This window comes from Arthrobacter sp. UYCu723, from assembly GCF_054059215.1.
Map to the genome: position 1 here is coordinate 1 of NZ_JBSSBW010000003.1, position 115,343 is coordinate 115,343.

General features: G+C 63.4%; 102 protein-coding genes and 5 pseudogenes (1 of these 107 running past the window's edge). 44 read left to right on the forward strand and 63 right to left on the reverse strand.

What is annotated here, in order from left to right; all coding sequences use genetic code 11:
- The 5 genes from ACVWZ8_RS23175 to ACVWZ8_RS23195 all read right to left on the reverse strand — a co-directional run.
- Nucleotides 1-623 (reverse strand): hypothetical protein (locus ACVWZ8_RS23175; protein ID WP_456506161.1); only part of this gene is annotated, 623 nt, incomplete at its 3' end.
- A 438-nt stretch (nt 624-1,061) separates the two neighbouring features.
- Nucleotides 1,062-2,102 carry an Eco57I restriction-modification methylase domain-containing protein gene (locus ACVWZ8_RS23180; protein ID WP_456506162.1) on the reverse strand — a complete coding sequence of 347 codons (1,041 nt, stop codon included), beginning with the start codon at nt 2,100-2,102 and terminating at the stop codon, nt 1,062-1,064.
- 2 nt (nt 2,103-2,104) lie between these two features.
- Nucleotides 2,105-5,392, reverse strand: coding sequence for a DEAD/DEAH box helicase (locus tag ACVWZ8_RS23185; protein WP_456506163.1), 3,288 nt, complete (start codon nt 5,390-5,392; stop codon nt 2,105-2,107).
- A complete protein-coding gene (locus ACVWZ8_RS23190; protein WP_456506164.1) occupies nt 5,385-6,044 on the reverse strand; it encodes a hypothetical protein in 660 nt (219 codons plus the stop codon). Before ACVWZ8_RS23190 ends, ACVWZ8_RS23185 begins: the two co-directional genes overlap by 8 nt.
- 141 nt (nt 6,045-6,185) lie before the next feature.
- Nucleotides 6,186-6,356 (reverse strand): hypothetical protein, encoded by a 171-nt coding sequence (locus ACVWZ8_RS23195; protein ID WP_456506165.1) that lies wholly within the window; start codon nt 6,354-6,356, stop codon nt 6,186-6,188.
- Nucleotides 6,357-6,963: 607 nt separating this feature from the next.
- Here ACVWZ8_RS23195 and ACVWZ8_RS23200 point away from each other — a divergent pair.
- The 6 genes from ACVWZ8_RS23200 to ACVWZ8_RS23225 all read left to right on the forward strand — a co-directional run bounded on the left by ACVWZ8_RS23200 (nt 6,964) and on the right by ACVWZ8_RS23225 (nt 13,573).
- On the forward strand, nt 6,964-7,731 hold the full coding sequence (locus ACVWZ8_RS23200; RefSeq protein WP_456506166.1) for a hypothetical protein: 768 nt from the start codon (nt 6,964-6,966) through the stop codon (nt 7,729-7,731).
- Nucleotides 7,732-7,953: 222 nt separating this feature from the next.
- A complete protein-coding gene (locus ACVWZ8_RS23205; protein ID WP_456506167.1) occupies nt 7,954-8,952 on the forward strand; it encodes a DUF5677 domain-containing protein in 999 nt (332 codons plus the stop codon).
- Between the two features lie 612 nt (nt 8,953-9,564).
- On the forward strand, nt 9,565-10,755 hold the full coding sequence (locus ACVWZ8_RS23210; protein ID WP_456506168.1) for a GIY-YIG nuclease family protein: 1,191 nt from the start codon (nt 9,565-9,567) through the stop codon (nt 10,753-10,755).
- A gap of 783 nt (nt 10,756-11,538) precedes the next feature.
- Nucleotides 11,539-12,138 carry a recombinase family protein gene (locus ACVWZ8_RS23215; RefSeq protein WP_456506169.1) on the forward strand — a complete coding sequence of 200 codons (600 nt, stop codon included), beginning with the start codon at nt 11,539-11,541 and terminating at the stop codon, nt 12,136-12,138.
- Nucleotides 12,139-12,461: 323 nt separating this feature from the next.
- Nucleotides 12,462-12,761 carry a DUF4193 domain-containing protein gene (locus tag ACVWZ8_RS23220; RefSeq protein ID WP_456506170.1) on the forward strand — a complete coding sequence of 100 codons (300 nt, stop codon included), beginning with the start codon at nt 12,462-12,464 and terminating at the stop codon, nt 12,759-12,761.
- Nucleotides 12,762-13,141: 380 nt separating this feature from the next.
- The gene (locus ACVWZ8_RS23225) at nt 13,142-13,573 is read left to right on the forward strand and encodes a hypothetical protein (RefSeq protein WP_456506171.1); all 432 of its coding nucleotides are present in this window, start codon (nt 13,142-13,144) and stop codon (nt 13,571-13,573) included.
- 95 nt (nt 13,574-13,668) lie between these two features.
- On the opposite strand, the pseudogene ACVWZ8_RS23230 reads toward ACVWZ8_RS23225, so the two are convergent.
- A pseudogene (locus ACVWZ8_RS23230) lies at nt 13,669-13,782 on the reverse strand (type I methionyl aminopeptidase); the annotation flags it as partial.
- A gap of 382 nt (nt 13,783-14,164) precedes the next feature.
- On the opposite strand from ACVWZ8_RS23230, the pseudogene ACVWZ8_RS23235 reads away from it, so the two are divergent.
- From ACVWZ8_RS23235 to ACVWZ8_RS23245, 3 genes and pseudogenes are all read left to right on the forward strand, one after another.
- A pseudogene (locus ACVWZ8_RS23235) lies at nt 14,165-14,464 on the forward strand (nucleoside deaminase); the annotation flags it as partial.
- Nucleotides 14,465-14,925: 461 nt separating this feature from the next.
- A pseudogene (locus tag ACVWZ8_RS23240) lies at nt 14,926-15,111 on the forward strand (nucleoside deaminase); the annotation flags it as partial.
- Between the two features lie 405 nt (nt 15,112-15,516).
- Entirely contained in the window at nt 15,517-16,866 is a 1,350-nt protein-coding gene (locus tag ACVWZ8_RS23245; protein WP_456506271.1) for an IS1182 family transposase, read from the forward strand.
- A 426-nt stretch (nt 16,867-17,292) separates the two neighbouring features.
- On the opposite strand, the gene ACVWZ8_RS23250 is transcribed toward ACVWZ8_RS23245, so the two are convergent.
- Nucleotides 17,293-18,189 (reverse strand): LysR family transcriptional regulator, encoded by an 897-nt coding sequence (locus ACVWZ8_RS23250; RefSeq protein ID WP_456506172.1) that lies wholly within the window; start codon nt 18,187-18,189, stop codon nt 17,293-17,295.
- A 113-nt stretch (nt 18,190-18,302) separates the two neighbouring features.
- On the opposite strand from ACVWZ8_RS23250, the gene ACVWZ8_RS23255 reads away from it, so the two are divergent.
- Nucleotides 18,303-19,103 carry an alpha/beta fold hydrolase gene (locus ACVWZ8_RS23255; RefSeq protein ID WP_456506173.1) on the forward strand — a complete coding sequence of 267 codons (801 nt, stop codon included), beginning with the start codon at nt 18,303-18,305 and terminating at the stop codon, nt 19,101-19,103.
- Between the two features lie 291 nt (nt 19,104-19,394).
- Nucleotides 19,395-20,189, forward strand: a complete 795-nt coding sequence (locus ACVWZ8_RS23260) for an alpha/beta fold hydrolase (RefSeq protein ID WP_456506174.1) — start codon at nt 19,395-19,397, stop codon at nt 20,187-20,189.
- A gap of 339 nt (nt 20,190-20,528) precedes the next feature.
- Here the strand turns inward: ACVWZ8_RS23260 and ACVWZ8_RS23265 are convergent, their stop codons facing one another.
- A complete protein-coding gene (locus ACVWZ8_RS23265) occupies nt 20,529-21,101 on the reverse strand; it encodes a recombinase family protein (protein ID WP_456506175.1) in 573 nt (190 codons plus the stop codon).
- A 364-nt stretch (nt 21,102-21,465) separates the two neighbouring features.
- Between ACVWZ8_RS23265 and ACVWZ8_RS23270 the strand changes: the two genes are divergently transcribed.
- Nucleotides 21,466-22,251 carry an oxygenase MpaB family protein gene (locus ACVWZ8_RS23270; RefSeq protein ID WP_456506176.1) on the forward strand — a complete coding sequence of 262 codons (786 nt, stop codon included), beginning with the start codon at nt 21,466-21,468 and terminating at the stop codon, nt 22,249-22,251.
- An 89-nt stretch (nt 22,252-22,340) separates the two neighbouring features.
- Here the strand turns inward: ACVWZ8_RS23270 and ACVWZ8_RS23275 are convergent, their stop codons facing one another.
- The 4 genes from ACVWZ8_RS23275 to ACVWZ8_RS23290 form a co-directional block, all read right to left on the reverse strand.
- Nucleotides 22,341-23,105 (reverse strand): hypothetical protein, encoded by a 765-nt coding sequence (locus ACVWZ8_RS23275; protein WP_456506177.1) that lies wholly within the window; start codon nt 23,103-23,105, stop codon nt 22,341-22,343.
- A complete protein-coding gene (locus tag ACVWZ8_RS23280) occupies nt 23,102-23,485 on the reverse strand; it encodes a hypothetical protein (protein WP_354248567.1) in 384 nt (127 codons plus the stop codon). The genes ACVWZ8_RS23275 and ACVWZ8_RS23280 overlap by 4 nt, the downstream gene beginning before the upstream one ends.
- Before the next feature lie 397 nt (nt 23,486-23,882).
- Nucleotides 23,883-25,172, reverse strand: coding sequence for an ISL3 family transposase (locus ACVWZ8_RS23285; protein ID WP_456505277.1), 1,290 nt, complete (start codon nt 25,170-25,172; stop codon nt 23,883-23,885).
- A gap of 71 nt (nt 25,173-25,243) precedes the next feature.
- Nucleotides 25,244-25,552, reverse strand: a complete 309-nt coding sequence (locus ACVWZ8_RS23290; protein WP_456506178.1) for a histone-like nucleoid-structuring protein Lsr2 — start codon at nt 25,550-25,552, stop codon at nt 25,244-25,246.
- A 1,737-nt stretch (nt 25,553-27,289) separates the two neighbouring features.
- Between ACVWZ8_RS23290 and ACVWZ8_RS23295 the strand changes: the two genes are divergently transcribed.
- Nucleotides 27,290-27,949: a ParA family protein gene (locus tag ACVWZ8_RS23295; RefSeq protein WP_456506179.1), complete on the forward strand. Its 660-nt coding sequence runs from the start codon at nt 27,290-27,292 to the stop codon at nt 27,947-27,949.
- A gap of 5 nt (nt 27,950-27,954) precedes the next feature.
- On the forward strand, nt 27,955-28,497 hold the full coding sequence (locus ACVWZ8_RS23300) for a hypothetical protein (RefSeq protein ID WP_456506180.1): 543 nt from the start codon (nt 27,955-27,957) through the stop codon (nt 28,495-28,497).
- A gap of 129 nt (nt 28,498-28,626) precedes the next feature.
- Here the strand turns inward: ACVWZ8_RS23300 and ACVWZ8_RS23305 are convergent, their stop codons facing one another.
- The 5 genes from ACVWZ8_RS23305 to ACVWZ8_RS23325 form a co-directional block, all read right to left on the reverse strand.
- On the reverse strand, nt 28,627-30,477 hold the full coding sequence (locus ACVWZ8_RS23305; RefSeq protein WP_456506181.1) for a MarR family transcriptional regulator: 1,851 nt from the start codon (nt 30,475-30,477) through the stop codon (nt 28,627-28,629).
- A gap of 161 nt (nt 30,478-30,638) precedes the next feature.
- Entirely contained in the window at nt 30,639-30,875 is a 237-nt protein-coding gene (locus ACVWZ8_RS23310; RefSeq protein ID WP_456506182.1) for a hypothetical protein, read from the reverse strand.
- Between the two features lie 310 nt (nt 30,876-31,185).
- On the reverse strand, nt 31,186-31,953 hold the full coding sequence (gene fabI / locus ACVWZ8_RS23315) for an enoyl-ACP reductase FabI (protein ID WP_456506183.1): 768 nt from the start codon (nt 31,951-31,953) through the stop codon (nt 31,186-31,188).
- Nucleotides 31,953-33,047 (reverse strand): hypothetical protein, encoded by a 1,095-nt coding sequence (locus ACVWZ8_RS23320; RefSeq protein WP_456506184.1) that lies wholly within the window; start codon nt 33,045-33,047, stop codon nt 31,953-31,955. Before ACVWZ8_RS23320 ends, fabI begins: the two co-directional genes overlap by 1 nt.
- Nucleotides 33,040-33,339, reverse strand: coding sequence for an ArsR family transcriptional regulator (locus tag ACVWZ8_RS23325; protein ID WP_456506185.1), 300 nt, complete (start codon nt 33,337-33,339; stop codon nt 33,040-33,042). Before ACVWZ8_RS23325 ends, ACVWZ8_RS23320 begins: the two co-directional genes overlap by 8 nt.
- A gap of 129 nt (nt 33,340-33,468) precedes the next feature.
- Between ACVWZ8_RS23325 and ACVWZ8_RS23330 the strand changes: the two genes are divergently transcribed.
- Nucleotides 33,469-34,185, forward strand: a complete 717-nt coding sequence (locus tag ACVWZ8_RS23330; RefSeq protein ID WP_456506186.1) for an SDR family NAD(P)-dependent oxidoreductase — start codon at nt 33,469-33,471, stop codon at nt 34,183-34,185.
- On the opposite strand, the gene ACVWZ8_RS23335 is transcribed toward ACVWZ8_RS23330, so the two are convergent.
- On the reverse strand, nt 34,182-34,577 hold the full coding sequence (locus tag ACVWZ8_RS23335) for a winged helix-turn-helix domain-containing protein (protein ID WP_456506187.1): 396 nt from the start codon (nt 34,575-34,577) through the stop codon (nt 34,182-34,184). The genes ACVWZ8_RS23330 and ACVWZ8_RS23335 overlap by 4 nt on opposite strands.
- A gap of 349 nt (nt 34,578-34,926) precedes the next feature.
- Between ACVWZ8_RS23335 and ACVWZ8_RS23340 the strand changes: the two genes are divergently transcribed.
- The 9 genes from ACVWZ8_RS23340 to ACVWZ8_RS23380 are packed head-to-tail and all read left to right on the forward strand — an operon-like array spanning nt 34,927 to nt 44,050.
- Nucleotides 34,927-35,991, forward strand: coding sequence for a CHAP domain-containing protein (locus ACVWZ8_RS23340; protein WP_456506272.1), 1,065 nt, complete (start codon nt 34,927-34,929; stop codon nt 35,989-35,991).
- On the forward strand, nt 35,988-36,503 hold the full coding sequence (locus tag ACVWZ8_RS23345) for a hypothetical protein (RefSeq protein ID WP_456506188.1): 516 nt from the start codon (nt 35,988-35,990) through the stop codon (nt 36,501-36,503). Before ACVWZ8_RS23340 ends, ACVWZ8_RS23345 begins: the two co-directional genes overlap by 4 nt.
- Before the next feature lie 43 nt (nt 36,504-36,546).
- Nucleotides 36,547-38,004: a chromosome partitioning protein ParA gene (locus tag ACVWZ8_RS23350; protein ID WP_456506189.1), complete on the forward strand. Its 1,458-nt coding sequence runs from the start codon at nt 36,547-36,549 to the stop codon at nt 38,002-38,004.
- Nucleotides 38,005-38,038: 34 nt separating this feature from the next.
- The gene (locus ACVWZ8_RS23355) at nt 38,039-38,650 is read left to right on the forward strand and encodes a DUF6668 family protein (RefSeq protein WP_456506190.1); all 612 of its coding nucleotides are present in this window, start codon (nt 38,039-38,041) and stop codon (nt 38,648-38,650) included.
- A gap of 11 nt (nt 38,651-38,661) precedes the next feature.
- The gene (locus ACVWZ8_RS23360; RefSeq protein WP_011689813.1) at nt 38,662-38,931 is read left to right on the forward strand and encodes a hypothetical protein; all 270 of its coding nucleotides are present in this window, start codon (nt 38,662-38,664) and stop codon (nt 38,929-38,931) included.
- Nucleotides 38,932-38,958: 27 nt separating this feature from the next.
- Entirely contained in the window at nt 38,959-39,708 is a 750-nt protein-coding gene (locus ACVWZ8_RS23365; protein WP_456506191.1) for a hypothetical protein, read from the forward strand.
- Between the two features lies 1 nt (nt 39,709).
- Nucleotides 39,710-40,999, forward strand: coding sequence for a hypothetical protein (locus tag ACVWZ8_RS23370; protein WP_456506192.1), 1,290 nt, complete (start codon nt 39,710-39,712; stop codon nt 40,997-40,999).
- A complete protein-coding gene (locus ACVWZ8_RS23375) occupies nt 40,986-42,494 on the forward strand; it encodes an SCO6880 family protein (RefSeq protein ID WP_456506193.1) in 1,509 nt (502 codons plus the stop codon). The genes ACVWZ8_RS23370 and ACVWZ8_RS23375 overlap by 14 nt, the downstream gene beginning before the upstream one ends.
- A complete protein-coding gene (locus ACVWZ8_RS23380) occupies nt 42,494-44,050 on the forward strand; it encodes an ATP/GTP-binding protein (protein ID WP_456506194.1) in 1,557 nt (518 codons plus the stop codon). The genes ACVWZ8_RS23375 and ACVWZ8_RS23380 overlap by 1 nt, the downstream gene beginning before the upstream one ends.
- A gap of 59 nt (nt 44,051-44,109) precedes the next feature.
- Here ACVWZ8_RS23380 and ACVWZ8_RS23385 read toward each other — a convergent pair whose 3' ends face one another.
- The 3 genes from ACVWZ8_RS23385 to ACVWZ8_RS23395 form a co-directional block, all read right to left on the reverse strand.
- Nucleotides 44,110-45,480 (reverse strand): hypothetical protein, encoded by a 1,371-nt coding sequence (locus ACVWZ8_RS23385; protein WP_456506195.1) that lies wholly within the window; start codon nt 45,478-45,480, stop codon nt 44,110-44,112.
- Nucleotides 45,481-45,887: 407 nt separating this feature from the next.
- Nucleotides 45,888-46,238 carry a helix-turn-helix domain-containing protein gene (locus tag ACVWZ8_RS23390; RefSeq protein WP_354157234.1) on the reverse strand — a complete coding sequence of 117 codons (351 nt, stop codon included), beginning with the start codon at nt 46,236-46,238 and terminating at the stop codon, nt 45,888-45,890.
- A gap of 4 nt (nt 46,239-46,242) precedes the next feature.
- On the reverse strand, nt 46,243-47,334 hold the full coding sequence (locus ACVWZ8_RS23395; RefSeq protein ID WP_456506196.1) for a tyrosine-type recombinase/integrase: 1,092 nt from the start codon (nt 47,332-47,334) through the stop codon (nt 46,243-46,245).
- 227 nt (nt 47,335-47,561) lie between these two features.
- Between ACVWZ8_RS23395 and ACVWZ8_RS23400 the strand changes: the two genes are divergently transcribed.
- Together ACVWZ8_RS23400 and ACVWZ8_RS23405 are read left to right on the forward strand one after the other, a co-directional pair.
- Nucleotides 47,562-49,331, forward strand: coding sequence for a type IV secretory system conjugative DNA transfer family protein (locus ACVWZ8_RS23400; RefSeq protein ID WP_456506197.1), 1,770 nt, complete (start codon nt 47,562-47,564; stop codon nt 49,329-49,331).
- Between the two features lie 11 nt (nt 49,332-49,342).
- Entirely contained in the window at nt 49,343-49,795 is a 453-nt protein-coding gene (locus ACVWZ8_RS23405; protein ID WP_456506198.1) for a DUF4913 domain-containing protein, read from the forward strand.
- Nucleotides 49,796-49,818: 23 nt separating this feature from the next.
- Here the strand turns inward: ACVWZ8_RS23405 and ACVWZ8_RS23410 are convergent.
- The 14 genes and pseudogenes from ACVWZ8_RS23410 to ACVWZ8_RS23475 form a co-directional block, all read right to left on the reverse strand.
- Nucleotides 49,819-49,917: pseudogene (locus tag ACVWZ8_RS23410) on the reverse strand (hypothetical protein); the annotation flags it as partial.
- A 5-nt stretch (nt 49,918-49,922) separates the two neighbouring features.
- Nucleotides 49,923-50,195: a DUF3024 domain-containing protein gene (locus ACVWZ8_RS23415; protein ID WP_456506199.1), complete on the reverse strand. Its 273-nt coding sequence runs from the start codon at nt 50,193-50,195 to the stop codon at nt 49,923-49,925.
- Nucleotides 50,196-50,263: 68 nt separating this feature from the next.
- Nucleotides 50,264-50,746 carry a RidA family protein gene (locus ACVWZ8_RS23420; RefSeq protein ID WP_456506200.1) on the reverse strand — a complete coding sequence of 161 codons (483 nt, stop codon included), beginning with the start codon at nt 50,744-50,746 and terminating at the stop codon, nt 50,264-50,266.
- Nucleotides 50,747-51,043: 297 nt separating this feature from the next.
- Nucleotides 51,044-51,970 carry a pyridoxal 5'-phosphate synthase lyase subunit PdxS gene (gene pdxS, locus ACVWZ8_RS23425; protein WP_456506201.1) on the reverse strand — a complete coding sequence of 309 codons (927 nt, stop codon included), beginning with the start codon at nt 51,968-51,970 and terminating at the stop codon, nt 51,044-51,046.
- A 113-nt stretch (nt 51,971-52,083) separates the two neighbouring features.
- On the reverse strand, nt 52,084-52,338 hold the full coding sequence (locus ACVWZ8_RS23430; RefSeq protein WP_456506202.1) for a hypothetical protein: 255 nt from the start codon (nt 52,336-52,338) through the stop codon (nt 52,084-52,086).
- Between the two features lie 127 nt (nt 52,339-52,465).
- Nucleotides 52,466-53,530, reverse strand: a complete 1,065-nt coding sequence (locus ACVWZ8_RS23435) for a YeiH family protein (RefSeq protein ID WP_456506203.1) — start codon at nt 53,528-53,530, stop codon at nt 52,466-52,468.
- 204 nt (nt 53,531-53,734) lie between these two features.
- Nucleotides 53,735-54,454 (reverse strand): cysteate racemase, encoded by a 720-nt coding sequence (gene cuyB, locus ACVWZ8_RS23440; RefSeq protein ID WP_456506204.1) that lies wholly within the window; start codon nt 54,452-54,454, stop codon nt 53,735-53,737.
- Between the two features lie 3 nt (nt 54,455-54,457).
- Nucleotides 54,458-55,456, reverse strand: a complete 999-nt coding sequence (gene cuyA / locus ACVWZ8_RS23445) for a D-cysteate sulfo-lyase (RefSeq protein WP_456506205.1) — start codon at nt 55,454-55,456, stop codon at nt 54,458-54,460.
- Between the two features lie 74 nt (nt 55,457-55,530).
- A complete protein-coding gene (gene hisD / locus ACVWZ8_RS23450; RefSeq protein ID WP_456506206.1) occupies nt 55,531-56,832 on the reverse strand; it encodes a histidinol dehydrogenase in 1,302 nt (433 codons plus the stop codon).
- 27 nt (nt 56,833-56,859) lie between these two features.
- Complete coding sequence (locus ACVWZ8_RS23455) at nt 56,860-58,137, reverse strand: DegT/DnrJ/EryC1/StrS family aminotransferase (RefSeq protein ID WP_456506207.1); 1,278 nt, start codon at nt 58,135-58,137, stop codon at nt 56,860-56,862.
- Between the two features lie 36 nt (nt 58,138-58,173).
- Complete coding sequence (locus ACVWZ8_RS23460; protein WP_456506208.1) at nt 58,174-59,649, reverse strand: Na+/H+ antiporter NhaC family protein; 1,476 nt, start codon at nt 59,647-59,649, stop codon at nt 58,174-58,176.
- Between the two features lie 969 nt (nt 59,650-60,618).
- The gene (locus ACVWZ8_RS23465) at nt 60,619-61,386 is read right to left on the reverse strand and encodes an ABC transporter ATP-binding protein (RefSeq protein ID WP_427008533.1); all 768 of its coding nucleotides are present in this window, start codon (nt 61,384-61,386) and stop codon (nt 60,619-60,621) included.
- On the reverse strand, nt 61,383-62,441 hold the full coding sequence (locus ACVWZ8_RS23470) for a taurine ABC transporter substrate-binding protein (protein ID WP_456506209.1): 1,059 nt from the start codon (nt 62,439-62,441) through the stop codon (nt 61,383-61,385). The genes ACVWZ8_RS23465 and ACVWZ8_RS23470 overlap by 4 nt, the downstream gene beginning before the upstream one ends.
- Nucleotides 62,442-62,484: 43 nt before the next feature.
- Nucleotides 62,485-63,429, reverse strand: coding sequence for an ABC transporter permease (locus ACVWZ8_RS23475; protein WP_456506210.1), 945 nt, complete (start codon nt 63,427-63,429; stop codon nt 62,485-62,487).
- A 101-nt stretch (nt 63,430-63,530) separates the two neighbouring features.
- Here ACVWZ8_RS23475 and ACVWZ8_RS23480 point away from each other — a divergent pair, with 101 nt between their 5' ends.
- The 3 genes from ACVWZ8_RS23480 to ACVWZ8_RS23490 all read left to right on the forward strand — a co-directional run bounded on the left by ACVWZ8_RS23480 (nt 63,531) and on the right by ACVWZ8_RS23490 (nt 66,837).
- Complete coding sequence (locus tag ACVWZ8_RS23480; RefSeq protein ID WP_456506211.1) at nt 63,531-64,229, forward strand: GntR family transcriptional regulator; 699 nt, start codon at nt 63,531-63,533, stop codon at nt 64,227-64,229.
- An 80-nt stretch (nt 64,230-64,309) separates the two neighbouring features.
- A complete protein-coding gene (locus tag ACVWZ8_RS23485) occupies nt 64,310-65,881 on the forward strand; it encodes an amidase (RefSeq protein WP_456506212.1) in 1,572 nt (523 codons plus the stop codon).
- 473 nt (nt 65,882-66,354) lie between these two features.
- Nucleotides 66,355-66,837 carry an MFS transporter gene (locus ACVWZ8_RS23490; RefSeq protein ID WP_456506213.1) on the forward strand — a complete coding sequence of 161 codons (483 nt, stop codon included), beginning with the start codon at nt 66,355-66,357 and terminating at the stop codon, nt 66,835-66,837.
- Between the two features lie 62 nt (nt 66,838-66,899).
- On the opposite strand, the gene ACVWZ8_RS23495 is transcribed toward ACVWZ8_RS23490, so the two are convergent.
- The 10 genes from ACVWZ8_RS23495 to ACVWZ8_RS23540 all read right to left on the reverse strand — a co-directional run bounded on the left by ACVWZ8_RS23495 (nt 66,900) and on the right by ACVWZ8_RS23540 (nt 79,134).
- On the reverse strand, nt 66,900-69,866 hold the full coding sequence (locus tag ACVWZ8_RS23495; RefSeq protein WP_456506214.1) for a Tn3 family transposase: 2,967 nt from the start codon (nt 69,864-69,866) through the stop codon (nt 66,900-66,902).
- A 75-nt stretch (nt 69,867-69,941) separates the two neighbouring features.
- Nucleotides 69,942-70,514, reverse strand: a complete 573-nt coding sequence (locus ACVWZ8_RS23500) for a recombinase family protein (protein ID WP_456506215.1) — start codon at nt 70,512-70,514, stop codon at nt 69,942-69,944.
- 188 nt (nt 70,515-70,702) lie between these two features.
- Complete coding sequence (locus ACVWZ8_RS23505; protein ID WP_456506216.1) at nt 70,703-70,843, reverse strand: hypothetical protein; 141 nt, start codon at nt 70,841-70,843, stop codon at nt 70,703-70,705.
- A gap of 419 nt (nt 70,844-71,262) precedes the next feature.
- The gene (gene iolD / locus ACVWZ8_RS23510) at nt 71,263-73,113 is read right to left on the reverse strand and encodes a 3D-(3,5/4)-trihydroxycyclohexane-1,2-dione acylhydrolase (decyclizing) (RefSeq protein WP_456506217.1); all 1,851 of its coding nucleotides are present in this window, start codon (nt 73,111-73,113) and stop codon (nt 71,263-71,265) included.
- Nucleotides 73,113-74,303 carry a Gfo/Idh/MocA family protein gene (locus ACVWZ8_RS23515; RefSeq protein ID WP_456506218.1) on the reverse strand — a complete coding sequence of 397 codons (1,191 nt, stop codon included), beginning with the start codon at nt 74,301-74,303 and terminating at the stop codon, nt 73,113-73,115. The genes iolD and ACVWZ8_RS23515 overlap by 1 nt, the downstream gene beginning before the upstream one ends.
- Nucleotides 74,300-75,181 carry a 5-deoxy-glucuronate isomerase gene (gene iolB, locus ACVWZ8_RS23520; protein ID WP_456506219.1) on the reverse strand — a complete coding sequence of 294 codons (882 nt, stop codon included), beginning with the start codon at nt 75,179-75,181 and terminating at the stop codon, nt 74,300-74,302. The genes ACVWZ8_RS23515 and iolB overlap by 4 nt, the downstream gene beginning before the upstream one ends.
- Nucleotides 75,178-76,080, reverse strand: a complete 903-nt coding sequence (locus tag ACVWZ8_RS23525) for a Cgl0159 family (beta/alpha)8-fold protein (protein ID WP_456506220.1) — start codon at nt 76,078-76,080, stop codon at nt 75,178-75,180. Before ACVWZ8_RS23525 ends, iolB begins: the two co-directional genes overlap by 4 nt.
- A gap of 2 nt (nt 76,081-76,082) precedes the next feature.
- Entirely contained in the window at nt 76,083-77,030 is a 948-nt protein-coding gene (gene iolC / locus ACVWZ8_RS23530) for a 5-dehydro-2-deoxygluconokinase (protein WP_456506221.1), read from the reverse strand.
- On the reverse strand, nt 77,027-77,938 hold the full coding sequence (locus ACVWZ8_RS23535) for a TIM barrel protein (RefSeq protein WP_456506222.1): 912 nt from the start codon (nt 77,936-77,938) through the stop codon (nt 77,027-77,029). The genes iolC and ACVWZ8_RS23535 overlap by 4 nt, the downstream gene beginning before the upstream one ends.
- 155 nt (nt 77,939-78,093) lie before the next feature.
- Nucleotides 78,094-79,134, reverse strand: coding sequence for a LacI family DNA-binding transcriptional regulator (locus ACVWZ8_RS23540; RefSeq protein WP_456506223.1), 1,041 nt, complete (start codon nt 79,132-79,134; stop codon nt 78,094-78,096).
- A gap of 263 nt (nt 79,135-79,397) precedes the next feature.
- Here ACVWZ8_RS23540 and ACVWZ8_RS23545 point away from each other — a divergent pair, with 263 nt between their 5' ends.
- The 6 genes and pseudogenes from ACVWZ8_RS23545 to ACVWZ8_RS23570 all read left to right on the forward strand — a co-directional run bounded on the left by ACVWZ8_RS23545 (nt 79,398) and on the right by ACVWZ8_RS23570 (nt 85,253).
- Nucleotides 79,398-80,399, forward strand: a complete 1,002-nt coding sequence (locus ACVWZ8_RS23545; RefSeq protein ID WP_456506224.1) for a substrate-binding domain-containing protein — start codon at nt 79,398-79,400, stop codon at nt 80,397-80,399.
- A gap of 65 nt (nt 80,400-80,464) precedes the next feature.
- The gene (locus ACVWZ8_RS23550) at nt 80,465-81,514 is read left to right on the forward strand and encodes an ABC transporter permease (protein WP_456506225.1); all 1,050 of its coding nucleotides are present in this window, start codon (nt 80,465-80,467) and stop codon (nt 81,512-81,514) included.
- Between the two features lie 13 nt (nt 81,515-81,527).
- Nucleotides 81,528-82,437 (forward strand): annotated as a pseudogene (locus ACVWZ8_RS23555) (ATP-binding cassette domain-containing protein).
- A 94-nt stretch (nt 82,438-82,531) separates the two neighbouring features.
- Nucleotides 82,532-83,536 carry a Gfo/Idh/MocA family oxidoreductase gene (locus ACVWZ8_RS23560; protein WP_456506226.1) on the forward strand — a complete coding sequence of 335 codons (1,005 nt, stop codon included), beginning with the start codon at nt 82,532-82,534 and terminating at the stop codon, nt 83,534-83,536.
- Complete coding sequence (locus ACVWZ8_RS23565; RefSeq protein WP_456506227.1) at nt 83,533-84,609, forward strand: Gfo/Idh/MocA family protein; 1,077 nt, start codon at nt 83,533-83,535, stop codon at nt 84,607-84,609. The genes ACVWZ8_RS23560 and ACVWZ8_RS23565 overlap by 4 nt, the downstream gene beginning before the upstream one ends.
- A gap of 161 nt (nt 84,610-84,770) precedes the next feature.
- Entirely contained in the window at nt 84,771-85,253 is a 483-nt protein-coding gene (locus ACVWZ8_RS23570) for a heme-degrading domain-containing protein (RefSeq protein ID WP_456506228.1), read from the forward strand.
- Nucleotides 85,254-85,357: 104 nt separating this feature from the next.
- Here the strand turns inward: ACVWZ8_RS23570 and ACVWZ8_RS23575 are convergent, their stop codons facing one another.
- Both ACVWZ8_RS23575 and ACVWZ8_RS23580 read right to left on the reverse strand, forming a co-directional pair.
- A complete protein-coding gene (locus ACVWZ8_RS23575; RefSeq protein ID WP_456506229.1) occupies nt 85,358-85,825 on the reverse strand; it encodes a GNAT family N-acetyltransferase in 468 nt (155 codons plus the stop codon).
- Nucleotides 85,826-85,911: 86 nt separating this feature from the next.
- Nucleotides 85,912-86,931, reverse strand: a complete 1,020-nt coding sequence (locus tag ACVWZ8_RS23580) for a LacI family DNA-binding transcriptional regulator (RefSeq protein ID WP_456506230.1) — start codon at nt 86,929-86,931, stop codon at nt 85,912-85,914.
- A gap of 359 nt (nt 86,932-87,290) precedes the next feature.
- Here ACVWZ8_RS23580 and ACVWZ8_RS23585 point away from each other — a divergent pair, with 359 nt between their 5' ends.
- Nucleotides 87,291-88,490, forward strand: a complete 1,200-nt coding sequence (locus ACVWZ8_RS23585; protein ID WP_456506231.1) for a phytanoyl-CoA dioxygenase family protein — start codon at nt 87,291-87,293, stop codon at nt 88,488-88,490.
- Here the strand turns inward: ACVWZ8_RS23585 and ACVWZ8_RS23590 are convergent.
- The gene (locus tag ACVWZ8_RS23590) at nt 88,484-88,945 is read right to left on the reverse strand and encodes a hypothetical protein (RefSeq protein WP_456506274.1); all 462 of its coding nucleotides are present in this window, start codon (nt 88,943-88,945) and stop codon (nt 88,484-88,486) included. The genes ACVWZ8_RS23585 and ACVWZ8_RS23590 overlap by 7 nt on opposite strands.
- Here ACVWZ8_RS23590 and ACVWZ8_RS23595 point away from each other — a divergent pair.
- The gene (locus tag ACVWZ8_RS23595; protein WP_456506232.1) at nt 88,913-89,596 is read left to right on the forward strand and encodes a Gfo/Idh/MocA family protein; all 684 of its coding nucleotides are present in this window, start codon (nt 88,913-88,915) and stop codon (nt 89,594-89,596) included. The genes ACVWZ8_RS23590 and ACVWZ8_RS23595 overlap by 33 nt on opposite strands.
- On the opposite strand, the gene ACVWZ8_RS23600 is transcribed toward ACVWZ8_RS23595, so the two are convergent.
- The 10 genes from ACVWZ8_RS23600 to ACVWZ8_RS23645 all read right to left on the reverse strand — a co-directional run bounded on the left by ACVWZ8_RS23600 (nt 89,593) and on the right by ACVWZ8_RS23645 (nt 102,947).
- Nucleotides 89,593-91,902: an FdhF/YdeP family oxidoreductase gene (locus tag ACVWZ8_RS23600; RefSeq protein ID WP_456506233.1), complete on the reverse strand. Its 2,310-nt coding sequence runs from the start codon at nt 91,900-91,902 to the stop codon at nt 89,593-89,595. The genes ACVWZ8_RS23595 and ACVWZ8_RS23600 overlap by 4 nt on opposite strands.
- A gap of 251 nt (nt 91,903-92,153) precedes the next feature.
- The gene (locus ACVWZ8_RS23605; protein ID WP_456506234.1) at nt 92,154-93,638 is read right to left on the reverse strand and encodes an NAD-dependent succinate-semialdehyde dehydrogenase; all 1,485 of its coding nucleotides are present in this window, start codon (nt 93,636-93,638) and stop codon (nt 92,154-92,156) included.
- Between the two features lie 207 nt (nt 93,639-93,845).
- Nucleotides 93,846-95,531, reverse strand: coding sequence for a thiamine pyrophosphate-dependent enzyme (locus tag ACVWZ8_RS23610; RefSeq protein ID WP_456506235.1), 1,686 nt, complete (start codon nt 95,529-95,531; stop codon nt 93,846-93,848).
- A gap of 356 nt (nt 95,532-95,887) precedes the next feature.
- Complete coding sequence (locus ACVWZ8_RS23615) at nt 95,888-96,118, reverse strand: hypothetical protein (protein WP_456506236.1); 231 nt, start codon at nt 96,116-96,118, stop codon at nt 95,888-95,890.
- 128 nt (nt 96,119-96,246) lie between these two features.
- Entirely contained in the window at nt 96,247-97,575 is a 1,329-nt protein-coding gene (locus tag ACVWZ8_RS23620) for an MFS transporter (protein WP_456506237.1), read from the reverse strand.
- Nucleotides 97,576-97,675: 100 nt separating this feature from the next.
- The gene (locus ACVWZ8_RS23625; protein ID WP_456506238.1) at nt 97,676-98,056 is read right to left on the reverse strand and encodes a RidA family protein; all 381 of its coding nucleotides are present in this window, start codon (nt 98,054-98,056) and stop codon (nt 97,676-97,678) included.
- Complete coding sequence (locus ACVWZ8_RS23630) at nt 98,053-98,793, reverse strand: hypothetical protein (protein ID WP_456506239.1); 741 nt, start codon at nt 98,791-98,793, stop codon at nt 98,053-98,055. The genes ACVWZ8_RS23625 and ACVWZ8_RS23630 overlap by 4 nt, the downstream gene beginning before the upstream one ends.
- Complete coding sequence (locus ACVWZ8_RS23635; protein ID WP_456506240.1) at nt 98,786-99,778, reverse strand: membrane dipeptidase; 993 nt, start codon at nt 99,776-99,778, stop codon at nt 98,786-98,788. The genes ACVWZ8_RS23630 and ACVWZ8_RS23635 overlap by 8 nt, the downstream gene beginning before the upstream one ends.
- Complete coding sequence (locus ACVWZ8_RS23640; RefSeq protein WP_456506241.1) at nt 99,775-101,493, reverse strand: hypothetical protein; 1,719 nt, start codon at nt 101,491-101,493, stop codon at nt 99,775-99,777. Before ACVWZ8_RS23640 ends, ACVWZ8_RS23635 begins: the two co-directional genes overlap by 4 nt.
- Nucleotides 101,494-101,495: 2 nt before the next feature.
- Complete coding sequence (locus tag ACVWZ8_RS23645) at nt 101,496-102,947, reverse strand: aldehyde dehydrogenase family protein (RefSeq protein ID WP_456506242.1); 1,452 nt, start codon at nt 102,945-102,947, stop codon at nt 101,496-101,498.
- 129 nt (nt 102,948-103,076) lie between these two features.
- On the opposite strand from ACVWZ8_RS23645, the gene ACVWZ8_RS23650 reads away from it, so the two are divergent.
- A complete protein-coding gene (locus tag ACVWZ8_RS23650) occupies nt 103,077-103,976 on the forward strand; it encodes a LysR family transcriptional regulator (RefSeq protein ID WP_456506243.1) in 900 nt (299 codons plus the stop codon).
- 454 nt (nt 103,977-104,430) lie between these two features.
- On the opposite strand, the gene ACVWZ8_RS23655 is transcribed toward ACVWZ8_RS23650, so the two are convergent.
- The 4 genes from ACVWZ8_RS23655 to ACVWZ8_RS23670 are packed head-to-tail and all read right to left on the reverse strand — an operon-like array spanning nt 104,431 to nt 109,474.
- Nucleotides 104,431-105,897 carry an alanine/glycine:cation symporter family protein gene (locus tag ACVWZ8_RS23655; RefSeq protein ID WP_456506244.1) on the reverse strand — a complete coding sequence of 489 codons (1,467 nt, stop codon included), beginning with the start codon at nt 105,895-105,897 and terminating at the stop codon, nt 104,431-104,433.
- A gap of 3 nt (nt 105,898-105,900) precedes the next feature.
- Complete coding sequence (locus ACVWZ8_RS23660) at nt 105,901-106,728, reverse strand: maleate cis-trans isomerase family protein (RefSeq protein WP_456506245.1); 828 nt, start codon at nt 106,726-106,728, stop codon at nt 105,901-105,903.
- Between the two features lies 1 nt (nt 106,729).
- Entirely contained in the window at nt 106,730-107,968 is a 1,239-nt protein-coding gene (locus tag ACVWZ8_RS23665) for a M24 family metallopeptidase (RefSeq protein ID WP_456506246.1), read from the reverse strand.
- 57 nt (nt 107,969-108,025) lie between these two features.
- On the reverse strand, nt 108,026-109,474 hold the full coding sequence (locus ACVWZ8_RS23670) for an MFS transporter (RefSeq protein ID WP_456506273.1): 1,449 nt from the start codon (nt 109,472-109,474) through the stop codon (nt 108,026-108,028).
- A gap of 343 nt (nt 109,475-109,817) precedes the next feature.
- Between ACVWZ8_RS23670 and ACVWZ8_RS23675 the strand changes: the two genes are divergently transcribed.
- The 6 genes from ACVWZ8_RS23675 to ACVWZ8_RS23700 all read left to right on the forward strand — a co-directional run bounded on the left by ACVWZ8_RS23675 (nt 109,818) and on the right by ACVWZ8_RS23700 (nt 115,088).
- Nucleotides 109,818-110,954, forward strand: coding sequence for a diaminopropionate ammonia-lyase (locus ACVWZ8_RS23675; protein ID WP_456506247.1), 1,137 nt, complete (start codon nt 109,818-109,820; stop codon nt 110,952-110,954).
- A gap of 14 nt (nt 110,955-110,968) precedes the next feature.
- Nucleotides 110,969-112,150: an ArgE/DapE family deacylase gene (locus ACVWZ8_RS23680; protein ID WP_456506248.1), complete on the forward strand. Its 1,182-nt coding sequence runs from the start codon at nt 110,969-110,971 to the stop codon at nt 112,148-112,150.
- A gap of 21 nt (nt 112,151-112,171) precedes the next feature.
- A complete protein-coding gene (locus ACVWZ8_RS23685) occupies nt 112,172-112,654 on the forward strand; it encodes a RidA family protein (protein WP_456506249.1) in 483 nt (160 codons plus the stop codon).
- Between the two features lie 43 nt (nt 112,655-112,697).
- Complete coding sequence (locus ACVWZ8_RS23690) at nt 112,698-113,627, forward strand: LysR substrate-binding domain-containing protein (RefSeq protein ID WP_456506250.1); 930 nt, start codon at nt 112,698-112,700, stop codon at nt 113,625-113,627.
- A gap of 357 nt (nt 113,628-113,984) precedes the next feature.
- A complete protein-coding gene (locus tag ACVWZ8_RS23695; RefSeq protein ID WP_456506251.1) occupies nt 113,985-114,377 on the forward strand; it encodes a hypothetical protein in 393 nt (130 codons plus the stop codon).
- A gap of 3 nt (nt 114,378-114,380) precedes the next feature.
- The gene (locus tag ACVWZ8_RS23700) at nt 114,381-115,088 is read left to right on the forward strand and encodes an RES domain-containing protein (RefSeq protein ID WP_456506252.1); all 708 of its coding nucleotides are present in this window, start codon (nt 114,381-114,383) and stop codon (nt 115,086-115,088) included.
- A gap of 178 nt (nt 115,089-115,266) precedes the next feature.
- On the opposite strand, the gene ACVWZ8_RS23705 is transcribed toward ACVWZ8_RS23700, so the two are convergent.
- On the reverse strand, nt 115,267-115,343 hold the end of the coding sequence (locus tag ACVWZ8_RS23705; protein ID WP_456506253.1) for a hypothetical protein. Its footprint extends 1,060 nt past the window's final position; only the last 77 of its 1,137 coding nucleotides appear in the window; its start codon lies off the right edge, out of view — the gene reads right to left on this strand; it ends in the stop codon at nt 115,267-115,269.

Genomic DNA, 115,343 nt, shown 5'->3' on the forward strand with positions numbered 1-115,343 from the left:
AGCACAAATTTCGGATCAGCCGCGTTGATTTCATCCTGAGTGATACCAGGGTTCTTTATCTGTATTACTTCCGAGACTGTCTTCAGAATATGGTCCATTGGCGCACCAACTCCCATGCCCCTGAGATCTGCGGGGGTGATACCAAACTTCTTCTGTAAATCGTTCGGCGACGGGTACCCCTCAGGGTCGTACAGTTGGGTGTCGTCGTGCCAAGTATTCGCTTGCAGGCCCTCAACACTTAGCGCTTCATCGCCGTTGACCTTATCGCCCTCAATACCTAGGACCACTGCGGTCCGACAGCGAAAGCTCACCCCAACCGGATAATCAACATCATGCAAAGGCTTTCCTGATGGGGCAACCTTGTATACCGCGGCAGGCCTCCCCGTGATTTGTGCATGTCGTAGAGCGTAGTTAAAGGCCAGACCCAAATTTGTGGTGATGTAGGCGAAATCGGGGTCATGAGTGCCAAGAATCTCTTTAGGGGTTCGCGAATAGAGCAACTTCATGGCTGGAATTTGGTTGCTTGGCAGAAGACTGTCACCCACTGTCAGCCCCCCATCCCCTCCATGCCAGTAAACTGGCTTCACTTTCGCAGCATTGGGTGCATTTTTGGTCTTTGACATCGTTCTCCTAGCTTCTCAGTAGCAAATCATCGGAAAGTTAGCCAGATAAAGGCTGCTACTGAGATTCTTCCCTATTTCTTCTTCCTGGACGGAATACCCCTTCGGCGCTACGCACCTGACACCTCTTCACCAGCTGTGCACGTCCGGCGTTTGAGAGCACTTTCGCGTCCTTGGCGGAAAGCGAAGCGCGCCGTCTCGGTCACGCTTTCACCGGTTCGCAGAAACTCGTTGTGGAACCTGGCGGTAACGATGCCATCGTCAGGCTCCGACACCTCTGCCCACTCAACGAGCGGCCCATGTGGGTTGTCGCGGCGAGAGCGCTCCTGCGAGCCCCAGCTTTCCCGCTCACGGGCTCCGGTGTTCCTGCTGTCGAAGACCAGCACTCCACCTACTCGCAGATGAGCGCGGAGATCCACCTCTGGCACGCATCTCCAGCGGTCATTCCATTGGCTTGATCTGGGCCTCTATAAAGGCGATCACGTCGGCGTCGAGCCCGTACTTGGAGTACAGCTGCTGGTCGATTTGCGGGATCGACTTCGACCAGTCGATGTCCGACCCCGGCGTGAAGTCCTGCAGCGGGACGTACTTCCACTTGATTGCTGAGTTGTGCTGCGTCGTCTTAAGAACCCCGAGCATCGAGCGGGCGAACTTGGTCTTCACGTATTTCGCGCACGCCTCGGCCTCTGCTTCCGTATCGAACCGCCCGATAGACATGAACGTCTGGGTGAACCCAGTGCCCGGCGCGGCGACCGACGGCACGCCAACGACCCTCCCGGACTTAACAGCAGCTCCATCGGCGCTGGCGATGATCACCTTGTACTTGTCCACAACTTCCGGAGTTACGAGGTAGTCGAGGCGAACCCACCGCACTTCCCTCTTCCGATTCGAGAGTCCGAGGATCTCGACGTACGAACTACCGTCGTTCGGGTCGGTCTTCAGGCAGACCTCGCCCATTCGTTCGAATGTGTTCGTCTTCAAGCGGAGGCCACTCGAGGCAGGGATGCGCTCACGCAGTTCAGGGTGCTCCGAGAAGACCCGAGGGTTCCACGTGCACGGGTGCTCGGTGATAGTCACCGCAAGAGATGTCGTCAATCGCGCCGTGACAGCGTCGACCAGCGACTTCACCGTATCCGGGACATGTGAATGGTTTCCGATGGGGCCGATGACACGCGTGGCATCGCGATACGTGACGACGATCCCGCCGTCGATATCGGTCCCAGGGAAGATCGCCGACGAAGAGGACTCAAACAGCGCCACGCTGAGGTGCTCGTCGGACAGAACCTTCTGGTTCCAGGACTTCGGGGTCTGGCCCGCGTTCGAAAGGAATCGCGCAGGGGTCACCAAGACCGTCCGCTCAGAGATCTCGAAAGCCGCATCCATGAACAGGTGGTAGATCGGCGGAGACTTCGTTCCGTTATCGCCAATCAGGTCATCCTGGTACGGCGGGTTGCCGATGACGACGTCGAACTTCTTGCTCATGGTCAGTGCCCTTCCGTCAGCATGTTGTCGACCATTTTCTGCCGCTCCTCCGGGGTCATCTTGGCGAGGTTGCCAACCTTGAAGTGGCCGGAGTCCTTGATCCAGGCCTTGCGTTCCGGGACGCCGCCAGAGACGGCCTCGACGGTGATCCCGTGGAGAATCCTGTCGTGGCTCATCTCGAAGACCTGCGAGTTCAGGATGTGTTTGAGCCTGTCGTCCTGGTCAGGGATCACGGCGGCAAGGCCGGTGTCAAGGCGGCGCACGATCTCCATCAGGAACAGGCCTGCGGTCGAGAACAGATCCGCGAACGTCCTGTCCGGGTCGGTGAAGATTCCCGGGTTCTCGGCCTCGAGGGCGTCGACCATCGTCTTGACCACGGACTGGGGGGTGAACACCAGGGACGTCTTCTGCTGCGGGATGTAGGCGAAGATGTTCTCGGTCTGTGAGTCGTCGAAGTAATCGGCGAGTGCCTCTTTCTTGTCCAGGAACTCCTGGACGGCCTGGTCGAAGACCGTCTCGTCGAAAAGGCCCGGGATCCTCGTGACGGTGCCGTTCTCCTCGGTGACCTCCTGACCGTCGCGAAGCAGACGGAACTCGGCCTCGCTGATGCCCGTGATCTCCTCGAACACGTCGTCGGGCGTGTAGTCGTCGAAGTTCGACAGCCGGATGCCGCGGTCCCCGTACGCCATGAGGAACATGGGGATCGTGCGGGCGAAGCCCCGCAGGTGGGAGCGGGCGTCGTCCATCGTCTGGTCTGCGCGCTTCTGCTCCTTCTTGGTCTCTTCGCGAGTCACCACCTCGGGTACGACCTCCTCCATCGTCTTGTCGACGATCGCCATGACGTTCGCCTTGAACGCCTCGTCCTGCTCGGCCTTCTTGGCCTCGACAGCCTGGGCCTCGGTCTCTGTGGCTGCGTTCTTCAGTGCGTCCTCGAGGTGCTTGCTTGCGATGTTGTGCTCGGTGTATGTGCGCTCGACCTGGTCCTTCACGGCCTGCTCGGTGCGCTTGATGTCGCGCTGGACCTGCGTGGCGGTGAGCCCGTAGGCCTTCGTCAACTCTTCGCGCTTGGAGCGGGTTTGCTCGGTCACCGCCTTGGCGATGGCTGTCGCCGCCGTGGACGCCGGGGCGTCGGGCTCGGGGGTAGGGATTTCCTCGATGCTGTAGACGGGTTTGCCGAGCTCGGAGACCTTGGGGTTGATAACGGTCTCCACGTCGACCTGGACGTTGCCGCCGGGGTCTGTGATGGGCGGCGGCTGCGGGATCTCGATGGGCTCCCCTGTCTTGACCTTGCCCTGCCTCGCGGTGGGCAGTTTGTCCAGGATCTCCTTGACGTGCTCGGAGTACCGGAAGATGCCGGCGACGTTCGCAAACAGCAGGTTCGACAGGAAGCCGCGGCGCACGACCTCGCGGGCCTTGAATACCTGCGGGAACGTCAGGACCTGGGAGGCGTCAAGCTCGATCATCCGACCCTCAGCGTCTTCACCCAGCACCGGGAAGAAGTTCAGCAGCCGGCGGATGTTGTCCTGCCGAACGCGCTGGTCGCCCGAGGGGTTCGGGTGCAGGTTGTTGGCGAAGGCGTCGAAGATCGTCAGCGTGCGTTCGGGCGCGAAATCGAAGATGTATGCGTTCTGCTTCTGGAAGACGTGCCCGCCGCGCTCGAACGTGCAGGGGTTCTGTGCCCGGAACGCCGCCTGCATGTACTGGGCCGGGGAGGACAGGTTCGACAGCATGATGACCGCGGTCCACTCCGGCACTGTGACGCCTGTGGTTAGCTGCCCCACAGACAGCGTGATGGTCTTGCCGTCCGACTTCTCCGCCTCGGTGATGGCCGTGCGCACCTTGTCGAGGGACTTGCCTGCTGCGACCGGGTCGGACTCGTCCGAGCGTCCGTCGCCGGCTGCCAGGATGATGGTGTAGTCCTTGAAGACGTCGTGCTTCTTGAGGAGCTTCTCTAGTGCCTTGGCCGAGGCGACGCGGTTGAGCAGCCAGAAGGAGTGGCGGATCTCATCGCGCAGCTCGGGCGTGGAGAACGGGTACTTCTCGTTGGCCGCGAGGCAGTCGAGGAACTTGCGAACCTCAGGCTCGTGCTCGAAGAACCCGTTGTCTTTCGTCGCGAAGAACTCGTTGAGGTCGAACGTGTAGTCGATGTTCGCCGCGTCCTCGTCGATGGCGACGCCCTCGGCCAGACGGTCCGTGATCATCCGCGAGATCTGGTAGGTCAGCAGGTTGAGCGTCGGCAGCGCCGCGTACGGGTTCTCCTGGCCGTTGTCCTCCCATCGCTGGCGGGCGGTCTGCTCGTCCTCGTAGGTCCAGTTGAAAATTTGGTCCTGGTCGAACTTGCCGACGGCCAGTGCCTTGAACGGCGTGCCCGACAGGTGCAGCGTCCACCGGCGCTTGATCTGGTCGAAGGCGACGTCGGTCTTGGTGGTGTCGATGCCCTCGTGGGCCTCGTCGATCACCAGGAGATCCCAGTCGAAATGTGTAATGTGCCTGAGCTTGTCGTACGAGCCGCCGAAGTACTGCGACCCCTTGAGGTCCTGCAGCGACAGGAACTCCACGATGCGCGGGTCCTCATCCTGATGGTTGAGCGAGAAGGCGCGCCACTGCTCGCGAGTCATGGGCGTGCGGCCGGCCAGGGACGGCGACTCCGAAACGAACTTGAACGTCGTCCGGTGACCGATGAAGCGGGCGAAGTCGTCGAACCAGGAATTCGCGATCGCGGGGCGGTTGGTGACAACGAGGACCCGCCGGACGTCCAGGGTCGACATCAGGTCGTACGTCGTCAGCGTCTTGCCGAACCGCGGCTTGGCGTTCCAGAGCACCTCGCTCTGCCCCGACTGGAAAGCAGCCACTGCCTGGTCGACGGCCGCCTGCTGCTCGGGACGCAGGACGTAGTCGACCTCCACGCCGGTGCTCGGTACGTTGGGGAAGTCCTGGCCGGCGAAGTCGTTGAAGTACTCTAGTGACCCCTTCGGCGCGATCTTAATGTGATGCCACTCCGTGCGCTTGGGCTGGGTCTCGCGCTCGACGCCCTGCTGGTGGAGGTAGGCATGGAAAGCCCTGTCCGTGAAGCGTCCACCGGCTTCAGACGTGAACAGGGCTCGGCGCGACCACAGCTTCTTCTTCTCGACGGACAGCTGGGATGCCTGTTGTGCAATACGGGCGTCGGCGCTCTCCTGCTCCGTGTACCCGATCTTCTCCCAGCCGACGTACTTGGGAATGTCCGGCGTCGTCCACGAATAGATCAACGGAGTGATCTCGCGGAACGTGCTGATCTTCGGATTAGGCACCGGCCCTCACTTCCTCGTGGACCTTGTCGATCCGGCACACCTGATAGCTGTCATAGATGGTGAAGTCGAAGCCGCCGTCGTCGCGCAACGAGGCGAGCGTGAACGGCTCACGCTGCACCATGCGGGGGGCTCCCTCAATCCGATTCCACCAAGAGAACTGGATATCCTGCCCCTTCGGGGTCTGGCCGGTCAGGGTGTTGCCGCGGACGATGTTCATGTCGATGAGAAACACCGCCGCCCGGTGCAGGTAGGTGTCAGGGCCGCAAGGAGTGCCGTGGGCCTGGTGGAAGCCCAGGAACTCGGCGATCATGATCGCCTTTGCGTCCTGGTGGTTGTCTTCCAGTAACTCGATGCCGTAGATCGAGGCCAGAGCGAACAGCGACTCATCCGGCCACTCCTCGACCGGGTACCGCTTCTCGATCGCGTGGAGCTTGCGACGCAGGATCGCGACCAGGAAGTTGCCGTCGCCCGCTGCAGGCTCAAGGAAGGTCTTGTCGACGAAGTCGCGGCCGGTTTCCAACTCCTCGCGGACCAAGTCGAGCATCCGGTTTACCATGTGACGCGGAGTGAAGACCTCACCGTAGGTCTTGACACGATGGCGCGACTTCACGACCTGCTCCTCGACATTCGTCTCTGTCACCGTCACTGTCACTGGTGCCATACTCCTTGGATCTTAGCCTTGATCCACCGATCGGCAGCCGGTCCCGGGCGTAATTCCGGGCTGGCTGCGGTGAGGTGTTTGGGCATGGTGGATCACACTGGTGGTCTGGTTGCGCCTGGCTGGTTGGTGTGTTCAGGCCGGTTGTGGCGGCGGGTAGAGGTGCTCGAAGAGGCCCTGCCTGCTGTTTGCCAGGGCCAGGCTTCGGGGAGATGAAGCCATTTTCCGGGCGCTGGTGGCGATGCGGGCCGGGACGTGGATGAGTTTGCGGCGGACGACCTGCTCCTCGACATTCGTCTCTGTCACCGTCACTCTGTGCCACTCCGTACGACCTGCTCCTCGACATTCGTCTCTGTCACCGTCACTGTCACTGGTGCCATACTCCTTGGATCTTAGGCCGCGCTGATCTGTTAGGCCCGCGCGGGCCTAACAGACTTTACCCGCAGCTCGTTGCTGATCTGGCCGCGCCTCTCCCGGACAGGCCAACGAATAGCAACGTCTCGATTCCTTGCAACTGGGATGCCCGCCGCACCGCGACTGTGGGAAGCGGCCACCTGGTCAGCATCGAATACTGGCAAGTTCAGGTCCGTCCCGGCACCCACTCGGCCATCCGGACAGCCACCCTCCGGCGAAACCCGCTCGCGACACCGTGGCTCATGGAGAGGATCAGCGACGCCGACGAAACAACCGAAGTAGATTGAACGACCAACCCATCAACGATCAATGCCGGTCATGGGTCCGGTCGGAACTTAGGCGATATTCCATCACTATCTGCACCGGCGGCGCCTCCCTCGGCCAAATCAATGAGCCACCAATACGGCGGGCAGTCCCCGATCTTGTCTCCGTAGGCCAGGATTTCCATGGCGGCCGCAGCTCCATCGTCTGGGACTATTGCATGGTGACTTCGAACTTCTTGAGCGAGACCAACGAGCAAGCACTGCGTTTCGTCATTGCCGTCGAGTCTGCGTCGCGGACTCAGATAATGATGGCAGCGGTCGCAGCCACTCGCTCGAACACGCTAGGCGGCTTACCGCTTTCAGGAATGATGGGCAGCAACTTCGCAGCCGAAGATTTGGAGACTCTGGGCCTGATTCAACGCGCGGGGAGTGCGTACTCCGCCTCCGAGCAGGGGCGCAAGATGATCGGCTACCTCGATTCGCGGAATATCGAACCTGACACACCTCCCCAAACCGAAGAGTTGCTTCACCTCGTCGGCAAACCCAGCGATCCGCACTTCTACGCTCAAGTTCTAAGTACATTGAACAACATGGACAGCGTGCTGCTCGTGGACCCGTATCTCGCGGTAGCCGACCTCAACGTGATTACGCGGGTAGGAAAGGTTAGTCGGGTGCTCACCGGGCCCCGACCTGTAATCGATAGAGGAGAGTCTCGCAACGACCCGGGTGCACGGCACGTTGCTCTTCGAATTAGTGCAGGGACCAACCCCCGGATGGACGTCCGAATATCGACCGCCATTCACGACCGTTACGCCCTGCCTGCTTCAGGAACGGGATACATGATGGGCGCTTCTATGGGGTCAAGAAAAGTGACCGCCCTGGTGGAACTGAGCCAATCTGCAACTAAGAAGCTTCTGGAGGAACACTCAGAGATCTGGTCGGCCGCCGAGAAGATCGATCCAATCGTTGCTCCTGCACCCGGCCGGCCAGCGTCGCGAACCTAAAGATGTTTGGCAAGTGTCGCGGAAAGGCCCGCAAGCTCCGCAGTTGCCCGCAACGACCCTTCTGTACGTAGCTTCTTCGTGGTCGGAACGCCCGAGGCCGGCGAACCTCTTCCCAAAGCTGGGCACCGGGGGAACCAGCGCGACTGCCGTGCCTTCCGTGTCTACGTACAGTTGCTAAGCACCTGCATTAACATGCCACGAGGAAATGACGGGACTTTAATAATGGAGCCAACGCCCCCGGATTGGCCACCGGACCTTGCGAACTACTGGCGGACTCTGGAGTCCGGGATTGACGGAACAGCTGAGCATATTTTAGAACTCGCGGCTAACGGCAGCCCTCGGAGGAAGGAGCTGATTGCCCTTCAGCAACAGCCCATCCTTCAACAATGGGAGCAAGGATGGACCTACTTCGACGCGGTTATCTTTGCTATGGAACAAAACGGGCTTCAAATGCTTGAGCGCTCAGGCTTGGTTCACGATCATTTTTCATCTACAAGGGATGCACTATCCCTTCTTCACGCATCGGCCACCATGGTGCTGCATGAGATACAAACCTTACTCAAAGGCGGGCTATGGGTAGGCGGAGCGGCACGCTGGCGAACACTGCACGAACTGTCCGTGACTGCGATACTTATAGCAAAGGACAGCACAGGAATCGCCCAACGTTACCTCGACCATGGATTTGTCGTGCAGACCAAACGACTTGCGGACTTCTACTTTAAGCACGGCAGAGCAGTTGTGGCCGAAGATGAGCTGCGAAAGAGGTGGGAAGCGGCCGAACGCCTGATTGAAACACACAGCCTTCCTGATCAGTCGAGTTCATTTGCAAGCCAGTACGGCTGGGCGATACCGCTCATGGGGCGAAGAAAAGACGGAAAGTATCTGCGACCCACATTCGATTCCCTGGAGAAGATTGCCGGACTCGAGAACCAGCGTCTGCTAGTCGACTCGTCGAACGGTCATGTACATAACGATGCGTCAGGAATCCGGAGTGCCGTGCTGATGGAAGATGGGTACTGGTCCCTTGGCCCCATCCCCCGATTTACGGAGACCGTCGCACGTCCAACGTTCCTATCGGTAATCCATATGGTGTCAGCTACACACCTGGGATTCGAGCCAGAGCTCAATGAATTTTCCAGACTTCTCGGGTTGCTAGCTGGCGGACTATGCCGTGTGGCCAGCCTCGGTATGGAGGCTTTCGAGACAGCATCAAGCCAATAGTTGTTTCTCGCTTAGCGACGCATCCTTTTCGAAGTGGAGCAACCATAGGCATGCGGCCCACGGGGCGGCCTCATCGTGGCATTGCTCCGGGGCCATGGAAGTCGGCCAGCGCTGACAACCCACTGTCAGAAGAGCCCCTTGGGTGGGTTCTGACTAGGAAGTGGGCCCAGCCTCGCTGGGCGGGATCCTTGGACACCACGACCGCGCACCGAACCGCCGCACTACGCATGCTTTTCCTGTGGCAAACAGTAATAGTGCGCCTCCCAGCGATGGGGCCAAACCTCTCCAGTAGTGATTGCGGTGCACTCCGGTCACTCGACGGCGTCCGTTTCCTATGACGGGGATACTCGCGCCGGCGTCGATCTGGGCCGGAACTGCGGCCAGTGAAGCCTGCCGGTGCTGCCGCCAAACCCTCTTCTAGCGAGAGGGGAATGATCTAGGACAAAAGCCACCCTCGTCGGGCGTTGAATAGATTGCTTGCGCTTGCACGAATGTTCGTTGGTACTGTCATCAAGCGCGCATTCAGGCGCCGCTTGGAGGGAGTACATCTTGACCACGTCTCAACCGCCTGGCTGGTACCCGGCCCCAGGGTATGAGTACCTTACTACTCTCGTGCAGTGGTGGGACGGGTCGCGATGGGAGCAGCTCGGGCACGTCATTGACGGCACGGAGCATGAAACCCGCCAGGCCGAACTCGTCAGGCTGCAGGCCGAGATAGACGCCGCCAATGAGGAACTTAGCATCGTTCGGGAAGCAGCAGAGTCAGCACCAACCGACAACCTTCCGTCCTTCCTCGGGCTGAACGAGTATCGGACCATCGCGGATAACTCCGAATCGGTCATGGTCGAAATTGAATCCGTTCGGACTCAAGCGAAGGAAGTTCTGAGAGGCAGGTCGGCCGTGTCGGCAAGGGAACTTCGGATGACGGCCAAGGACGGTTCGATCGTCGAGATGCCGAAGAAGTCTGCCGTCAGCATCGGAGCAGTCATGCTGCAGATTCTAAATCTGCATGTAGAAATTGAAGCGACCCGGAAGACGGGCAGTTTCCGCGACGGTATCTCGCGACTCGTCAGGACATGGAACAAACTCAACGACGCTGGGGGCAAGCTGGGAGCTCATCTTGAGTACCGATACCTGGAATTGCGCGAACGGGAGCTAGAGCTCCTAGAGGTCCACCGAAATAGCGTTCTGCGGCAGAAGGAAGAGGAGCGTGAGCGCCGCGCCGAACTTCGAGAAGAAGCTCAGGCTCAGGCAGAACTCCAGGCAGAGCGGGCCGAACTCCAGAAGGAACTGGATCACTACTACAACGTAATGGTTGCCCTAGAAGCAAAAGGCGACAAGGCCGGAATCGCCAGAGTCGAAGAGCAAATCCTCAGCCTCGAAGCCGAGTTAAAGGAGATCGACTTCCGGGCTGCCAACATCCGGGCAGGCTACGTCTATGTGATCTCGAACATCGGAGCCTTCGGGCCCGATGTGGTCAAGATTGGCCTAACCCGCCGCCTAGATCCGCTTGACCGCATACGGGAACTGAGCAGCGCGGCAGTTCCCTACAGATACGACGTGCACGCACTCTTCTTTTCCACTGACGCAGTCAGCATCGAGGGGATGCTGCACAATCACTTCAACGGCTTTCGAGTGAACCGGGTCAACCGCCGAAAAGAGTTCTTCCGAGTAAGTCCGGAGGATGTACTCCGCGTGCTGCGAAAACACGACGTCGAACTTATCGACTGGGTGAACGAGCCAACTGCGGAGGAGTACAAGCTGGGCCTCACCCTTGAGGCGGAAGAGGCACCCAATCGATAGCACCCTCGGATGTCAAAAAACAGTGCCCACCGTGTTGCACCAATGGCAGCAATCGAAGTCGAGTTCTGACCGCGTAAACGAGCCACTTTCGACGGATGAGAGTGTCATTTTTCGACGACATTATCTGCTCCCTTAACGTCGGCAGACAGTGTCCCGCTTCCTTGAACTGGGACACACCCCGTGTGTCGTTTTCAGAAGTCGTTTGCACAGGCACCCGCGGAATTCCGGGGTAGTGCAGACGAGTATGGACATTGAAATGTCAGGAGTGCCCTGCACGGAAATGCATGCTGCTCAAGAGTCCTCTGCACCAACGATCATTTTTCAGAAGTCGCCTGCACCAACCAGCAGGAACTACTTCCAGAGATCAGCTCGCATCGCCAGAAGAACCGTATCCATGGTTCATGTGGACTACATCGATAAAGGAAGTCGTTGAACAGGATGACCGCATCAGTATCACCCTGAATGAGACGCTTACGGGACGGTTCGGAGACGGTGTCTCCCTTGAAGAGGCGCAGTTCAGAACCCAATGGAGGCCAACCTCTCAAGAACTATCGGCGGCCGTTGAACCGCATTCCGCCTCAGAGTCACCGCCGGCGGAGTCGTAGTCAAAGCAAAGCGACACTGGGACTATCCCAGTTCCTTGGAACCGGGACACCCTCGGTGGGACACTCGCCGACGGATCTGGATCGTCGGAGTGCCGCGTAATCCGCGTGTCCCGTATGTTGTTCCAAAACACGCGCCGCAATCACCTGTCACAGGGATAACTTTCGGTACGGTTTAGGCATGGAAATCGGTTACGCGCGTGTATCAACGGTTAAGCAGGACCTCGCCAGGCAGTTGGATGCCTTGGCGGTCGCCGGCATCGAGACCGTCTTCTCGGATAAGAAGTCCGGCGCCACCACGGATCGCGCGGGGCTTCAGGACGCATTGCGCCACGCCAGGGCCGGTGACGTGCTCGTCGTCCATACGCTGGACCGGCTGGGCCGGACAGTGCGGGACACCCTGAACCTGGTCCACGAACTGAAAGAGCGCGGCGTAGGTGTTCGGACGCTGGCTGATCCCCTGCCGATCGACACGTCCAACCCGGACAGTCCCATGGCACAGCTGGCGGTTGTCCTGCTGGCACTCTTTGCGGAGATGGAACGGACCTACGCGGCCGAACGCGCCTCCCACGCCCGGGCGGTGGCGTCCGCCAACGGGCGGCGCACGGGACGGCCTTCCGTGGTCGATCCCGACAAACTCGAACACGCCGCCCTCCTGCGGGACAAAGGCTTCTCCATGAAAGAGATCACCGCCAAGACCGGACTGAAACGCACCACCCTGTACCGGCACCTGCCGCCCCGCTCCCCCGCAGCTGACCCGGTAACCCCTAATGCCGTTTAGCCCTGACACGCTGAGTTATGCCCTGACCTATGGCGGAACGCTTGTCCTGGCACTGCTGATGTTCATCCTGCAGTTGGCCGCGGTAGGGATCCTATCGGTTCTTGCCGGTATTACCTGGCTGACGGCGTACCCGATCCAGGCAATCGCGCGATCGTTCAGCCGACCTGATCGGCCATAGACCGGCTCACCGGCTTCACCGACAGTTCCAGGATGCTGATCGGCCCGCCGCGCATTGGCACACCTTTCCGTGCCCAGGGAATACAGAGTCGATGCTGTATATTGCTATCGCGACAAGCTCAAACAAGAGAAATGAGGATGCCCCAGTGGCAACCGATTACGACGAAGTCCGCTCTGACGTCAAGGAAGTCCAGGAAAGGTCCCTGGAGGCCCTGCGGACCGCGAATACCCCTGACGCCCGCAGTGTGGTTTTAGAGCTCGATGAGGCAGACACAGTTGATGGCGTCAATCTCCCCGGCGACTTCATCGCCGAGGAACTCATCGTTGAAGTCATCCCCCAGAAGGAGGACGAGTTCATCTGCTACTCCTGCTTCCTGGTCCGTCACCGCTCCCAGATGGTCAAGGAGAAGGACGGCCACCCCTACTGCATCGAATGTGACGACTGAGCCCATACCTCACCGCTGACCCCACCGTCTGGACCGCTGGATTCGGGACACATCGGTGGGGAGACACCAAGTCGCATCAGGACAAGGAGCCGGCCGCACAAGCGGATTCTCCTCCTGTTGGGAAGACTTCCAGATGCCAGCCTGCGGAGCCCGGCCCAGAAAGCGCGCAGCTCGCCCGCTTTCAGCACCGTTTGCTCGTTGTGCTGATCAAGGCTGAATCTCATCGCCCGGTCTTACACACGGGAGTAGACTCACAAGTGCTGGGATACCTGAATGGTGTTTTCTTTCGAGGACGCATCACAAAGTTTTGAAAGGACCCAGCCATGACACGATTCAGAATTTCGCAGGCCAAGTTTTGGGGTGTCGTACTGGCCGTAGCAGTGATCAGTTTCCTCTTGTTCAAGCCGTTGTTCCTGGACAACGCACCGACCGGCGGGCCCGAACCCGGAGGCATAGAAGCCGGCCTTCTCATGTTTGAATCCGCTCTTAGTGCACTTGCCATGGGCGTTGGTATCGCCATCCTGATATTCGGCGGTAAAGTCGTGCGCACGCTGCCCGCGGATCTGCAAACCAAAGGCCGGATCCTCCAGATCGCGCTGTTCTGGATTGTGGCGCCGTGGCTTGTGCACACGGGGCTGCACATGACGAACGCCGAGGGCGACTTCGGCCGGCTGGCTGCCATCGAATACGGATTTCACGTCACGACGTACGCTGCCGGAATCGTCGCAGCGGTCGTGATCGCACGGATTCTGCATGAGCTTGTAGCCGCCAAGCTCACCGCCGGTCCCGACCTGACGGTAATGCCGACCTGACACTCAGCGCCCGCCAAGGGAGCAGAAGGGGACGGACCATGGGGTGGTCCGTGCCCTTCTTCGCGAAAAACAGCGACTTCAGGCTGGTTCCGATTTCACGGGTGCGCCTGCGTCGGCCAGGTGAGGATTTCGGCTCCGTCGTTGGTGATAGCGATCGTATGCTTACTGTGTGCTGTCCTGCAGCCTGTCCCACTTCGGAGCGTCGACCCACAGCAGCTCTAACCTCCCAACAAACTCCGGCCTGCTGACAGAGGCCCCGGCCGCCCGTATACCGGGCCCCCGGCCCAATTTGTTGAGCGGAGAAGGTCCCTCAACGGCAGCACTACAGGCCGTCTCGTAACCTCAGGGATACGAGACGTCTCACCGACGCAACGACGGCAATAAGGGTGGCACCTGGTGTGACTGTTCGTTCAGAATGGCGGTTAAATCGCAGCTCAAAATGGCGGTTCTGCGGCACCGGTCGTCTTGCATGACATGGGAAAAGAGACGCCTCACCCACCGAGCGACCGCTGAGGGCCATATTGGTCGAATGTTCGCGTGGGTGACTGCGAGGCTACAAGGGACGGCTTACTCGCATGCCAAAATGACCGCATGACCCACGACCAGCGCGAAACTGCCTCCCGGGAACCCCAAGCGGGCCTCGACCCCGCCTTCGAAGCAGCCTACGAAGCTGCGCAAAAGAGTCTTAGCGAAGGTGGTATTCCCATCGGAGCAGCCCTTGCCCGTGAGGGCGTGGTCATCGCGAGTGGACACAACGAACGCGTCCAACACGGCGACCCGATCGCGCATGGCGAAATGTCCGCACTTCGCGCAGCCGGTCGACAGAAGAGCTACCGAGACACCACGCTGTATACCACTCTCGCTCCGTGTGCCATGTGCACCGGGACCATCTGTTACCGCGCACGTTATTTGACGACGGGTCGGTCACGTTGTCTAACGATGGAGCCCTCTTCTTCGGTCCTTCGCGTTACACGGTTTGACGATCGAGGCGTGAGCAATGACCGCGTCAGCATGACGATGAGCTACCCGCCGTCGTTCAGCGCGTCGAGCCGTGTGCTCGTGGGCCGCCGGAGGGTCTTCCAGCCCGTGGTGCGCCCCGACGCGCCACGCCCCCGTGTGGTCAGCGCTGTGAACGCGCGGCCAGGGGCTCCTGGCTGGCCCAGGCCATGCGCGGTGCACAGTCGGCGCCGTCGGAACTCTGCCGTCGCGCATCCGAGCGATTCACACGGGATTTGAGCGCGTCAACGTGCCGACGGAGCCGCCCGACGTGGGCTGGACAGCACACGTCACCTTGACGATGCGCGTCGGCACCGACGATGACGCCTACATCGTCAAATAACGTGCGCGGTAACACCATCATCCAGTTCAAGATCCCCCGGGTAGTGGTGGGTGAAGCCCGGACGTTTGCTGGCGAGTTCGAGCTCCTGCGGTCACGAGGTGTTGAGGTGGTGGTCCTGGACGATCAGCGCTGTGTAGACATGATGAGCAGGTTCCAGAATGAAAACCCGGGCCTGTGGGCGGAGGACATCGCCGAGTAGGGATTTGGGGCGGTGCCTTGTCTCGCAACCGCTTTGTGTTGAAACCCTAGGGTTGCGAGACGCGAACTACGGGATCGATGACCCCGGTTCGGCGTAGATGGTGTTGCTCGTCAATACGAAGACCACGGTGACGGCGACCGCGCTATGTGGCAAGAGATGTCCTAAAGCACATCGCCTTATGAGGACTAGGAGCGTGGGTCAGTAGTCGTCCGGATTTTTAAAACGCCGGGCGAAGTGCCGGGCTGTACCGGGTGCGGCTGGGAGAATCGGGGTATGGATTCCGGTGCCCAGGACGGGTTGTTTGATGAAGGACTCGTGGAGCGGGTCGAGCCTGCTGGCGAGGACGTGGTGGAGACCGGCGCCGGTGCGAACAAACGGTTCAAGGCCTTTGAGCCGGACGCGGTGATGCTGGTTCCGCCGTCGCTGGATGAGTGGCTGCCTGCCAACCACCTGGCCCGGTTCATCGCCGATCTCGTGGACGAGGAGCTGGACCTGACCCGGTTCTACGACTCGTACGCGAAAACGAAGGGCCAGCCACCCTATGAGCCGCGGCTGATGGTGAGGATCCTTCTCTATGGCTACTGCACCGGCGTCCGTTCCTCACGGGAGCTGGAACGTGCGTGCACGGATGTGGTCGCGTTCCGGTGGCTCGCTGCCCAGCAGTTCCCGGACTTCAGGTCCATCGGACGCTTCCGCAAACGCCACCTCTCGGCGCTGGGGAACGTGTTCCTGCAGGCCCTGGAACTGTGCCGGGCCGCCGGCATGGTCTCCTTGGGCAGGGTCGCCCTGGACGGAACGAAAGTGCGGGCCAACGCCTCCCGGCGCAAGTCCATGAGCTACGCGCGGCTGACCGAAAAGCAGAAGGTCCTCGGCGACGAGGTCTCCGAGCTGCTCGCCGCAGCGGAGGCCACCGACGCGGCCGAGGACGCCCGGTACGGCAAGGACAAGCGCGGCGACGAACTCCCGGCGGAGCTGGCCGGAAAGAAGTCGAGGCTGGCGAAGCTGGCCGCGGCCCGCAAACAGCTCGAAGAAGAAGCCGCGGACAAGGCCCGCAGGGAAGCCGAACGCAAGGCGAAGGACCGCGGCGAGGACGAGGACACAGTGGCCGTCAAAGGCGAAGAAGCCGCGACCGGGGCGCAGGTCAAGCCGACGGCGCAGCGCAACTTCACCGACCCGGACTCCCGGATCATGAAGACCGCCGACGGGTCCTACCACTACAGTTACACCGGCCAGGCCGTGGTCGACGAGGACCACCAGGTTATCGTGGCAACCGATCTGAACAACACCGCGGTCGACGTGCAGCAACTGGGACCGATGATCGAAAAAACCACCGAAACGTTCGGCCGGATGCCCGCCCAGTGGACCATCGATGCCGGCTACTGCTCCGCCGGGAACCTCGAACACGTCAGGGAAATCGAGACCGACAGTGAGGGCGGAACCGAGTTCTTTATCGCGACCGGCCGGCTCAAGCACGGCGAAAAGGTCCCGGACGCGCCCCGCGGACGGATTCCCAAGAACGCCACGGCCAAAGAGCGCATGGCCCGGAAACTCAAGACGAAGAGGGGCCAGGCCGTCTACGCCCGGCGCAAGGCGATCGTGGAACCGGTCTTCGGCCAGATCCAGACCCGGCAGGGCAAACACGTGCTGCTGCGCGGGCTGGAGCAGGCGCGGCAGGAATGGAACCTGATCGCCGGCTGCCACAACCTGCTCAAACTCTTCACCGTCCGCACCGCCGCGGCAACCGCCGGCACCTGAGAGACAGGAACCGGGATACCCGCGCCTACCGCCCCGCCAACCTCCGGCGGCCCATAACGACTCGGCCATCCGGCGGTCTCAGCCCGAATTCCGGACCGCAGCGGCAACCGTCCGAGGGCCACAAGCCGGCCGGCAACCACATCTGACCCACGCTCCTAGCCCAGCGCCCAAACACCTCGCGCAATTGCTACGTGCCCGACCGCGTATCGGCAGTCATGGCTTGCAGGGCCCCGCACAACTACTTGGGCGCATGGATGGTCACACCGTCCGGCTCCCCGGCAGACTCGCGGCCGGTAGACATGCTCAACCGAGGCACCGGCCGCTTATTCGCGCCTTGGAGGAATGTGGCCCTGACTAGCCAGAAGTAATTCGAAGGTCAGTTTACGTCTGGCTGCTGGCGGCAACCAGCGATCCAACACCGATGCCTTAAGAGTTTTTCGCGACGTACCGCCGGGCGTGAACGATCAGCTGGGTAGTCAATGGCGAGGCGCCGTTCCGGAGCCAGACCAGTACCGTCGGCATAGGAAGGGACACCCCGGCAAACGGGCGCCACACGACTCCGGGCGGATCACCTGGTACCACCTGATGCGGCGTTTTGAATGACACGCCAAGGCCGGCAGCCACCAAGCTCATGGTCGTGGCAATGCTCGGCGACCAGCGGTGGGGGCCAGTCATCATCCCTCCGTCCACCAGCAGACCCAGTACCCGCTCGCGAACGTCCGGGTCGCCGTCGCGCTGTAACCAGATCAAAGCTTGGCCATTCAGATCCGAGGGGCTGATGGCTGCCAGTTTTGCCAGTCGGCTACCGGACGGAAGAGCAACCCCCATCGGCTCGGTGTCCAGGGTCAGCACACCGAGCCGTTCGTCGGAGGGTGGCACGGCGTGAATGAAAACAGCGTCAAACTCGCCCCCAAGAAGCTTCTGGACCCCTTCCCTTGCTGCCGCAGGTTTGACGTCTACCTCCGGTGCAGTCTCGCCTGGACTCAGACCGCTGATCAGTTCCGCCAGCAGCGGATACGCCACCCCAACAGCCACACCCAGTTTGAGCGTGCCGCTCGGAGGACTGCGTAATTCTTCCATGGCTGCCACTGCGGCATCGTGAGCCTGAATGATGTGCACAGCTTCCTCCCGGAGACGCCGACCTGCGTCCGTGAGTGCAACGTGATTGTGGGTCCGGTCCAAGAGCCGGAGCCCCAGGGCTCTTTCCAAGGCTTTGAGCTCCTGGCTCAGTGCAGGCTGGGCGATGTGGAGCCGGGCAGCGGCTTTGCCAAAGTGCAGTTCCTCAGCCAGTACAAGGAATCGCCGGAGTTGGCGGATCTCCATGGCCCATCATAAGAATTTGTGATCGTCCGAGTCCATAGCGGTCTTGGACGGCAGGTCCCGTCCGGGCGTCCAATGAAAGGGAAAGGTAAACCGCTCTCGGAAAGGTGAAGGCAATGAGCATAATTGGCGGGGCTGCCCTGGTAGAGGCCAACGGCACCACGTTTCACGTTGAAGTGACAGGTCATGGGACGCCGCTGCTTCTAGTCCCCGGCGCTGGAGGCGACGCCCGGCAATACGCCGAACTGGCCCAAGTATTGGCCCAAAACCACGCAGTCATCGCCTATGACCGCAGGAACAACGGACGCAGTTCACAGCAACCGGACTGGGCGGAAACGTCAGTGGACCAGCACGCCGGCGACGTTGTTGCCTTGTTGGAAACGCTCGGGATCGTGCCATGCGTCGTATTCGGCAACAGCACCGGGGCGTTGATAGCGCTGGCCGCTGCCCTGAAAGCCCCCGGGCGTTTTACGGGCGCCGTGCTGCACGAGCCGGCGCTGCTGGGCGTTCTGGCCAATCCCGACGACGCCATGGCCACCGTGCAGCCGGTGATTGCGGCAGGCGTGGAGGCCGATGGACTTGCCGGCGGCGCCGAGGCCTTCATCCAGTTCGCGGCAGGCGATGCCGCTGCGCTGCTGCCGCGGGACTTTCTCGACGGACTCCGGACAAACGCCAGGGTCCTGCTGGAAGCGGAGTTTGGAGCATTTGCGTCCTGGCGGCCCGAGCCGGTGGCATTGTCAGGAATGAGCGTGCCGCTGGCCATACTCAGTGCCGAGCAGACAGCGCCATTCTTCGTAGAGGCCGCCGAGTGGGTAGCCTCCCATGCCGGAGTCAGCCGCCGGACGGTACCCGGCGGACACATGGGCTTCCTTAACCACCCGAGGGAACTCGCTGAGGAAATCGACGCTATGTTTTAGTCGGTCCGTACAGGCGGTCGGTCAAAGGGGCAGTCCCGGCACATGCGCGGCGGAAGACTTCATGCGCGATTCCGAGCAATTCGCAGCTACTACTACAGTCGCGTTTAAATTGGGCTGTTTTATTTTATCGGCGTCTTAACCGGACTTTCCACTCGTGGCCTGTTACTAAAGCGACCCAGCCGAGAATATCTCGCAACCGATCTGCCTCGTAACCCATGGGTTATGAGACATTTCGGCCGATCCTCTCGCTGGGCTTTGCCCAGGGTCCACTTGCGCGGCTACCCTGAGGCTATGGAATCCGAGGTCCGGGGTCTTAGGCTCCGGACAGGCATCAGGGTGCCGTGTCTCGTCCAGGGCGACGCCGACGCGCGGCCAGTGCTGCTGCTGCATCCATGGGGCGAATCCCGCGGCTGCTTCGACCGCCTGGTACCGCTGCTAACTGGCTTCAGGGTCTACGCCCCCGACCTCCGCGGGCAGGGCGATGCGGACAAACCGGAGTCGGGCTACTCCCTTGCGGAACAGGCCGAGGACGCCGCCGCGATTCTGGACGCCCTCAACGTTCCGAAGGCCTTCGTCCTCGGCTCCTCCAGCGGCGGCTACGTCGCCCAGCAGTTGACCGTCGCTTACCCCGAGCGGGTCGCGGCACTCGTGCTGGTGGGCTCTCCCCTGAGCCTCCACGGACGCGCCCCGTTCGCCGATGAAGTGGACCGCCTGACGGACCCCATCGACGAGGACTGGGTCCGGGATTCGTTGTCCTGGTATCCACTGCTGCATGCGGTTCCGGCCTGGTTTATCGAGGACCGGATACGTGACGGCGTTAGAATGCCCGCCCACGCCTGGAAGGGCATCCTGCATGGCCTAGGCACCGCCACGCCGCCAACTGAGTCGGGAACCATCCACGCACCCACACTGATCTTGTGGGGCGACCATGACAGCTTGTTGCCACGGAGCGACCAGGAAACCCTGGCAGCCCGGATAACCGGCACGGTACTGAAGGTTTACCCCGATGCGGCGCATCTGGTGTTGTGGGAATGCCCGGATCGGGTCGCGTCCGATGTGACGGCGTTCTTTGATTCCCTCGAGTGATCTATTAGATGCGCGGCGCGGACTCGGAGCCTTCGACGCCTCGTGAAAGCCTCGAGCAGAAGGACCATGTGGATGTGTTCCTACTTGCGCTGAGTGCGCCCACGACGCCTCACATATCCGTAGGGACATGAGGCGTCGTCGACGGTCGCCGGGCAATGTTCATTTTGCGAAACGGTTGGGTTCGTCCGTCGCTGGCGATTCCCGTAACTATGTCTCGAAACCTTCAGGCTGAACCGGTGTATTCACCGTTAGTTACGAGACACATCGACGTGGCAGCAGTCCCCCCGGCGCCCCGGTCAATCGCCCGTCCGGCCGTCTATGGCATCGCCTCGGCCCTCGTCAAGGCAGCTCGTTGCTTTCCATCCTCAGATACCGGTACACGGTGGCGCGGCTGGCCCCAATGATCTTCCCGATGTCGGCCGGCGTGAGCCCCTGCGCCTTCAGATCACGGGCTCGCTTGACCTTTGCATGAGCGGCGGTGACTTCCCGCCGGCCGGCCTTGCGTCCGTGTTCGGCGGCTGCGGTCATGCCGGCCTTGGTCCGCTCGGCCAGCTGGTCGCGCTCGAGCTGGGCGAACGCGGACATGACGGTGAGCATGGCCCTGCCCATCGGTCCAGTTGTGCTGATGCCCTCCGTGACGCTGCGGAAGTGCACGCCCCGGTGTTCCAGGTCGTCGATGAGGGCCAGCAGGTTGCGGGTGTTGCGTCCCAACCGGTCCAGCTTCCAGACCACTACCTCGTCGCCGTCCCGCAGGTGATCAAGCATCTTCTCCAGTTCGGGCCGGTTGGCTCTCGTTCCGCTCACGCCGTGGTCGGTGAAGATCCGGTGGCAGCCCGCCGCAGTCAATGCCGCACGCTGCAGATCGGCGTTCTGGTCCACGGTGCTGACCCTGGCATATCCGATACTCCCCACGCCGACTCCTCAAATGCTCATCAAAGGCCAATTTACCTTTTGTTGAGAATAGTCCATGTGAGACACATTGTTGAGACGACGCACCGTCCAGGTAGACACCGGCATTGCTGGGATCCTGCAACCGACCGGCCGGCCGGCCGCCCCGTCGTGAGAAAGGATCCTTTACTGAGACAGGGCCGACAGTCCCTACAAAAGGTGTCCACACACTGCATCGACGCACCTGATCCCAGCAGCCGGGGCCGTGCCAGCGGCGCCCATCCGAGTACGAGCCTTGCAGTGAACCGGGGGCTAGGAATGAGAACGTCCTGCCGGGGCCATCCGGACCTGCCACAGCCCCAGAAAACCGCTCGGGTACAGTGTTTGAATGGTTCGTGGACTTGCCGACATCGGGGCGGAGGGTGTTTTGCTTGCCGGCGCGGGGCGCGCCGTGTTGCTGCAGATCGCCCATCCTGCCATCGGTCATGCCATCGCTGAGCACAGCAACTTCTCCGAGCGCCCGTTGGACAGGCTCCGCAGCACGATGAGCTATGTCTACGCCGTGGTCTACGGCACCTCGGGCCAGGTGGCCGCCGTCAGGCGTGTCGTGAACCGGGCCCATGCCCGTGTCCTCCGCCAGCCGGACGCCACCTCGAGGGGGTACAACGCCTTCGACGCCGAAACCCAGCTCTGGGTAGTTGCAACCCTGTACGACACAATGGTCACGGTCCACGAGAAAATCCATGGTCCGCTCGACGACGCCTCGGCCGATGTTGTCTACCGCGAGTACGCCAAGATCGGCACTGCCCTGCAGTTGCCGGAGAAGATGTGGCCGGCTGACAGGGCGGCCTTCCGCGAATACTGGAACCGCACCCTGGCCGGACTGGAAGCCGACGAGGTCGCGGTGCGCGTCGCACGTGACCTGCTTTATCCGTCAGCCGGACCGGCCGTAATGCGCCTGGTCATGCCCCTGGTGCGCCTGATCACGGCAGGGCTCCTGCCGCGCCAGCTTCGGAAGGACTTCCGGCTGCCGTGGAACCGGCGGCACCGTCTGTGTTTCGAACGCACGATAAATCTTTTGGCCAGGATTTATCCGCTGCTTCCGCAACGGCTCAGGCACTGGCCGAAGAACTATTACCTTGGCCAGCTCGCTCCAGCGTTGGGGCACACATAGCAAGGCCGGCGCCTTGCGGCTGCCCCGGAGGTAAGGGGCCGGCAGTCCAACGCCGATAACAGCGCATACGTCCGCGGCATGGATCGGACCTACCAGGTGCGGATTTCCCACGCTTCCGTGACGGCGGCCATCGCAGGTTCCTTGGATGAGATTTCCACCCCGGCGGTGGCCGTGGCGACCTCCGCCAACCCTAGATCCGTCCGGCGCATCCAGTAAGCCCAGCAGGTACCGTTGCCGACCCTGGATTTGAATTTGACGCCGGCCAGCTCGCTGCCGTCATCGAGAGTCACGCCACGGAGCCATTCTGCAATGCGCGTGGTGACATTCCGATCGTTCGAGAATGCGGCTGCCCGGTCGATTTCCTCGTGGCCGGTGAAGGGCATGATGTCGGCCGCAGGACCCAACGACAACACATCCAAGGTGGCCTGCTCTTCCATGTCCACCCACACACCCGCACTCTCCGGGACGTCGATGACGTGTTTCAGGCGCGAGTCCCGCCAGGAGAACGGGAGGTGGCCAGGCTGCATGTGACCGAGCCGGGCAAAGTCATCCTGGATTTCCTTCATTACTTCCTCCGGTGTGATGCCCCAGAGCGCGGCCAGCTTTCCCAGCTTCTTCTTGTGGCTGGGCTTCATCCGTGCCCAGGCCAGGCACTCGCGAAACGCCGTTTCAAGCGTATCCGCGATGTAAAGGGTGCGCCCGGGGGTGTCCCAGCGGCTCCAATCGTCACGAGGCTCCCCGTCGTGGCGCTTCTCGGGATTCAGCGCGCCGTAGGTGGCGGTGGCAATCCGGAACCCGGAAACCGGCCCGGGGACCAAGGCCAGGCCGGTCGTCCTGCAGATGCGTGGGCTCAACCGGAAAAACCCCCGGTGAGCATGGCATTCGCTGCTACGCGAACGTCCTTGAAGCGGTCTTCCATAATCGCCTCAACGGGTGAGTCCTCGTCCAGCCAAGGGTTCGAGCCGATGAACCACAGCCGGGCCACATGCTCGCCGTGCGCATCAGAAAGCTCCGTCCACAGCCGGATTGCTGACATGAGCCGGCGAACGGCGGCCGCGTTCGGTTCGGGTCCGTCTTCCTTCGCCCACTTGTGGGAGATGCGACGGTCCTTGCTGCCGGTCAGCCCCGCGACCAGCGTCGGTCCGAGACCGGCGTTGAGCCGGCGAACGATCTCCCGGATACCCAGTTCGTTAGTGCGGACAGCCGCCGTTCCCACAGTTGCGTCGATAGACATGTTCGACTCCTCGCTTGGTTCAGTACAACCAGACTACTTGCAAGCAACCTTCGATGCCACACAAAAGCTACATCTAGATAACATCACCTGGCGTAAGAAACGGGGCCACGCCGGATTCGAAGGAGTCGACTGCATACGCCATTTACCGGCTGTGGCGGTTCGTCTGATCTGGGTGCCCACAGACGCCTGTTTCCCTGCCGCACCTTCTCCGTTGCGCCGACAACAGCGCAAATGTGGGTCAACCTCCATGGTCCAGCCCGGCTGTCTGCCCCTGCCGGCGTCGTCTCGTTATGCCCGGGAGCGGTAGGCCCGTTTGATGTCCTGGCTGATTTGTCCCCTGGCACTGGGGTTGTAGGCTCTTCAAGGTTCCCGGGGAATGTTCTGCTGAGATGATTGCTCATGCTGCCATCCGGGCTGCACTTCTCAAGAGGATACGCGATTTGTAGTTGTCCGGGTTCCGGTATCCGCGGCCGGTCCGTTTGATGTGTTTTATTGCGGTGTTGTTGGCCTCCACCTTGGCCGTGGTTGCCCCGGTGACGATGAGGACTTCGATCTCGGCCCACCAGCGGCACACGGTCCGGTAGAGCCTGTTTGCTTCGGGCAGCGCTGCCTGCGCCACGAGGTCGGCCAGGGTGGTTTTCGCGGCTGCGGCGTCCTCGAGGGAGCCGGTACGCAGCAGGGTCCGGAGCTGTTCCTTGACCTGCCACGCGGCCTTGAGCTTGCCGGTCGGGTCGTCGGTGTCGAAGACACCGGCCAGGCGGTGCTGTCCGCGTTCGGAGAGGTTTTCATCGGCTTTCAGCAGTAGCATGCGGTTCGCCCAGGCCGGGTCGGTGGCCCTGCCCCGCCGTCCCCGGACCTGCTGGGACAGGCCCTGCCGGACCGAGGTGAGCATGTCGTTGGCCAGCATGGTCATATGGAAAAGATCCACCGACACGGCGCTGCGCGGCAGCCACATCCGCAGCGCCTTCCTGAACGCCGCGGAGGGATCGATCGCGACGACCTGCACGCCGAGCCGCCATTCCAGCGGGCGGGCGAAGAGCCAGTCCCCGACGCCCTTGTGGTCCCGTCCGTCCACGATGCCCAGGACCTGGCCGGTTTCCAGGTCCACGATCGTGGTCATCCAGGGCTCGTACCGGGTCCAGGCCTTCGTGCCGGGGTCCTGGAAGAACCGCACGGACCGGTAGCGGTGCTCGTCGATGCCCAGCATCCTGGGTGCGAGGAGGTCCACGTCCGGCAGGCGGAGGGCGGCGTCGCCGATGGCCTGCTGGACCAGCCACCACGAGATCCCGAACGCCATGGCGGTCTCGGACACGGCCCGGCCGGAGGTGATGACCGCGTCCAGCACCGTCTTCCGCAGCCGCCGTGTGGACCGGGCCCGCCGCGGCACCTGCGGCGTCGCCTCGCAGAACGATTTCCGCCCGCACAGGTACTCGTCACAGAACCAGCGCCGTTTGTCCCAGAGGAGCACCACCGCGCCGGCGACCGGAATATCCCGCAGGCGCTGGCATCGGCGTTCCTTCACGCGGGAGGCGATGACCCCGCAGCTCGGGCACCCGGGCGGGAACGTGGATTCGACCGTGACATGGCGCACCCCGCCGGGGAGCAGCACGGTGCCGGTGACACGGTAATCGGGCAGGTTGAAGATCATGCTGGCAGCATCATGGCCAGCCACAGTAGGCTCTAACAAGGCTCGTGGTTCCTGTTCAGGTTGAATGCGTAGTAACACTCATCCCAGCAGAACCACGAGTCCTCTGCTATCTACAACACGAACCTATTTCCCCGGGAACCTTGAAGAGCCGGGTTGTACCCATTGGCGTGGGCCCATTCCCTGATCTTCTGGGTCTCTTCCCGGCCGATCGTTGCGGTCTTTGCGCCCGGGGTGCCTGATGTGCCGCGGAGACGCCGGCCATGAGCGACATACTGTTCGAACAAACCGCGAAGTTCGGTGGCATGACCGGCCGACAGGTCGATTTCATATTCGGCACCATCCACGCCAAATCGGACGGTTTCCTGGGCTTCCTCACCCGAAAGGTCATCAATCAGCTGAACTTGTACTTTGCGGGCCATTGGATCCTCTTCGTGGTTGAGGCACGGTGTCGTCCCCAGCCGACTCAAGCCATTGCCGTCAATCCTATTCGAATCCCGGCTCCACTCTTATTGATCCCGCTCGCCCGCCCGCGACGTGTTGTGGTCCAGGCTGCTGACCCTGATGTATCCGATGCGCTACCCGGCCACATTGCATTCCTAACGAAAAGGGTCAGGTTGAATCCTGAGATCCCCGGCAACAAGTGTCAATTAATAGCGCCCTAGGCCCCAGCCTGACATGACTGCCCGTCGCTGGTCCTGACGCTTGGTTGGGGTATGCCCTAACCCGACGGTGTGGGGAATCGGCCCTCGAGCATCCCGCGCGATTCAGAGACGCTGGAAGGAAACTGCGGGCCCGCCCCTTGGACCTGCCGCTTCGGAACCACCGACATCACAGACGCAGTAAGTCGGTGAATATGTAACTCAGTGACTCCGGGAGTCTGTATGTATGTGAGTCACTGACTCCGGCATTACTCCAGCCGGCAACGAGCATGCCGCCCAGGGCGACACTTCCAAACTGCGTAAGTCTGTCACTCTGTACTCCGGAACTGCCAGACTACGCACAACAGCACCGGCCGCCCTCAAGGGCCGAAGCCTCTGTAACTCCATAAGTCGGTAAGTCCGTAAGTCCGTAAGTCCGTAAGTCCGTGAGCAGAGACGCTATAAGGAAACTGGGGCCCGCCCCTTAAATCAGCCGCATCGGAACCACCCACATCACAGACCCTGCAAGTCCGTAAGTCGGTGAGTATGTAACTCAGTGACTTAGTGAGTCTGTATGTATGTGAGTCACTGACTCCGGCATTACTCCAGCCGGCAACGAGCATGCCGCCCAGGGCGACACTTCCAAACTGCGTAAGTCTGTCACTCTGTACTCCGGAACTGCCAGACTACGCACAACAGCACCGGCCGCCCTCAAGGGCCGAAGCCTCTGTAACTCCATAAGTCGGTAAGTCCGTAAGTCCGTAAGTCCGTGAGCAGAGACGCTATAAGGAAACTGGGGCCCGCCCCTTAAATCAGCCGCATCGGAACCACCCACATCACAGACCCTGCAAGTCCGTAAGTCGGTGAGTATGTAACTCAGTGACTTATTGAGTCTGTATGTATGTGAGTCACTGACTCCGGCATTACTCCAGCCGGCAACGAGCATGCCGCCCAGGGCGACACTTCCAAACTGCGTAAGTCTGTCACTCTGTACTCCGGAACTGCCAGACTACGCACAACAGCACCGGCCGCCCTCAAGGGCCGAAGCCTCTGTAACTCCATAAGTCGGTAAGTCCGTAAGTCTGCCATTCCGAACCACCGAAACCAGCGAATCTGGACTTCAGGACATCTGGATCCGCCGCGCTGCCCCGTTCCCCTGAATCCACCCGACTCCATGAGTGCGTGGCTGAGCGAGTTCTGGGTCTGCTATGGAGGGGATTGCCAGGTAGGACCCGTCGGGGGAGTGGTACGAACCCAGTGCAAGCCAACAGAGTTACAGAGTTACAGAGTTCCGGAACTACAGAGCAACAAAGTCACTGACTCTGTGCCTCTACGGCGATTCTTCCGTCTATAGGTACGAAGCACTGGTAATTTTGGCGTAGCGCTTGCCGGCGACTGGATACTGATGTTCTCTACCTTTGATCTAGCTAGCCCGATTTTCTCGGGTCATGCAGCTTTGGTGGGTCCTAATCCGCAGTCGGTCCGAGTGCCCTGGAAACCAAAATTAAGGAAGCACTCATGAGGGTCGTAGCTGTCGTCAACCAAAAAGGCGGCGCAGGGAAAACCACCACGGTGATGAATCTTGCCGCCGTTGCCGCACAAAGTTCGAAAGTGCTTGTCGTCGACGCCGACCCGCAAGGATCAGTAACGATGTGGGCAACCAACGCAGAGGACCTCCCTGAAAAGGAGCAGCTGCAGTTCGACGTAGCGACTGAGACGGATCCGGAAGCGCTCACACAAATGCGCAGTCTCGATTACGACACTGTCTTCGTCGATACGCCAGGAAACTTGGAAAACATCCAAGTGCTGAAAGCCATCGTTGGCCAGTCGGACTTTATTGTCATGCCTACAGAAGCAACTCCTTTAGCCCTACTGCCTCTGGTCTACACATTCGAGAAGATAGTTCAGCCCTCCGGTCGGGACTACAGGGTCGTGATCACAAAGGCCGATTCGCGCTCACCGCAAGATGCACTGGACGCACAGGAAATGCTGCGAGAGCAGGGGATCCTCGTATGCAACTCATTTGTTCGTGCCTACAAGGCGCACGAGCGGGCACCGATGTACGGAACGGTGGTTACTTCCTACGAGAAGACCCGCAACTCCGAGAAGGCAACTATGGATTACAAAGACGTCGCCCTGGAACTGTTTAGTCTCTGGGCCAAGACCAGGAAGGGCTGACCTCGATGGCGCTCAAAGGTGGATTCAAGAACTTTGCCAACCAGACCCGGGAGATCAAGGAAACCCCTCCGATTAACTTAGGTGCAGAGGGACCCGTCCTGCACATTGTCCATGAGGCCGCTGCTCTGCATGATGGCTCAAAATCACACTCGGCAACGCAAGTTGCCACGACTGCACCAGCTGCTGACCCTTCACCAATCGAGGCAAATGGGGGAGTGGAGCCCGCAGCCGCACCCGAGCTCGAGAATGCCCTCATGAATCCCCCTTCGGCCCAAGCCGTACAAGAGGCCAAGGAGCCCGTTGTTTCGAGCCACACCCATTACACGGACTTGGTTCGCAAGGAATTGCGACTGCACGCAGACCAGGCCGACGAACTGACCAGGCTCGCATCTAAGGTTCAGCGCGCCCGCAAGGAAAAGGGGGAGCGAATCACTGATAACACTCTGATCCGTGTTGCCGTGGATCTGCTTCTGGAGCGCCAAAAGGAGCTGGTAGGTTCCACAGAGGATGAGCTTCGCCTTTCCTTGGGCCTGACGCCACGCATCTGAACGTATCCAGTCACCGGGTAGGTGGGTCTTCGGCGAAGCCAAACTCTAGTACTCTGTAAGTCCGTTATTGACAGACTTACAGACTGCGTCCATACGGAACTACCGGGCTTACTGTCTCGATTAGATCACTCATCCCACCCTCATGAACGCAATGTCCGCCAGGCCCCAGTCATCCGGCGGCCCCTCGAACGCCTCCCATGGGTAGTCTTCACCGGGGGAGAGCAGCTCGGCGACCGTGCTGACGTTCTTAGACAGCCATTCCTTCCAGAGGATCCGTTCGATCCGGTAGCGGTGCAGCTGCGCGGCGACAGCCTCCAGGACACCGAAGTGCTCGGCGAGATCCTTCAGTGACGTCGATGTCACTACTGACCAACCTCGCTCCTTGCCCCGTGACACCATGTTCCATGCCGCCATGACCTCGAGGACTTCACCCACGGCCGTTCTGGACAGCCTCGTCAGCCGAACAATCTCGGCCGTCGACAGGCCGGGGGAGTGCTCCAGCGCTTCATATACGAATGCGGCCGGCAGCCCAAGTTCCCTGAATACCGGACGCAGCGCATGGACTTTCCCCTTACGCCAGCTCAGGTCTTCCGCCGCCGGTTTCACATCTTCAGGGATCGTCAGCATATAAAGGTCGCCCTTCGTGCCGCGGCCCTTCTCGACCAGTGTCACCAAGGGGTCATTCTCGCTCCGGAGGGCACGGAGGTGTGATCCGACGGTGGTGTGGTCCAGCCCGGTGGCCACGGCGATGGACCGGTCGCCGAATTCAATGAAACGGGATCCGGTCATGTGTGCTGCCTCTCCCAGTGCCCTGAGCACCATTCTCCTAGCCAGACCCGTCCTTGAATCTGTGTATTCGTGCTCTTTCAGACGGAGCGCATTTCGCCATGTCCTGATGTACCGGTGTTCAGCGTCGGGATTCGATGAGAGCAGATTCCCTTGTAGTAGCGGGGGCTGTGTATTTGGCTGGCTTGTGGGGGATATACGGGCATTGTTCTTCCCTTCCCTGGATCCGGTGTTTTTGCTCAGGTAGGTGACCGCTTTCAGCCAGTCCCGTCGCAGTGCCGGGACTCGGTGGCGGGTGGCGTAGCGGGCATAGAAGGAGGCAAGGCCCGGCCAGGTCCCCTGCATCATCCGGCGTTCGACATCGATGAGTTCCATACCAGCGGCCGCGGCGCCGGTGACGATGGCCTGGCGTGCTTCCGAGTCGGAGGCGTACAGGTTCGTGTCGTACAGCCCCGTCTGGGCCATGAGCTGCATCTTTCGGGACATCCGCCCAGCCGGATGCTGGAGAGTCGGGGCATCTGCGGCCGCGGGCGTGAAGGTGCCCTCGAGACGGAGTGCCTTGACCGCGGCGATCTCCCCTGCAAGGTCTGCGTTCATGGTCGCCCAGACCCTTGCCGGGTTGGGCCGGCGGGCTACGTCGTAGGCCATCGAGAGCGACATCGCGAGTTCCTGGTAGCCGCCGCGCTTGTGCGGGGATCCGGGTGTGCGCATGCATCCATGCAGAAGGTTCTGGTGCGGGGTCTTGTCCAGGCTCCGGTACCGGGTGCCCAGAGCCTCGACAAGATCACGCGCTTCAGAAAAAGTGACCCGCTTCTCAAGCGGGATGTAGACGTGCCGGCCACCATTGGGGGAGTAGTCCTCAATCCAGCGTGCACCGCAGGAATGTAGCCAGGCCTGGACGGCCCTGACGTCGGCCTCGACCCAATCCACACCGGCAACCGAGGAGTCAAAGTCAAGGAAAATCGATGCGCACGTGCCGTCCTTGCCAAAGATCCGCACGGCCGCGGGGAAGGACGGAAGCGCTCCCGTAAGGGTTTGCTCATGTTTTTGCGGGTAGGACTTTCCTCCGTCCCGGGAAAGTCGCACGCGGGGCTGCCCGGCAAGCAGGCGAGCTAGTGCGGTCCACGCGTCGGCTGGACGGCACGATGATGCAAGCGGCGCGCCCGAACTCTGTGAGTCTGTGCATGCGCGCATCTCGTGGGGTACGATGATGCTATTCCTCTCAAGGGGATAGGAAGATGCCCGGACCGCAAAGCCCGAGTTGATTCTCAAGGACTCTCTACCTCGTCGCCGGCAAGCAAAAAAGGTAGTGAGTCAAATGCTTAGAAGGCCCGCCTCGTGCGGGCCTTCATCATTTAAGAGGCGATGCGGCCAATGGGCAGCTCCTCCTGATACTTGTGATGGTCGTGACGCTCCAAATCGACCTCAAGCTGCTTTGCTACAACCGAAGCCACGTAGTCCGTGATCGTGACGCCCTCCGCTTCGGCCACCTGCGCAACCTGGTCGGCCATCTCGGCAGGCACACGAAAGCCAATGTACTTGCGCAGGCCCTTGCTTGGGCGCCCGCCTCCCCGATGTGCAACAGCAGTCATGTGTCATGTCCTTTGAATCTCGTACAGACTGTCTTCACCTGTACTGGCTTCAGTGCTGTAAATCGTTTCGTAGCCCTCAACAGGTTTTGGTTACTGTTTTAGGTTCCTCCGAACCTAGCATTCAAGTGACTGCGTGAAGTGGATTTGGTTACTGTAACTGCGCGGCGTGTCGCCTTCGTTACATGGACATTCTCTTTGCAGTAAGCGATGCGTGAAGAGTCGCTCACATGGTCGTGCGGTTGACCCTCATAAACTGCGGATGTCCGCGGTGAGTCCAGCTGACTTTTTCCGTCCGCGCCGGAATTGGCGTCTACATTCCCATGACGTGGTAGCCGCCATCGACGTGAATGATCTCGCCGGTGGTAGCCGGGAACCAGTCGGAGAGCAATGCGACAACGGCTTTGGCTACGGGTCCCAAGTCGGTCCTGTCCCAGCCCAAGGGAGCACGGTTTTCCCATACTCCGTCTGTACTTTCGATGTCGTTGATGGCTGCGACCGTGAAGTTGTCCAGGGGCCCGCACGCGACAAGGTTGGTGCGGATCTTCCGCGCGCCGAGGTGGTAAGCGAGGTACCTGTTGGTGGACTCATAGGTGGCCTTAGCGACGCCGGCCCACCCATAGATAGGCCAAACAGGTGTTCCGTCGAGGGTGACGCCAACGATGCTGGCCCCGTCCTTGAGTATGGGGAGACAGGCTTTGGTGACTGCTTGGAGTGATGCGCCGGAGACTTGAAGGCTCGTGGAAAGGTCGTCCCAGTCCGCCGTCATAAAGCCGGCGCCTACCGCTTCTGGCTTGCTGGCCGAGATGCAGTGGATGATGCCATCCAGACTGTCCGTATGGTCCAGGAGCCTGCCGTGCAGTGAGTCAAGATCCTCCTGGCTGGCGGCGTCCAGCTCCAGCACGGGTCCCGGGGAAGGAAGTCGCTGAACGATTTTTTGAGTGATCTTGGAACGGCGGCCGAAGCCTGTGAAGATCAGGGTTGCACCCTCTCGTTGGGCAAGTTCGGCCGCGGCATAGGCGATGCTGCGCTCGGTGAAAATACCCGTGACGAGGATCGTCCTTCCATCCAGGATTCCCATCATGCTCCCTGGCCGACGGGCGCGAGGCTCATCATGAGGTAGCGGCTCCGTTCGTCGGCGAAGCCAATCGGGGCCACGGCGACGGCGAATTCCTGCCATGTTTCGGCGGTGGTCCTGAGCCGCACACGGGCAGATGATTCAGGTCCGATGCGTCCGGCAGCTGCCTCTGCGAGGTGATGCTCGAAGCTGAACTTGTCGTCAGGGTGGGCCAGTGCTGCGAGGTTTCCTTCAAAGTCGGGGAGGAGTCCAAAGTCTGCCCATCGGGTGGAGGTCCGGAATGTCACTTCCTGTTGCATGTCGATGGCGGCGAAGGCGCGATCGGCTGCCAAGGCGAAGAGCGCCTCAGTAACCAGGCCGGCTAAGACGGGAGAAAGGCCCGGTGTGACAAGTTTCGTAGGGGAGTCCACTTCCCGGCTGAATCCGCGCAGCATGATCGCATCGGGATAGTCGGGGTCGTCGTATGCCCTGGCGGACATGGCGATCTGCTTCTTACCCGGGTTGGCGCTTCCATAGCCGTAGATGCCCTCGTAGGACAGCAGGTGCCGGCTGCGGTTGTTGACGGAGATGCCGCTGTCTATCATCAGCTTGATCATGTCTCTGTCCTTGGTGGAGATGAGCTTGGCCAGCCACTCGCCGGCAGGCCCACGCTGACTCTCTACGGTTGCTGGCTCGATCCCGTAGATCCTAAAGAGATTGGTGTCCCACCGTGACGAGTCATCGCCCTCGTTTTTCCCGGTTCGCTTGTTGACCCGCCATTGCCACGCGCCCAGAAGCGGCGCGCCGGGGACGGCGTGTCCGGGATGTTCGAATATTCCGTATGCACCGACTATCTGCTGGCCGTCCGGGGACACGATGGGCCTGGCGACAACGGCGAACTCGACTGCCCCGTACCGGACCGTTTCTTCGAAGACTTCCCCGGACGTGAGCGCCGTCCGGAGCTTGTCGAGCAATACGGTCCTGGTTCGTTCGTCCAACCAGTTCCTGGGGCTGATGCCGGGATGGTTTTCGGTGCCGACAGCCAGCAGGGACACTCCGTCCTGCGTTGAATCCAGGACGACCCAGCGCCCCCTTGCATCAATCTCTTGCTTAGACACGGATGGCCCTTCGTTCTCGCTGGCATGTGGATTCTGGAATCGAAGGCGTCAACGGCTCGCCAAAGAAGGAACTCAGATGAACACCTAGATGAACTAGCCCGTCCATTGTTCTCACAATTCCAGCCGATTCCAGCTTGGACAGTTCATGAGTGACGACGGAGGGACACAGCTCAAGCCCTTCGGCGATCTCCTCGGGCCGCTGCGGAACCTGAAGAAGGTTCAACGCGCGGAGAATCCGGAGGGACGGTGTTGAAGCTGCGGCGCATACGGCATTGAGTGCATCGGGGTGCATGACTTTAAGCCCTAACAAATCGAGGGTTGGAAGCCAGCACACCACTGTCCAGCAGCACACTTGAGGTATGGGAGATATCGGCCCAAGAGCTCTCCGGGCCACTTTGGACCCTACCTGTAGAGTGCAAACGTGGGCAAGTTTAGGGTTGAGTCGCCAGTCGCATTCGTCATTGGAGCATCTCGGGGGATTGGCAAAGCAACTGCCAAGCGTTTCCTGGATGAAGGCTATGTTGTAGCCGGCACCCACCGCGGAAGCGGCGTCGGAGACGGTGTCCACGGGATCGAATGCGACGTGACCGATGCGCCTGCGTTGAAGGCGGCTTTTAAAGAAATAGCGGCCACCTTCGGACGCCTCGACACAGTGGTCTACAACGCCGGAGTAGCTCGTCAAGATCTTCTCATTCGGATGCGTGACGAAGACTTGCGGTCAGTCATGGAAACGAACCTTTTCGGCGCTTTTGCCAGCGTCCAGGAATCCTTGAAATACATGGGCCGGGCTCGTTCCGGATCCATTGTGCTCATCTCCTCTGAATCATCCCGGACAGGAATCCCCGGCTCCGCCCACTACACGTCATCGAAGGCTGCACTTGATGGCCTGGTGCGCTCTGCAATGTGGGAAGCGGGACCTCGTGGGATCCGAATCAATGTAGTCGCCCCCGGCCCCACCAAGACCGACATGTTGGCAAAGGTAGAAGAGGCTGACATGCAACGACTTATTGAAAGTTCGCCCTTGAGGCGAATAGCTGAGCCAGATGAAATCGCAGACGCCATTTACAAGGTCAGCACGCTGACGTACCTGACCGGCGCTCTGATTCCCGTCACGGGCGGCGAAGGCCTGGGCTATTAGCCTTCCTGAGGGTCCTGCCCAGGAAGAGGCTTCAAAAGGTCAATACCAAGGAAGTCGTAAAGCGCCTTGGCCATCCGGTTGTACTTGTCCTTGTTGACTTCCCACCTTGTAGACCGGCCGACGCGCTCACCGCGCGGAGGGTCTCCGAGCAGGATTCCAAGATCTTCAAGCTGATCGAGATTTCTGCCCACCAAACTGCTGTCCAGAGACAGCTGCTTGATCAGTGTCGCCCGCAGTGTCGGCCCCTGCGTGTAGAGATATCCAACGATGGCCAGGCGGGCCGGCGTGCTAATAACCCTCTGGGCCAGGAGGAGATCCTCTGACCAGTTCTCCTCGGGAAGGGCGTATTTAGGCACGCCTCCCATTTTGCCCCTAAACAGCGCCGTTTTCATATTTGCTTCGCCTCCATCAGTTCTCACAATCCTCCCATGAGAGCTTTTAACGCTCTCTTGAGTTCGTTTAATGCCTTCATTATGCTACATTCGCAGCATGATGAGGGCATTAAGCGAGTTCCTAACCCCGCATGGGGCTTCCCCGTCTCCTGTGTACCGAAAAGGAGAGAGGCTGGTTCACCCTGATTCATCGACCCACGCGGGGGTTCAAACGTTGTCAGGGGGATACGAGCGATGACTAGGCGAGTTCGCTGGTCGGAATTTCCCAAGTGACGGCGTCAACGGGCTCCGTAACCCCGGACGGTGCTGCTCGCACGGAGTCGAGGGAAGCGGTTTGAAGTCGAAGGGAATGTTGCTGGGCGCAGCATGGGCAGTGCCTTCTCTATTCTTTGGACTCCTCCTTTCGATTGTCCTCTTGTTCCAGCCCACCCCAGCAGCCGCCAACTGTGAATCTGGTGAGAGCACCGTTGTCGCCTCGGACCTCCCCAAGGTTTCGGGCTATTCCACGGAACAGGTGGTCAACGCCGCGGCCGTCATCAACGCGGGGAAGAGCCTGAATCTGCCGTTGAAGGGGCAGAGGATCAGTGTGATGGTGGGACTGGGGGAGTCGGGGTTGCGGGTGTTGTACAGCGGCGACGGTGCCGGTCCGGATTCGCGGGGGCTGTTCCAGCAGCGTGACAACGGCGCCTGGGGCTCCTACGCAGACCGCATGAACCCCACCACCAGCGCAACGAACTTCATCAAGGCCCTGCAGGGTATCGCCGGCTGGGAGCTGCTGGAACCCACACTCGCTGCCAGCAAAGTTCAGCGCAGCGCCGACCCGTACCACTACCAGAAGTACTGGCCCGAGGCCGTCAAAATCGTTCAGGCACTTTCGAACTCTAAGTTCTCCCTGGAAGGCAGCGGCTGCGCCATCCCGGGACAGTCCGGCGCCGGTGATGACTACCCGTGGAAGAACTCTCCGACCTGGTTGCAGGTCGGCGCGAGCGGTGCCAGCACTTCACCGCTCGGCACGTACTACCGCGAGTGCGTGGACTTCGCATTGTGGCGGGTGAACCAGCAGATGGGTTCCACCAGCGCACCGTTCAAATTCCTCAACAGCACATTCCGCCCGGATGGACAGCGGCTGGGTTCTGCGGTGACGTGGAAGGCCGGCTGGGACGCCAAGGGCTGGCCTACCGGCAGCACACCCAGGGTTGGAGCGGTTGTCTGGTACGCGCCGGGCGCCGGGGGAGCGGACCCGAACTTCGGCCACGTCGCCGTGGTCAAGGACGTCAAAGACAACGGGACCTACATCGAAGAGGGCTACAACGGCAACCCTGCCCCGGCGGACCACAGCTACTACACCCGGAAAGTGGCCAACACTGTCCCCTCAGCCTTCCTGTACCTGCCCACTCAAGAGGAGAAGAAGTGAAAAAGCCCTTGACCCTGCTCGCCGTGGCGCTGCTCTGCGTTTCCTGCGCACCGGCGGCGAACACGGCCCCGGCCCCGGCGGCATCAACCAGCCAGCCCACAGCGTCCGCGCCGGTCTCACTGAGCGCCAACAGCGGACCGCAGGCGCCCGGGGGAACGGTCCCGGCCGCGATCGGCATCACCTGGGATCAGGCCAGCAAGGACAAAGCGGTGGAAGTCGCCGGGAAGGCGATGGCGGACTTTGCCCGCCCCACGGTGGAGGAAAAGCAGTGGGCCAATGACCTGGCCCGCTGGCTGACACCACAGGCCACCGCCGATTACTCGGCGGTGGCCCCGGCCAACATCCCGGTCAGCCGCGTCACCGGCCCCGCCACCCTGAGCGTCGATGAAGCCAACGGTTACGGCGTGATGGCAGCGGTCCCCACCAACGCCGGGACCTACACGGTGCAGCTGCTCCGCACCGGCAGGGACGCCCCGTGGAAGGTCAAGCGGCTCACCCCGCCCTCGTCCTAAGCGCCACACCTCTGCATCCCACATACACGTAAGGAAGAAGCTCATGGGTACTACACCAACCGAAGTCATGGCCTTTCCCAACATCCGGGCCATCGTCCGCGACAACGGCACCGCCGAGGTCATCGTCGCGGGCAACTCCCGCGTCGTCCCTGCCGGAGACTCCGTGCAGGAACTGCGCAACAACGCTCTGGCCCTCATCGTGAGCGAGGCACAGACCCTCCAGCGCCCCGTCAGGGTCCGGATCGAGGACCCCGAAGGACACGGTGAACTCATCGTGCACCCGGACAAGAAGATCGAATCCGTCTCCTACGAGCCCAGGCAGACCCGCCGCCGGGCAGAAGCCCCCGAAACCACCCCCAGGACCGTCGCCCCGGCGATCTTCGACACCGTCCCCGCGCCCGCACCGGAGCCCATGGCGGCTCCTGCCCCTGCAGCGCCGGTGGACGCCCAGCCGTGGCCACCCGCCCCCGTCGCCGCTGATACCGTTCCGGTGCCGGCCACCCCGGAACCGCAGGCAGCTGCCGTTGTTGAGGAAGCGGCGCCGACGCGGCGCAGCTTGAAGGAAACCTCGTTTCTGGTCAGCGCCCCGGTGCTGGAACCTGCCACCCAGGGCTGGCGGGGAACGCTCACGCGCCTGGGACTGCGGATGGATCCCTCGGAGGAAGAACTCTCCGAGCGGGAGGACGTCCGCACGGTCAGCCAGCACTGGCCCGGCCCCCGGACGATTGCGGTGGTGAACCGCAAGGGCGGGGCGAATAAGACCCCCACCGTGGTGATGCTCTCGGCCATCCTCGCCCGCTACAGCGGCGCGGCCACGGTTGCGTGGGACAACAATGAATCCCAGGGCACCCTCGGGTGGCGGACGGAAAAGGGTTCCCACGACCGGAGCGTCCTGGACCTGATCGATGCCTCCACCGAGCTGCTGTCCCCGTCAACGAACGCGGCAGAAATCGCGAAGTTCGTTCACCACCAGACCGCGGACAAGTTCGACGTGCTGCGCTCGGATGAAAACGAGGAAGGCGACCACGAAGTCACGGCCGAGGAAGTCGATATCGCCCACCAGGTGCTCACCCGCTATTACCGGCTCGTGGTCATGGATTCGGGCAACACGGCCCGGGCCGCGAATTGGCGGCGGATGATCGATCACACCAACCAGCTCGTGGTCCCGGTGACAGCCATTGAGGACCGTGCCGAAGCCGCACGTCTGACGCTGCAGACCCTGGAATCCCGTGGCGGGCACGACGCGGAGCTGGCCCGCAACGCCGTTGTCATCGTCTCGGAGTCCACCGACGCCAAGCGCAGCATGAGCGGCGAGGCCCTGAAGCGGGCCAAGGCCGAGGCCCAGCGGATCGCTGACGGCTTCGCACCGTTCGTCCGGGCCGTCGTGCGGATTCCTTACGATCCGGCCCTGGTCAACGGACCCATCCGTTACGAAGCCCTCCAGCCTGCCACTCAGCGGGCATGGCTGGCGGCCGCGGCCGCCGTCGCCGCCGGCTTCTAAACCACCCACCCTCGGATTCTGAAAGGAGGAAATCGTGCAACAGTCCCTGAACCCCTGGATCACCCGCCCGGCTCCAGCCGACGGCGCGGACACCGCAGCGCCGGAAGCGCACGTGCCGCCGGTGGCCGTGATCAGTGCGCCACTGAGGGGAATGGTTGAACCGGACGCAGCAGACCGTCTGGCCCGCCGCTCCGTCGCAGGCTCTGCAGCTGTGTGGGTCACCGGCGCCCATGGAGGATCCGGTGAAAGCAGAATCGCTGACCTGATCGGCGGGGCACGGGTCACCGGTCACTGCTGGCCCGTTCTCCAGGACCGCAGCAAGCCCCGGGTGCTGCTGGTCTGCCGCGCAGACATGCGCGGGCTGACAGCCGCCCGGAGCGCTCTCACCCAGTGGGCATCGGGCGCGGCGCCGGAGCTTGATCTGTTCGGTCTCGCCGTCCTGGCGGACGCACCGGGGAAGACTCCCAAGGCACTTCGTGACTTCGCCGCCATCGTCGGCGGGGGAGCCCCCCGATCCTGGACCCTGCCCTGGGTAGAGGCCTGGCGGCACGGGGACTCCACCCCGCCGCCGGCCCGCGAGTACCAACGCTTCATCACTGACTTGGCCGCCCTGGCTAGCGACACCACACCCAGCACCACCCATTGAAAGGTCTCACCATGAACTCCTTCTCCGTACTTGCAGCAAGCGTGATCCCCAACCCGACCCCGGTTGTCCCGGCACAGGCAGGTGGCCTGCTCACGATCCTGAACTGGGCCTCCGGCATCGGCCTGGTCCTTGGCGTCCTGGGCGTCATCATCGTGGGCATCGGCATGGTCATCCAGCTCCAGCGCGGCGAGGGCGCCCAGGCCATCGGCAAGCTCGGCTGGGTCCTGATGGGCTGCATCATCATCACCGGCGCCTCGGGCATCGTCCGCGCCTTCGTCTAAGCCAGCACCAGCAACGGGAGGTTCACCATGAGCCAGTCAACAGAGAGCACCACCGAAAGCAATCCGTTCACCAAACCCGGTTTCATCATTGCTGCCGCGCTGGTGGTCGCGCTGATTGCAGCAGCCGTCGTCATCTTCTTGCTCCCCAAAGGACAGGACAACGCCCAGCCAGCGCCGGGAACGGCGGTATCCGCCAACCCGGCCACAGCCAGCCCCAGTGCCACGGCAGTTGCAGGCAAGAGCTTCTGCGGACTGCCCTCAAGCACGGAAACAGCACTGGGAGCAGCTCCTAAATCCAAGTGGGAACTCGTAGGAAAAATTGCCGCACCTACCGACCCCAAGACATTCGGTCCGGGAGTGACTGACGAAGATGGCTTCAGATCATGCTTCGCAAAGTCCCCGACCGGCGCCCTCTATGCAGCCACCAACATCTTGGCCATGGGCTCCTCTGGAGATCCTGTCCTCAATCGGAAGGCAACAGACCAGCTCTTGATGCCCGGGCCGGGTCGGGATATCGCCAGGGCAGACTCATCGTCAAAGTCCACGTCGAACTCAACCGTTCAATTTCGCGGCTTCGTAATCAAGAGTTACTCACCTTCCGCAGCAAACGTTGACATCGCCTTCCAGACCGACAAAGGGATGCTTGGGCACGCGGTCCTTCCTTTGCAATGGGCCGACGGGGACTGGAAACTGGCAATTGCCGACTCCGGCCAATTGATCAACGAAATAGCCCAACTTCGAGACCTCAGCGGTTTCATAGCCTGGTCGGGAGCCTGACGTGGCAGAAAAAGCATGCGGACCTATTGATGCCGGATGTGCAGTCGGGAACTGGGTCTCAGGGCTCGCCGATGACGCCATGGGCAACATGGCGAAGGCCATCATGGAGGGCATGAGCCAGATGGTGACGACACTGTCTACCTTCTGGGTCTCCATGCCCACGGTGAACCTTGCCAGTGTGGACGGCACGACACCAAGTCCCGTTGTTTCTGCGGTCAATAGCGAATTGTTGCCCTGGACGTTGGTTCTGGCGGTCCTCGCCGTCATTCTCGGCGGCATCCGAATGATCTGGGAACAACGCGGAGCACCACTAAAGGATCTGCTCCGGTCCCTCATCACACTGGCTTTAGTCTCGGGCCTTGGTCTGGGGGTCATCTCCATTCTGGTGATCGCCGCGGATGCTTTCTCGGCAGCCATCATCGACCGATCCACGGACGGTACGGGCTTTGCCGAGGCGATGAGCCTCCTGGTCGTGTCCGGCCAGACAGGGATCGGCGTGTTCATCCTCATCGTTCTGGGATTGATCGGTCTGATTGCCTCCCTCGTCCAGGTCGTTTTGATGGTGGTCCGCAGCGGCATGTTGGTGATCCTGGCGGGCATCCTGCCCACCACCGCGGCCTTCACCAACACCGAGATGGGGAGGCAGTGGTTCCAGAAGGCAGTTGGCTGGACTATCGCGTTCATCCTCTACAAACCTGCGGCAGCCATCGTCTACTCGGTCGCATTCCTGCTCATGGGGCACAACAGCGGGAAGGACGGCCTGATCGGTTCCATCACGGGCTTCACGTTGATGATCGTCGCTCTGTTCGCTTTGCCGGCGCTGATGCGTTTCGTGACGCCGATGGTCGGGGCCGTCGCCTCCGGCGGGGGAGCGGGAGCTGGAGCTGCCGTTGGGGCCATGGCCACAGGCGCCGTGTCCATGGGCCGCAGCGGCAGCGGTAAGGGCAATGCCGCCCCGACACCGGCCAGTACACAAAACAACCAGTCAGGCGCATCTCCGAAGGGCAGCAACGGAACACCGGGCCCCAAGGGAAGCGGCGGCCAGCCGACACCCGGGGCTACCGGTCCGGGTGGCGCTGCCGGCACGGCAGGCGCCACCGGAGCCGGGGCAGGAGCTGCCGCCGGCAGTGCAGGCGCCGCGTCGGGTGCGGCGAAGGCCGCAGGTCCGGCCGGCATGGCCGTCGCCGCAGGAGCACACGTAGCGTCCAGGGTTTCTCAGGCCGCACAACAGACCGCGCAGGATTCAACCGGCCAATCAGCGACAACGGAGGGCCCCAGTGGCAGCAATTAATACCGAATACATGGAACCGTCCTACGGCAACTGGCGCGTCCCGCGTACTGCCGGCCTGGGTAACCTCGGGGCTATCGGCACCGGCATTGTCATGGCCGGGTTGTTGCTGGGCATCATCAGCTTTGCCATCTGGGGTCTGTTCCCGGGCCTTGCTGTCCTGGCCGTGGCCGGGGCCAGCGCCCTGCTGCTGACGGTCAAGGACAAGCACGGCCAGTCCGTTGTTGATCGGTTCGGGACACGGATGAGCTTCCGGCTCTCCAAGTCCGCCGGAACGAATCTTTACCGTTCCGGCCCCCTCGGTGTGACGGCGTGGGGCATGTACCAGCTGCCCGGCCTTGCCGCGAAGTCGACCCTGTACGAATTCACTGACTCCTACAAGCGCCCGTTCGCTCTGCTGCATGTGCCCGCCACCAGCCACTACACCGTGATTTTCTCCACCGAACCCGACGGCGCGTCCCTGGTGGATCCCGAGCAGGTCGATGCGTGGGTGGCGAACTGGGGCGGCTGGCTCGCCGGCCTCGGGGACGAGGCCGGCCTGGACGCCGCAGCGGTGACGGTCGAGACCGCCCCGGACTCCGGCTACCGGCTCCGCAATGAGGTCATGATGAACATCGACCCGAACGCCCCGGATTTTGCCAAGAACGTGCTCAACGAGGTCATCGAGACGTACCCGGAAGGATCGGCCACGGTCCGCGCCTGGGTGACCCTGACCTTCAACGCCGCTTTGCGCTCAGGATCGAAGAAGCGCACACCGGAGGACGTGGCCCGTGACCTTGCCTCCCGGATCCCGGGCCTGTCGGCTCGGCTGCAGTCCACCGGCGCCGGGATCGCCCGGCCGATGTCCGCGCAGGAACTCTGCGAGGTCGTCCGGATCGCCTACGACCCACCCGCCGCGCTGATCATTGACGAAGCCCACGCCGCCGGCTCCCCGGTGTCCCTGACCTGGGGCGAAGTCGGACCCTCCGCGACGCAGGCAAGCTGGCAGGACTACCGGCACGACAGCGCGTTCTCAGTCTCCTGGACCATGACCGGCGCCCCGCGCGGGTCCGTGAACTCCTCGGTGTTGTCCCGCCTGCTGGCCCCGCACGGGGACATTGACCGGAAGCGCATCTCGCTGCTCTACCGCCCGATGGATTCGGCCCGCGCCGCCGCCGTGGTCGAACGGGACCAGAACAACGCCAACGTCCGCATCACCTCCGGGAACCGCCCCTCCGCCCGCGCCCTGGTCGATGCCCGCTCCGCCGTGCAGACAGCGCACGAGGAAGCCCAGGGCGCCGGGCTGGTGAACTTCGGCATGGTCGTCACCGCCACCGTCACCGAGAAGGACCGCCTCCCCGACGCCGTCGCCGCCGTGGAACAGACCTCCGGCACCGCCCGGGTGCTGCTGCGCCGCGCCTACGGCTCGCAGGACACCGCGTTCGCGGCCTCCCTGCCGCTGGGGCTGGTCCTTCCCAAACACAGCATGCTGCCCTCCGAAATCAAGGATGCCCTGTAATGGCCCGCATGAATCTCTTCACCCGCCCCTCCACAACGGCTGCAGCGCCGGTCAAAGCTGCCCCCAAGGGCAAGGCTGAGAAGGAACCGCGTCAGGCCGGGCCGGCTGCCCGCGGCTGGACCGGGCGCGGCGGCGGCATGGCCCAGCTCGTCCCGTCCGTGAAGGAATACCGGGGCACCACGGTCCAGGTCTGCGGGCTGTGGCCGTTTTCCTCCGGCGCGTCCTCGCCCATGATCGGCGTCCCGCTGGGCCGCCACGAGGAAACCCAGGCCACGGTCTGCTGTGACCCGATCAGCTGGTTCCAACGCGCACGGCTCATTTCCAACCCGTCCGCGTTCATCCTGGGCAAGCCGGGGCTGGGGAAGTCCACTGTGGTGCGCCGGATGTTCATCGGTCTCTCCGCCCAGGGCGTCCACCCCCTGATCCTGGGGGACCTGAAAGGCGAACACGTCAAAGCGGTCCAGGCACTCGGCGGGCAGGTCATCAGGCTCGGCCGCGGCGTCGGCTACCTGAACATTCTTGATCCCGGCCAGGCCGTCGAAGCGGCGCAGCTGCTGGAAGACAGCGGCCACGATGAGGACGCCGCCCGGGTCCGCGCTGACGCGCACGGCCGTCGCCTGACGATGGTCGTCTCCCTGATCACCATCAGCCGGAACAATCCGCCCACCGATCAGGAACAAACGATCCTGGACCGGGCCTTGCGGGTCCTCGATGACACCTTCGACGGCGTCCCGGTCTTGAAGGACTTGCTGGATGTGATTGTTTCCGCACCCGATGAGCTGCGCCAGGTCGCCCTGGACCGCGGCGACATGACCGTCTACATGCAGGAAACCCGGGCGCTGGAAGCAACCCTGCTCGGCCTGACAGGTGGCGGGAAGCTCGGGGAAATCTTCTCCCGGGAGACCACCAACCCCATGATGCGGGACCGCGCCGTGGTCTTCGACGTCTCCAGCATTGACGAAACCGAAACGGATCTGCAGGCCGCCATTCTGCTCGCGTGCTGGTCCTACGGGTTCGGGACCGTCAACGTCGCCAACGCCCTGGCCGACGCCGGCCTGGAACCGCGCCGGAACTACTTCGTGGTGCTGGATGAGCTGTGGCGGGCACTTCGCGCCGGCAAAGGCATGGTGGACCGGGTGGACGCCCTGACCCGTTTGAACCGCTCCGTCGGCGTTGGGCAGATCATGATTTCCCACACCATGTCCGACCTACTGGCCCTGCCGGCAGAAGAAGACCGGATGAAGGCCCGCGGCTTCGTCGAACGCTCCGGCATGGTGATCTGCGGCGGACTCCCCGCCTCGGAAATGCCGCTGCTGACCTCGGCCATCCCGCTCTCAGGTGAGGAGCAGCAGAAACTCATCTCCTGGCAGGACCCGCCCGCCTGGGACTCCCGCGGCGTCGACGTCGAACCCCCGGGCCGCGGGAAGTTCCTGATCAAGGTAGGCGGCCGTCCCGGAATCCCGGTCCAGGTCGGACTGACATCTTTGGAACAAGGCCCCAACGGAGTCAACGACACTCAAGGCAAATGGCATGAAAACAGTGAGAAGTTCGCGTGAATTTTGACGCTTTTGGCGTGAACTTGAGTATGCCCGGGGGTACCAGCCGGTGTGGATGCTCAGGTTCGGGGAACCTGCTGGCCCTCGACGGTGAGGTCGGGGTGCTCGACGGTGTTGAGGTAGCGGGTGGCGCCTTCGACGCTGAGCCCAAACAGGTCGCAGATGCGGCGGATGTCGCCGCCGGTGGCGTGGATCTCGTGCAGGATACGGTCTTCACGGAGCACCTGGGGTCGCAGCGTCAATCCGGTCCAGGGGAACTGGCGACTGACGGGGAGGAGCCTGGGTGCGGTACGCCGGTTGATGAGCAGGTGCGGGTTGGCACTTTCTGGCCAGGTCCGGTTGCGGTGGTCGAGCCAGGTTGTGAGGCGGGTGCGCACGGGCGCGGCCAGCGGGATGTCGCGGTTGCCGAGTATCAGGTGCCCGTCGCTGATGTCGGTGAGCTGCAGCGCGCTGAGCTGTTTCTTGGTCAGTGCGTGGAAGGCGACCAAGGCAACCGCGAGGGCGACGACCGGGTTCGGGGAGTTCAGCTCCTCCCGGATCACTGCGGCGTCAAGGGCGAGCGGGATGGTGCTGCCCTTCGGGGACGCTTTCATCCCGCGGGTCGGATTGGCGAAGATGAGCCGGCGGCCTTTGAGGGTCGTGAAGAGCGACTTGAGCCCGTTCCCGGCGATGTGGCGGCGGGCCGTCGTTTCGTCCAGCGCGGCTGTGATGTCGGCGCTGGTGACCTCGGCGAAGGACTGGAGGCCTGCCTCGGCCCAGGCGTGGATGATGGGTTCGATGCCCAGGATGTGCGCCCTGATGGTCTTGGGGTCGCGCGGGATCTGCCGGGGCGCCTGGTGGGCGCCGTTGGTCAGGACTTGCAGCCACACCTCGAGCTGGTCCTTCATGACCGGTGGCAGTGTGCTGGTCTTGGCAGCGAAGTAGCGTTCGATCCGGGTTGGCCGGTCCTCGATGAGCAGGCCGGCCGCGGCCAGAACGTCGATCGTGGAGATGACGTTGCCGGAGTATTGGCGCAGTTGGAGGACGTCGGTGGCGCGGATCTTCGCGGTCGGGCTGAGCCGCAGACCCTGCAGCAGCCGCAGCGATCGGGTCACGTCGTTGCGTTGCCGCTTGCTCCAGCCAGCCCTCTGGGCGTGTTCACGGACGATGGCGGCGCAGTAGCGGGTCAGGTCTCTGTCTTCGAGGCGGGCACGCGCTGCGAGGGCCGCGGGATCGGGCGCCATATCGAACAACGTCATCTGCACGCCGTGGTCGGCAGCGGGCCCGGTGCCGGGCGGGTTGTTCTTGTCCCGCCGCTTCCATGGGGCGCGTTGGTCCGGGCTCAACGGTGGTGCTCCCCGGCGTGCGAAGGTCATGTTGGCGAAGAAGAGCTGGTGGCCAGCCTTATTCGCGCCGGCCAGGTCCAGGCCGTGTCCGGGCTCCTGGAGCATTCGGGCCTGTTCCAGACACAGGCGGCAGGCCCGTCGCTCTCCGATACGGGCCGCGCGCCCGCAAAAGTCGCAGATTCCTTCCGGATTGTGGGAGCGCCACCAACGGCACTGCCAGCACGTCCAGTTGTAGCGGCGGTAGACACCCCACGCCAGACAGCCCTTGCACGAGCCTGGGTGTTGCGGGCTGCCGGGATGGCAGCTGGCGCACATGCCTTGGCTGAAGTAGCCCGTGCTGGTGCCGCACTTGGAGCACGGGGGCGGGATGAACGGGCCGCCGGGAAGGCAGTCATAGCAATAGTCCACCCGAGGGTGGGCCCACGCGACACGGTTGATCTGGCAGTGGGGGCACATCGATGGCGGCCGCAGCGGCGCCGTCGGGCCCGGGGCGGGACTCACAGCAGCCTTGCCTATAGGGGCGGCTCGGACCGCGGCTTGCCGAATCTCGGCGTGACGACCGGCGATACCCCGCCATTGCCGGCGCTCTGGCGCCGGTCATCGCCGTTGACGGTCTCGGTGACGCGTGGACGACGTGCCGCGACCTTGTCCGGCTCGGGACTCATCAGGTCCGTCGGCGTACACTCCAACACCGAGCAGAGCACGTCGAGCTCCTCGAGTCTCATCGTCGCCGGTGTCCCGGCCCACCACGAGGACATCTTCCCGGCACTGATCTCCAGCCCGGCATCGGCGATCATCCGGCGCATCTGCGCCGATTTCCAGATCCCGCGTTCGGCGGCTCTGATCCGCAGGTTCCACAGCACGGCATCATCCTTCCTTCTGTGTGGGCGCGAAGCGGGACTCGACCCGCTCATTGGCGTTCTTCCAGGCCAGCTCGACGTGCTCGCTGCGCACGTGGATGTAACCCGAGGTAGTCGCGAGCCACTGATGCCCCAGCAACTCCTGGAGGGCCTTGATGTCCATCCCGGCCCCGTACAGCGAGGAAGCACAATAATGCCTCAGAACGTGGGGAGTCATCCGCCCCGACCATGCCGGCAACCACTGCTCGACCTGCAACCCCAGGCTGCGCCGCAACGCGTTGCCACCGACCCGGCCGCATCGTCCCAGCTCGGAATCGAACCGCTCCGAAGGGAGCAAAGGTGCGTCGGGGTCAGCCCAGTCCTCGCCGTACTGGTGTCGGACCTCGCCCAGCCACCAGTCGATCAGCTCGGCCGCGCCGTTGATCGCGGGCACCAGACGCGGCTTCGGGCCACGGCCGTGTGCTCCCTTGCCGAACCGGACGTGGAGCTTGCCGAACCCGCCCAGGTCCGGGCGCCAGTCACGGATGTCGAGCATCACCGTCTCGTTAATCCGCAGTCCCAGCCGACGCCACAGCGAGGCAGCGAAGTAGTCCCGCGCGGCGGGCAGATACTTGCGGGCCTGGGGGATCGAGTGCCGCCAACAGGCAAAGAACGTTTCGATCTCGGCATCCGACGGCGGCACCCGGACCTTGCCAAGCGCCGCACCGGACTGGCGGTTGAACTCGTCGATGGGCTGCTCGACCAACACCCCGGCCACCCGATGGATCCGGCCCTGGTAACGGCTGATCATGAACTCATAAAACAGCGCCAGGGTCCCTGCCTTGCCGGCCCTGGTGCTCACGCTGCGACCCTGCCGCCTCTGTTCGGCCAGGAACCGGTCGGCGTCCTGGCAGGTCGCCGCCCACAGCGGGCCGGTCACCGACCGGGCGAACTCAATGATCGTCGCCCGGGTACTGCGGATATGCGAGTCGCTCAGACCAGCCGCTGCCATCGCCAGCGCGTACTGGTCGACGATCTCCTGCTCGAAATCCTCGGCCGCCTGCGCACTCCAGAACGCCGGATCCATGGCGCCGCCACCGGGCAACGCCACCAGCACCATCAGCTACCAACTTCAGAAGGAGCGAGCATGCGTCGACATTACGCCCAAACCGTCACTCTCGTCGACGGTTTGTCGATTCGGGCCCCAAGGGGCTCCGAACCGACATCACCTGCTCAAACGCGAATTACGGCCGCAGAACAGGCCAACGAACCTGAGCGAATAGAGATATCCCCGGAAACCCTCCTCGAGCCAATGACCCCAGACGTGCCGATGGAAGGAGGCACGCTGTGAGCGCACCGAACCGTAAAGGCATGGGCCTCGGCGATGCCCTGGGCGTCTGGTTGGCCATCGGCTTCATCGTCGTCCTAGGCGGCGGGACCTACGCGGCCGCCCACCTCGGCTCCTGGATGGCCGGCATCGACGCACCCCCCAAACACCCCATCGACCTGATCGCCGGACTCATCAAGGGCCGGGTGCCCTGGCCCGTCCAGTCCACCGTCGCGGCCGCCCTCATGGCCGGCGTGATCCTGGTCCTGGCCATCGTCGTACTCGTGGCCTGGAGGAAGGGTGCATCCAAACGCGCCCGCGTCGACAAGGCGGCCCGGTATCTGGGACGAGGGAAGTCCCTGGCTGCGTTCTCCGAGAAGGGTGCGAAGGCTACGGCCGAGCGTCTGGGCGTGACGGACGCTCCGGGCATCGTCGTCGGCAAGGTCGTCTCCACCAGCCAGAAGTTCATTCAGTCCTGGGAAGACCTCAGCCTCGATATCTGGGGACCACGTACAGGTAAGTCCACTTCCCGGGTCATGCCCGCGATCCTGGACGCACCCGGCGCTGTTGTGTCCACGTCGAACAAGCGTGACGTGGTGGACGGCACCCGCGGCGTCCGCGAGGCCACCGGAGCGGTGTGGGTGTTTGATCCGCAGAAGATCGCCCAGGAAGAACCGGGCTGGTGGTGGAACCCGCTCTCCTACGTCACGGACGAAGAGAAGGCCTACAAACTCACCCAGCACTTTTCTGTTGGTTCACGGGTCCCGGGGTCCAAGCCGGATGCCTACTTCGACCCCAAAGCCGAAGACATCCTCTCCTCATACTTCCTCGCGGCCGCGCTCGGCGAACTCCCCATCACGCAGGTCTACCTATGGGTGACCGAGCAGGTCAGCCAGGAACCTATCGAAATCCTGAAAGAGCATGACTACGAGCTGCAGTACAAGGGCCTCGAGTCCACTCTCAAGCTTGCCGACAAACAGCGCGACGGCATCTTCGGCACCGCCGAGAAGATGATTCAATGCCTCAAGAGCAGGAACACGCTGCGCTGGGTCGCCCCGACAGGCCGCGCGACCGTGGCCACGGATGCCCGCGGGCAGTTTAACCCGCACGCGTTCGCAGCCTCACAGGAGACGATCTACATCCTCTCCAAGGAAGGTGCCGGCTCCGCTTCCCCGCTCACCACAGCGTTGACGGTGGCGATCGCTGAGGCCATGGAGGAACGGGCCGAACGCAGCGGCGGCCGCCTGCCCAAGCCTGCGCTGTTTGCCCTCGATGAGTTGGCGAACGTTGTCCGCTGGGCGGCACTGCCGGACCAGTTCAGCCATTACGGCTCCAAGGGCCTGATCGTCATGGGCATCCTGCAGTCCTGGTCACAGGGCGTCGAACTCTGGGGCGAGGCGAACATGCGGAAAATCTGGTCGGCCGCGAACGTCAAGGTCTACGGCGGCGGCGTGGCAGAAGAAGGCTTCCTGCGGGCGCTCTCGGACCTGATCGGGGACTACAGCTACACCAACGTCTCCGTCTCGTCCGGAAAGTCCGGTTCCAGCCGCTCCCGGCAGGAGGGCAAGGAACGTATCTTCGATGTCTCCAACCTCGCGGAGCTGGACCGCGGCCGCGCCGTGGTCCTCGCCTCCGGTGCCCCGGCCACGCTGGTCCGGACCATGCCCTGGTACACCGGGCCACATAAGGCAGCCGTGGAAGCCTCCATCAAGAAATACAGCCCCCGCCCGGAGGAAGAGCCCGTCCCGGTCTCTGCCGCACCGACCGCTAATCCCTGGGTCACAGGGTAGGAGGTTCTGAGATGACAAACGACATTGGTCGATTCAGCTCAATCGACACCGAGACGGCTGTGGAGACCCCGGCAGAAGAGCAGAAGCCAGCTGAATTGGTCTACGGCTCAACAGAAGAGTTCCTACACGAGCAACTGCTGCCCACCTACGTCCGCGACGTCGACGGCCGCGCCGCTAAATGGTGCATCGAATGGTACTTCCACCCCGAAGCGCTTTCCCGCGTGGAAGCACTGTGGAGAGCCTGGGAACACCTAAGGCTCGACGGAGCCACGGGCATCAGTGTCTGGTGGAAGGACCACGCGGACCACCACATGAGCGTGCTCCTGGACCCCCGCGGCCCGTTCTACAAATGCGACATGCAAAAGCACAGGGACCCCGAACACCTGGACCCGAAGAAAGCCCCAGAGGGCTGGTTCCCCGATGTGCGGATACCGCTTTTATCCACATGTTCCAGAAGGACCTGAAGACTTGGGCTGGGAGCGAGGAACCGGTAGTGATGGAAGTTCAGATTCCGGTCGCGCCAGAACAAGGTCCACAGCCCTGTCTTCTTGCTGATTACATCCGGGCTATGCGGAATCGGGACCACTGCGTTTACCCGTTCTCATCCCACGGCGGACGGCATTCAAGAATGGTGATGTGACGGGCAGCGACATCGCACTCCACCCGCATCTCATCGCTGAACCTGGCGGGAACCCGTTCGGCACACCAACGGCGCGCACGGGCAACATCGAGCTCGGGCAATCCGGAAGAAACCATACTCCCGATGATCCCAGAAGCACCACGGAGTGGACTCAACCAAACCGTCACGGTGGGTCCAGAACTACTTGACACAACCAGGGGGCAGATCAGCGTCCCCGTCAGCATCGGTCGTCCCTGTGCTGGGCAGAATTTCCGGCTTTGTCTCCCTGTGTGGTTCCGAGCCGTTCGCAATGTTAGGAGAGTTCGAGCAAGATCTCTACCTCGACGGGTGCGTCCAACGGAAGCTCGGCTACTCCCACTGCCGAGCGTGCGTGCTCCCCATTGGGACCGAAGAGTTTAAGCAACAGGTCGCTGGCGCCGTTGATTACGGCAGGCTGGCCGTTGAAGCCGGGGGCAGATGCTACGAAGCCGGTAACTTTCAGGATTCTGGCGTGGTCCAGGTCTCCAAGTCCGCCTGCCGCAGCCAGTGCGTTCAGGACGCAGGTCCGGGCCATTTCCGCAGCCTTTTCGGCCGTGACCTGCGAACCTACTTTGCCGGTGGCAGCCATGGAACCATCCTGTAAGGGCAGCTGCCCGGAAGTGTAGACGATGTTGCCTGTCCGGATTGCAGGTATGTACGCAGCGGCAGCGTGCGGGGTCTCGGGGAGCTTCAGTCCGAGTTCGCTGAGGCGTGCCTTGGTGTTGCGGTGGAGCTGCGTTGTGGTCTGGTCAGTCATTGTTTCCTTTCATAGTTCTCTTCTTTTCAGGATTCGGGTGCGGCTTTGGCAGGAGCACTGAAATGCCGGGTCGGGCATCCAGGCTGTCGGATTAGTCGCACGCCGGCCGCGCGGCATTTTGGCTTCGTCATCATCCCGTGGTCTGAAGCGAGTATGAATCCCGGCAAGTTTTCCTAATCGATAGAGCTCATGCCCCTTAGATTGCGTAGGCTGGCCCATTCTGGATCAGTGCCGGTGGTCTCGCCCAGTTGTGGGCGGAACGGAGGAATTATCTTCCCTTCCGCCCTGTTCCAGGCCTTACCAGCCGCGTTCGGCGAGGCGGTGCGGGGCCGGGATCTCGTCCACGTTGATGCCGACCATGGCTTCGCCCAGGCCGCGGGAGGCCTTGGCGATCTCGTCCGGGTCGTCGAAGAAGGTGGTGGCCTTCACGACGGCGGCGGCGCGCTGGGCCGGGTTGCCGGACTTGAAGATGCCGGAGCCGACGAACACGCCGTCGGCGCCGAGCTGCATCATCATGGCAGCGTCGGCCGGGGTGGCGATGCCGCCGGCGGTGAACAGCACCACCGGGAGCTTGCCGGTCGCGGCAACTTCCTTGACCAGCTCGTACGGGGCCTGCAGTTCCTTCGCGGCGACGTAGAGCTCGTCCTCGGGCATGGAGGCGAGCTTCTTGATCTCGGCGCGGATCTGGCGCATGTGCCCGGTGGCGTTGGAAACGTCGCCGGTCCCGGCCTCGCCCTTGGAACGAATCATCGCCGCACCCTCGTTGATCCGGCGAAGCGCCTCACCCAGGTTGGTGGCGCCACAGACGAAGGGAACCTTGAAGTTCCACTTGTCGATGTGGTGGACGTAGTCGGCCGGGGTCAGGACCTCGGACTCGTCGATGTAGTCCACGCCGAGCGACTGCAGGACCTGGGCCTCGACGAAGTGGCCGATCCGGGCCTTCGCCATGACCGGCACCGAGACGGCTTCGATGATCTTCTCGATCATGTCCGGATCGGACATGCGGGACACGCCGCCCTGGGCGCGGATATCGGCGGGAACGCGCTCCAGCGCCATGACGGCCACGGCGCCGGCATCCTCGGCGATGCGGGCCTGCTCGGCGTTGACTACGTCCATGATGACGCCGCCCTTGAGCATCTCAGCCATGCCGCGCTTGACGCGGCTGCTGCCCGTGACGGGAGGGGCTGACAGGCTGAATGCATTACTTGTATCAAGTGTGGACACAATAATCCTTCTATATGCTGGGGATGGGCGGGGCGTGTACGACCCCAGTACCCGATGAGGTCTGGGCTCTCCACGGTTGTTGATTGAGCCGGGTGTGCACTGTCGAGGCCAGGCTATGCCTGGCAATTCCTGTCAGAGCGTTCTGGATCCATGCGGCGAATCGCCTGTTCCCGACTGATGCGCAACTCAATACCGTTAGTCTTCTCCAAGAGGAGCCGCTCGGCGAGCTGATCCGAGATAATCCATGCGATCGTCGAGTCGCTGACGGCCATGTCTACTGTTCCGGTTCCCAGCCGTAGCCCGTTTCGCCAGACCTCTACGTCGGTGCCAGGCAGCCTGGACCACTCATCGAATTTCGTATAGGTCACTGATCGATTTCCTTATTGGTGTTGGCTGGCCCACCGGTAAAATTTGTTCGGTATCCACCGATCAACCGGTCGAAGACACAGGGAACGGTTCGGGGCGCAGGATGCTGCGCTGGCCGTTTCGTTGATCCTACGGCGCGATCAACAGCACGGCCCCGTAACCCAAAGCGGCGATGAGTATCCACGAGAGCAGGGCTACGAGGCTTCCGCGCAGCCCAGAGGACAGCAAATCCCGGATGCTTACGGCCGCTCCCAGACCGAAGAGAGCCGAGCCCAGCAGCACGTCCTGAACGATTGCCCCGATCTGCAGCATGTCGGAGGTGAGTATGCCGAGCGACCGGATACCGATCATGGCCACGAAGCCGATGATGAAGAGCGGAACCAGCGGTGGTAGCGGTCCCGACTCCACTTCGTTATCCGGATTTTGCCCCTGCCTCCGGGCGCTGCGGCGGGTCCCCATGCCGGCCAGAAAAACGATGGGGGCCAGCAGCAGCACGCGTGTCAGTTTTATGACCAGCGCTGCCGCGAGTGCAGCCGGCCCTGCAACCTGCGCCGTAGCGACGACTTGTCCGACGTCGTGCACCGAAGCTCCTGCCCACTGGCCGAACTGAATCGGATCCAGCCCCAAGGGGCCCATGAGTAACGGCAGGACAGCGATGGCAAGCGTTCCGCAGAGGGTTACCAGCGCTACCGGCATCAGGGTGTCGGCATGCCGGGCGCGCCGGGCGGCTGCCATGGCGCCGATGGCGGAGGCGCCGCAGATGGAAAATCCAGCGGCGAGCAACATCGGGATCTCGCCCGGGAGCCGGAAGAGCCGTCCCAGCAGGTAGGTCCCGGCAAAGGCCAGGATGACAACGGCAGTGATGATGCCGAATGCTGCCCAACCCAGGCCCAGTACGTCCACGATGCTCAGCTTAAGACCAAGGACCACAATCCCGGCACGCATGAGTTTCTTGCCGGCGAAGGTCAGTCCGGGACGGAGCGGGCCGCGGATAAACGTGCGGACCTTGGGAAGGTTTGCGGAGAGAATTCCGAGAGCCACCGCGACGGTCATTGCAGGCAGCGATGGAACCAGACTGTGGACTCCCAGTGAAATCAGGACTGCGACTACACATGCGGCAAGACCTGGCAGGAGCCGCACCGATCCCCGGCTGGATTTTCCGCGGGATGGCACTCCGCTGAGTGTTTTACTCATCAGCATCCCCTGGATCGCTGACTCCAGTAGGGGGTGCGGCGCCTACTTGACTTCCAGCCCAGCGGGAACCGTGCGTGGTGTCGGGTTCGCTTCTGCCGGGGAGCAGTGCCGCCGGGTACATAAAGTCTCCTAGGGGTGTACGCGTATTCCTGCCGCGCATCGGTCGATAGTCGGGTGGGGTGGATCCGCAGTGCCCGGGCCAGCTCATGTGTGCTTGATGGCCCTGCTGATGGTCGCAAGCGCCAGCTCCACTGCCGGATCAATCAGCTTCACCGGATAGTCATCGCTGTCGCCTGCCAGCAGGGTTGACAGTTCCGTGCAGCCCAAAATGGCCGTCCGGGCCCCTTGCCTTTCCAGCGAGGCGAGAACCGAGTACATATCCTGTAGCAGGGTTGGCCCGGACAGGCCGGCCTTGACCCGGTGAACGACCTCCATGAGCAGAGCCTGCTCTTCCGGCGAGGGCAGGGCGACGCCGAATCCGGCGTCGCCCAGAGCCTCTTGGTAGATTCCTGCTGACAGTGCGCCATCAGTTGCCAACAGACCGATCGGACCGCTGACCGCGTGCCGTTGAACTGCATCGATGGTTGTCTCAATGATGCTGATGAACTCGGTGGGTTTGCCGTCCATGATCGGCGGCAGGTACTTGTGGACGGTGTTGCACGGGACCACAATGATTTCGGCTCCGCACCGTATAAGCTGCCCCAATCCGGCCTCTAGCCAGGGCGAGGGGTCCGGGCCGCCGGCGAGGATGGCTTCCTGACGGTTGGGGACCGTCGGGTCGGCCCAGATCACCACACGCAGGTGTTCCTGGTCCACGGACGCCGGGGTATGCGCGATGAGTTTGGTGTAGAAGTCTGCCGTGGCCGAGGGCCCCATGCCCCCCAGAATTCCTACCAGCCGGGATGGTTCAGTGACGGCTTGCACGGATTATCCCAGTGCTTCGTTCGGGTAGGCGTACAGGGCCGGTGAGCCGCCGGTGTGGACGAACAACACGTCGCTGTCCTTGTCGAAGGCGCCCTCCCGGACCAGGCCCACGAGTCCCGCGGCGGTCTTTCCGGTGTACACCGGGTCAAGAAGAATACCTTCGGTGCGTGCAAACAGCTGGATGGCATCCGTCATTTCCCGGGTCGGCAGCGAGTACCCGGGCCCGACAAACTCGTCGCGGACCAGCACCCGGTCGGCCGGAATCTGCAGTTGAGCGCCTGCGAGCTGCGAGGTCTGGCGGGCGAGGTCCAGAATTTTGGCTTCCTGCGGGCCCTTTTCCGCCCGCACGCTGATTCCGGTAATGGGAATCCCGCTCTGGTTGCCATGGAAGCCTGCCACCAGGCCGGCGTGCGTTCCGCCGGATCCACTCGCACACACCACGTGATCGATGTCGAGTCCGGTTTCGAAGCTCTGGCTGAGGATCTCTTCTGCACAGGCCACATAGCCCAGGGCACCGAGTGCGTTGGAGCCGCCGCCGGGGACGATGTACGGCGTTCCTCCTTCGGCAATGACCTCCTGTGCCATCTGCTGCATAACGGCCATCAGGTCCGTTCCGCCCGGAACGGGGGTGATGGATTCAGCGCCCAGGAGACGGAACAGCAGGTTGTTACCGCTCGCGGTCTCGCTGTAGGACCCCTTCACCCGTTCCTCGATCAGCAGCCGGCATTTCAGACCTTCTTTAACCGCCGCCGAGAGAGTCAACCGGCAGTGGTTGGACTGCACGGCCCCCGTGGTGATGATGGTATCGGCGCCCTGGGCCAGGGCATCGGCCATCAGGAACTCGAGTTTACGGGTCTTGTTGCCGCCCGAGCTGAGGCCCAGAAGGTCATCGCGTTTGATGTGGATACGCGGTCCGCCCAGGTGCTTCGTGAGGTTGGGAAGGAACTCAAGCGGGGTGTTCCCGACGGTGTAGCGGCGGCGGGCAATCTTGGCCAGATTCATGGTGTGTCTTCTTTCTCGATCAGTTCACGGTCCCGGCGTGATGCCGGCCGCGCGGTAGGGGAGCGGGCTGTCCGCTAGAGGGCAAGCACGCTGGTGTTAAGGGGCTGGCCGGGGAAGTACTTTTCCAGCCGGGCATCTCCGGCGAGGGCATGGCCTTCCATTCCTTCGATCCGGGATATCCGCGCCGCGACACGGCCGATGCGGTCATTCGCCGCGCGCGTCATGCGCTGGTAGGTGACCGTCTTGATAAACTTCCCAACCCAGAGTCCTCCGGTGTAGCTGGCACCTCCGCGAGTGGGGAGGATGTGGTTGGGGCCGGAGGTCTTGTCGCCGTAGGTGACGGTGGTTTCCTCGCCGAGAAAGAGCGAGCCGTAGTTCTGCAGCGTCTTGAGCCACCAGTCGAGGTCGGCGGCCTGGACCTGGACGTGTTCGTTGGCGTATTCATCGGCAAGGGCCGCGGCCTCTTCGCGCGTGTCCGTAACGGCTACCTCGCCCAGGTTCTTCCACGCTGTTGCGGCGATGGAGTCTGCGGGCAGCTGCGCGATGGCCCGCGGGATGAGGTCCAGGACAGCCTGCCCCACCTGGCGGGAGGACGTAACAAGGATCGTCTGGGATTCCGCCCCGTGTTCTGCCTGGCTGATCAGGTCCACTGCCACGAGCCACGGATCGGCGGTTTCGTCCGCGATGATCAGTGATTCGGTGGGTCCGGCCACGACGTCGATTCCGACACGGCCGTACAGCAGCCGTTTGGCTTCGGCAACGAACCGGTTCCCGGGGCCCGCGAGGATGTTCACCGGTTTGTCTGTGAAGTGACCAAAGGTCATGGCGCCTATAGCCTGCACACCGCCCAGGCTCAGGATGGTGTCCGCGCCGGCGATCGACATTCCGAACAGAGTCGCGGGATGGATTCCATTCTTATCCCGGACCGGCGAACATGCGGTGACGTGGCCCACCCCGGCTGCTTTGGCCGTGGCAACACTCATCGCCGCGGATGCCAGGTGCGCGAAGCGCCCGCCGGGGACATAGCAGCCTGCTGCAGACACAGGGATCTGACGCTGTCCCACAATCAAACCCGGGTGGGATTCGAACTCGAACTCCTGCAGGCTTTGGCGCTGACGCTGGGCGAATTCACGAACCTGCTTCTGCGCGAAGCGGATATCATCTTTCACCGTCTCGGGCAGGGCCTTTTCGGCCGCGGCGATTTCATCGGGGCTGACGATGAAACTTGCCGGATTCCAGGAATCCAGTTTCTGAGAGTATTCCCTGGTGGCCGCCTCACCTTCGGTTTCCATCCGGCCCAGCATTTCCTGCACGGTCCGGGTGGTCTCGGAAAGGTCCGGCAACATCGCGGGCTGGTCCGCGCTTGAGGTATTCAATGGGCATAATTCACTCCTGATCTTTGATTACGGTCGGTTTGTTGGCACGGACAGGGCGTGGTCCCCGGTGCTGGTCGCCTGACGCAGTGCATAGGTGATGATCTGTGCCGCCTGGCGGCAGTGCTTTTCCTCCATCGCGGGCGGGATCCGCATGTCGCAGAGTGTGGCCAGCAGCTTTTCGGTTTGTGGCAGGGTTCCGGCCCCCGCCACGTATTCCCACTGCGAGGGTCTGCTGGTGAAGCCTTCCATCCGGGGTCCCCCGAACCATTTCAGGCCCAGCCCGTGCCCGTGACAGATGCCGACGAACTCAGCGATCTGCTCCCCGCTGAGGCCGGGGAGACAGAACTGCAGCGAACTTCCGATGAACTGTTCCTTGGGTACGCGTTCGATAACGTGGACGCCGTCAATGGAACGCAACAGTTGCTCCAGGCGCCGGTAGGAGGCAGTCATGCGGTCGGCGCGGTCCGGGAGCAGCTCCAGTTGGGGGAGTGCCAGCGCTGCTGCCAGGGCGCTCAGGCGGAGGCTGTAGTTCGGGATCCGGCCCCGGAGTTTTTCGAAAGCGGACTCAGGCGGACGGGCAGCATGCTGCCCGTAGAGCATGTAGCTGCCGGAATGGAGTATGGCCCGGGCAGCGAGCTCTTCGTCGTCGGTGACGATGATTCCGCCTTCCCCGGAGTTGATGTGCTTGAACGTCTGAAGGCTGAAGCATGCCGCTGTTCCGAAGGTGCCGGTGGGTTTCCCGTCCCAGGAAGCTCCCAGGGTGTGCGCGCAGTCCTCGACCAGCGTGATGCCGTACTTTGCGCAGATGCCCGCCACCTCGTCCATGTCGGATATGTGTCCGCGCATGTGGGACAGCAACAGCGTGCGCGCCCCGGAAGCCAGAGCTTTGCCGACGAAGTCCTGCAGGTCTATGGTGCAGTTGTCCGTCACCTCGACAAGCACCGGCACAGCGCCGGCGTGCTCGATGGCGCCCGGAACGGGAGCCAGCGTGTAGCCGTTGACCAGGACTTTGTCCCCGGGCCGGACCCCTGATGACCTCAGGGCAAGGAAAAGGGCCGCGCCGCACGAGTTCACCCCGACCGCGAATTTTCGGCCCAGCAGATCAGCGAAGCGCTGTTCCAACTCAGCGGCGTCATTGAGTTCTCCCGGGGCGGTTTCCCCGTACCGGAACAACCGCCCCGAACGCATCAGCTCGGTGGCCCGGTCGATACTTTGCTGCGGCATCGGTTCGGGTTGGGTCAGGTCCAGATCAAATCTGGGAACCACATCGATGTTGTCCACGTGGGTGAGAGCCTTTCCGGTCAACTGGATATCTGAAGCGTGGCCTTGACGGCTGCCTGGCTACATTTCCGGGATGCCATCGGTCGCCGAGGCATATTTTCGGTTCCAGCCGGTCAGGATGGAAATCAGCAGAACCACGATAAGCGCCCAGGCATAGGGGTTCAGGAAAGCGGATGCAATGGAAATCATCGGCAGTCCGTACTGCGTGGCCGTGGCCAAAACCGTTGCATACCAGATGATGACCGCGTTATGCCAGGGCAGCATATAGAAGACCGTATTGGCGCTGCAGTCCATCAGGTTAGCGATTCTGGCCGGCGCCAGATTGTGGCGTACCCCCAGCGGCCGGCCGATGGTCGGACCAACCAGGAGGATGGCGGGGGCGTTGGCGCCGAGCGGCACCGTGAACAGCATGGTGATGCCGGCAATCGCAAGCTCGGCGCTCCTGACCCCACGGGTAGCGTGGGCCTCGAGCCTCTGCAGGATTTGCGTCATGAATCCGCTGTCAGCAAGCACCTGCGCCAACGCCAGGATGAACAGGACCAGCACAATAGCCCCGGTTATGCCAGCGATGCCGTCCTGAATGAGTCCGGTCGACCCGCCTCGTTTCTCGGGGATGGAGAAGATGTCCGTCACCTTCAGCAGGCCTGTGGCCGTGCCGATGACCGTGGCGCTCAGGCTGCCCCACATCAGCGCAATAATGATGTGGTGCCGGCGCATGGCGAGATAAATAACAATCCCGAAGGGAACAAGCATGAGCAGCCCCCACGGATTTGCCACCACATCGATGCGGTTGCTCGCGACTTCCCCGCCCCCGCCGAAGATGGCCAGCACCACCACTGTCACCGCAGCCGAGATGAGGGACAGCGGCAGCCTGGACCTCACCACGTCAGCCATGGTCGCCTTTGCCGTGTAGGCCGAGCTAATCGTGGTGTCCGAAATCGGGGCGATGTTATCCCCGAACGCGCCGCCGGCGATGACCGCCACAGCCAACATGGTCGGATCCGCACCGAGGGCAACTCCAGTCGGATACAGCACGGGGATCAAGGCCAGGACCGCACCGACACTGCTTCCCGTTCCGGCCGAGAAGACGCAGGAGAGAAAGAATGCCAGCACGGTGAACAGTGCCCCTTGCAGACCGGCAGAGACTCCCAGCCATAACAGCCCGTTGACCAATCCGCCGCCCGCCAACAGACTGCCGAAAACGCCCGCGAAAATGTAGGCCGTAACGATGACCGCACCCGTGCTGTCCGACAGCCCGCGGATAAGAGATTCCGCAAAGGCCCGCGGTGTCCGGGTGAGGAGCAACCCCACGACGATGGCCGCGAAGCCTCCGACCCAGAAACTGGAAAGGTTAGCCCGCTCAGCGGCGGACAGCCAGACCAAAACCCCGACCAAAACCAGCGCCGGAACGAGCGCCATCTTCGGGCCCCCGAACATCCGGATCCGCGGCTCAGCAGCCCGGTTCAAGCTCTGCTCGGGCACATCAATACTGCTAGGGGGTGCAATTGCTACCCCATCACGCGAAGGATTGCTCATAGCCAAGTCCTATCCATGGATTCAAACTTTAGATTTTTGATTTTTGATTGAAAACAAGCCTTACATGCTTCACCCGGACGGTCAAGAGTGACAGGCTGAATCTTGTGAATAAGACTTTCGAGGGACGGGCTCGCCAGTGTGGATGCGGACGCTGTGCGCGGCGGCGAGCTGGTCAGCGTGGCGCACACGCAGATCCGTTAGTTGAGTCTCTCAGGCGACTTGGTGCCGGTGATACTGTCACGGCTCGGCCGCCGATCGCACGCCTGGGTCTCTCGGCCGCACCCATTCGGACAGCCTGCGCCTCTGTTGATTGCCCAGACCGGCTGGAATCCCACGACCACCGCGGATTCTTCGTTCCGTCACTGCCCGGCGGATCCCAGGGACCGTAGCATCGTCGCGGAACTGGGCAAGCCCATCCACGGTCAGCCGTGGGGTTCGGCGAAACCGGCTACAGGCGGTCCCCCGGCCCCTTCCACACGTCGCGCACAAGCAGGCCACGGCACTACGCCGCCAGCCCGGGCGGGGCAAAATCGCGGCGAATGATCAGCTCCGTGCGTTCATCCGGGGGCATTTGGATCTGCAGTGGAGCCCGCGGCAGATATACACCCGCAACGGTGGGGTTGGGGGCGATCGGCGGATGGATTTTCGTACCGGGCCTTCGGGGACTCAATAAATGTAACGGGGAGAAGATCCTGGCGCCCGGGTGAGGCCCGGAGCCTTGTTCAGGTCCCACTTGTTCACCGCCGGCGGCCGGCATTAGGGCCGGTATGAGGGCCGGGGAAGCGACCAACTTCCCCGGCCGGTGAAGAGCCCGGCCGTGGCAAGCGGGCCAGCCAGTAGGCTTTTGCATCGAAAGGGTGCTCCTTCGCCGGGCAAGATATTGGTCTCGGCAACCAAAGTTTCCCAGCTCAGAGCACCCTCTCCCGGCATAGAAACACGCCTTCCGTGCCAGTCCGATTAAAATCCCGACTAGTGGATGGCTTCGTGAACTTCCTGGCACAGCGCGTGGTATTCCGGCAAAGTTCGTATCTTCTCGGCGTCGATGTACTCGCCGGGCGGTGAGAACACGGACGATTTATCGAGCACCACGCGTCCGGGCCGCGGACTCATGACCATGACCCGGGTTCCAAGGAAGACCGCTTCCTCGACGCTGTGGGTTATGAAGACGATTGTCTTACCGGTACGCCGCCATATCCCGATGAGTTCATTTTGCAGGCGCTCCCTGGTCAATGCGTCCAACGCCCCGAAAGGCTCGTCCATCAGAACAATGTCGGGATCGTTGGTGAGCACGCGCGCAATCTGGCAGCGCTGCTGCATGCCGCCGGAGAGTTCATAGGGACGGAGGCCCGTAACATCACTGAGTCCGACCATTTCGATGTAGCGCTCAGCGTCGGCCCGACGTTTAGCCGGGTCGATCCGGCGCAGTTTTGGCCCAAGCTCCACGTTGCGCTGCACGTCCAGCCAGGGGTACAAGGTGGGCTGTTGGAAGACCATTCCGCGATCAGCGCCCGGGCGGTCCACGCGCTTACCGTTCATGGTGATTGAGCCGCTTGTCGGCTGCATGAACCCGGCGAGGAGGCGCAAAAAGGTGGTCTTGCCGCACCCTGAGGGTCCGGCCAGGCAGAGGAATTCCCCGGGCTCTATCGTCAGGTCGAGACGATCAATCGCCTTCACGCGCTGGCCGCCCTTGCCCGTGAAGGAGTGGGTCAGTCCTGTTATTTCGACAGCGTGGCTCATCGCGCCGTCTTGGCAAAGCTGCTGTCCACCGCGTCAGCGTAGACCTCTGGGGCGCTTACGGCCTGGATGGAGCCCTGTGTGAGAAGGAAGTCCGCTGTGGCTGCGAGGTCCTTACCCAGCTTTTTGCCCATCGCGTCATCGGCAATCTGCTCGGTTGCCCGCAGATACCTGAATCCGGTGAATTGCTTTACAGCATCCTTGGGGTTGATGCCCAATTCAACGGCAATGCTCTGCGCAGCCTTGTCGGGGTTTTCGCTGATCATCTTGACGGCGTAGTCCTGGGCCTTCGTCCACTGCCTCATGACCTCCGGGTTCTCCTTTACGAAGGCAGTGCGAGCGGTGCCCAGGTCATAGGTCGCCGTTCCGGCCGTGGCGACCTTCCCGTTGTCGGAGATCAAATGGCCGGTGGCACCGAGTTCGTCGAGAACGGGGCTCCATACCCAGGCGGCATCAATCTGGCCGCCTTGCCACGCCGCCGTCATCTGCGCCGGCGAAAGATTGACCAGCTTGACGTCGTTTCGGGAGTCAATCCCGGCTTGCTTGAGCGCCTGTAGCAGCGCGAAGTGTGACGTGGAGCTGAACGGTACAGCAATCGTTTTGCCTTTCAGCTCGCTCACAGACTTGATTGCGTCATCGTGCACGACCAGCGATTCGGCGTTGCCGATGACGTCGAACATCCACACGACCGAGATGGGCATCTTCAGCGGCTCAGAGAGCGCCATCGTCACCGGGGACGAGCCGATGTATCCAACGTCGATGCTGTTTGCCCCATACGCTTGGAGCACGTCGGCGCCGGAGGTGAAGACCGACCATTTGATCGTGGCGTTCGGCATGCATGCCTCCAGAATGCCCTGGTCCTTCACAATTGGATCACCATTGGGCACCTTCTGATAGGCGATTCGCACGGTGCCCTTCACAGAGTCGTCTGCTGTCCAGGGGCACTTGGAGTTTCCCGCGGCGGGGGCAGTAGTGCGGCCCGTCTCCACGCAGCCGGTGAGCGCGAGTATGAGCACAGTGCTCGATATCAGGATTTTTTTCGACCAAACGGTTTTCATGAACGGCTCCTCAAGATAATTATCGGTGGGTGGAATGGACAGGTCATACGTGGCCGCGCCAGGGAACCAGGAGGCGCTCGGTGAGTTTGAGGGCGCCGTCCAGTGCTACCGCTGTCACGCCGATGACGATGATGCATGCAATTGTCAAAGGAGTCTGGAGTTCGGTACCGGATAGATAAGCCAGTCCGCCGATGCCGGGGATCCCGTTGCTGAGTTCGGCGGCAACGACTGTCGTCCAGGCGAAGGCGACCGCGATGCGGATACCTGTCAGGACCTCTGGCAGGGCGGACGGGACGATTACATGGAACACCGACTGCCAGCGGGAGGCTCCGAGGGACAAGGCCGCATTGATTTGGTCCTCTTTGATGCCGCGCACCCCGCTGATCGTGGCCACTGCGATCGGTGGAAATGCGGCCAGGAACAGCAGCCAGTTTTTTGACGTGTCGCCGATGCCAAACCAAACGATCAGGATCCCGATGTAGCCAAGGGGTGGAAGAGCACGCAGATAGTTCAGGTATGGCTCGATGACGATGCTGATTTGCCGGACGGTCGACATGAGCAGGCCAAGCGCGATGCCGAACACGATGGCTGCACCCACGCCGATGCCAATGCGTTGCAAACTGGCAATCAGGTGTTCCCACAGGTAGTAGTTCTGCGCTCCGCGCACCATGCGGTCGATGCCGGGCGCAATATTGTGGTCCGTGTTGGCTTCGACAAAGGCGTTCCATACCGCACCGGGAGAGGGAAGGAACAGCGGACGAACAAGTTGCAGCGAAGTCACCAGCCACCACAGGAATACGCCCACCAACAAGGTGATACTGCGTATGACCCATGAACGGCCGAGAATAGCGCCAATCCGTTTCGAAGGGCTGGGAAGCCCCGGCGGCGTGGACAGGGCTGGTTCTCCGCCCAGTGCCGCCCCTGCTTTATCGTTGTGAATCACAGAGGCGGTCGCACTCGATACCGCGTCGCTCGAACGGTCGCTCATAGCCAACTCCTACCTGGATTCTGACCTAAAATTTTTGATTTTTGATTGAAAACAAGCCTCACATGCTTCAATCCGGGGGTCAAGAGTGATAGCTTGACTTTGTGAATAAGACTTTCGAGGACGGGCGTGCCAGCATGGATGTGGACGCTGTACGCGGCGACGGATTGGTCAGCGTGGCGCATACGGAGATTCGTAAGTTGATTCTCTCAGGCGACCTGTTGCCGGGCGACCGGGTTACTGTTCGGCCGCTGATCGAGCGCCTGGGGCTCTCGGCCACGCCGATTCGAACAGCTCTCGCCACTCTTGAGCGCCAGGGTCTGCTGGAATCCCACGACCACCGTGGATTCTTCGTTCCGTTGCTGAGTGTTGATGACCTGATGGAGATCTACGAACTCCGGGAGGCACTCGAAGTAATAGCGAGCCGCCGGGCCGCGCAATCCTCTTCGCGTCTTGAACTTGCCGACGACATGGACCAACTGCTGGAAGAACAGCGCGCGGCCGTCGCTGCCGGAGATTTATCCGGTTATGTGGAGCTGGATGTCAGATTCCACCAGCTGATGTGGCTTGGTTCCGGAAACAAACGGTTGGTAGGCGTGGCCGATAACCTCTTTGGCCAGATGCGCATAGGAAATAACATTTCTGCACGCGTACCGGGGCGTCCGGAAGCATCGCTCAGCGAGCATGAAGCCATCGTCGATGCGCTTCGGGCCGGGGACCCGCGCGCTGCTGAAAAAGCAGTTCGATTCCATATCCGCACGGCAGGAAAGGCCCTGTCTCAACTTATGGATCGTAACTCCTAAGCCCCCAGGGGCGAGATTACCCTCCTCATAACCCGGCACCGTGTGCGCGGTACCGGTGCCCCAGAGAGAGTTCATCCATTGTGAACAACGAAGAACTGACATGCATCGCGGCCGGCTTCGGGGTGGATGGAACCGGCCGTATGGACATTTGGCGTGAGCGCATCAGCCAAGACCATCCGGTGCTTGAAAGTGTCCGAGGGTTGGCGCCGGTCTCCACAAGCCCGCCAGACTACGTACGGCGTCCGTTAAGCAATGGAGATCGCGAAGGCGCACTGGAGCAAACCGGAGCCTCCCACACCTGGGACCGGGCCGAGGGAGAATCGATCGCTGAACGGGTAGAGGCGACGTTGGCTCGAATCGAGGTACACGCTGATCTCAACGCCTTCACCCGGATCTTTTTCAGGGAAGCTTTGGCCGATGCCCGTTTGCTGGACGCCAGCCTCGCCCGGGGACAAACCATCGGTCCTCTTGGCGGTGCGATAGTAGCCGTCAAGGACATCATGGGGGTCCGTGGTTCACGGATTTCCGCGGGGACAGCGGCCCTGCGGTCCGAGAACGGGAAGGATTCGCTCGTCGTGTCCCGCCTGCGCGCCGCTGGCGGGATCATCATCGGTGCCTCGAATCTCCATGCGCTGGCCTACGGCCCGTTCAGCACAAGCAGCGATTTCGGGCCCGTACGCAACCCGCTGAACGAGGCAGCAGTGGCCGGTGGCTCAAGCGGCGGATCCGCAGCAGCAGTGGCCGCAGGCTTGGCCGACATAGCCGTAGGAACCGATACGGCCGGGTCCATTCGCATGCCCGCCGCGCTGTGCGGTGTCGTAGGTGTGAAACCCACGTATTCGACAGTGCCCTCCAAAGGGACGCAGCCCCTGGCTCCCAGCCTCGACCACATCGGCCCGCTGACCCGGACAATCGCGGACGCACAAGCTGCCCTGAATGCCATGCGTGGCTTCGACGGAAAAGAAATCAAGGTCGCCGATGGCATTCAATTCAGCGAAAGTCCGCTCACGGGCGTAACGATCGGGCTCGCCGACTCCTACGTAGAGGGCTTGCTGACCCCACCGATCCGCGCAGCCTTCGAGCAGGCCAAGGGACTTGTGCGCGAACTGGGTGCACGTCTCACGCGGATCCACCTGCCCACTCTGGCAGCGGCGCCGGGGATCATGCTGTGCACCCTGGGACCCGAGGCTCTCCACACGTTCAAAGACCTGCTCAGAGAGCGGGCCAGCATGCTCCCCCAGGATGTCCGCCTGAGGCTGGAGGCGGGAATGTTCATCACAGCAGCAGACTACGCGCACTGCCAGCTGCTGCGTCAGGACCTTCACCACGAGGTCGAAACCGCTTTCGACCAAGTAGATGTCATTATGACTCCAACGATGCCCATTACAGCTCCGCTGCTTAGCGAGATAGACGGAAACTCGGACGACGAGGGCCCGAACCGCTTGCGTGGAAGTATGAACGCCCTTACCCTGCCGTTCAACCTCACGGGGAATCCGGCCCTCAGTCTTCCGTTCCTGCTTGATGAACGCGGGGCCGGCATCGGAATGCAACTCGTCGGCGCCCGGTACGCAGATTCTCGCCTACTGATGCTGGCTTCCATTATCGAAGCAAATATGGGCGCGCTCCGGAGCGCTCCATCCTATGGCTCCTAAACGCGCGCCTGTGGCATTCCGGGTCCTGCGCCGTAAACTATTCGCGCACATTTACGGCACTATCCGGGGCACGAGTACGGGCACGGGCGAGGTCTTTCGTGACCGGATCATCTTGATGGAGAAGAGCAAAGCCGTGGCACGGCTCACCCAGCCATCAGCCTGCGTCACAGAGTATGAGGCGCAGGAGCCAACGGCTCTGTGCCCTCCGGTAGGAGAAAGCGAGGAGTCCCGGGGCAACTCCGCCCGGCATGCGTCCTTGGCAGGGTTTCAAGGGCCATTCCACAAGTTGAGAGAGCAAGGAACCGTGGCAGAAGTTTATGGCAGCCCGAAGGCGGAGTCCGCAGGAGCTGCCCGCCTCGGATGCGGGTGCTTCGGACCTGAGCCTGGGCTCAGTCCTTGGGTACTCGAAAGGGACCCGGGAGGGACGGTGGCTGCTGCTATGTCCCGCCCCAAGTCCTCCATAAGGAAAACGTATGCTGTCCCAACTGAAATTACCTGCGAGAAAAAACCCAGGTACCCGCCGCGGCCTCAGAACTAATTCAACATCGGCCGCCTCTAAGCGGCATCATTTACTCGTAGCTGTTTGCCTGGCAACGTCCTTGCTAGGAGTTGATCCTCAACTGCACGTATTGGCTATGCTGATTATCAGCGAGGTCTTCCGGGTAGGTTCGGCCGACAAGGCCGTCCTACATTCACTGGCGACGGTGGTGCTGGCCGTCACGATGTTGGGGGCTGGCCGCTGGAGCCAACGTTGGGGCCTGCGCAGAGCCGCGGTGCTTGGCGCGGCGGCGCTGACCAGCTCCAGCCTGTTAAGCGCACTTGCCTGGGACATGCCGTCCCTGGCAACCGGCCGACTCGTAACAGGCGCGGCAACAGCCGTGCTCTTCGCGGCCGGATTAGCTGTGCTCGCGGGCAATTACAGGGGGCGGGCGCTGACGATCGCGTGCTCCATATAGCTCGCCTGGGATGCGGCCGCGATCCTTATGGGGTGGCTTGTGAAAAAGTAAAATATCCGACGCTAAGGTTTAGACGAGCGCCGCAGCGGCCTGTATTTACCGGCCTTGATCCGGTTGGCGCGTGGCCAGGTGTAGTCACCGGTGAGGTTGATGTGTTCCCATCCCAGGGGTGAGAGGAACCGCAACAGCTCAGGGTCAGTGGTGTTGCCCTCCTTATCCAAGGTCGCTATGGTGCGGTCGAGGTAGACCGTGTTCCAGAGAACGATGGCCGCGGTGAGAAGATTCAGCCCCGAAGCCCGGTAGCGCTGCTGCTCGAAGGACCGGTCACGGATCTCCCCGAGCCGGTTGAAGAACACCGCCGGGGCCAGGGTGTTCCGGGCCTCGCCCTTGTTCAGTTCGGCCGTCACCTTGCGGCGCAAGCCGGGATCCTGGAGCCAATCCAGCAGGAAGAGGGTCCGTTCCAGTTTTCCCAGTTCCCGGAGTGCAGTGGCGAGTCCGTTTTGGCGCGGGTAGGCGCCGAGCTTGCGCATCATCAAGGATGCGGTCACGGTGCCGGTCTTGATCGATGCGGCCAGCCGAAGGATCTCGTCCCAGTGTGCGGTGATAGTTTTCGTGTTGATGGTGCCGCCGATCAGCGGAGTCAACGTCGAGAGTTCGGCGTTGTTGGTGGATGTGTAGAGGCGGGTATCGCCGATGTTGCGGATCCGGGGCGCAAACCGGTAGCCGAGCAGCTGCATCAGGGCAAAGAGATGGTCGGTGAACCCGGCCGTATCGGTGTAATGCTCCTGGATCGCCAAGTCGGACTCGTGATACAGCAGCCCATCCAAGACGTACGTCGCGTCTCGGTCACCGACGTTGATGAGTTTGCTGTGGAAGGGTGAGTACTGGTCCGAGACATGTGTGTAGATGAGCCGTCCGGGCTCGGCCCCGTATTTGGGGTTCACATGCCCGGTGGATTCGGCGTGGCTTCCGGCACGGAAGCGCTGCCCGTCCGAGGATGAGGTGGTGCCATCGCCCCAGTGCGCTGCGAAGGGATGTGTGTGCTGGGCGTTGACCAGTTCCGCCAATGCGGCGCTGTAGGTTTCATCCCGGATATGGGATGCCTGCTGGCGGTCCAATTGGGCGTAGGTGACACCGGTGCATGACTCGGACATCTTCGTCAGTCCAAGGTTGATTCCATCGGCCAGGATCGCAGTGAGCAGGAGTTGCTTGTCCTTGGAGGGTTGGCCGGACTTGAGGTTGGTGAAGTGGCGGGTGAACCCTGTCCACCCATCAACTTCCATTAACAGGTCGGTGATCCGGATCCGCGGGAACATGGCACTGGCCTGGTCGATCAAGGGCTGGGCGTGTTCTGGCACGATCGTCTCGAGCGGGGTGATTTTCACGCCGTTGGCGGTGATCAGCACCCCGGGCAGTTCGTCGCGGGATGCCAGGCCGTTGACCTGGTGCAGCCGTTCACTGAGCAGGGCAAGACGATCCTGGAGATAGCGTTCGCCGCCGTCTGTCGTGACCAGGGGAAGGTTCCCGACGTCCTTCATGGCCGTGTAGTCAGGGCCGGCCAGAAGATAGTCATCGAAGTCGCGGAACTGGCGGGAACCGGTGACCCACATGTCTCCGGACCGAAGCGCATTCTTGAGTTCCGTGAGGGCGCAGAACTCGTAGAATCCCCGGTCGGTGCCGGTCCCGGTGAAGACCAGCGGCTTCCACCGGGACCGGATGAACGAAGTGGGTGCATCGTCCGGGATCTTTCGGGCGCCGGTGGCGTTCAGGGTTCGGATGACCTTGATGGCGGCCAGTAGGTCTTGTGCGGCGGGGGCTGCCTGGAGGTCAAGGACGGCAAGGAACGCCGGGGTGTAGCGGCGCAGCGTGGTGAAGTGGGCGCTGACGAGGGCGAGGTGGTCCTCATTGGCCGGGCGTGTCAGTTCCTTGGCTTGGGCGATGCTTTCGGCCAAGGAGTCCCAGCCGATGGCTGTGTCGATCGCGGCGAAGGGATCCTCGCCGGTTTCCCTGGCCTCAATCAGGGCATCACCGAGCTTGGAGTGCAGGCGCATCATGGCTGCGACGGTGGCGCGGGAGGCCAGGGTGTTCTGGTTTTGCTTGTTCTGGGCGGTACGGATGATCCGGCCAATGATCCGGTCGTGCAGCGCGATGATTTCGTCCGTGACGGCAGCCATGCTTTCCACGGACATGGCAAAGAGGGTTGCGTACCGGCGTCCGGGCTCGAACTTGGCAAGGTCTGCCGCGGTCATGGCTGCGCCCTCGCGGGCCAACTTCAGCAACCTGTTCCGGTGCACCAGTTTGCCGGCGGCCCAGGGAAGGCCAAGGGCGCGCCAGGTCGTGAGCCGGGTGATGTGCTCATTCATGGCCCTGGCGTTGGGGCGTAGCGGGGCCTGCCGCAGCCAGCCGATTTCAGTCAATGGACCATCTGGGCGGCGAAGCAGCAAACCGTCCAGACGCCGCCGGTGTTCCGATGAGAGTTGGCCGCATAAGGTGGCGTGGATTCGCCGGTTCGCCCGGGTCAGGGCCTGCGCGCAGGCCCTTTCAATGATCCCCACCCCGGGCGAGGCAACCCTCCTTGAGTGCAGGAAGTCCCGCGCTGCTTCGACCAGGAGCAGGCCCTTGTCTGTTTGCGCGGCCACCTCGGCCATGTGCTCCACGAGCTGGCGGAAGTCCGTGATTCCGAACGGGGACATGCCCAGATATGCACGGATTTCCCGTCCGTGTTCCTGCCGCGTTTCCTCACGTGTTCCATAGTCGCCCCAGGTCTCGGGCGGGATATCCAGCCGGGAGGCCAGCCAAGTAACCAGTTCCGGAGGTATCTCGGTGTCTTCGGCCAGCGTGATTCCCGGGTGCCTCAGCAGGCACAGTTGGATAACGAAACCCAGCCGGTTGGCATCTCCGCGTCGTTGCCGAACCAATGACATGTCCGCCTCGCTGAGTGTGTAGCGGGCTACCAAGTCCTCTTCATTGGTGGGCACTGTCAGGATCTGGCTGCGTTCGGCAGCGGTGAGCAAAGAACGCAGGGCCATTTATGAAGTCCTTCTTAGTTGGATGACTGTGACCTACGGACGTGCCGTAGCGCTGTGATGCGCAAGGTCTGCCCTCTATGGTTTGGCCAGATGCCGGTAGATGGTAGGCCTGGTGACGCCGAATTCCTGGGCGATGTGCTCGACGGTGTGGGCCCGTTTCCCGTCGGCGTCCTTTTCTTCATACATTTCGCGGGCCAGCTTGACCTGGCGCGGACCGAGTTTTGGTTTCTGCCCGCCGGTCCGTCCGCGAGCCCGGGCTGCGGCGAGCCCGTCACGGGTCCGTTCGGACATCAGTGCGTGTTCGAACTCGGCGATCGAGCCGATGATCTGGAAGAACATCCGCCCGGCGGGTGTGGATGTGTCGATGCCCTGGTCCAGGACCACCAGGTCCACGCCGCGCTCCTGCAGCGTCTTGGATAGCTCGATGAGGTTTTCCAGCGACCGCCCGAGCCGGTCGAGTTTGGTGACGACCAGCTGGTCGCCGGACCGGTTGGCCGAGAGCAGCGCCTTGTCGAGTTCGGGCCTGCGGGCGAGTTTTCCCGAGGCGGTGTCGAGGAACATCTGCTCGCAGCCGGCCGCGCGCAGGGCGTCGTGTTGTGCTTCGGGGTGCTGATCGCGTGTTGAGACACGCCCGTATCCGATTCGCATGACCAAAATGTATCACTAACCGGGTTGGACGTTACATTGCCGCGTACACGGGAATCGTTACAAAATAGACCGCATGGTTCCGCGGGTCCCAAAACCGGGCTGGAAGTGTCTCGCGAACGATCGTTACCGGCCGCGGGCCGAAGAAGAAATCCCCGGCGTGGGCGCGAGCCCCAGGGTCTGCTGCCTTGTCAGGCCGCTGACCATCCTCCGTCGGAGGGAAGGATCACTCCGATGGCCGCTGCAACCGCCGCATCGAGATCGGCGTTGGTGATCGCGGAGTCTCCCGCGATGCTGGTTTTCCGGTGGTCACCGCTGATGAATGAGCTCATTGAATCTCCTTGGAACTGGGCGAAAACAGGAAGTCCGGCTGGTGTCTGCGGTGGCCTCGACGAACGGGCAAGAATTTTGCTGGGTGTCGGCGAGTTCGCTGGTCACCGGTCAAGATCCTTCGGTCCGCCACTGTCCTACCGAACAGTTTTGCCGGCCTCTTGAGCGTTTATCCGGAATACATTGATCCTCTTCACCGGTGCGGCACTCTCCGTAGTGGCCAGGTCGGGACGCCCGCCGCGAACAATCCGGCCATAGCGGCCCCTGCGGTCGAACGTCGTAGTGCTGAGTCCGGCTGCGCGGCTGTTGTGGCGGTGATGGGATTTCCGAACGCGTGCGACGGCTCGCACTCAGGGCGGCGGCAAAAGGGTGCAGACCGGGCAAAATTCCCGGCCTGCACCCTTTCGTATCCTGATCCTTGTCAGATGCCGCGACGCTGGTTGGCGAGGCCTTCGTCCATGGCTGCCCGGGCGGCGGTTACCTGGGGACGGTCGCTGGTGGTCGGTACCCCCACCTCCCAGAAGGCGCCGCCGAGTGTCCAGTCGCTGGCCCGGACCTTGGTGACAATCACCGTGGTCCGGTCAGCCGCCCGGGCCGCCGCGAGGGCGTCACGGAACTCGGCCATGTCTTCGACCGTGAGTGTCAGGGCTCCCAGGGCCTGGGCGTGGGCGTGGAAGTCCACCCGGACGGACGACCCGGGGCCGCGGACATCGCTGAGCATGTTGTTGTACGACGCGCCGCCCTGCCCGACCTGCAGGCGTTCGATCACGGCGTAGCCCTCGTTGTCGCAGACCACCAGGATGAACTTCTTGCCGGAGAGAACGGAGGAGTAGATGTCCGAGTTCAGCATCAGGAACGAGCCGTCGCCGACCATCGAGTAAACCTGCCCGGAGGTCCGGGCAAATGCCGCACCCCAGGCTCCTGCGATTTCGTAGCCCATGCAGGAGAAGCCGTACTCGGTGTCCACCGAGGCGATCCCCTTGCTCGCCCAGTTGACGTTCACTTCGCCGGGCAGTCCGCCCGCCGCGGTGAGGATGTAGTCCTCGGCGGTGGCGCTTCCGTGCACTTCGGAGATGAGTTGGGCGTAGCTCGGCGGCCAGTGGCCGTCCGGCGCGGTGCGGCCGGCAACAAATGCCTCCACCCCGGCGCGTGCCTCGGAAGCCCGCGCCGTCCATTCGGTCGCCGCAGTCCACCCCTGCAGGGCTTTCTGGAGACTGAGCAGCGACTCCCGGGCGTCGCCAATGACCGGCAGCGCACGGTGTTTCAGAGCGTCGAACCTCGCGGCGTTGAGCGCGACGATCCTGGCATCCGAGGCGAACGCCGTCCAGGAACCGGTGGTGAAGTCCTCGAGCCTGGTCCCCACCGCGATGATGAGATCCGCGTCCCGGACCACGGCATTGGTGGCTTCGGTGCCTGCCACGCCGACCGGGCCTGCGTAGCAGGGATGGTCCGGCAGCAGCGCCGATTTACCGGCCACCGTCTCCACCACCGGAATGCCCAGGGCATCGGCGACTTCCCCGAGCTCGGCTTCCGCGAGGGAGTAGTGGACTCCTCCGCCGGAGATGATCACCGGCCGTTTGGCGTTCCGGATGGCCTCGGCGGCCAGCTCGATCTGGCCGAAGTCGGGCCTCGGGCGGGAGATCCTGTGCACGTGGGTGGTGAAGAACTCCACCGGGTAGTCGTAGGATTCCGCCGCCACGTCCTGGGGCAGGCCGAGGAAGACCGGTCCGCAGTCCGCAGGGTCCAGGAGCGTGCCCACCATCTGCGGCAGCGAGGAAAGCAGTTGTGCCGGGTGGGTGATCCGGTCCCAATACCGCACCACGGGCCGGAACCCGTCGTTAACCGTGGTCGATGGCGCTCCGAAGTGCTCCACCTGCTGGATGACCGGGTCCTGGAGCCGGGTGTTGAAGGTGTCGCCGGAGATGAAGAGCACGGGCAGCCGGTTGGCCATGGCGACGCCGGCGGCGGTGATGAAGTTGGTGGCACCGGGTCCGATTGAGGAGGAGCACACCATCACCTGCCGGCGGCGCATGGCTTTCGCGAATCCCGCTGCTGCCAGGCCCATGCCTTGTTCGTTCTGGCCCCGCCACACCGGGATTTCGTCCCGGTGGGTTTCCAGCGCGTGGCCGAGGCTGGTGACGTTGCCGTGGCCGAAGATCGCCAGCACTCCGGGGAACAGCGGGACTTCCTGCCCGTCCACGACGGTCCGCTGCGCGATCAGGTACCTGACGAGCGCCTCAGACGTGGTGATGCGTACGGTTTCGCCGCCCATCAGGATGCTCCTTCGTTCTCGGCCAGGTCCAGGACGGTCTGCCATGAGCGGGATTTCCATGAGTCGATAAGCGCCTGCTGGACGCTGACGACGTCGACTGCTTCCTTGAAGCTCGGCGAGAAGGGTGCCCCGGTCGCGAGGCTCTCCATGAAGTTGAAGTCCTCGATCGCCACGAGGTCTTCGAAGCCGATGGAGTTGGCCTGCCCGGGGACGAACGCGCCGTGGAAGGGGAACCGGTCCCCGCCGCGAACCGTGGTGTATCCGGTGTCATCGCCGGTCCCGAGCTTGTAGACTTCCAGCTCGTTGATGCGCTCGTGGTTCCACTTCAGCGACCCCTTGGTGCCGTAGACCTCGAAGGCGTTCTCTGACTCGGGGCCCACGATCGTCCGGCTGCTCTCGAAAGTGCCGGTGGCACCGTTGGAGAAGCGGCACAGCATCGAGGCGAAGTCCTCGTTCTCGACCTCGCCGGTCGGGTCCTCCGCCGAACCGCGGCCGTAGTGGCTCGCGGTTCCGGACGGCAGCGGGCGCCGGGTGATGGTGGTGTTCTGCATTCCGACAACTTCCTCGATGCCGCCCACCAGGAACTGTGCCATCGACACCGAGTGGCTGAGGATATCGCTCGTGACGCCGTACCCGGCCTGGGCGAGTTTGAACCGCCAGGTCAGCAGTCCCAGTTCGTCGCTGCCGTACATCGTCAGGAACCGGCCCCGGTAGTGGGTGATCTCGCCCAGCTCACCGGAGGCAATCAGGTCCCGGGCGTGGAGCACGAGGGGGCTCCACACATAGTTGTACCCGACGCCGGTGCGCACACCGGCGGCCTCAGCGGCGCGGAACGCCTGCACAGCCTGTTCAGGCTTTCCGCCGATCGGCTTTTCGCTGAAGACGGCTTTGCCTGCCGCGCAGGCGGCTTCGATCATGGGCAGGTGCAGCATGTTGGGGGCGGTCACCCAGACGGCGTCGACGTCGGGATCGTTGATGGCCTGGTTCCAGTCTTCCACGGCACGTTCAAAGCCGAAGTCGTTGACGGCGCGTTCCCGCAGGGCCGGCGCTGTGTCAGCGCAGACAACAAGCCGTGGCTCGAAGGAGCGGTTCGGGAAGAGCGACGGAATCCGGAGTGCGGACCGGCTGTGTGCCTGTCCCATCCATCCCAGCCCGAGTACCGCGATTCCAATGTTTCGTCGATTAGTCATGCGTTGATCACTCTTCCGTGTGCTGAGGTCAGGGGCAGGCGGGGGTCGGGTTCCTGGTTCTCCCACGCTTCGCGGATCCAGTGGTGCGTGGCGTCGTCGCAGAATGCCATGGTCCGGTCGTCGTTCGGTCCGGCAAGGACGTTCAGGAAGTACATCGGGTATTCCGGCGGGGCGACGGACGGGCCGTGGTAGCCGTGCGGGACAAGGTAGACGTCCCCGTCGTGGAGCGTCACGGTCTCGTCGACAGAACCGTCGACGGAATAGACGTGGAACAGCCCCTGGCCTTCCGGTGCGCCGTGCGGGGAGTCGCCGCGGCCAATCCGGAAGTAGTAAATCTCCTCGTTGTTGACCTTGCAGCCGTCCAGTCCGTCATGGCGGTGCGGCGGCCAGGAGGACCAGTTGCCGCCGGGCGTAATCACCTCGCACACGTTGATGCGGTGGGCGGCGTCGAAGGACCCCGGGGTAGCGATGTTGACGACCTGCCGGGTCGCCCGGCCGGCGCCGCGGACTTCGACGGCTACGTCTTCGGCGCGCACATGGGCCACCGGGAAGCGCTCTGAAGCACGTGCGGTACAGACGGCGACTTCGCCGGAAACTCCGCTGATGGTCAGTTTCGATCCGACCGGAGCGTACAGCCAGTCGGAGACCGCGGCGAACACGCCGTCGCGTCCTTCCAGCCGATAGGGCTCGCCGTCGACGGTGACGTCGATGTTGCGGGCGGACAGCGGCACAATAACGGCTTCGTCCTGAGTCAGGTCGAACTCCAGGGTCGCGCCTTCCTGCAGCGTCCTGACGTCCAGGCCACTGTAGGCCCAGCCGGCTTCTTCCGGGGTGACGGTCGCATCCTTGCCGGCAACTGCGGGCCAGTGCCAGCTCATCGGTTCGCCCCGTGGACGAGGTCCGACGCCTGCCGGACTGCTGCTTCAACGGTCCCGGCGTGCGGGTAGAGCAGGGCCCGTCCGGCCACCAGTCCCCTGACGTTTGGTACTTTCATGGCGTTCTCCCATCGTGCGAATGTTTGTGCAGTGTCTTTACCGGGGTCCCCGCCGAGCATCAGAACGGGCATCGACGTCGCGCCCGCGACTTCCGCCATCCGGTCCGTCGTGGGGAGCTTGAGCCAGGTGTGTGCCGAGGACGACCCGAGTCCGGAGGCAATGGCGACGACCTTGATGAGCCGTTCGTCCGACGGGTCGAGGACGGCGAGGCCGGCGTCGTTGAGGAGGTACGGCAGCGGCTCGAGCAGGCTCATGATGCCGCGGTCGGCCAGCTGGGTGATGGCGGCGGCGACGGTCTCAATCGTGCGGGCCACCCCCGGGTCGGTGTCTTCGATCCGGAGCAGCATCTTTCCGCCGTCGAGGCCGTAGGCGGCGACGTGGTCGGCGTCGTAGGCGCTCATGCGGTCATCGAGCTCCCACTGTGTGCCGATGACTCCGCCGCGGTTCATGGTGCCGATGGCCAGCCGGCCTTCGAGCACGCCGAGCCAGGCCAGTTCCTCGAGGATGTCCGCGCTGGCGAGGACACCGTCGACGTCGGGATTGGCCAGGGCCCGTACGATCCGGTCCAGCATCGTGTAGCGGTCGGCGATGGCGAGCGGGTCACCGCTGGCCGCGAGCTTTCCGCGTGCCGTGTGGTCCGCGGCCAGGATCAGGAGCCGGCCGTCTTTCCCGGCGAGGCTGCGCCGGGACCGGTTGACCAGAGCGGTCTGCAGTGATTTCGGTTCGAAGATTCGGGCCTCGATGAGGGCCCTGTAGCTGGTTTCGTCGAGGTGCGTCAGCACGATTACTTCTCCTTGGTCATGAACATTGATTCGAGCTCCTCGAGGGTCGGCATGGCTTCGGCGCAGGCCAGCCGGCTGGCAACCAGGGCCCCGGCGGCGTTGGCGAAATGCCCGATCCTCTCCGGGGTCCATCCGCTGAGCAGCCCGTGCGACAGTGCGCCGCCGAAGGCGTCGCCGGCGCCGAGTCCGGAGACCACTGTGACCGGAATCGGTGCGATGTTCCACCGCTCGGCGCCCGCCGCCAGGTACACGCCGTCGCCGCCGAGCTTGATCACCGCAAGTTCGACGCCGGCGCTCAGGAGCGCGGCGGCCGCCGTCTCAGGGTCACGGGTACCCAGTGCCATTTCGCATTCGTCCAGGTTGCCGATCACCACGGTGGACAGTCCGATGGCCTTTCGGCTCATCTGCCGGGAGGTTTCCAGGTCGGGCCAGAGAGCGGGCCGGTAGTCCAGGTCCAGGACGGTGTGGCCGGCCCGGCCGCGCTGCTCCAGCCAGGTCATGGCTGCCGACGCCGTTGTCCCCTGCGCCAGTGCGCCGTGGCTGATCCACAGGACCCCGCAGTTCCGTACTGTTTCCGGGTCCAGGTCGGCCGCGACCAAGGTGGTGTCCGGTGCGGGGTTGCCGCGGTAGAACGTCACCTGCGGTGTTTCGGCCGGGTCGAGGGCCGTCAAGGCCAGGGGTGTCTGGCCCTGCGGGTCGATTCCCACGTGGTCGACGGTGACCCCCCAGCCGGCCAGCTGGGTCCGCACATAGGTGCCGAATCCGTCGCCGCCGACTTTGGTAACGATCGCCGCCCGCCGCCCGAGCCGGGCCGCGGCGACGGCCACATTGGTCGGGCTCCCGCCCACGGACTTGGTGAATGACTGCGGCCCGTCAAAGCCGACGTTCTTTTCGACCGCATACAGATCGACGCTGATGCGTCCGACGCAGATGACCTCAGGGATGCTCATCCGATGACCCGGTGCCCGAGCGTCGGGGCGACAACGTCCTGCAGATACTTCAGTGATGCATGCACCTCTTGGCCGGGGCCTTCCCCGTCGGCCGGCACGGCCCCGGCGATCGCGGTGTCCTGCTCAATCACATAGGAGCCCCGGTAGTTCGCCGCCTCCAGTGCCTGGATGACGCCGGCAATATCGACGTCGCCGCGGCCCAACTGGGTGAACAGTCCGGCCTGGGTGGCTGCCTTCAGTGACACTTCGCGGTCCAGCACGGCCGGGACCATGTCCAGCCGGACGTCCTTGAGGTGGACATGCCCCACACGCTCGACGGCGTCTTTGGCGAACTGGACCGGGTCAACGCCGCCGATGGCCAGATGGCCCGTATCCAGGCACCAGTTGACGTTGCAGGTGTCAAGGATCCGGTTCACGTCATCGGCCGTTTCAACGAGCGTCTGCACATGGGGATGCAGGACCTGCACCAGGCCGTGTTCGGCACAGATCTCGTCCACCAGGGCCAGCGTCTCAACCATGTGGCGGTGTTCCTTGGCGGTCAGGGCGCGCGGGATGGACCAGTCGGCGTCCATGATCGCCGCCGAAATGAACAGCTTGGCCCCCGAGTCCGCCAGCAGCCGCGCCGTGGCGCGGGCATACGCCAATGTGGCATCGCGCCGGGATGCCTCGTGGGGTTCGATCGGCGTGAATCCGCCGGACAACGTCATCCCGAATTCGGCGAGCAGGGCCTTCACCGAGCCCGGTTCCTGCGGAAGGAAGCCCGGTGCGCCAAGCTCCGTGGCAGTGAACCCGAGGTCCGACATTTCCTGCAGGACACGGCGGGTGGGCAGCATGGCGCCCCACCCGGGAACCTCGCAGATCCCCCAGGAAATCGGCGCCGATGCGACGCGTGCGAGAAAATCACTCAATCTGTACCACCTCGTTGTGTTTGGATCGTTCCAAGTTATGCGATAACGATGTCATATAGATCCACCGGGCGCAAGCATTTTCCGGGAATTGCGGGATTTCAGGGGTCGCACCTTCATTAGGCGCGGGGAACCCCGGCACAGTGCGGCTGCCGGGGCTAGGGTGCGGGTGCGCCTTCCGGGCCGGGGTCCTCCGGCGCCGCGCTGCTGCGTCGAATCACCAGTTCGGGGGTTAGAAGGGTCTCGGTGCCTGGCGCCTCCGGGGAGGCGATACGGCGGACCAGCGCCTGGGCGGCGGCAACACCCGTTCCATACCCGGCAGCATCAACGGACGTGAGGTTAATATGGCCGATCCCGGCCAGATAGCTGTTGTCATAGCCGACGACAGACAGCTGTCCGGGAATCGAAATTCCCAGCTCGAAGGCCGCGTCCAGAACCCCTACGGCAGCCAGGTCGTTGACCGCGAAGACTGCTGTGGGCCGGTCCGACTGCCGGAGGAGCTGCAGTGCGGAGGCATGGCCCTGCTCCTCCGTATTGCCGCTGCGCTGCACGGCCGGCCGGAGGCCGTGGGCCCGCATGGTGGATCTGTAGCCCTCTTCCCTGAGCCGGGCCACGTGACCGCTGTCGCCCGCGACGTGGGCAATTCTGCGGTGTCCGAGGGAAATCAGGTGTTCGACGGCCATCCGCGCGCCGGCAGCATCGTCATTGGCAACGACATCGACCCCCGGCAGCGAGAAGTTCCTGCTGCTGAGGACCACGGTGGGCGCCTTCCTGGCGGCATCTTCCAGATCGGCGGTCTGGGGCATGGTGCCGGCGAGGATCAGCCCGTCCACGTTCCGGTCAAGGAACGTACTGACAATCGACTGCCCGCCGGCTCGTCCCAGGCGCTGTTCCCCCAACAGCATGTGGAGGCCATTCTCGGACAGGACATCGTTGATGCCGCGCAGCGATTCGAGAAACCAGGGGTTTCGAAGGTCATTGAGAATGACGCCGACAGCACGCGTGCGGACCTGGACCAGGGCCCGCGCCGCCGTATTGGGCCGGTAGTCGAGGGCTTCAATGGCCGTCAAAACCGCCTCCCGCTTGTCAGGACGGACCAGGGGCGAGTCGTTGAGGACCAGGGAGACCAGCGATTTGGAGACGCCCGCCTGCAGCGCCACATCCACGATGGTTGCCCGTCCCGGCCGCTTGCCTGCCATGATCCGCCCCTTCAGGTCCTGCCCGCCAACCCTTGACGGCGCAATCCAACCAATGTACGCTCATCTCGATTTGGAACGCTACAAACACCGTGGAATTCACTCCCGCCCACGTTACCTCTTTGCCTGTCTGTTCCCGAGCCTTCACCGGGAATACAGGTCTGAGGACGCCCTGTGCCGGGACGTCACTTCAACGATCAGGGAACACGGACCGCCGAACTACGGCGACGTCCGGCTCCATCCCACCATTCAAGGAGAAATTTACGATGACGAAAATTTCATGGCGGAAGGCAGCCCTCGTGGCAGCCGTAGTACCCATGCTGGCCCTGAGCGCATGTTCCAGCACCGGCGGCAAGCCGGCTGACTCGGGCAACGCCGGTGGAGCCGGCCAGGCCGTGAGCACACCGAAGATCAAGATTGCCATGGTCACCCATGCCGGGCCCGGGGACACCTTCTGGGATATTGTCCGCCGGGGCGCCGAAGAGGCTGCGGCGAAGGACAACGTGGAGCTGCTTTACACCTCGGATCCGGAAGGCGGCCGCCAGGCCCAGCTGATCCAGCAGGCCATCGACCAGAAGGTGGACGGCATCGCCGTGACCCTGGCGAAGCCGGACGCTCTCAAGGATGTGCTGAAGAAGGCCACAGACGCCGGCATCCCGGTAGTGAGTCTGAATGCCGGCGAATCCGTCTCCGCCCAGCTGGGGGCGTTTACGCACTTCGGCTCGGATGAGGGCCTGGCGGGTGCAGCCGTGGGTACCCGCCTGGCCGCTGAAGGTGTGACACATCCGATCTGCGTCATCCACGAGCAGGGGAACGTGTCGCTGGAAGCCCGCTGCGCCGGTGTGAAGTCCAAGGTGCCCGGATCCGAGATCCTGTACGTCACCGGTACCGACATGACCCAGGTGTCCTCCACCGTGACCGCCAAGCTGCAGAGCGCTGCGGGGGTCGACGCGGTCATCGGCCTGGGCGCGCCCTTCACCCTGACCATGGTCAAGGCCGTGGAATCCCTGAACCTGAAAGACAAAGTCAAGGTGGTGTCCTTCGACCTGAACGGTGAACTGAACCAGGCCATCATTGACGGCAAGGTCGTCTTCACCGTGGACCAGCAGCCATGGCTGCAGGGCTACGGCGCGATTGATGCCATCTGGCAGAACAAGCGCGGCGGCTTCAAGATCGGCGGCGGCCAGCCCGTCCTGACCGGCCCCGCGATCGTCGACAAATCAAACGCGGCCGATGTCCTCAAATTCGCCAAGGAAGGCATCCGCTAAGGATGCTTTGCGCCGGATCCGGGGCCGCAAGGCCCCGGAACCCGGCCCGAAGTAGGAGACGCACCATGACCCAGACCATTTCCAAGACCCCTCCCGCGGTCACTGATGAGCGAGTCGGCAAACGTAGTCCGTTCCAGAAACTTCTCGGACGTCCCGAGGTTGGTGCCCTCGTGGGCGCCATCGTCCTTTTCATCTTCTTCGCCCTGGTCTCGCCGACCTTTACCCAGCCCAATGCCTTCGCGACCGTGCTCTACGGCAGCTCCACGATCGGGATCATGGCGGTGGGGGTGTCCTTGCTGATGATCGGCGGGGAGTTCGACCTCTCGACCGGCGTCGCGGTGATTTCCTCGGCGCTGACGGCGTCGATGTTCAGCTGGTACTTCAGCACGAACGTCTGGGTCGGTGTGATCCTGGCGTTGCTGGTGTCCTTGTCTATCGGCTTCATCAACGGCTGGATCCTGATGAAGACCAAGCTGCCCAGCTTCATCGTGACCCTGGCGACGTTCCTGATGCTGACCGGCCTGAACCTGGGCCTGACCCGGCTGATCGGCGGCTCCGTGTCCTCCCCGTCGATCTCGACCATGGCCGGCTTCGCTTCCGCCCGGGCGGTGTTCGCCTCCTCCGTTACTATCGGCGGCGTCGACGTCAAAATCACGGTGTTCATCTGGTTCGGCCTGGTGGCGGTCGCCACCTGGGTGCTGATGCGGACCCGGGTCGGGAACTGGATCTTCGCCGTCGGCGGGGACGCAAACGCCGCCCGCGCCGTGGGTGTCCCGGTCAACAAAACCAAGATCGGACTGTTCATGGGCGTGGGTTTCTGCGGCTGGATCCTGGGCATGCACAACCTCTTCGCCTTCGACACGGTGCAGTCCGGTGAAGGGATCGGCAACGAATTCCTCTACATCATCGCCGCCGTCATCGGCGGCTGCCTCCTCACCGGCGGCTACGGTTCAGCCATCGGCGGGGCGATCGGCGCCTTCATCTTCGGCATGGCCAACAAAGGCATCGTCTACGCCCAGTGGAACCCGGACTGGTTCAAGTTCTTCCTGGGCCTGATGCTGCTCCTGGCCACCATCGTGAACCTCATCGTCAAGCGCCGCGCGGAACTCAAGTAAAGGGGCCGGAGAAATGAATGCCAACGACATCGACCAGCAGACCCTGCTCCAGAACGAAAAAGATCCCCTCACGCACACTCCCGTGCACCTGCTCTCCCTCGAGGGGGTGGGCAAGCACTACGGCAACATCCTCGCCCTGACCGATGTGACGATGGCCGTGGACAACGGCCGTGTCACGTGCGTGCTGGGCGACAACGGAGCCGGCAAATCCACGCTGATCAAGATCATCGCCGGACTCCACCGCCACGACGCCGGGGTCCTGACCATCATGGGCGAACCGCGGACGTTCGACTCACCCCCGGGACGCCCTGGACGCCGGCATCGCCACGGTCTACCAGGACCTCGCCGTCGTGCCGCTGATGCCGATCTGGCGGAACTTCTTCCTCGGCTCGGAACTGATTAGCGGCTTCGGGCCGTTCAAGAGCATGGACGTCCAGCAGATGAAGGACATCACCAAGCACGAACTCGCCGAGATGGGCATCGACCTGCGCGACGTCGAACAGCCCATCGGCCAGCTCTCCGGCGGTGAGCGCCAGTGCGTCGCGATCGCCCGGGCCGTGTACTTCGGAGCGAAGGTCCTGATCCTGGACGAGCCCACCGCGGCCCTGGGCGTGAAGCAGTCCGGCGTCGTGCTCCGCTACATCCTGCAGGCCCGCGACCGCGGCCTCGGCGTCATCTTCATCACCCACAACCCGCACCACGCCTTCCCCGTCGGAGACCGCTTCCTGCTGCTCAAACGCGGCAAGTCGATCGGCTACTACGACAAGAAGGACATCACCGTCGACGAGCTCACCGCCCAGATGGCCGGCGGCGCCGAACTCGCAGAACTCGCCCATGAACTCGAACAACTCGGCGGCCACGGCGACGTGGTCAAAGAGGTCAAGGCCGAAGTCGCCGGGACCTCAAGCCAGCTGCCGGGCTGACCAGGCCGCCCGGCGCCACAACGGCGCCGGCCGGGCACTGTCCGCTACGACAACACGGTCCGTGACGGGCCGGACAAGAGATTGGATTCAAGGAATGACCGTTCGGGTTGGCGTAATAGGCGCCGGAATCATGGGCATGGACCACATCACGAACCTGGCAACAGCCATCAGCGGGGCAGAAGTCAGCTTTGTGGCAGACATTGACGGTGCCCGGGCCGCCGAGGCGGCACAGAAGTTCGGTGCCCGTTCCACGACGGACCCGTTGCTGCTGATCAACTCCGCCGATGTGGATGCGGTGGTCATTGCCTCCCACGATTCCACCCATGCCGAACTCATCCTCGAGTGTCTGCAGGCGTCGAAACCTGTGCTCTGCGAGAAGCCCCTGGCTCCGACAGTGGACGAGTGCCGTGGGATTGTGGCCGCCGACGAGGAAATAATGGCAGCCACCGGCAGGTCGCTGCTGTCCCTGGGATTCATGCGGCGTTTCGACCCCGGGTACCAGGAACTGCTCCGTTTTGTCGAGTCCGCTGACGCCGGTGGACCGCTGATGGTGCACTGTGTGAGCCGGAATGTCGCCTCGGGCCCGCACACCACCACCGCGACGGCCATCACCAATTCGGCGATTCATGAATTGGACATCATCCCGTGGCTTCTGGGATCACCCATCGTCGAAGTTGCATGGCACGCCGGAAGAAGATCCGCAAGCGCCCCTGACGGACTGCACGATCCGGCGTTGATGCTGCTGCGAACGGCTGACGGCGTCCTCACCACTCTGGAACTGTTCCTCAACGCCCGGTACGGCTACAGCACCCGATGTGAGGTGGTGTCCGGGCGCGGCACTGCCAGCCTCGCGGAGCCTGCCCTCCTCAGCACCAACGAGTCCCTCCGGCAATCAACGACCTACCCGGAAGACTGGCGCCCGCGTTTCGCGGACGCCTACCGGATTGAACTGCAGGCCTGGCTCCGCTCCCTGCTGGACCAGACAGCATCGCCCCTGGCCACCGCCCGCGACGGACTACACGCAGCCCAGGTAGCGGAGGCCCTTATTACCGCTTCCAGCGATGCCCGGAACGCATTTACCAAGGTGGACTACTCATGACCGCACTGCACGCCCTGCCCGCTTCCCGGGTCCCCGATCCCATGGAGGCTCCCGCACTGCGCTGGGGAATTATGGGCCCCGGCTGGATTGCCGATCTCTTCACCAAATCCCTCCAGGCCCACACCCGGCAGGTCATCGCGGCGGTGGGATCCCGGTCGCTGGACCGCTCGCAGGCGTTCGCCGCACGGCACGGCATCCCCGCAGCCTACGGGAGCTATGAGGAACTGGCCGCTGCAGATGACGTCGACATCGTTTATGTGGCAACGCCGCACAACTTCCACCACGCCGCAGCGGTCCTGGCGCTGGCCGCAGGAAAACATGTCCTCATTGAAAAACCGATCGCCGTGAACGTTGCCGAGGCCCGCGACATCCGGGACCGGGCCGAGGCAGCGGGGCTGTTTGCGGCAGAAGCGCTCTGGAGTTTCTTTCTACCCAAGTTCGACGTGGCCCGGCAGGTCATCGAATCGGGTACCTTAGGCGAGCTGACCACCGTCATTACCGAATACGGCGAACACTACGATCCGGGCAACCGCATCTTTGACCCGGCCCTGGCCGGCGGCCCGCTGCTGGACCTGGGCACATATCCGCTCGCACTCATCACAACCCTGCTCGGCGAACCCATCCAGGTGAAAGCAATCGGAACGGACCACGACTCCGGGGTCAACGGCCAGATCTCCGCCATCATGTCCTTTCCCGGCGGGGCGCAGGCCATCGTCAACACACAACTGCATAATTTCACACCCACCACCGCCAGTCTGGTCGGCCGAAAGGCGACTCTGACCTTTGACGGAATGTTCAACCGGCCCGGCGGGTTCACTGTCCGCTACCCGGACGGAACAGTCCTGCGCTATGACGAACCGACAGGTTCGCACTTTGACGGCCTGCATTTCCAGGCTGCCGCAGCCGCCCGCAGCATCCACGCCGGTGACTGCGGGGTTCGGGAACGCCCGCTGTCGGAATCAATCACGACCATGGAGGTGGCGGACGAAATCCGCCGCCAGCTGGACATCGTCTTTCCGGGCGAACAAGGGCCGCCCGCGCGACGGACGCAGCGTCGCGGTGGCATGCTTTAACGATCCGCTCCTCACAGCCACTCGGCACCCCCGGGTCCAACTCAACGCCCCGGAATCCCACGCGGCCCGTCGCCAACCAGACAGGAAACCGATCCACTATGTCCCACGATTCGACCGGCCCGATTGCACCAGCAGAGACGGAATCGACCAGGACTCCCGGCTTGGCGCAGCCCGACTCCGGCGCTGAAATCACTGATCGAACACTGCAGCTGAGCTCCTTCAGCCAAGCCGATGCCCTCGCCCTGGGGTTGCTGCTGGTAGACCTCGCGACCGGGCGGAAGCTCCCCGTTGCCATCGATATCCGCAGAAACAAGCACGTTCTCTTTCATGCGTCCCTCCCCGGAGCGACTCCGGAAAATGAGACCTGGGTTGAGAAAAAGAGCAGGACAGCCGAGCGCTACGCCGACCCCTCTCTGCTGGTGGGTCTCCGGGGCCGGCTCGGCGGCGGCAGCCTGGAAGACAACGACTGGTTCGACCAGACCCGCTACGCCGCCCACGGCGGAGCCTTCCCGATCAATGTGGCGGGAACCGGCCAAGTCGCGACGGTGACGGTTTCCGGTCTGCCGCAAAAAGCCGATCACGACCTCGTCGTCGGGGCACTGACCGCATTCCGCAGCAGGGAGCCAGAAAGCCGCCACGGCTAGCAGGTCCTCAGCAGGATCGGCATGCGGATGCAGGCACTGCGCCCCAAACGACAAGCTAATCCGTGGGGTCGGGTGCGATTCCCCGGTCGTTGCCGCCGCCGGCGTCACCGAGGATGAGCTGGACTAGGACTGGCCCTGCCACGCACCGGCGATCCGCAGGTACACGGGGCGAAGCCGATCCGACTGAATCCGGCCTTGTGTAATACCCGTTGGGATGCCGCATTGTGCGGCAGGGTTTGCGCTTCGATCCGGTGCAGCCCGAGCCGGTCACGTGCGATACCGATCACCGCCTCCACCGCCGCAGTCATGAGGCCACCGCCGGCCCGGGTTTCGTCTATCCAGTAGCCGAGTCCCGCGCTTTGGAATGCGCCATGGGTGATGCCGGCCAGGTTAAGCCTGCCGATAATCTCGGTGCCGCTTGTTAGGACGAGCGGAAGGAAGGTTCCGGCGGAACAGCCCGCGAGCTGCTCATCGATCAGCCTCTGTTGCGCGGCGGCCGTGTAGAACTCTTCGCCCCGCTCGGGGTCCCACGGTGCCAGGTGCGTCCGGTTCCGCTGGTAGGCGAGGGCCATCGCTCTACCTGGCCACCGTCATCGACCTGTGCACCTGCGAAGCCGGATAGTTTCTCCGCTGCCGGACCTCAACGTGGCTCGTGCCATCATCCGTGCGGAATGTTGAAGGGCGTTACCACCTCGATCTGCGAGGCGTAGCCGCCGGCATCGGGCAGGGCGCCGTGGGCGTGCATGATGGCCCGGCAGCATTGTTGGACGTCCTTCTTGAGGTCATGGTGCAGCAAAGCCGTCATGGTCCCGGCCCGCAGCAGAGCCACGTTGTCGGGGACCACGTCGTGGCCAATGAACACGTAAGGCTTCCGGCCGGCCGCTTTGAACGCTTCAGCGATGCCTGCGTTGCCGCCGCCGATTGAATAGACGGCGCGCAGGTCGTCGCGGGCCGCCAGGGTTTCGCTCATCAGGCGCCGCGTCGTCTGGTCCAGCCCGTCGCTGCCTGGCAGATAAAGGACGTCCCGCCCAGGGTCCATGTCGCGGATGGCCACCCGGAAGCCCATCTCCCGCTCCTCTTCCCCACGGAAAAAGTCGTTGCTGACCGTCACGGCGACCGTTCCGGCGTCGGCCCCCATCCACTGGTGAATCAGGTACGCCGCGGTCGCCCCCGCGGACCGGTTGTCCATGCCCGCGTAGGCCACCCTGCGGCTGGCGGGCAGATCGGTGACCAGCGTGACCACGGGGATTCCGGCCTCGGCAAGCCGGTCGACGGCGGCCGTCACCAGGGGCACGTCCGGGGCCTTGAGGATGACCCCGTGGCTGCCCCGTTTGCCGATCCGGTCCAGTTCGGCCGCGCAGTCCTGGGCGTTCCATTGCTCGTGCAGGTGGAAGCGTGCCCTGAACACCGCGGGCCTTAGCAGCGGCAGCACCGATTCCAGTGAGTTTTTGACGGAGGTGGTGAACCGGCCGGGGGCGTCGGCGACGACGTCAATCATGAACCTCCGGCCGGTCAGCTCCAGCTGGAGCCGCTGGGCCTCAAGGTCCCTGATGGCCTGGCGCACCTGGCCGACGGTGCTCTGCCGCACTCCGGGACGGTTGTGCAGGACGCGGTCCACCGTCGCGTCACTCACGCCTGCCTGGCGGGCGATTTCCCTGACCGAATAAGGGTGGGCCATTGGACTCCTCGCGGTCTCTGAATGATGTTTTTCTGATGGGTTTCAGGTCTAACAAAGACTCTCGCACCGGTTCAGGCTGGATGGCAAGAGATCACTCCAGAAAGGCCCATTCAATGCCTGAATCCAACAGCCTGCCAGCTCCCGGCGCGTGCGCCAAATGCACGGAATGCCGAGTCTCCCGCACCACCGCGGGCGTGCCGGCCACCATCAGCCTGGCAGCCTTGCCGGCCGGTTCCCTCCGCCGGACCACGAATGATGGTTTCCTGATGGATTTCGGCATTGTGCCGGACTGTCCGGATGAAAGAAGCTGGAATCCGCACCGGCACTCATCCGGATCACTGTTTCAAGGAGGAAACGCCATGACCACCACCGAATCACACGCGCCCGGAACCCACACCCCGCAGTGGTTCAGCGAGGACAGCGGCCGGCTCGAGGACTTCATTGCCGTTGTCGGCGAAAAGACGAAGCTTGAGGATTATGCCTACGCTGACGCCGTCGAGCAGAACGTGCTCATCTACGGCCAGCGCCTGCACAACTACATGGACTCTCCGGAAGAACGCGCCGATGTGCAGGCCGAACTGATCCGCGCCCTGGCCGCAGGGCCGGGCATCGTTGTCTTCAAGGGCGCCTTCGCCGACACCGCCGTCGTCGACCGCGCCATCGACTCCTTCAACAGCATCATCGCCGACCAAAAAGCCTCCGGCGCCGCTGCCGGTGATCACTTCGCCAAGCCGGGCGCCAATGACCGCATCTGGGGCGCGCTGGACAAGCTGGCCGTCCGTGACCCCGAGGTGTTCGCCGACTACTACGCCAACGACATCCTGGCCCTCATCTCCGAAGCGTGGCTGGGCCCCCACTACCAGGTCACCTCGCAGGTCAATGTCGTGAACCCCGGCGGTGCCGCCCAGACCGCCCACCGCGACTATCACCTCGGCTTCATGTCCAGCCAGCAGGCTGCACGCTACCCGGCCCACATCCACCTGCTCTCCCCTGCGCTGACGCTGCAGGGCGCCGTCGCACACTGCGACATGCCCGTGGAGTCCGGCCCCACCCTCTACCTGCCGCACTCCCACAAGTACGACCCCGGATATCTCGCCTTCCACCGTCCGGAATTCACCCGCTACTTCGAGGAAAACTACGTGCAGCTGCCCCTGGAGAAGGGCGATGCAGCCTTCTTCAACCCTGCCCTGTTCCACGGCGCCGGCCACAACAAGTCCACGGATATCCGCCGGATGGCAAACCTCCTGCAGGTTTCCTCAGCATTCGGCCGGGCCATGGAATCAGTGGACCGCACCGCGATGTCGGCTGCCCTGTACCCGACCCTGCGGCAGCTCAAGGCCGGCGGCGCCAGCGACAGGTTCCTGCGCAACGTCATCGCCGCGTCCGCTGAGGGTTACGGATTCCCCACCAATCTGGACCGCGACCAGCCCGTGGGCGGAATCGCCCCTGAATCCCAGGCGGAGCTGGTCTGGCGAAGCCTGCAGGGAGACGCCCCCGTAGACGCCGTCGACCGGGATCTGAACGCCGCCGCCGGGCGCCGTCTCACCGACGGTCAGTAAGGCGGCCGGGACAACGTGAAGAAACTGAATGTCGCCCTGTGCGGCCCAGGCCGCATCGGCAGAGTGCACGCGGTGAACATCGCCGCCCACCCGGGTATCAACCTGGCCTGGGTTGCCGACCCGATGCCCGAAAGCGCGGGCGAAGTCGCCGCGCAGTACGGAGCCCGCCCTACCAGGTCAACTACCGGCGTCTTCGCCGACCCGTCGCTGAACGCCGTCGTAAACTGTTCGCCAACCCCACCCACGTCGGGCTGATTGAGGCTGCCGCCGCCAGAGGACTCGCGGTCCTTTGCGAAAAGCCGATCGATCTCGATATCGCGCGGGTCCAGAGCTGCCAGGAGAACCTGGCCGCAGCCGGTGTCCCGCTCCTGACGGGCTTCAACCGGCGGTTTGGTCCTGCCTTCGCGGCAGTCCAGCAGCGAGTGGCGGCGGGCGAGATCGGACGGCTGGAACATCTGTCCATCATCGGCCGGGACCCGGCGCCCTACATCGCCGCGTCCGGAGGGATCTTCCGCGACATGACCATCCACGACCTGGACATGGCCCGGTTCTTCACCCCGGACATCATGGAGGTCACTGCCCACGGCGCGAACGCCTTCAGCGACTACATCGCCGACGCGGGAGATTTCGATTCGGCCGTCGTGACCCTGCGCGGCCGGAACGGCGACCCATTATCCACCCAACGGTCCGACCCCCTGTCCCAAACGCGAGCACTACCGTTGCTGAAGGACGTTAGCGTCGGATATTCCACTAATTCACAAGTCACCCCTACAAATGCGATATGCAGAAGCACAGGGATCCCGAACACCTGGAACCGAAGAAAGCCCCGGAGGGATGGTTCCTTGACTTGCGGACGCAGGGAGCTTAGAGAAGCCCCTCACACAAAAAGGGAAGAGACGCCCGTTGGCAATCCAATGCGCTGGAGGCCCACTTTAAACACCTTCGCCATCACTTTCGGCGACCGGTTCCCGGCAGCTGAAAAGCTTCTAAAAGAAACCGCCGGATACACCCTGTATGAGATGGTCCCGAGAAGCACGGTAGTTGCCCGTCGGTCCGACCGACCGCAGGTTTGCTCCTCCGCCGGCAGGCTCATGATGGGCTCCTAACCGTGCTTGACGAAGCGGATGGTCATGGCTTTGAATCCGGGGGTGTTGGATTCGCGTGCCACGAGTTCCCGGTGGACCAGCGCGTTGGCCTCGGGGAAGTAGGCGGCGGCGCAGCCCTTGGCGGTGGGGTAGGCCACCAGTTGGAACCTGTCCGCGCGTCGTTCGCTGGAGTGGCCGTCGGCGCCGCGGAAGGTGGAGATGACATCGACCAGGTCCCGGTCCGTGAAGCCCAGTTCGTGAAGGTCGTCGTTATGGACCAGGATTACGCGGCGGCCTTCGGAGATGCCCCGGTAGCGGTCGTCGAGCCCGTAGATGGTGGTGTTGTACTGGTCGTGGCTGCGGATGGTCTGGAGGATGAGGTGGCCGGCCGGGGGTGCCAGGTATTCCAGCGGGCTGACGGTGAAGCTGGCTTTGCCGGTGGCGGTGTCGAAGGTCCTGGTGTCGCGGGGCGGGTTGGGCAGCACGAAGCCGTTCTTGTTCCGGATGCGGGTGTTGAAGTCCTCGAACCCGGGGATGACGCGTGAGATGTGGTCTCTGATGACGTCGTAGTCCTCGGCCATGGCCCGCCAGTTAACCGCGTGGTCATCGCCTAGGGCGGCCTGCGCCAGCCGGGCGATGATCACCGGTTCGCTGAGCAGGTGCCCGGAGACGGGTTGCAGGCGACCCTGCGTGGAGTGGACCACGGACATCGAGTCCTCCACGGAGAGGAACTGGCGCCCGCCCGGGTGCTTGTCATCGGTATCGGTCCGGCCGAGCGTGGGGAGGATGAGGGACGTCCGGCCGTGGACGACATGTGACCGGTTGGGCTTGGTGGAGATGTGCACCGTCAGCCCGGCACGCTTCATTCCTGCTTCGAGCGGTCCCGTGTCTGAATTCGCCGCCGCGAAATTGCCGCCCATGGCAACAAATACGTCCACGTTGTCCAGCTCGAAGGCCAGCAGGGTTTCCGTTGAATCGTGGCCATGCTCTCGTGGTGTGCTGATCCCGAACTCCTGGTCCAGGGCGGCCAGGAGGGCTTCCTTTGGTTTCTCCCATATCCCCATGGTGCGGTCACCCTGGACGTTCGAATGCCCGCGCACGGGGCAGGCCCCGGCACCGCGTTTGCCGAAGTTTCCCTGCAGCAGCAGCAGGTTGATGATCTCTTTTAGCGTGTCCACCGAGTGCGGCTGCTGCGTCAGCCCCAGCGCCCAGCAAATGATCGTGGCCTTGGAAGCCGCCATCATCCCGGCGATCCTGGTGATTTCGTCCCTGCCCAGGCCGGTGGCCTTCGTCGTCTCGGCCCAGTCAACGGTGCTGCGCGCGGTCACATATGCTTCGAACCCTTCGGTCTGTGCCCGGATGAACGCGTGGTCCACCACTGTGCCCGGACTCTCTTTCTCGGCCTCCAGCAGGAGATGGCCCAGGGCCTGGAACAGGGCCAGATCGCCGCCGACCTTGATCTGGAGGTATTCGTCGGCGATGGCCGTTCCGTGCCCCACCACTCCGGTGAGCGACTGCGGGTCTTTGAAGTTCATCAGCCCTGCCTCGGGCAGCGGATTGACGCCCACGACCTTGCCGCCGTTGTTCTTGCAGTCCTTCAGGGCCGAAAGCATCCGGGGGTGGTTGGTGCCGGGATTCTGCCCTACCACGACCACCAGCTCGGCGTCGTGGATGTCTTCCAGGGAGACCGTTCCCTTGCCGATGCCGATGGTGGGGTTCATGGCGGAGCCGGAGGATTCGTGGCACATGTTGGAGCAGTCGGGCAGGTTATTGGTCCCGACGCTGCGGGCAAACAGCTGGAACATGAAGGCGGTTTCGTTCGCCGTCCGCCCCGAGGTGTAGAAGACGCAGCGCTCCGGGGTGGTGGCCCGGATATGCTCTGCGGCCAGGTCGAAGGCATCTGCCCAGCTGATGGGGGAGTAGTGGGTGTCTCCGGGCCGGATCACCACAGGCTCGGTGATGCGACCCTGGTTGCCCAGCCAGTGGTCGGTCCTGGTCGCCATCTCCGCGATGGAATGGGCAGCCCAGAACTCCGGAGTCACGGTCCGGGTGGTGTTCTCCTCCGCGATGGCCTTGGCCCCGTTCTCGCAGAACTCCGCGCGGCTCCGCTTGCCCGTGATGGACTCCGGCCAGGCACATCCCGGGCAATCGAAGCCGTTGTGCTGATTGACGCGGAGCATCGAACGAACCGTCCGGGCAACACCGGCCTGGGCAAGTCCGCGTTCCAGCGCCACCGTCACCGCTTTGACGCCGGCAGCGCCCTTCTTGGGTGGGTGGACTTCGAGGTCATCTTCGTTGATGTCTTCGGCGGGCGCAGGACGGGTCATTTTCAAGGGGATTCCTCACCGGTTCGGGCTTTTCAATGTTGCGGGTAGTGCGCGGGTTCAGGAGACGCGGGGCCGGCCTGCCGCGTTCTGGCTCGACGCAGTTCGTTCCCGGGTCTGGTCGAACGAAACGAGGTCGCTGAGTGCAAACGTGTAGCGCCGGTGGGAGTGCCTGGTCAGGAGGATTCCTTTTGTCCCTTCCAGCATTGCAGTGCGACCATCAGGGACCAGGACGGAGTGAAAGCATCGGGGCCCTATCGACCGGCGTAGGGGTCGTTGATGCCGATGTACTGGGTGTAGAGGTATTCCTCGATGCCCTCGAGGCCGCCCTCGCGGCCCAGGCCGGACTGCTTGACGCCGCCGAACGGGGCGGCCGCGTTGGAGACCACGCCGGCGTTCAGGCCGAGCATGCCGGTCTCGAGGCGTTCGCCCATCCGGATGCCCCGGTTGAGGTCCTTCGTGAAGACGTAGGCCACGAGCCCGTAGTCGGTGTTGTTCGCGAGCCTGACGGCCTCGTCCTCGGTGTCGAAGGTGATGATCGGGGCGACGGGGCCAAAGATTTCCTCGGCCAGGATCCGGGTGCCCTCGGTGACGCCCTTGAGGAGGGTCGGCTGGTAGAAGTAGCCCGGGCCGTCCACGGGCGCGCCGCCGGTTACCGCGACCGCACCGGCGGCGACGGCGTCGGTGACGAGTTCGTGGACCTTGTCCCGGCTCTTGGCATCGATCAGCGGGCCGACCTTGGACTCGGCCTCGGTGCCGCGGGCCGTGGTCATGTCCGCCATCTTCGCGGCGAACTTCTCCGCGAACTCGTCCGCGACGGACTCGTGGACGATGAACCGGTTCGCCGCGGTGCAGGCCTCGCCCATGTTCCGCAGCTTCGCCAGCATTGCCCCGGCGACGGCGGCATCGACGTCGGCGTCCTCGAACACGACGAACGGTGCGTTGCCGCCTAGCTCCATCGAGGTCCGCAGCACCGTCTCGGACGCATCCGAGAGCAGCCGGCGGCCAACCTCGGTGGAACCGGTGAAGGAGAGCTTCCGGAGCCGGGAGTCCTTGATCAGCGGCCCCGTGGTCGCCCCCGCGGTGGAGGTGGGGATGACGTTCAGGACACCGGCGGGCAACCCGGCCTCCTGCATCACGGCGGCGAACAGTTGGGAGGTCAGCGGGGTCAGGTTAGCTGACTTGAGCACCATCGTGCAGCCGGCGGCAACGGCCGGGGCAATCTTGCGGGTGGCCATGGCGAGGGGGAAGTTCCAGGGCGTGATCAGCAGGCACGGGCCAACCGGCTTCTTCGTGACCAGCAGCCGGGACTTCCCGTCAGGGGAGACGGAGTAGCGGCCGAACGCGCGGACGGCTTCCTCGGAGAACCAGCGCAGGAACTCCGCGCCGTAGGTGACCTCGCCGCGTGCCTCGGCCAGCGGCTTGCCCATTTCGAGGGTCATCAGCAGTGCGAAGTCCTCCGCCCGCTCGGTGACCAGTTCAAAGGCACGGCGCAGGATTTCCCCGCGCTCCCGGGCCGGGACCTTGGCCCAGGACTCCTGCGCGGCAGCGGCCGCGTCCAGGGCGGCCTTGCCGTCCTCGGGACCGGCGTCGGCAATGCTGAGAAGCACCTTCCCGGTGGCGGGGTCCTCGACCTCGAACGTCTTCCCGGACGCGGCCGGACGCCACTCGCCGTTGATCAGCAGGCCCGTCGGAACCGAGGCCAGCAAGGTATTTTCTTCGTCGAGTGAGACGGACATTCGTTTTCCATTCGTCAGGTGAAGCTGGGGAGCTACGGGCGGCGCGCTGTTTGGCGGGCCGTATCAAGTCGGCGCGGGCGTGGGATCTCCGGGGGCAACGGACACTTGCGGGGATGTTCAAGAAGATGGGGCGGGACGGACGCCCTTGCCGGCTGCTGTCGATGTCCCGGCGGCGCGTGAGGTGGTGTGGCTGGTGGAAGTGTTCGTTTAGTAGGCCTTGACGCGTTGTTCGACGACGAGGTGGATGAGTGCGAAGACCTTGTCCTCGTCGATGGCCTTCAGTGCCGCCGTGATGGCGGCAGGGATGTCGGCGTCGCGTTCTACCTTGATGCCGTAGCCGCCGAAAGCTTGGGCCATTAGCGCGAATTCCGGGTTTTTCAGCTGCGTTCCGGAGACCCGGTCCGGATAGTGGCGTTCCTGATGGGTGCGGATTGTCCCGTATTCCTGGTTGTCCATGACGATGACCAGGGGTGTGGCGCCGTACTGTGCGGCGGTGGCGAGTTCCTGGCCGTTCATGAGGAATTCACCGTCGCCGGCGATGGTGACCACGCGGCGGCCGGGGTGGGCCAGGGACGCTGCAATGGCTGAAGGGATGGAGTAGCCCATCGAGCCGTTCCGGGCGCTGATCATCGAGGCGTAGCCCCGGGTGGGGAAGTATCGGTGGGCCCAGTTAGTGTGTTCGCCGGCGCCGAAGGTCACGATCGCGTCGTTGGGAAGTGTGGGAACGAGGTTGGCCATGAGGGTGTCCATCCGGGCCGGTCCCGTGCCCGGGGCGGCCAGCGGGAGTGCGGCGAAGGATTCCTGTTCGGCGCGCATTCGTGCGGTCCAGGTCTTCCATTCTGGGTTGACCTCGGGCTCGATCCTGGCCAGGTCCCGGACGAATCCGTCCGGTTTGGCGACGATTTGCCGTGAGACAGGTCCGGAGCGTCCGCGGAGGGAAGGGTCGATGGTGACGAGGAAGTTCTTTTTCTTCCAGTCCTGGCGGCAGAGGAAACCGTCGGTGATGACGTCGCCGGGGACGGTGCCGACGAAGATGAGAAGGTCGGTCTCTTCCAACAGATCGTAGGTCGGGCGGGGGCGGCCGTAGCCGATTGGACCGACGTAGCAGGGGGAATCGAACGGGACGGTTCCCTGCGTGCGCCATTCCGCCGCGGCCGGGATGTGGTGCTTTTCCAGCCACCGAGTGAACTGGTCCGCACCGTCCTGGGTCCAGTCATTCCCGCCGGTCACGAATAAAGGCTTGCGGGAGGCTGACAGGGCGGCGGCGAGTGCTTCGGAGTCCGCGGTTGTCATTCCCCCCGTGGCGACGGGGATGGGCGGGTGCAGTTCCGGGTCGATCTGCTCGCGGATGACGTCTTCCGGCAGGCCAACCACCACGGGCCCGGGGCGCCCGCTCATCGCGGCGAAGAAGGCTTCTGCCACGATCTCGGAGGCACGCTCAGGGTGGTCGAGGACCATCACGCGTTTGGCGCCGGTGTCGAACCAGGCCTTGATGTCGAATTCCTGGAAGGCCTCTCGGTCCCGGTGCGCGAAGGGAATGAGGCCGACGAAGAGCACCATCGGAGTGGAGTCCTGCCAGGCCGTGTGCAGTCCGACGTGGGCGTTTGCGGCACCGGGCCCCCGGGTCACCATGGCGACGCCTGGAAGAGGGTTCAGCTTTCCATCCGCTTCCGCCATGTAGCTCGCGCCGCCCTCGTGGCGGCAGACGATGGTCTCGATGTCAGAGGTGTGCAGCCCGTCCAGGACGTCGAGATAGCTCTCGCCGGGTACCACGTGGGCGCGCCGAACGCCGTGGGCAACGAGGGAGTCGACGATGACGTGACCTGCGGATTTCGGGGCGGGGGCGCCACCGGAGGCGGAGACGGGCTGTGATGCGATGACGGTCTGGGTCATCGTCCGCCGTCTTTCGGGTCGAGAGGCCCGACTGGCACGTCCTGATGACTGCCGGCGCGTCGGGCGTGGCCGGCTCTCGGATGGTCGGTGTTGCCGGCTAACTTCATTGATGCTTCCTTAGTCTTGCGATCTATTGGTTCTGGGGGTGGCTGCGCAGGGCACGGCTGCCTGGATTTGTGTTGGGGCGCGGGCTCTGGCGCGGAACCCATTTCCAAGAGGCGCGGATGGGGCGGCCGGTGGATGGGCCGGTCCCGTGGCGTCGTGGACGAGTAAACGGTCTGCAGCCGGGACTGTCGTGTTGGTTTCCCAGTGGCGGATCGGCTTTCCCGGTTGGGTTGGTTTCCCGGTGGGGTTGCCTATCCGGGGGTGTTGCCGAGCCGTCGTTCCTCGCGTGTTTGGCCGAACGGCACGTCGGGGTGGACGGTGACGGTGAAGTCGTTGTAGGCGTGCTGGGTGACCATGATCCCGTGACAGTGGCCCATTGCCATGGCCTGCGTGATGGCCGTGTCGACGGCGGCGGTCAGGTTGGTTTGGATCGTGTCGGGGTCTTCGCCGCTGACGTCCAGGGTCAGGGTTGTCGGGCGCATGGTTCCTGCTTTCTTCCGGTCGCGGAAGCGGACGCGGAGGTGGTGGGGTCGCGTGGCGCGCTGCGGGAGCGGCCTGACCCCGGAAGGACAGCCGCTCCCGTTCCGCTGCGGTTGGTGGGTAGTGGGTGTCAGGCGTGGAGGGCGGCTGCTTCTTCGAGGTTCTGGCCCTTGGTTTCGGGGGCCATGAAGAAGCTGACGGCCGCGCCGAGCAGTGCGATGCCGGCGGCGATCCACATGGTGCCGGAGAGCCCGAGGTGGGTCAGGGCCAGCGGGGTGGCGAAGGTGCCGATGGCGGCGCCGATGCGGCTGGTCCCGGTGCACAGCCCGACCGCGGTGGCCCGGACTTTGGTCGGGAACAGTTCATTGGGGTAGATCCATTCCAGGATCGAGGGGCCGCCGTTGAAGATGGCGTAGAAGGCGAAAGCCAGGGCGATCAGGCCCAGGGGTGCGGTGGGGAAGAGCGCGAGGAACAGCAGGCCGACGCCGGAGAGGATGAAGCCCCAGATCAGGACGGGCCGGCGGCCGAGCTTGTCCACGACCAGGAGGGCGACGACGTTGCCGACGAGGAAGAAGAGGTTGATCAGGCCGTAGCCGATGTTGGCTTCGTCGCCGGACTGGAGGTTGAACAGGGCCAGGATCTGGGGTCCGAACGCGTAGATGGAGAACAGCGTGACGATGGTGCAGGTCCAGAAGATGGAGATGAAGATAACCCGGTGCAGGTAGCCGCCGGTCAGGACGAGTTTGAAGGCCTGACCGGTGCTGAGCTTTGCGGCGTTGGGGTCGTGGGCGGTGATGCCGTCCAGGGTGGCGCCTTCGCCGATGGTTTTCTTCAGGATGGCCAGGGCTTCCTGGTGGCGGCCTTTGCCCACGAGCCAGTGGGGGGATTCGGGGATGGTGGCCCGGGCGATGAGGATCAGGACGGCGGGCACCGCGGAGGAGAGCAGCATCCAGCGCCAGCCGTCTTCAAAGGAGAGGAGCCAGTAGCCGACGAACGCGGCGACGGTGGCGCCGACGAACCACATGGCGTTCAGCCCTCCCAGGAGCCGGGCGCGCCAGTTCTTGGGCACGAATTCTGCCACCAGGGAGGTCGCGATGGGGTAGTCGGCGCCGACGGCAATGCCGATGAGCAGCCGCAGGGCGAACAGTTGCCAGGCTTCCTGGACGAAGAACTGTGCCACCGAGAACACGATGATGGCCATGAGGTCGATCGTGTACATGAGCTTGCGCCCGATTTTGTCGGTGATGTTGCCGAAGATCAGGCCGCCGAGGAAGACACCGATCAGGGCGGAGGCGCCGATAAGACCGTTCCACCAGTCATTCATCTGCCAGGCCGGGATGATCTGGACCAGGGCGATGCCGATGATGGCCAGGATGTATCCGTCCAGGAACGGGCCCCCTGAGCTGAAGAGGGTGAGGCGTTTATGGAAGGAGTTCAGCGGCGCTGAATCGATAGTCATTTGAGGCGCAGGTGCTGGTGCGTGGGAGAGCATGGTGGTTCCGATCTGGGATGAGGGAAAACGACGTTGGTAACCCAACAGATCCGTGGCCGTGGTCCGGTCAGGCTGTTACGGCTGCGACCGCATCGATCTCGATGCGTTTTTCGCCCCTGAACCGGGCCACCTGCACGGTGGTCCTGGGAGGCAGGGGGTGGCCGCTGAGCCTGGTGAGGTAGGCGGCGTTGTAGTCATCAAATTCGTCAAGGTCGGCCAGGAAGACCGTGAGCTTGAGCAGGCCGGACAGGCTGGACCCTGCCTGCGTGAGGGCGGCTTCGAGGTTGTCGAAGGCCTGGGCGACCTGGCCTTCGATGTCGGCCGGGACGGTGCCGTCTGCCCGGGCCGGTATCTGCCCGCACAGGTAGATGATGCCGCCGGTGGCGGCGGAGGCGGAGTACGGCCGGGGTTTGCCGTCGGTGAACTGGGTCCGGGTGATCGCGCTCATGCGTCCGGCACCAGGTACTTCCGGGACAGCTGGTACATGCTCTGCCATTCTTCTGCACACACTTTCAGGGGTTTGGGCGGGACGAACGTTGTGTCCGGATCCGTGTGGACCGGTTCGGGGAGGACCATGACGAGGGTGCTGTCCCCGCTGTTTTGCGCCAGGAGGGCCGTGACCGCCTCCGATGCCAGGGTCCGGGTGGTCGAAAGTTCCCCGTCCCGGACGGTGAGGTAATCGGTGGCGCCCTCTTTATCCGGTGCCGCACCGTCATGGGCGGTGGCGATGACGATCCGGCGGCCCAGGGAGGCGGTGCGCCTGAGGACCAGGTCGTTCCAGAGCAGTCCCGGGATGCGGGCGTGCTGTGTGCGGGTCACGGATACTTCCTCGTCCGGGGCGTCGGCGGCGAGGTCGAGGAGCTGGAGGGCGGTCCGCAGGGGCGGTTGTCCGGCCCGGTCCAGCTCGCGCAGGGTGCCTCCCGCCCAGGTGGTGTCCCTGGCCGGTGCCGGCCGGAGGGGTGTGGCCCAGTCCGCGTCCAGGAGTTGTTCGAGGAGGCGGAGGCCGGCGTGTGCTTCGGCTTCGGCGCGGAGGACTGCGAGGGCTCCTTCCTGGGCTTCGAGCGGGTCCGCGCCGGCCGCGCAGAGCGACCGGAAGGCCGCTTCTTTGATTTCGCGGGGCTGGACGGCGATGGTGCGGTCAGTCTGCTGCCCGTCGGGGGCTGGGCCGGTGATGGTGTCAGACATGCGCGTGTTCCTTTGTGGTGTCCATGACGTGGGTGAAGAGCCGGGCCCAGTTGGCGCCCATGACGCCGGCGATGGTGTGGTCGGTGAGGCCTGCTGCGGCGAGGCCGTCGGTGAGCCGGGGGAAGTCCTGGGGGCCGGTGAACCAGTCCGGCCAGAGGGGCCAGGTGGGGGCATTTTCGGGGGCGGTCGGTTGCCAGCGGCCGTTGCGGAGCCAGCCGACGAATTCCTGGTCCCAGCCGCGGGTGCAGTCGCTGCCGATGCCGATACTGGTGGGACCGTATTGGTCCACCATGCGGGCCACCATGGTGCAGAAGCTCTCGATGGTGACGTGTTCACCGCCGCTGACGGTGGGGTAAAGGCAGCAGCCGATGACCCCGCCGCGGTCCACGAGGGGCTGGATGACGTCGTCGGGTTTGTTCCGGGGCGTGTCAAAGAACCAGAGCGGGTTGGAGTGGGTGACGGAGACCGGCACCGAGGACGCTTCGATGGCGTCGCGGCTGGTCCGGTATCCGACGTGGGAGAGGTCGATGAGCATGCCCACCCGGTTCATCTCTTCCACTATCACCCGCCCGTAGCGGGTCAGGCCGGCGTCGTCGGCTTCGAAGCAGCCGCTGCCGATCAGATTCTGGTTGTTGTAGGTCAGTTGGGCGATCCGGACGCCGAGCCGGTGGAAGAGCTCTACGTAGCGGTAGTCGTCTTCGAAGGGGCTGGCGTTCTGGAAGCCCAGGAACACGGCGATCCTGTTTTGCTGCTTCGCGGTTTCGATGTCTGCCCCGGTTGAGGCGAGGAACATCAGGTCCGGGTTGCGGTTGGCGAGGTCCAGCCACTGACCGACGGACCGGAGCGTGTCCGCGGCGTTTTCCCAGACGGCGCACGTGGCGTTGACCGCGCTGACGCCGCCGGTGCGCAGTTCTTCCAGGACGGGGCGGCTCCAGTTGCTGATCTGCAGCCCGTCCACGACGGTCAGCTGCTCGTGCAGGCTCATTGTTCCGGCCCCTTCGGCGCTGTCGGGAAGAGCCAGTCGTCCTCGTCCGTGCCGTGGTTGATGTCCACCGCGCGGGGGGCTCCGCTGAACAACGTCACCCGCAGCCAGTCCGTGGACTGCGGGCTGAAGTTGTTCATCCCGTAACTGGCCAGCTGGAAGCGTTGGGTGCTCAGGGGCAGGAATTCGCCGTCGATGAGGTTGTCCTGCAGCTCCCCGTAGAGATAGGGCCGGGTCTGCTGGACCCGGGCGGCGGCGAAGCGGTGGCCGGGGTGTGCCAGGAGGAATTCCGCGATGCTCTGATGGGCCGGAAACTGCTCGAGGTCCGTGGCGAGGGCATTGATGCGGCGGGCGATGTCTGTGCCGTGTTCGGCGGTGCCGGCGGGCCGGGAGGTGCGCAGGGCACGGCGGGGTTCTTCGTTGGCTGCGGAGGAGAACCAGTAATACCGCGTCCGCTCGGGATCGGTGAAGTCGTAGCCGCGGGACCAGGCGTAGTTGGTCTCCAGCAGCTGCTGCAGTTCCCAGCAGCGCATGGCCGGCTCGAACGGTGTGGTGCCGTTAACTCTGAGCAGGGATTCGGCGTCCTCGTCGAAGTCGGCACGGAGTTCGATCACGATGGAGGCGAAGATGCCCCGGGCCTCCGGGCTGAGACGTGCGGCCGTGTCGTGGAGGCGTGCCAGAACCGGTGCCGGTTCCGTCGCGGTGGCCTGGTGGGTCTGCAGCTCGTTCAGGAGTTGCTGCAGCTGGGGCCTGATCGCGTCGGTGGGCAGGAACGGGGCGGTGTGGAGTGCGTGTTTCTCTTCCAGGTGGCGGTCCGCCTGGGCGAGGAGGTCCGCGACGCGGGCAAGGTCCGGGTGCCCGGGTGCGTAGTCCCGGCCGAGGCCGGCGGCGAGGGGAGTTTCCCTCAGCCGGCACCAGGCGTCCAGGTAGTCCGGGTGGTTGATCACGAAAGGGACCATGCCCAGGCCGGTGGCGTTGCCCAGTCCGAGGTATTTACCCCATTCCGGGTCCAGGGGGACCGCGGTGGTGCCGGCCGCCGTGGCTTTAGCGGCGGCGACGTGTTCCACCATGTCCATGCTCAGTTCCCGCAACAGCCAGGCAGTGAGCATCTGGGACCGGTAGGGGACGGCCAGGGGGTGGTCGGCGGGGATGTCCGCGAATTCCTTGAGCCCGAATTTTCCGTTGCCATAGAACGCAGTGCTACGGATCAGGTAGGGGCTGGGTCCGATGGTCTCGACGTCGGGCTGGGACCCGGCGGCCAAACAGCCGCTGACGTAGTCAAAGAAGCGTGCGCTGCGGTTCGCCCGGGTCAGGACGATGGTGTCCGGATCGACACGGCCGCGTTCCTGGACGGGGACATTGCGCCGAAGCTCTGCTTCGCGTTCGGGCGTGAGGTCCCCTTCGATGAGCGCCGCGGTCACGTCCCAGGCATCGGCGATGACCCGGTCGGTGCGTTCGCTTTCCTCCAGGGTGCGGCAGAAAGCGATGAAACTCAGCTGCCGGCCTTCGGCGTCCACGGTGTAGACGGCAGTGCCCCGGGCGTCTGCGTCCAGATCGAGGCGGGTCCTGGACACGGACCATCCCTGGGCCGCGGCGCGGCGGAGCATGGTGCGGGCAAAGCTGTGGCGGGTGGCCCAGGCGCCGTTCATGTCGGCGCCGGAGAGCACTTCCTCCGGGGACCGGAGCCCGTGTGCGGTTCGTTCATCCTGAAGTGTCATGATCATGCCTTCTCGGGCGCCAGACGGAGATATGCGGTCTTTTCGTGGGTAAAGAAGGCCGCGGCAACGGCACTGTTCTGTTCCCGGGGGCCGGCAAAGGTTGAATCCTTCATCCCGCCGAACGGGGCGTGAAGTTCGGACCCGGTCGAGGGAGCGTTGACCTTGACGAGGCCGGCGTCCAGATAGGTCACGCACTGCCGGGCGGCGCGCTCATCGCTGGTGAACACCGCGGCGGTGAGTCCGAAGTCGGTGTTGTTCGCCAACGCAATGGCTTCATCAAGGGTGGCTGCGCGGAGAACAGTGACCACAGGGCCGAAGACCTCTTCGCGGCAGATCGTCATCGACGCCGGCCCGGTCAGCACGGTCGGCCGGACATAGTGCCCCTCCGCGGCGGGCGCGGGGGCCTGGGCGAGGATTTCCCCGCCTTCGGTGAGGGCCGTCTCGATCGCGGCATTGATTTCGTCGCGGGCGGAGCCGGAAACCACGGGGCCGATCTGCACCGACGGGTCAGTGCCGGGGCCCAGGACAAGTGCTGCGACCTTCTCCTTCACCTTCGCCAGGAACGCCTCGTGCCCGTCGCCGACAAGGATGATCCGCCGGGTGGCCGTGCACTTCTGCCCACTGGAACCCATCGCGGCGTTGACGGCGCTGGACGCGGCCAGCTCCACGTCGGCATCGGGCAGAACCAGGGTCGCGTTGTGTCCGCCGAGTTCCATCTGCAGTTTCGCGCCCCGGCCACAGACGATCCCGCGGATGTGGTGGCCCACCGGAACGGAGCCGGTAAACGTCACGCCCGCCACGGACGGATGGGAAACGAGTTCAGAGCCCAGCGGACCAGGGCCAAGGAGCAGGTTCGCGACGCCGGCCGGAACACCGGCCGCAGCCAGGATGTCCATCAGCAGGACCGACACTCCGGGGGTGTGGCTGGCGGACTTCCAGACCACCGTGTTGCCGTGCAGCAGTGCCGGGGCGATCTTCCACGCCGGGATCTGCAGCGGGAAGTTCCACGGGGTGATCACCCCGACGATGCCCAGCGGGCGCCGCACGGTCAGGATCCGCTCATCGGGGTGGCTGGACGGGTATTCGGTGCCGACCGGGTTCCGGGCCGAGCCCGCGTGGTACTCGAACGTGTCGGCGGACGCGTCGACCTCCAGCCTGGACTCCGCCAGGGTCTTGCCGTGCTCCGCCGTCATGACCCGGGCTATCTCCTCGGCCCGTTCCCGGATCAGTGCGGCCGCAGCGGACAGGATCCGGCCCCGGGCCAGAATCCCCAGCCGGTCCCACGCCGGTGCGGCGTCGGTAGCGGCCTGGATCGCCTGCGCCAGCTCTTCGGAACCGGCCCGGTGATAGGTGGTGACCGCTTCCTCCGGTGCCGACGGGTTGAACCGGGACGTCGTGTCCCCGGCCCCTTCGACCCACCGTCCGTTGATGAAGCTGCTGACTGGCTGGGTCATGACGGGCATTCTCGAACCTCTTAAATGTTTGTTGATCTGTGACTGTCCTCACGATCAACGGTAGACCCGAAACGCACTCCACTGAAGTATCTATTTGACGCTCATCAATATGCGTTTAGTCTTGTTCTTATGAATCTTCGTCGCCTGGAGCTTTTCGTCGCAGTGGCCGAAGAACTGCACTTCAACCGCGCCGCCGAGCGGCTGCACATGGCCCAGCCACCGCTGAGCCAGCAGATCCGCAAACTCGAAGAGGAATGCAAGACCCAGCTGTTCGTACGCAACTCCCGCAACGTCCAGCTCACCGCCGACGGCGAAATGCTCCTGAAGCACGCACGTAAAGTCCTCAGCCAGTACGGGGCCATGACCGCGGCCCTCCGGCAGGCCCGCGACGGCGAAATCGGCAAGCTGCGTCTCGGCTTCGTCTCCTCGGCGGCCATTTCGGCGCTCCCGCCCGTGGTGCGGGAACTCCGGTCCCACTGGCCCGGCATCGACCTCGAGCTCCGCGAGGAAACCACCGACGCCCAGATCGAGCTCATAACCGCCGGAGCCCTGGACGCCGGAATCGCCCGGGAAGTCCGGACCGTGCCGGGCCTGAGCACCACACTCCTGCAAAACGAACGCCTCGTGGTGGCCGTCCCGACAGACCACCCCCTAGCGCCCCGCACCTCAGTCGGGCTTAGTGAACTGAAGGGCGAGAGGTTCATTGCCTTCCCCAGGGACAGGATCTCGCGGCTCTTCGACCACATCGCCGCTTTGTTGCACGCCGCCGACGTCGACTTCGACCTCGCCCAGCAGGCCGTCCAGTTCCCCACCATCCTCGGGCTGGTCGCCGCCCACCTCGGCATCGCAGTCGTCCCGGAATCCCTCCGTGCCTTCGCCATCCCCGGCCTTGCCTACCTGGACATCAAGGACGCCAGCGCCATCTCCCGCGTCAGCCTGATCTACAGCAACGACATGACAGACTCACCCCTCGTCGCCAAAGTCAGGGACGCCTGCCGGCATACGATGGGAGACCCGGGGCCCGCCTAGCAGAACGCTGGTTACATGAACTGCTGGAACTTCCCGGTGACCACGCGATCAGACGATCCCGGCCAGGCGGGTGATCCCTCGAAAGTTCCTGAAAGAGGCGTTGACAGTGGCCAGGATCGGCAACGGCCAAGGCCCGTTCCCGTCCGGACCGGGCCGTGGCCGATAAAGCGTGCTTCTCCCGGGCGAACAGGGAAATTCTTCGTCGGCGCGGAATCCAGGCAATCGTTGACGAGCGATCCGGACAGGAAGCCAATCGTGGGCGACGAGGCAGCAATGGCAGCACGCCCGTCGGCCTGGACAAGGATGGCTACGCACGCCGAAACGTCGTCGAGCGGATTCTCAGCGTAGTTGAGCCGGGGCCCGCGCCAGTCACCCGAAACGACAAGCTCACTCTCACCTGCCGCAGCGGCGTCGTCCCTCGTGCCAGAAGATACGGCCTAATCGTCTCGTCGCTCTATCGTCGAACTTCGTCGAGCGGTTTTGAAGCGGATGTTGCGACCCAAAAATCTGCACCGTTGATTTTGGTTGCGGCCGAATCGAACACGGGATCAAGACCAGTCCTGCGCTGCTTTTCGTAATCTCGCAACACTTTCAAGGCGGGTTTGGTCAGGAGGACGATGACAACTACGTTGATCCATGCCATGGCGCCGTACCCCAAGTCCCCGAGGGACCAGGCGAAGGAGGCGGAGGTGATACTTCCGAGGTATACGAAGGCCAGGAACCCCAACTTCAGCAGTATGTCGGGCCATTTCCAGGTGATGCCGAAACTGCGTTTGATGTATGCGAGGCCAGTGTCAGCCATGTACATGTAGAACATCACGCTGGTGAAGGCGAAGAAGAGAATCGCAATCGAAAGGATCTGGGAGCCCCATCCGGGGAGGACTGAATTTATGGCCGCCTGGGTGTACAGGGGGCCCGGTTCCACGCCGCCGAGGTGGTTGGCCAGCGGAGCGCCGTCTCCGGGGATGACGTTGTACGACTTGGTGATGAGGATCATGAAGGCGGTAATCGAGCAGACGACCAGCGTATCTATGAACGTCGCAAATGATTGGACGAGGCCCTGTTTGGCCGGGTGTGAGACCTCCGCCGCGGCAGGGGCGTATGTCTCGCTTCCGAACCCGGCGCCGTTGGAGAAGGCCCCGCGCTTTACCCCCCAGGCAACCGCGGCACCGATGATGCCCCCGAACGTGGCATTCGTGCCGAAGGCGCTCGTGATGATCAAGGAGATCAGGCCGGGGATCTCTCCTGCATTCACCACCATGATCAGCAGGCCTACCAGGATATAGCCGGCGGCCATGAAGGGAACCACGTACTCGGCCGTGCGGGCGATGCGCTTGATGCCACCGAAGATGATGAGCGCCAGAACCGCCATCAGGGCCAGCCCTGTCACGTGGGTATTGACGGAAAACGCCGCATTCAATGAGGCAGAGATGGCGTTGACTTGAACGTTTGGCAGCAGGAATGCGCCGGTGATCATGGTCATGACCGCAAAGATAATGGCGAGCGGGCGCAGTTTCAGGGCTTTTTCGATGTAGTAAGGGGTTCCACCCCGATATTCGCCGTCCTGCTTGCTTTTGTAGACCTGAGCCAGTGTGGTCTCGATGAATGAGGTGGCCATTCCGAGGAAGCCGGTGACCCACATCCAGAAAACGGCTCCGGGACCGCCGTAGGCTATTGCGGTGGCCACGCCGGCTATGTTCCCTACCCCGATCTTGTCGCCTAGGGACAGCGCCAGGGATTGGAACGATGAGATGCCGGAAGCTGAACTTTTGCTTTCGAAGGTCAGGCGCACCATCTCGAGGGCGTGCCTGACTTGGACGAAACGTGTGGATACGGTGAAAAAGAGGCCGGCGCCAAGGAGCATGACGACAAGGACCGGGCTCCAGACGAGCCCGTTGAGCCACGTGACAAAATCTTCCATGTGCTAAGCACCCTTCAGCGCAGTAGTAGGGCCGGTACTGACGGCTTCGGCGTTGGAGTCGAGCCCCAGTCGCAGCAGCTGTCCATATCCGGGAATTGAGTCATTGATGCCTGAGAGGCGCAGCATGTGCCAGGCCAGGGCCTGGTTGCTGCTGATAACCGGCTTCCCGAGAGTGGCCTCTGCGCGTTCAAGGATGTCCAGTGTCCTGACGTTGGTGCAGGAGACGAACACTGCGTCGCACGGTGAGGACTGCCCTACTTGCAGGATCGCCTGGTAAACCGACTCGGGACGGATGCGCGCAACCTTGCACTCCTCGGATTCCTCAAAGGAGCCGAAACCGGTGATGGCTGGACCGTCTGCTTCCAACGCCAAGCGGAGGTGTTCGGAGACTTCGGCCACGTATGGGCTGACAAACCCCAGCCGGCGGATGCCCAGGACCCGGCAGGCTGCCCCCACCGCGGTCAAAGGATCAGTGACGGCCGGTAGGCCGGAAGCGTTCTGCGACGCGGCGGGGTAGGCGGAACGGACGGCTCCTGCCACGTTTGCCGGGCCGATGACGCTGGCACCGGACGTGCACGCGTAGCCAATGGTGTCAAAGGATCCCCCGGTGGGAAGGAGACCGACCGCGAGGGGGATATGTTGCTCCATGGCCGCCAAAGTTTCTTCGGTGACGTCCAGCCCACTGGGCACACGAGTGTGGTGGAGTGCGACGCCGGGAAGATTCAACAGCGTCCGGAACTCGTATTCAAGTGTTTCATCAACCTGCAGGACGATGACACCCAGACGGGCGCGCTGCGCCGCGCCGGAATCTGATTCGTAGGACAACTTCATCTCAACGCACCTCAGGGAGCTGTTCGGGAGCGCGGCGGCTCAAGAGCTGGGGCCCGTTTTCGCGGAGCACGAAGTTTTCCTCATGCACCATGCCCTGGCCGGGCTTCATGTCCAGCGAGGGTTCAAGGGTAAGGACCATGCCGGGAACGAGGACGGTCTCATCCGTGTCGGTGTGCGAGGGCCATTCGGTCAGTTGCATGCCCAGCCCATGGCCTAAACGCCCAACATTTCCGCAGGCATAGCCGTTGTCGACAATGACTTTTTGCATCGCCCGGAAGAGGTCGCCTGACGTTACGCCAGGCCGGGCGATGTCCAGGGCTGCATTGGTGGCCTCGAAAAGTGTGGCGTACCCGTGGGCCGCTGCCCGGTCCGCGGAGCCGATGGCATAGTTGCGGTCAAAGTCGCAGAAGTAGCCGTCGTAGACCGTGCCCGTGTCAATCATCAGCACGTCACCGTCGGTCAGTGCACGATTCCCCGGAGGGGAGATGACATTGTCGTATCCGCCGGGGGCGGCCGCGCCAACAAGGTATGGAACATCGTCAGCGCCGCGCTTGAGCAGCTCGATCTTGACTGCACGAAAGGTTTCGATGAGTGGCTGGCCGGCGGCGGCTATGCCGGGAACCAGGTCGAAGACATCGGAAGCGATGCGGCAGACGTGCGCGATCTTTTCGATTTCCGCCTCCGATTTGACCATGCGCAGAGACTTCACGACCCCGGTAGCATCGTGGAAGCTGAAGCCCTGCAGCATGCCCCGGAGCCGGCTATAGTCCTTCAGCGGCATGCGCAGTGTGGTCTCTGGGCCCATCGGCACCCCCACTCGGGCGTGGTCTCCCAGAACTTCACGCATAGTCTCGGCCAGCAGCGAGACCCCTTCGTCCTCGGGCTGCGGCGAAGTCCAGGAGCGGATGTCATCGATCCAGGTCTGCGCTATCGGGGGGTACCCGATGCCCGGAACCACTGCCGTTGGCCGCCCGTTGGCTGGTACCAGAAGGAACCACGGCCGTGTCGGGCTTTGCCAGAACTGGGTGAGGAACCCCGTGAAATAGCGGAATTCGGGCTCGGTGGTCAGGAACAGAGCATCCAGCCCGGCCTCGGCCATGAGATGTTGGGCCCGCACTAGCCGGGATTCAAATTCGTTGTCATCGAAGCCTCGGCGCGGAGCGGTCAGCGGCGGGGTTCCTTCCAGCCCGGTCTGGGGCGTGTTACTGGTGCGGTCGGTCGGTTCGCTGGTGATATTCACGGTTGGTGACTCCTTGGTGCGGGTGACTACCCAGGTTGTTGAGGGGGTGCTGGAAGTTCAAGCCACGGGACGAAAGGTCGACCGTCGGTTTTCGGCGTCCGTGCGGTTTGTGTCGACGTACTTGAGTTTGGGGAAGCCGAGCGATGCCGGGTCGCCGGGCAATTCTTCACCGCGGAGCGTGGCCTGTGCGGTTTCCCGCATGCAGAGGATGCTGATGAAGCCGATCACACCGGCAATCGCCATGTACCAGCCGGGAATCAGTTGGTTCCCGGTGGTTTCGATCAGCTGGTTGGCCACCGTCTGGGACGGCCCGGCGAAGAATGCCGTGGAAAAGTTGTAGCCGATCGCAAAACCGCTGTAGCGCACGGCGGTGGGGAACAGGGCCGGGAGGGTGGAGGATACCGCTGCCGTCAGGATCACCAGCAGCAGGCCCAGTACGGCCAGTCCGAGAAATTGAAGGAGTGGGTTCGGCAGTCCGAGCATCATAACGGCCGGGACGGAGAGCACCGCGTAGCCTGTGGCGGCGAGCAGGAGCAGGGGCTTGCGGCCCACCCGGTCTGACAAGGCTCCCACAGGAGGGATGGCGAGCAGCATCAGGGCCATCATCCCGACCAGCATCCAGTTGCCCTGGGCGGTGTCGTGTCCGAGCTGGCTGCTGAGATAGGTGGGCATGTACCCCAGGACCATGTAAAAAGCCACGTTGAGCAGGACCACGAAACCCGAGAGGACCAGGATCTGCTTCCAGTGATGCTTCAGGACCTGGCGCACCGGCGCCTTTGTGCCTTCCTTGTGTGCGGAGGCCTCCGAGAAGACCGGGGCCTCGTCCAGCCGGGTCCGGATCCACAGCGCAATGATTCCCATCGGGATCGTGGCCAGGTACGGGAGCCGCCACCAGCCCTCAAGCATCCCTTGTTCGCCGACGATGCTGACGAGGCCGGTACACAGAATGCCCGCGAGAATGAATCCCACGGTGGTTCCGAATTCGAGGAAGGAGCCGAAGAAACCGCGGCGGCGGTCCGGAGCCGATTCCGCCATGTAGACGGCCGCGCCGCCGTACTCTCCGCCGGCTGAGAAGCCTTGAAGCAGCCGGCAGATCAGGAGCAGGACGGGTGCCAGAACCCCGACGGTGTCCGTCGTGGGCAGCAAGCCGATGCAGCCTGATGCCAGGGTCATCAGGATCACAGTGAGAACCATGACCTTCTGTCGGCCTACCTTGTCGCCCAGCGGACCCAAGATGATGCCGCCCAGCGGCCGGATGAGGAAGGATAATGCCAGGGTGGCCAGCGTCAACGTAACGCCCACACCGCCGTCGCCCGCCTTTGACCCAAAGAAATTGGTTGCCATGTAGATGGTGAGGTAGCCATAGACGGCGTAGTCGTACCACTCAACTGCGTTCCCCAGCGCGGAGCCGGTGATGGAGCGTCGGAGTGTTTGCCTGGCCTCCGGGCTATCGGGCTCGGACCCCGGCGCCATGAGCATCGGTTTCTTGCTAACTAGCGGCTGCATACTGGTCACAGGCTTTGTCCTTCGAGGTGATGGTGTTCAGGAAAACATCCGACTTTGGTGCGCAATGTCGGGGGGCGGAAATCCTCCGGCCCTGAGCCGGATGACGCGTCTGAAGATCGTCTTCGCCGTTTCCAAGGGGAATGTGGCGACAGTCACGGGTGGGTTGGGTTCCATCATGACGGTCCAGCGCTGAAAGTAAAAGCGGATTTTCGTGGCCGGTAAGATCCACAAAAACAGGACGTTTCACGAAACGGTGAACTAAATGCTATTTGAAGGAAAAGTAAAAATAACAACGCAGTAACCATCGCTTTTGCTTTAGCCCAAAGTGTCGGAACATGGTGGCATGCCTTCAATAGACACCGCCTACTGGTACGCCCATCCCGCCGCCCGGACCTGGCAGACCGCGGCCCCGGACTCCGCAGCGTCCTTCCACCGGACACTGACCGGCTACGCTCCCACCCCGCTGACCGAACTTCCAAGTCTGGCTGCCGAACTCGGGGTGGGCCGGGTATTCCTCAAAGATGAGTCCAACCGGCTCGGACTGCCCGCCTTCAAGATTCTCGGCGCGTCCTGGGCCGTGTGCCGGGCCTTGTGCGCCCGTTACGGGTTGGACGCCGAGACCATGACCGTTCCAGCGCTCCGGGATTACCTCCGGGCCGGCACCACGCCCCACGAACGGCCTGTGCTGGTCACTGCCACCGATGGAAATCACGGGCGCGCCGTGTCACGCATGGCCGCCTTGCTCGAGATCCAGGCCCGGATCTACGTTCCCAATGGCCTTAGCCCGGCCGCGGTCGACGCCATCCGGGGCGAAGGTGCAGAACTTCACCATGTGGACGCAATCTACGACGACGTGGTCGCCGTCGCCGCAGCGTCAACGGAAGGCAGCAACTGCGACCTGCTGATCCAGGACACCTCGTGGGCCGGCTACAGCGACGTCCCACGCTGGATCGTTGACGGCTACGCGACGCTCTTTGACGAAATTGACGAGGCTCTGACGCAGTCCGGCTATGCCGGGCCAGACCTGGTGGCCTGCCCGGTCGGCGTCGGCTCACTGGCGCACGCACTGGTGGATCACTATCGGACACCCGGTAACGCCGCACCGTCGCTAATCAGCGTGGAACCGGAAACTGCCGCCTGCGTCGCCCAGTCGCTGCTCGCCGGCCGTCCTGTCGTGGTCGACACTTCCTACCCGTCCATCATGTCCGGGCTGAACTGCGGGACGCCCTCCGAGATGGGATGGCCCACCCTGCTGGCAGGGATGGACGCAGCTGTCAGTGTCACCGAAGAAAACTGCCGGCAGGCCGTCATGGACCTGACTGAACTTGGCCAGGATGTGGGCCCCTGCGGGGCTGCGTCCCTGGCCGGGGTGCGGGCCGCCCTCTCCAGCCCGGAACGGCGACAGCAGATGGGCCTCGACGAAACCTCGGTGATCGTCCTGGTCAGCACCGAAGGCCTGGCGGCCAACCCGCTCCGATGAAAGACTCATTCCCCATGGAAACCAGCGAAAACGTCAGTCCAGAAACTGTGCCCGGCGTGCTGGAGGACCCGGTAGCGCTCCTGCAGGACCTCGTCCGGATTAATTCCGTCAACCCGGGCCTGGTTCCCGGCGCGCCTGGAGAAACAGCCCTTGCAGACTTCACGGCCGCCTGGCTACAGACACGGGGCTTCACCGTGACCCGGCTCGAAGCCGTGCCCGGGCGCCCCTCGATCGTTGCCGTCGCGGCCGGCATTGGCCAAGGTAAGAGCCTGATGTTTAACGGCCACCTCGATACCGTCACGCTTGCCGGCTATGACGGGGAGCCTCTTGAGCCCCGCATGGAGGACGGCCGCATGTATGGCCGCGGGACTTTCGATATGAAGGCCGGCATCGCCGCGATGATGGTCGCCGCGGCGGCCGCAGCATCCCGGCCGCATAGGGGCGACATCATCGTTGCCCTCGTCGCGGATGAGGAGTTCGCCAGCGCCGGCACCGAGGAAGTCCTGCGGCATTTCACGGCCGACGCCGCCATCGTCTCAGAACCCACGCACGAGGACATCGTGATCGCCCACCGCGGTTTCGTGTGGTTCGACGTCACCATCCACGGCACCGCCGCGCACGGCTCCCGCCCTGATCTGGGTATCGACGCGATTGCTAAAACCGGCAGATTCCTCACCGGCCTCGAGGAGCTCAGCCGGTCGCTACTGGGCGGCCGTGCCCACCCGATGCTGGGCACGGGGAGCATCCATGCCTCGCTCATCCGCGGCGGGGAGGAACTTTCCAGCTACCCCGCGGCCTGTGCCGTCTCGCTCGAACGACGCACGGTACCAGGGGAGAGCGCCGCAACGGTGGAGGCCGAACTGCGGCAAATCCTCGACGCCATAGCCGCTTCCGACCCCAACTTCAGCTACAGCCTTGCCGCGGGTCTGGAACGCCACGCGTTCGAGGTCCCCGCCGACGCCCCGATTGTCCGTGCTGTAGCGGCCGCCGCGGGGGCGGCCACGGGGCAGGCCGCCACCGTCCGTGGCGAAGCGTTCTGGACCGATGCTTCCCTCATGCTCGAAGCCGGGATACCCGGGCTGCTCTTCGGCGTTGACGGCGGGGGAGCCCACGCCGCGACCGAATGGGTCGACCTCGACTCGCTGACAAGGGTCAGCCAAATCCTTGCCGCCACCGCCACCGAATTCTGCCACTAACCACACCCTTGAAGGACAAAAATGACTGACCAGACCACCACCCTGTCCCACCGGGCCCTCCGGGGAAGACTCGCCAAACTCGGGTTGGAACTCCCTGACATCCCCAAAACCGTCGCCGCCTACGTACCGGCCGTCCGGGTCGGAAATACCGTCTACACCTCGGGGCAGCTCCCCCTCCGGGAAGGCAAAATGTCTGCTGTGGGCAAGGTCGGGTCCGACGTCTCTGTCGAGACGGCGGCCGACCTGGCCAGGACGTGCGTTCTGAACGCGCTGGCCGCCGCAGGGGCCTTGGGCGACCTGGACCAGGCGAGAATCCTCAAGGTCACCGGTTTCGTCGCCTCCGCCGCCGGCTTCAATGGTCAGCCGGCGGTGGTCAACGGCGCCAGCGAGCTGCTGCTGGAGCTCTTCGGCGCCCGTGGGGAGCACGCCCGCTCGGCAGTCGGGGTGGCCGAACTGCCCATGGATGCCCCCGTCGAGGTGGAGATTATCGTAGAGTTTTCCTGACCGGCGCGCCAGGCTCCGAATCGATGCGGCAGAGGGGACAGATGTGCTGAATGTCGTCCGGCTCAGGGTCTTGCGGGAGCTGCATCACCGCAAGACCCTGACAGCGGTGGCCGCCGCATTGTCCTACAGCACGTCAGCGGTGTCGCAGCAGATCCGGCTGCTGGAAAAGGAAATCGGCGTCCCCCTCGTCGAGCCCACCGGGCGCCGCCTGCAGCTGACCCCCCAGGGCCTGATCCTGGTCGCCCACGCCGAGCAGATCCTCGACTTGCTTGAACGTGCAGAGGCGGACGTCTCCACCTCCATGTCCCAGCCCCGAGGCGTGGTCAAGATCGCGGCCTTCCAGTCCGCAGCGCTAACGATCATTCCCGACGCCCTGAACGAACTGCGCCGCCTGCACCCGCAGCTGACGGTCGAGTTCGAACAGGGCGAACCGGAAGCCACGCTGCCATCTCTGGCCTCCTCCGAATACGATCTTGTGATCGCCGAGTCATTCCCCGGACTGCCACTGCAGTCACTGCCGGGGATCACGGTCACCACGATCATGGACGATCCACTATGGCTCGTCATGGACGCGACCATCGCCGACGGGCTGGACCCGGGCCAGGACCTGATCGCGCAGCTCGCGGACGCCCGCTGGGCGGTAGAGACCGCAGACTCAGCGTCCCGGACCTGGCTAACCAACCAGTGCCGGAAGGCAGGCTTCGAACCCAAAGTCATCTGCTCCTCTGAAGATGTTTCGGTGCACTTGCGGTTCGTCGAAGCTGGGCTGGCCGTCGCCGTCCTTCCCGGCCTCGCGCTCGTTGGTGCATCGACGAACCTTCGCCGGTTTCCCACGGCCGCGGGTATGCAGAGCCGTCAAATCCTTCTCGTAGCCAGAGAAGCTTCCAGCACCCGCCCCGCCATAGCGGCCGTTTCCGCTGCCCTGCACCGTGCCTCCGCGGCCTATGCAACCGGTAGAACCAGCGAAAGATAACATCGGAGCAGGGTACCTTAACTGCGCGTTGCCGCGGCACCGCAGTCGGTCGCCCGTATATGGAACCACCGGCTTCCAAGCGGTGGCGTCGCTTTTCCGGCCATGGGACGGACATGCAACAGGTGACCCAGAGCTTGTGGAACACTCGCCTGCCCCGCCCCTTTGGTCCCAGCGTCGGAATGGACGAGGGGCCTGCCGGACGAGGCTCTTGTCGGGGGAGGGGAGCGCAGTAAAATGTGAAGTGTTGTCCTGTCAAACTGACTACCTTACATAATCACGGTTATCGGTGTTTCAGGGTGTGATCTAGGATGTGTTTTAGACCTTGATTCAATGAGCCTTTTCGTGGGACCATGAACTATGACTGCAGTGACAGGCGCCCGCGGCGGGCTGAAGGCACACCAGGATTCCATCCGGCTGGCCGACGACGTGCTGGTCCGGGATCTGAGGGACTTGCTCGGAGCAAAGCTCGTCGCCTACATCGGTTCCGTGAAAGAAACCCGGGCCGTCCGGCAGTGGGCCGACGGGGAACGGAAACCTTCCGCCGAGGTGATGCACCGGCTCCGCACCGCCTACCACGTCGCCGCCCTGCTCGCGGAGCGAGATTCCCGGGCCGCAGTGCAGGCCTGGTTCCAAGGCATGAACCCGCAGCTGGACGATGTCCCCCCGGCGCGCCTGCTCCGCGAAGGCCAGCTGGACGACGCCGGCCCGCAGGTGCTGGCCGCCGCACGCGCCTTCGCAGCCGCAGGCTAATCGGTGGTTTCTGCGCAACTAACCGCGGCCGAGGCCGCCGGCAGGGTCTGGCGTGTCGGCTTCCGCCCGGAACCGTGGGCCTGGAGCGGCTGGGAATGGGCCACCGACGGGCGGTTCCCGGGACGGTGGGATGACCTTCACGGCAACTTCCGCACCATCTACGCCGGCTCGTCCCTCCTGGCGTGCCTGCTCGAGGTTCTGGCGCACTTCCGCGAGGATGCACGGCTGAGCGTGGAGCTGGACGAGATCGTTGAGGACGACGAGGATAGGGTTCTGCATCCCACCATCGCCCCGGGGCAGGTCCCCCGGGAGTGGCTGGAAGTGCGCGCTGCCGCGTCCGCCGAGCTGTCCGGCCGGTACTGTGCCGTGACCGCCTCGGGCAGCATCGCGGCCCTGTACCCGTACTTCATCGGTATGGCCCTGAGCCTGGGTCTGGCTGACTTTGACGGCTCCGCATTGAAAGACGCCAGGCCCCGGCGCCTGACCCAGGCTGTCGCGGCCTGGCTCTACGAGATGACAGACTTTGATGGCGTCACTTTTGCCTCCCGTCACGGTGACGATCTCCAGCTCTGGGCCATTTTCGAGCGCCCCGGCGATCCACCGATCACTCCGAACATCCAAGATGTGATGGTCGAAGAACTGCTGCAACACGACAGCCCCGAAATCAGCGACGCCTTCCAGCTTCTCGGGCTGCAATGGGAGAAGGACTAGTGCGCGTCTCCTAAATTGGTGGCGTGCCGGCTGGAGTGCTGAACGGGATCCCGATCGTCGTCACTTGTAGCGGGCCTATTGCGCAGCCCTCGTGCACCCAACAGCTTGCAATTGAGATTGCCCATCCCCCGGGCATCGTTCGGCACCTGACCAAAATTTCACGCTCTACGAGTCAGGCTCACGTGGGTGGTCTTTGCCTCCCAAAAAGTTGCTCGTAGACCTGGATCATGTTGCCAAGAAGTTGTACGTCCCCCA

Coding starts and splice junctions, on each gene's coding strand:
- ACVWZ8_RS23635 (WP_456506240.1), bottom strand. CDS start 99,778: ATGAGCCTGCACGAGCAGCTGACCGTCGTGGACGGGCTGCAGATCAGC.
- ACVWZ8_RS23255 (WP_456506173.1), top strand. CDS start 18,303: ATGAGCATAATTGGCGGGGCTGCCCTGGTAGAGGCCAACGGCACCACG.
- ACVWZ8_RS23460 (WP_456506208.1), bottom strand. CDS start 59,649: ATGAGCAATCCTTCGCGTGATGGGGTAGCAATTGCACCCCCTAGCAGT.
- ACVWZ8_RS23605 (WP_456506234.1), bottom strand. CDS start 93,638: ATGTCCGTCTCACTCGACGAAGAAAATACCTTGCTGGCCTCGGTTCCG.
- ACVWZ8_RS23295 (WP_456506179.1), top strand. CDS start 27,290: ATGAGGGTCGTAGCTGTCGTCAACCAAAAAGGCGGCGCAGGGAAAACC.
- ACVWZ8_RS23250 (WP_456506172.1), bottom strand. CDS start 18,189: ATGGAGATCCGCCAACTCCGGCGATTCCTTGTACTGGCTGAGGAACTG.
- iolC (WP_456506221.1), bottom strand. CDS start 77,030: ATGAGCATCCCTGAGGTCATCTGCGTCGGACGCATCAGCGTCGATCTG.
- ACVWZ8_RS23475 (WP_456506210.1), bottom strand. CDS start 63,429: ATGAGCGACCGTTCGAGCGACGCGGTATCGAGTGCGACCGCCTCTGTG.
- ACVWZ8_RS23350 (WP_456506189.1), top strand. CDS start 36,547: ATGGGTACTACACCAACCGAAGTCATGGCCTTTCCCAACATCCGGGCC.
- ACVWZ8_RS23215 (WP_456506169.1), top strand. CDS start 11,539: ATGGAAATCGGTTACGCGCGTGTATCAACGGTTAAGCAGGACCTCGCC.
- ACVWZ8_RS23580 (WP_456506230.1), bottom strand. CDS start 86,931: ATGGCCCACCCTTATTCGGTCAGGGAAATCGCCCGCCAGGCAGGCGTG.
- ACVWZ8_RS23620 (WP_456506237.1), bottom strand. CDS start 97,575: ATGACTATCGATTCAGCGCCGCTGAACTCCTTCCATAAACGCCTCACC.
- ACVWZ8_RS23640 (WP_456506241.1), bottom strand. CDS start 101,493: ATGACACTTCAGGATGAACGAACCGCACACGGGCTCCGGTCCCCGGAG.
- ACVWZ8_RS23565 (WP_456506227.1), top strand. CDS start 83,533: ATGACCGCACTGCACGCCCTGCCCGCTTCCCGGGTCCCCGATCCCATG.
- ACVWZ8_RS23465 (WP_427008533.1), bottom strand. CDS start 61,386: ATGAGCCACGCTGTCGAAATAACAGGACTGACCCACTCCTTCACGGGC.
- ACVWZ8_RS23695 (WP_456506251.1), top strand. CDS start 113,985: ATGACTGCAGTGACAGGCGCCCGCGGCGGGCTGAAGGCACACCAGGAT.
- ACVWZ8_RS23650 (WP_456506243.1), top strand. CDS start 103,077: ATGAATCTTCGTCGCCTGGAGCTTTTCGTCGCAGTGGCCGAAGAACTG.
- ACVWZ8_RS23655 (WP_456506244.1), bottom strand. CDS start 105,897: ATGGAAGATTTTGTCACGTGGCTCAACGGGCTCGTCTGGAGCCCGGTC.
- ACVWZ8_RS23290 (WP_456506178.1), bottom strand. CDS start 25,552: ATGGCCCGCAAAGTACAAGTTCAGCTGATTGATGACCTTTCGGGTGAG.
- ACVWZ8_RS23550 (WP_456506225.1), top strand. CDS start 80,465: ATGACCCAGACCATTTCCAAGACCCCTCCCGCGGTCACTGATGAGCGA.
- ACVWZ8_RS23590 (WP_456506274.1), bottom strand. CDS start 88,945: ATGTTCCAGCCGTCCGATCTCGCCCGCCGCCACTCGCTGCTGGACTGC.
- ACVWZ8_RS23490 (WP_456506213.1), top strand. CDS start 66,355: ATGCTGTCCCAACTGAAATTACCTGCGAGAAAAAACCCAGGTACCCGC.
- ACVWZ8_RS23360 (WP_011689813.1), top strand. CDS start 38,662: ATGAACTCCTTCTCCGTACTTGCAGCAAGCGTGATCCCCAACCCGACC.
- ACVWZ8_RS23500 (WP_456506215.1), bottom strand. CDS start 70,514: ATGCGAATCGGATACGGGCGTGTCTCAACACGCGATCAGCACCCCGAA.
- ACVWZ8_RS23335 (WP_456506187.1), bottom strand. CDS start 34,577: ATGAAAACGGCGCTGTTTAGGGGCAAAATGGGAGGCGTGCCTAAATAC.
- ACVWZ8_RS23670 (WP_456506273.1), bottom strand. CDS start 109,474: ATGCAGCCGCTAGTTAGCAAGAAACCGATGCTCATGGCGCCGGGGTCC.
- ACVWZ8_RS23340 (WP_456506272.1), top strand. CDS start 34,927: ATGTTGCTGGGCGCAGCATGGGCAGTGCCTTCTCTATTCTTTGGACTC.
- ACVWZ8_RS23515 (WP_456506218.1), bottom strand. CDS start 74,303: ATGACTAATCGACGAAACATTGGAATCGCGGTACTCGGGCTGGGATGG.
- ACVWZ8_RS23205 (WP_456506167.1), top strand. CDS start 7,954: ATGGAGCCAACGCCCCCGGATTGGCCACCGGACCTTGCGAACTACTGG.
- cuyA (WP_456506205.1), bottom strand. CDS start 55,456: ATGAATCTGGCCAAGATTGCCCGCCGCCGCTACACCGTCGGGAACACC.
- ACVWZ8_RS23675 (WP_456506247.1), top strand. CDS start 109,818: ATGCCTTCAATAGACACCGCCTACTGGTACGCCCATCCCGCCGCCCGG.
- ACVWZ8_RS23540 (WP_456506223.1), bottom strand. CDS start 79,134: ATGGCAGGCAAGCGGCCGGGACGGGCAACCATCGTGGATGTGGCGCTG.
- fabI (WP_456506183.1), bottom strand. CDS start 31,953: ATGGGAATCCTGGATGGAAGGACGATCCTCGTCACGGGTATTTTCACC.
- iolB (WP_456506219.1), bottom strand. CDS start 75,181: ATGAGCTGGCACTGGCCCGCAGTTGCCGGCAAGGATGCGACCGTCACC.
- ACVWZ8_RS23560 (WP_456506226.1), top strand. CDS start 82,532: ATGACCGTTCGGGTTGGCGTAATAGGCGCCGGAATCATGGGCATGGAC.
- ACVWZ8_RS23270 (WP_456506176.1), top strand. CDS start 21,466: ATGGTTCGTGGACTTGCCGACATCGGGGCGGAGGGTGTTTTGCTTGCC.
- ACVWZ8_RS23300 (WP_456506180.1), top strand. CDS start 27,955: ATGGCGCTCAAAGGTGGATTCAAGAACTTTGCCAACCAGACCCGGGAG.
- ACVWZ8_RS23395 (WP_456506196.1), bottom strand. CDS start 47,334: ATGGTGCTGGTGGCGTTGCCCGGTGGCGGCGCCATGGATCCGGCGTTC.
- ACVWZ8_RS23625 (WP_456506238.1), bottom strand. CDS start 98,056: ATGAGCGCGATCACCCGGACCCAGTTCACCGACGGCAAACCCCGGCCG.
- ACVWZ8_RS23260 (WP_456506174.1), top strand. CDS start 19,395: ATGGAATCCGAGGTCCGGGGTCTTAGGCTCCGGACAGGCATCAGGGTG.
- ACVWZ8_RS23610 (WP_456506235.1), bottom strand. CDS start 95,531: ATGACCCAGACCGTCATCGCATCACAGCCCGTCTCCGCCTCCGGTGGC.
- ACVWZ8_RS23385 (WP_456506195.1), bottom strand. CDS start 45,480: ATGCTCCAGGAGCCCGGACACGGCCTGGACCTGGCCGGCGCGAATAAG.
- ACVWZ8_RS23420 (WP_456506200.1), bottom strand. CDS start 50,746: ATGACTGACCAGACCACAACGCAGCTCCACCGCAACACCAAGGCACGC.
- ACVWZ8_RS23470 (WP_456506209.1), bottom strand. CDS start 62,441: ATGAAAACCGTTTGGTCGAAAAAAATCCTGATATCGAGCACTGTGCTC.
- ACVWZ8_RS23180 (WP_456506162.1), bottom strand. CDS start 2,102: ATGAGCAAGAAGTTCGACGTCGTCATCGGCAACCCGCCGTACCAGGAT.
- ACVWZ8_RS23405 (WP_456506198.1), top strand. CDS start 49,343: ATGACAAACGACATTGGTCGATTCAGCTCAATCGACACCGAGACGGCT.
- ACVWZ8_RS23245 (WP_456506271.1), top strand. CDS start 15,517: ATGCTGGTTCCGCCGTCGCTGGATGAGTGGCTGCCTGCCAACCACCTG.
- ACVWZ8_RS23575 (WP_456506229.1), bottom strand. CDS start 85,825: ATGGCCCTCGCCTACCAGCGGAACCGGACGCACCTGGCACCGTGGGAC.
- ACVWZ8_RS23495 (WP_456506214.1), bottom strand. CDS start 69,866: ATGGCCCTGCGTTCTTTGCTCACCGCTGCCGAACGCAGCCAGATCCTG.
- ACVWZ8_RS23435 (WP_456506203.1), bottom strand. CDS start 53,530: ATGAGTAAAACACTCAGCGGAGTGCCATCCCGCGGAAAATCCAGCCGG.
- iolD (WP_456506217.1), bottom strand. CDS start 73,113: ATGGGCGGCGAAACCGTACGCATCACCACGTCTGAGGCGCTCGTCAGG.
- ACVWZ8_RS23280 (WP_354248567.1), bottom strand. CDS start 23,485: ATGTCTATCGACGCAACTGTGGGAACGGCGGCTGTCCGCACTAACGAA.
- ACVWZ8_RS23325 (WP_456506185.1), bottom strand. CDS start 33,339: ATGCACCCCGATGCACTCAATGCCGTATGCGCCGCAGCTTCAACACCG.
- ACVWZ8_RS23600 (WP_456506233.1), bottom strand. CDS start 91,902: ATGACCCGTCCTGCGCCCGCCGAAGACATCAACGAAGATGACCTCGAA.
- ACVWZ8_RS23305 (WP_456506181.1), bottom strand. CDS start 30,477: ATGCGCGCATGCACAGACTCACAGAGTTCGGGCGCGCCGCTTGCATCA.
- ACVWZ8_RS23645 (WP_456506242.1), bottom strand. CDS start 102,947: ATGACCCAGCCAGTCAGCAGCTTCATCAACGGACGGTGGGTCGAAGGG.
- ACVWZ8_RS23415 (WP_456506199.1), bottom strand. CDS start 50,195: ATGCTGACGGGGACGCTGATCTGCCCCCTGGTTGTGTCAAGTAGTTCT.
- ACVWZ8_RS23615 (WP_456506236.1), bottom strand. CDS start 96,118: ATGCGCCCGACAACCCTGACCCTGGACGTCAGCGGCGAAGACCCCGAC.
- ACVWZ8_RS23545 (WP_456506224.1), top strand. CDS start 79,398: ATGACGAAAATTTCATGGCGGAAGGCAGCCCTCGTGGCAGCCGTAGTA.
- ACVWZ8_RS23505 (WP_456506216.1), bottom strand. CDS start 70,843: ATGAGCTCATTCATCAGCGGTGACCACCGGAAAACCAGCATCGCGGGA.
- ACVWZ8_RS23685 (WP_456506249.1), top strand. CDS start 112,172: ATGACTGACCAGACCACCACCCTGTCCCACCGGGCCCTCCGGGGAAGA.
- ACVWZ8_RS23660 (WP_456506245.1), bottom strand. CDS start 106,728: ATGAAGTTGTCCTACGAATCAGATTCCGGCGCGGCGCAGCGCGCCCGT.
- ACVWZ8_RS23380 (WP_456506194.1), top strand. CDS start 42,494: ATGGCCCGCATGAATCTCTTCACCCGCCCCTCCACAACGGCTGCAGCG.
- ACVWZ8_RS23630 (WP_456506239.1), bottom strand. CDS start 98,793: ATGTCTGACACCATCACCGGCCCAGCCCCCGACGGGCAGCAGACTGAC.
- ACVWZ8_RS23365 (WP_456506191.1), top strand. CDS start 38,959: ATGAGCCAGTCAACAGAGAGCACCACCGAAAGCAATCCGTTCACCAAA.
- ACVWZ8_RS23585 (WP_456506231.1), top strand. CDS start 87,291: ATGACCACCACCGAATCACACGCGCCCGGAACCCACACCCCGCAGTGG.
- ACVWZ8_RS23680 (WP_456506248.1), top strand. CDS start 110,969: ATGGAAACCAGCGAAAACGTCAGTCCAGAAACTGTGCCCGGCGTGCTG.
- ACVWZ8_RS23310 (WP_456506182.1), bottom strand. CDS start 30,875: ATGACTGCTGTTGCACATCGGGGAGGCGGGCGCCCAAGCAAGGGCCTG.